This is a genomic window from Parapedobacter lycopersici, assembly GCF_024643285.1.
GTDB lineage: Bacteria > Bacteroidota > Bacteroidia > Sphingobacteriales > Sphingobacteriaceae > Parapedobacter > Parapedobacter lycopersici.
The window spans coordinates 1-115,343 of record NZ_JAMSLW010000007.1; the positions used below are offsets into that span (position 1 = coordinate 1).

Annotated in this window: 109 protein-coding genes and 1 riboswitch (1 of these 110 running past the window's edge); of the genes, 65 read left to right on the plus strand and 44 right to left on the minus strand. The window is 51.0% G+C overall.

Annotated elements, in window-relative coordinates; genetic code table 11:
• Positions 1–471 precede the first annotated feature (471 nt).
• Positions 472–1,074, plus strand: coding sequence for a trimeric intracellular cation channel family protein (locus NEV57_RS14270; RefSeq protein WP_257659017.1), 603 nt, complete (start codon positions 472–474; stop codon positions 1,072–1,074).
• A 1-nt stretch (position 1,075) separates the two neighbouring features.
• On the opposite strand, the gene def is transcribed toward NEV57_RS14270, so the two are convergent.
• Positions 1,076–1,645, minus strand: a complete 570-nt coding sequence (gene def / locus NEV57_RS14275; RefSeq protein WP_257659018.1) for a peptide deformylase — start codon at positions 1,643–1,645, stop codon at positions 1,076–1,078.
• A gap of 102 nt (positions 1,646–1,747) precedes the next feature.
• On the opposite strand from def, the gene xseA reads away from it, so the two are divergent.
• The gene (gene xseA / locus NEV57_RS14280; RefSeq protein WP_257659019.1) at positions 1,748–3,076 is read left to right on the plus strand and encodes an exodeoxyribonuclease VII large subunit; all 1,329 of its coding nucleotides are present in this window, start codon (positions 1,748–1,750) and stop codon (positions 3,074–3,076) included.
• 3 nt (positions 3,077–3,079) lie between these two features.
• A complete protein-coding gene (gene xseB / locus NEV57_RS14285) occupies positions 3,080–3,319 on the plus strand; it encodes an exodeoxyribonuclease VII small subunit (RefSeq protein ID WP_257659020.1) in 240 nt (79 codons plus the stop codon).
• Between the two features lie 4 nt (positions 3,320–3,323).
• Here xseB and NEV57_RS14290 read toward each other — a convergent pair whose 3' ends face one another.
• Entirely contained in the window at positions 3,324–4,571 is a 1,248-nt protein-coding gene (locus NEV57_RS14290) for a dicarboxylate/amino acid:cation symporter (protein ID WP_257659021.1), read from the minus strand.
• Between the two features lie 183 nt (positions 4,572–4,754).
• Between NEV57_RS14290 and NEV57_RS14295 the strand changes: the two genes are divergently transcribed.
• From NEV57_RS14295 to NEV57_RS14330, 8 genes are read left to right on the plus strand one after another with little or no spacing between them, the layout of a single operon-like run.
• Positions 4,755–5,498, plus strand: coding sequence for a DeoR/GlpR family DNA-binding transcription regulator (locus NEV57_RS14295; protein ID WP_257659022.1), 744 nt, complete (start codon positions 4,755–4,757; stop codon positions 5,496–5,498).
• Between the two features lie 14 nt (positions 5,499–5,512).
• Complete coding sequence (locus tag NEV57_RS14300; protein ID WP_257659023.1) at positions 5,513–6,853, plus strand: flippase; 1,341 nt, start codon at positions 5,513–5,515, stop codon at positions 6,851–6,853.
• Between the two features lie 17 nt (positions 6,854–6,870).
• Complete coding sequence (locus NEV57_RS14305; protein ID WP_257659024.1) at positions 6,871–7,815, plus strand: polysaccharide pyruvyl transferase family protein; 945 nt, start codon at positions 6,871–6,873, stop codon at positions 7,813–7,815.
• Positions 7,816–7,831: 16 nt separating this feature from the next.
• Positions 7,832–8,599 (plus strand): class I SAM-dependent methyltransferase, encoded by a 768-nt coding sequence (locus NEV57_RS14310; protein ID WP_257659025.1) that lies wholly within the window; start codon positions 7,832–7,834, stop codon positions 8,597–8,599.
• Positions 8,586–9,344, plus strand: a complete 759-nt coding sequence (locus tag NEV57_RS14315) for a glycosyltransferase family 2 protein (protein ID WP_257659026.1) — start codon at positions 8,586–8,588, stop codon at positions 9,342–9,344. Before NEV57_RS14310 ends, NEV57_RS14315 begins: the two co-directional genes overlap by 14 nt.
• 10 nt (positions 9,345–9,354) lie before the next feature.
• Positions 9,355–9,603, plus strand: coding sequence for a DUF3820 family protein (locus tag NEV57_RS14320; RefSeq protein ID WP_257659027.1), 249 nt, complete (start codon positions 9,355–9,357; stop codon positions 9,601–9,603).
• A gap of 22 nt (positions 9,604–9,625) precedes the next feature.
• On the plus strand, positions 9,626–10,237 hold the full coding sequence (locus tag NEV57_RS14325) for a hypothetical protein (RefSeq protein ID WP_257659028.1): 612 nt from the start codon (positions 9,626–9,628) through the stop codon (positions 10,235–10,237).
• Between the two features lie 31 nt (positions 10,238–10,268).
• Complete coding sequence (locus tag NEV57_RS14330; protein WP_257659029.1) at positions 10,269–11,030, plus strand: ThuA domain-containing protein; 762 nt, start codon at positions 10,269–10,271, stop codon at positions 11,028–11,030.
• A 3-nt stretch (positions 11,031–11,033) separates the two neighbouring features.
• On the opposite strand, the gene NEV57_RS14335 is transcribed toward NEV57_RS14330, so the two are convergent.
• Positions 11,034–11,870, minus strand: a complete 837-nt coding sequence (locus NEV57_RS14335; protein ID WP_257659030.1) for a ThuA domain-containing protein — start codon at positions 11,868–11,870, stop codon at positions 11,034–11,036.
• A 224-nt stretch (positions 11,871–12,094) separates the two neighbouring features.
• On the opposite strand from NEV57_RS14335, the gene NEV57_RS14340 reads away from it, so the two are divergent.
• The 21 genes from NEV57_RS14340 (at position 12,095) to nrdF (ending at position 36,347) form a co-directional block, all read left to right on the plus strand.
• Positions 12,095–12,844, plus strand: coding sequence for a 3-keto-disaccharide hydrolase (locus tag NEV57_RS14340; protein ID WP_257659031.1), 750 nt, complete (start codon positions 12,095–12,097; stop codon positions 12,842–12,844).
• 241 nt (positions 12,845–13,085) lie between these two features.
• A complete protein-coding gene (locus NEV57_RS14345; protein ID WP_257659032.1) occupies positions 13,086–13,694 on the plus strand; it encodes a hypothetical protein in 609 nt (202 codons plus the stop codon).
• A gap of 140 nt (positions 13,695–13,834) precedes the next feature.
• Positions 13,835–15,337, plus strand: coding sequence for a F0F1 ATP synthase subunit beta (atpD, locus tag NEV57_RS14350; RefSeq protein WP_257659033.1), 1,503 nt, complete (start codon positions 13,835–13,837; stop codon positions 15,335–15,337).
• A gap of 5 nt (positions 15,338–15,342) precedes the next feature.
• Complete coding sequence (gene atpC / locus NEV57_RS14355) at positions 15,343–15,585, plus strand: ATP synthase F1 subunit epsilon (protein ID WP_257659034.1); 243 nt, start codon at positions 15,343–15,345, stop codon at positions 15,583–15,585.
• 392 nt (positions 15,586–15,977) lie between these two features.
• Entirely contained in the window at positions 15,978–16,868 is an 891-nt protein-coding gene (gene ilvE / locus NEV57_RS14360) for a branched-chain-amino-acid transaminase (protein WP_257659035.1), read from the plus strand.
• Positions 16,869–16,870: 2 nt separating this feature from the next.
• Positions 16,871–18,568 (plus strand): dihydroxy-acid dehydratase, encoded by a 1,698-nt coding sequence (gene ilvD, locus NEV57_RS14365; RefSeq protein WP_257659036.1) that lies wholly within the window; start codon positions 16,871–16,873, stop codon positions 18,566–18,568.
• 25 nt (positions 18,569–18,593) lie between these two features.
• Complete coding sequence (gene ilvB, locus NEV57_RS14370) at positions 18,594–20,345, plus strand: biosynthetic-type acetolactate synthase large subunit (RefSeq protein ID WP_257659037.1); 1,752 nt, start codon at positions 18,594–18,596, stop codon at positions 20,343–20,345.
• Between the two features lie 60 nt (positions 20,346–20,405).
• Positions 20,406–20,996: an acetolactate synthase small subunit gene (ilvN, locus tag NEV57_RS14375; RefSeq protein WP_257659038.1), complete on the plus strand. Its 591-nt coding sequence runs from the start codon at positions 20,406–20,408 to the stop codon at positions 20,994–20,996.
• A gap of 12 nt (positions 20,997–21,008) precedes the next feature.
• Complete coding sequence (locus tag NEV57_RS14380) at positions 21,009–21,488, plus strand: DinB family protein (protein ID WP_257659039.1); 480 nt, start codon at positions 21,009–21,011, stop codon at positions 21,486–21,488.
• Positions 21,489–21,501: 13 nt separating this feature from the next.
• Positions 21,502–22,983, plus strand: a complete 1,482-nt coding sequence (ilvC, locus tag NEV57_RS14385) for a ketol-acid reductoisomerase (protein ID WP_257659040.1) — start codon at positions 21,502–21,504, stop codon at positions 22,981–22,983.
• Between the two features lie 116 nt (positions 22,984–23,099).
• Positions 23,100–24,566 (plus strand): ATP-binding cassette domain-containing protein, encoded by a 1,467-nt coding sequence (locus NEV57_RS14390; protein ID WP_257659041.1) that lies wholly within the window; start codon positions 23,100–23,102, stop codon positions 24,564–24,566.
• 38 nt (positions 24,567–24,604) lie between these two features.
• The gene (locus tag NEV57_RS14395; RefSeq protein WP_257659042.1) at positions 24,605–26,113 is read left to right on the plus strand and encodes a 2-isopropylmalate synthase; all 1,509 of its coding nucleotides are present in this window, start codon (positions 24,605–24,607) and stop codon (positions 26,111–26,113) included.
• A 35-nt stretch (positions 26,114–26,148) separates the two neighbouring features.
• Complete coding sequence (leuC, locus tag NEV57_RS14400; RefSeq protein ID WP_257659043.1) at positions 26,149–27,546, plus strand: 3-isopropylmalate dehydratase large subunit; 1,398 nt, start codon at positions 26,149–26,151, stop codon at positions 27,544–27,546.
• A gap of 5 nt (positions 27,547–27,551) precedes the next feature.
• Positions 27,552–28,148: a 3-isopropylmalate dehydratase small subunit gene (leuD, locus tag NEV57_RS14405; RefSeq protein ID WP_257659044.1), complete on the plus strand. Its 597-nt coding sequence runs from the start codon at positions 27,552–27,554 to the stop codon at positions 28,146–28,148.
• 7 nt (positions 28,149–28,155) lie between these two features.
• Positions 28,156–29,706, plus strand: a complete 1,551-nt coding sequence (locus NEV57_RS14410) for a hydroxymethylglutaryl-CoA lyase-like TIM-barrel protein (RefSeq protein WP_257659045.1) — start codon at positions 28,156–28,158, stop codon at positions 29,704–29,706.
• A 36-nt stretch (positions 29,707–29,742) separates the two neighbouring features.
• Positions 29,743–30,825 (plus strand): 3-isopropylmalate dehydrogenase, encoded by a 1,083-nt coding sequence (leuB, locus tag NEV57_RS14415; RefSeq protein ID WP_257659046.1) that lies wholly within the window; start codon positions 29,743–29,745, stop codon positions 30,823–30,825.
• A gap of 9 nt (positions 30,826–30,834) precedes the next feature.
• Positions 30,835–32,082 (plus strand): threonine ammonia-lyase IlvA, encoded by a 1,248-nt coding sequence (ilvA, locus tag NEV57_RS14420; protein WP_257659047.1) that lies wholly within the window; start codon positions 30,835–30,837, stop codon positions 32,080–32,082.
• A gap of 347 nt (positions 32,083–32,429) precedes the next feature.
• A complete protein-coding gene (locus NEV57_RS14425) occupies positions 32,430–32,666 on the plus strand; it encodes a glutaredoxin family protein (protein WP_257659048.1) in 237 nt (78 codons plus the stop codon).
• Positions 32,667–32,721: 55 nt separating this feature from the next.
• A complete protein-coding gene (gene nrdI, locus NEV57_RS14430) occupies positions 32,722–33,132 on the plus strand; it encodes a class Ib ribonucleoside-diphosphate reductase assembly flavoprotein NrdI (RefSeq protein ID WP_257659049.1) in 411 nt (136 codons plus the stop codon).
• The gene (gene nrdE / locus NEV57_RS14435; RefSeq protein ID WP_257659050.1) at positions 33,089–35,194 is read left to right on the plus strand and encodes a class 1b ribonucleoside-diphosphate reductase subunit alpha; all 2,106 of its coding nucleotides are present in this window, start codon (positions 33,089–33,091) and stop codon (positions 35,192–35,194) included. Before nrdI ends, nrdE begins: the two co-directional genes overlap by 44 nt.
• 169 nt (positions 35,195–35,363) lie before the next feature.
• Positions 35,364–36,347, plus strand: coding sequence for a class 1b ribonucleoside-diphosphate reductase subunit beta (gene nrdF, locus NEV57_RS14440; protein WP_257659051.1), 984 nt, complete (start codon positions 35,364–35,366; stop codon positions 36,345–36,347).
• A gap of 46 nt (positions 36,348–36,393) precedes the next feature.
• Here the strand turns inward: nrdF and NEV57_RS14445 are convergent, their stop codons facing one another.
• From NEV57_RS14445 to NEV57_RS14460, 4 genes are all read right to left on the minus strand, one after another.
• Positions 36,394–38,805 carry a TonB-dependent siderophore receptor gene (locus NEV57_RS14445; protein ID WP_257659052.1) on the minus strand — a complete coding sequence of 804 codons (2,412 nt, stop codon included), beginning with the start codon at positions 38,803–38,805 and terminating at the stop codon, positions 36,394–36,396.
• 14 nt (positions 38,806–38,819) lie between these two features.
• Positions 38,820–39,521, minus strand: coding sequence for a DUF4198 domain-containing protein (locus tag NEV57_RS14450; protein ID WP_257659053.1), 702 nt, complete (start codon positions 39,519–39,521; stop codon positions 38,820–38,822).
• Positions 39,522–39,886: 365 nt separating this feature from the next.
• Positions 39,887–41,329 (minus strand): Gfo/Idh/MocA family protein, encoded by a 1,443-nt coding sequence (locus NEV57_RS14455; protein WP_257659054.1) that lies wholly within the window; start codon positions 41,327–41,329, stop codon positions 39,887–39,889.
• 147 nt (positions 41,330–41,476) lie between these two features.
• Positions 41,477–42,136, minus strand: a complete 660-nt coding sequence (locus NEV57_RS14460) for an HAD family hydrolase (protein WP_257659055.1) — start codon at positions 42,134–42,136, stop codon at positions 41,477–41,479.
• A gap of 349 nt (positions 42,137–42,485) precedes the next feature.
• On the opposite strand from NEV57_RS14460, the gene NEV57_RS14465 reads away from it, so the two are divergent.
• From NEV57_RS14465 to NEV57_RS14480, 4 genes are read left to right on the plus strand one after another with little or no spacing between them, the layout of a single operon-like run.
• Positions 42,486–43,094: a fumarylacetoacetate hydrolase family protein gene (locus NEV57_RS14465; RefSeq protein ID WP_257659056.1), complete on the plus strand. Its 609-nt coding sequence runs from the start codon at positions 42,486–42,488 to the stop codon at positions 43,092–43,094.
• A gap of 5 nt (positions 43,095–43,099) precedes the next feature.
• On the plus strand, positions 43,100–44,821 hold the full coding sequence (locus NEV57_RS14470) for a M23 family metallopeptidase (protein WP_257659057.1): 1,722 nt from the start codon (positions 43,100–43,102) through the stop codon (positions 44,819–44,821).
• Between the two features lie 25 nt (positions 44,822–44,846).
• Complete coding sequence (gene bcp / locus NEV57_RS14475) at positions 44,847–45,308, plus strand: thioredoxin-dependent thiol peroxidase (RefSeq protein ID WP_257659058.1); 462 nt, start codon at positions 44,847–44,849, stop codon at positions 45,306–45,308.
• A gap of 13 nt (positions 45,309–45,321) precedes the next feature.
• Positions 45,322–46,701 (plus strand): hypothetical protein, encoded by a 1,380-nt coding sequence (locus tag NEV57_RS14480; protein ID WP_257659059.1) that lies wholly within the window; start codon positions 45,322–45,324, stop codon positions 46,699–46,701.
• On the opposite strand, the gene NEV57_RS14485 is transcribed toward NEV57_RS14480, so the two are convergent.
• Complete coding sequence (locus tag NEV57_RS14485) at positions 46,702–47,346, minus strand: 4'-phosphopantetheinyl transferase family protein (protein WP_257659060.1); 645 nt, start codon at positions 47,344–47,346, stop codon at positions 46,702–46,704.
• A gap of 225 nt (positions 47,347–47,571) precedes the next feature.
• Here NEV57_RS14485 and dcd point away from each other — a divergent pair, with 225 nt between their 5' ends.
• Positions 47,572–48,108 carry a dCTP deaminase gene (gene dcd, locus NEV57_RS14490; RefSeq protein WP_257659061.1) on the plus strand — a complete coding sequence of 179 codons (537 nt, stop codon included), beginning with the start codon at positions 47,572–47,574 and terminating at the stop codon, positions 48,106–48,108.
• On the opposite strand, the gene prfB is transcribed toward dcd, so the two are convergent.
• A protein-coding gene (gene prfB, locus NEV57_RS14495) for a peptide chain release factor 2 (protein ID WP_257659062.1) occupies positions 48,105–49,194 on the minus strand; the annotation gives its coding sequence in 2 pieces (ribosomal slippage) (positions 48,105–49,133 and positions 49,135–49,194; 1,089 coding nt in all). The two genes, dcd and prfB, sit on opposite strands and share 4 nt — an antisense overlap.
• A gap of 242 nt (positions 49,195–49,436) precedes the next feature.
• On the opposite strand from prfB, the gene pgi reads away from it, so the two are divergent.
• Positions 49,437–51,083 carry a glucose-6-phosphate isomerase gene (gene pgi, locus NEV57_RS14500; protein ID WP_257659063.1) on the plus strand — a complete coding sequence of 549 codons (1,647 nt, stop codon included), beginning with the start codon at positions 49,437–49,439 and terminating at the stop codon, positions 51,081–51,083.
• Positions 51,084–51,128: 45 nt separating this feature from the next.
• Here the strand turns inward: pgi and NEV57_RS14505 are convergent, their stop codons facing one another.
• Both NEV57_RS14505 and NEV57_RS14510 read right to left on the minus strand, forming a co-directional pair.
• Positions 51,129–53,252, minus strand: a complete 2,124-nt coding sequence (locus NEV57_RS14505) for a carboxy terminal-processing peptidase (protein WP_257659064.1) — start codon at positions 53,250–53,252, stop codon at positions 51,129–51,131.
• 307 nt (positions 53,253–53,559) lie between these two features.
• A complete protein-coding gene (locus NEV57_RS14510; RefSeq protein ID WP_257659065.1) occupies positions 53,560–54,702 on the minus strand; it encodes a tetratricopeptide repeat protein in 1,143 nt (380 codons plus the stop codon).
• A gap of 165 nt (positions 54,703–54,867) precedes the next feature.
• On the opposite strand from NEV57_RS14510, the gene NEV57_RS14515 reads away from it, so the two are divergent.
• Entirely contained in the window at positions 54,868–56,148 is a 1,281-nt protein-coding gene (locus tag NEV57_RS14515; protein ID WP_257659066.1) for a replication-associated recombination protein A, read from the plus strand.
• Here the strand turns inward: NEV57_RS14515 and NEV57_RS14520 are convergent.
• Together NEV57_RS14520 and NEV57_RS14525 are read right to left on the minus strand one after the other, a co-directional pair.
• Positions 56,145–56,318 (minus strand): hypothetical protein, encoded by a 174-nt coding sequence (locus NEV57_RS14520; RefSeq protein ID WP_257659067.1) that lies wholly within the window; start codon positions 56,316–56,318, stop codon positions 56,145–56,147. The two genes, NEV57_RS14515 and NEV57_RS14520, sit on opposite strands and share 4 nt — an antisense overlap.
• Before the next feature lie 22 nt (positions 56,319–56,340).
• Positions 56,341–57,150, minus strand: a complete 810-nt coding sequence (locus tag NEV57_RS14525) for a glutamate--tRNA ligase family protein (RefSeq protein WP_257659068.1) — start codon at positions 57,148–57,150, stop codon at positions 56,341–56,343.
• Between the two features lie 88 nt (positions 57,151–57,238).
• On the opposite strand from NEV57_RS14525, the gene NEV57_RS14530 reads away from it, so the two are divergent.
• From NEV57_RS14530 to ffh, 3 genes are all read left to right on the plus strand, one after another.
• Positions 57,239–58,387 carry an outer membrane protein assembly factor BamB family protein gene (locus NEV57_RS14530; RefSeq protein ID WP_257659069.1) on the plus strand — a complete coding sequence of 383 codons (1,149 nt, stop codon included), beginning with the start codon at positions 57,239–57,241 and terminating at the stop codon, positions 58,385–58,387.
• Between the two features lie 435 nt (positions 58,388–58,822).
• Positions 58,823–59,515 (plus strand): zinc metallopeptidase, encoded by a 693-nt coding sequence (locus NEV57_RS14535; protein WP_257659070.1) that lies wholly within the window; start codon positions 58,823–58,825, stop codon positions 59,513–59,515.
• 109 nt (positions 59,516–59,624) lie between these two features.
• Positions 59,625–60,965: a signal recognition particle protein gene (gene ffh / locus NEV57_RS14540; RefSeq protein ID WP_257659071.1), complete on the plus strand. Its 1,341-nt coding sequence runs from the start codon at positions 59,625–59,627 to the stop codon at positions 60,963–60,965.
• Positions 60,966–60,989: 24 nt separating this feature from the next.
• Here ffh and NEV57_RS14545 read toward each other — a convergent pair whose 3' ends face one another.
• The 6 genes from NEV57_RS14545 to NEV57_RS14570 all read right to left on the minus strand — a co-directional run bounded on the left by NEV57_RS14545 (position 60,990) and on the right by NEV57_RS14570 (position 70,388).
• Positions 60,990–62,594, minus strand: coding sequence for a PQQ-dependent sugar dehydrogenase (locus tag NEV57_RS14545; RefSeq protein WP_257659072.1), 1,605 nt, complete (start codon positions 62,592–62,594; stop codon positions 60,990–60,992).
• A gap of 80 nt (positions 62,595–62,674) precedes the next feature.
• Complete coding sequence (locus NEV57_RS14550; RefSeq protein WP_257659073.1) at positions 62,675–63,406, minus strand: carbohydrate-binding family 9-like protein; 732 nt, start codon at positions 63,404–63,406, stop codon at positions 62,675–62,677.
• A gap of 12 nt (positions 63,407–63,418) precedes the next feature.
• Positions 63,419–65,011 (minus strand): SusD/RagB family nutrient-binding outer membrane lipoprotein, encoded by a 1,593-nt coding sequence (locus tag NEV57_RS14555; protein ID WP_257659074.1) that lies wholly within the window; start codon positions 65,009–65,011, stop codon positions 63,419–63,421.
• 18 nt (positions 65,012–65,029) lie between these two features.
• Positions 65,030–68,395, minus strand: a complete 3,366-nt coding sequence (locus NEV57_RS14560) for a SusC/RagA family TonB-linked outer membrane protein (protein ID WP_257659075.1) — start codon at positions 68,393–68,395, stop codon at positions 65,030–65,032.
• A 191-nt stretch (positions 68,396–68,586) separates the two neighbouring features.
• The gene (locus tag NEV57_RS14565) at positions 68,587–69,741 is read right to left on the minus strand and encodes a FecR family protein (protein ID WP_257659076.1); all 1,155 of its coding nucleotides are present in this window, start codon (positions 69,739–69,741) and stop codon (positions 68,587–68,589) included.
• 59 nt (positions 69,742–69,800) lie between these two features.
• The gene (locus NEV57_RS14570; RefSeq protein ID WP_257659077.1) at positions 69,801–70,388 is read right to left on the minus strand and encodes an RNA polymerase sigma-70 factor; all 588 of its coding nucleotides are present in this window, start codon (positions 70,386–70,388) and stop codon (positions 69,801–69,803) included.
• A gap of 268 nt (positions 70,389–70,656) precedes the next feature.
• Between NEV57_RS14570 and NEV57_RS14575 the strand changes: the two genes are divergently transcribed.
• Genes NEV57_RS14575 through purE form a run of 4 tightly spaced genes read left to right on the plus strand, consistent with a single transcriptional unit; the run spans position 70,657 to position 73,454 of the window.
• Positions 70,657–71,253, plus strand: coding sequence for an NADH-quinone oxidoreductase subunit A (locus NEV57_RS14575; RefSeq protein WP_257659078.1), 597 nt, complete (start codon positions 70,657–70,659; stop codon positions 71,251–71,253).
• On the plus strand, positions 71,250–71,753 hold the full coding sequence (locus tag NEV57_RS14580; RefSeq protein WP_257659079.1) for an NADH-quinone oxidoreductase subunit B: 504 nt from the start codon (positions 71,250–71,252) through the stop codon (positions 71,751–71,753). Before NEV57_RS14575 ends, NEV57_RS14580 begins: the two co-directional genes overlap by 4 nt.
• A 24-nt stretch (positions 71,754–71,777) precedes the next feature.
• The gene (locus tag NEV57_RS14585; protein ID WP_257659080.1) at positions 71,778–72,920 is read left to right on the plus strand and encodes a 5-(carboxyamino)imidazole ribonucleotide synthase; all 1,143 of its coding nucleotides are present in this window, start codon (positions 71,778–71,780) and stop codon (positions 72,918–72,920) included.
• A gap of 9 nt (positions 72,921–72,929) precedes the next feature.
• Entirely contained in the window at positions 72,930–73,454 is a 525-nt protein-coding gene (gene purE / locus NEV57_RS14590) for a 5-(carboxyamino)imidazole ribonucleotide mutase (protein ID WP_257659081.1), read from the plus strand.
• A 13-nt stretch (positions 73,455–73,467) separates the two neighbouring features.
• Here the strand turns inward: purE and NEV57_RS14595 are convergent, their stop codons facing one another.
• A complete protein-coding gene (locus NEV57_RS14595) occupies positions 73,468–74,778 on the minus strand; it encodes a Gfo/Idh/MocA family protein (RefSeq protein ID WP_257659082.1) in 1,311 nt (436 codons plus the stop codon).
• A 126-nt stretch (positions 74,779–74,904) separates the two neighbouring features.
• Between NEV57_RS14595 and NEV57_RS14600 the strand changes: the two genes are divergently transcribed.
• Positions 74,905–75,879 (plus strand): sugar phosphate isomerase/epimerase family protein, encoded by a 975-nt coding sequence (locus NEV57_RS14600; protein ID WP_257659083.1) that lies wholly within the window; start codon positions 74,905–74,907, stop codon positions 75,877–75,879.
• Positions 75,880–75,895: 16 nt separating this feature from the next.
• Here NEV57_RS14600 and NEV57_RS14605 read toward each other — a convergent pair whose 3' ends face one another.
• The 4 genes from NEV57_RS14605 to NEV57_RS14620 form a co-directional block, all read right to left on the minus strand.
• Entirely contained in the window at positions 75,896–76,882 is a 987-nt protein-coding gene (locus NEV57_RS14605) for a YeiH family protein (RefSeq protein ID WP_257659084.1), read from the minus strand.
• A gap of 69 nt (positions 76,883–76,951) precedes the next feature.
• Complete coding sequence (locus tag NEV57_RS14610) at positions 76,952–77,845, minus strand: LysR substrate-binding domain-containing protein (protein WP_257659085.1); 894 nt, start codon at positions 77,843–77,845, stop codon at positions 76,952–76,954.
• A gap of 82 nt (positions 77,846–77,927) precedes the next feature.
• A complete protein-coding gene (locus NEV57_RS14615) occupies positions 77,928–79,070 on the minus strand; it encodes an aldose epimerase family protein (protein WP_257659086.1) in 1,143 nt (380 codons plus the stop codon).
• Between the two features lie 3 nt (positions 79,071–79,073).
• On the minus strand, positions 79,074–80,216 hold the full coding sequence (locus NEV57_RS14620; RefSeq protein ID WP_257659087.1) for an acyl-CoA dehydrogenase family protein: 1,143 nt from the start codon (positions 80,214–80,216) through the stop codon (positions 79,074–79,076).
• 139 nt (positions 80,217–80,355) lie between these two features.
• On the opposite strand from NEV57_RS14620, the gene cls reads away from it, so the two are divergent.
• On the plus strand, positions 80,356–81,810 hold the full coding sequence (gene cls, locus NEV57_RS14625; RefSeq protein ID WP_257659088.1) for a cardiolipin synthase: 1,455 nt from the start codon (positions 80,356–80,358) through the stop codon (positions 81,808–81,810).
• Here the strand turns inward: cls and NEV57_RS14630 are convergent.
• From NEV57_RS14630 to NEV57_RS14640, 3 genes are read right to left on the minus strand one after another with little or no spacing between them, the layout of a single operon-like run.
• Positions 81,807–82,316 carry a VOC family protein gene (locus NEV57_RS14630; RefSeq protein ID WP_257659089.1) on the minus strand — a complete coding sequence of 170 codons (510 nt, stop codon included), beginning with the start codon at positions 82,314–82,316 and terminating at the stop codon, positions 81,807–81,809. The two genes, cls and NEV57_RS14630, sit on opposite strands and share 4 nt — an antisense overlap.
• 13 nt (positions 82,317–82,329) lie before the next feature.
• Positions 82,330–83,304: a Gfo/Idh/MocA family protein gene (locus NEV57_RS14635; RefSeq protein ID WP_257659090.1), complete on the minus strand. Its 975-nt coding sequence runs from the start codon at positions 83,302–83,304 to the stop codon at positions 82,330–82,332.
• A gap of 35 nt (positions 83,305–83,339) precedes the next feature.
• Entirely contained in the window at positions 83,340–84,101 is a 762-nt protein-coding gene (locus NEV57_RS14640) for an EcsC family protein (RefSeq protein ID WP_257659091.1), read from the minus strand.
• Between the two features lie 179 nt (positions 84,102–84,280).
• Between NEV57_RS14640 and NEV57_RS14645 the strand changes: the two genes are divergently transcribed.
• On the plus strand, positions 84,281–84,916 hold the full coding sequence (locus NEV57_RS14645; RefSeq protein ID WP_257659092.1) for a peroxiredoxin: 636 nt from the start codon (positions 84,281–84,283) through the stop codon (positions 84,914–84,916).
• Positions 84,917–85,007: 91 nt separating this feature from the next.
• Here the strand turns inward: NEV57_RS14645 and NEV57_RS14650 are convergent, their stop codons facing one another.
• Both NEV57_RS14650 and NEV57_RS14655 read right to left on the minus strand, forming a co-directional pair.
• Positions 85,008–86,114: a S1C family serine protease gene (locus tag NEV57_RS14650; protein ID WP_257659093.1), complete on the minus strand. Its 1,107-nt coding sequence runs from the start codon at positions 86,112–86,114 to the stop codon at positions 85,008–85,010.
• 6 nt (positions 86,115–86,120) lie between these two features.
• Entirely contained in the window at positions 86,121–86,699 is a 579-nt protein-coding gene (locus NEV57_RS14655; protein WP_372340083.1) for an RNA polymerase sigma factor, read from the minus strand.
• Between the two features lie 178 nt (positions 86,700–86,877).
• Here NEV57_RS14655 and NEV57_RS14660 point away from each other — a divergent pair, with 178 nt between their 5' ends.
• Entirely contained in the window at positions 86,878–87,855 is a 978-nt protein-coding gene (locus NEV57_RS14660) for a polyprenyl synthetase family protein (protein ID WP_257659095.1), read from the plus strand.
• A 118-nt stretch (positions 87,856–87,973) separates the two neighbouring features.
• Complete coding sequence (locus NEV57_RS14665) at positions 87,974–88,753, plus strand: amidohydrolase (RefSeq protein ID WP_257659096.1); 780 nt, start codon at positions 87,974–87,976, stop codon at positions 88,751–88,753.
• A 17-nt stretch (positions 88,754–88,770) separates the two neighbouring features.
• Here the strand turns inward: NEV57_RS14665 and NEV57_RS14670 are convergent, their stop codons facing one another.
• A complete protein-coding gene (locus tag NEV57_RS14670) occupies positions 88,771–89,214 on the minus strand; it encodes a hypothetical protein (RefSeq protein WP_257659097.1) in 444 nt (147 codons plus the stop codon).
• A gap of 122 nt (positions 89,215–89,336) precedes the next feature.
• Here NEV57_RS14670 and NEV57_RS14675 point away from each other — a divergent pair, with 122 nt between their 5' ends.
• Genes NEV57_RS14675 through NEV57_RS14705 form a run of 7 tightly spaced genes read left to right on the plus strand, consistent with a single transcriptional unit; the run spans position 89,337 to position 95,783 of the window.
• On the plus strand, positions 89,337–89,834 hold the full coding sequence (locus NEV57_RS14675; RefSeq protein WP_257659098.1) for an RNA polymerase sigma factor: 498 nt from the start codon (positions 89,337–89,339) through the stop codon (positions 89,832–89,834).
• A complete protein-coding gene (locus NEV57_RS14680; protein ID WP_257659099.1) occupies positions 89,821–90,420 on the plus strand; it encodes a hypothetical protein in 600 nt (199 codons plus the stop codon). The genes NEV57_RS14675 and NEV57_RS14680 overlap by 14 nt, the downstream gene beginning before the upstream one ends.
• A gap of 59 nt (positions 90,421–90,479) precedes the next feature.
• A complete protein-coding gene (locus NEV57_RS14685) occupies positions 90,480–90,920 on the plus strand; it encodes a MarR family winged helix-turn-helix transcriptional regulator (protein WP_257659100.1) in 441 nt (146 codons plus the stop codon).
• A gap of 41 nt (positions 90,921–90,961) precedes the next feature.
• On the plus strand, positions 90,962–92,356 hold the full coding sequence (locus NEV57_RS14690) for a TolC family protein (protein ID WP_257659101.1): 1,395 nt from the start codon (positions 90,962–90,964) through the stop codon (positions 92,354–92,356).
• A 22-nt stretch (positions 92,357–92,378) separates the two neighbouring features.
• Positions 92,379–93,338, plus strand: coding sequence for an HlyD family secretion protein (locus NEV57_RS14695; protein WP_257659102.1), 960 nt, complete (start codon positions 92,379–92,381; stop codon positions 93,336–93,338).
• Positions 93,339–93,344: 6 nt separating this feature from the next.
• Complete coding sequence (locus NEV57_RS14700) at positions 93,345–94,508, plus strand: ABC transporter permease (RefSeq protein WP_257659103.1); 1,164 nt, start codon at positions 93,345–93,347, stop codon at positions 94,506–94,508.
• Between the two features lie 33 nt (positions 94,509–94,541).
• On the plus strand, positions 94,542–95,783 hold the full coding sequence (locus NEV57_RS14705; protein WP_257659104.1) for an MFS transporter: 1,242 nt from the start codon (positions 94,542–94,544) through the stop codon (positions 95,781–95,783).
• Here NEV57_RS14705 and NEV57_RS14710 read toward each other — a convergent pair whose 3' ends face one another.
• The 3 genes from NEV57_RS14710 to NEV57_RS14720 are packed head-to-tail and all read right to left on the minus strand — an operon-like array spanning position 95,784 to position 99,443.
• The gene (locus NEV57_RS14710; protein WP_257659105.1) at positions 95,784–96,545 is read right to left on the minus strand and encodes a Rossmann-like and DUF2520 domain-containing protein; all 762 of its coding nucleotides are present in this window, start codon (positions 96,543–96,545) and stop codon (positions 95,784–95,786) included. It lies immediately after the preceding gene.
• Complete coding sequence (locus NEV57_RS14715; protein ID WP_257659106.1) at positions 96,542–98,995, minus strand: heme lyase CcmF/NrfE family subunit; 2,454 nt, start codon at positions 98,993–98,995, stop codon at positions 96,542–96,544. Before NEV57_RS14715 ends, NEV57_RS14710 begins: the two co-directional genes overlap by 4 nt.
• Before the next feature lie 13 nt (positions 98,996–99,008).
• Complete coding sequence (locus tag NEV57_RS14720) at positions 99,009–99,443, minus strand: cytochrome c maturation protein CcmE domain-containing protein (protein WP_257659107.1); 435 nt, start codon at positions 99,441–99,443, stop codon at positions 99,009–99,011.
• Positions 99,444–99,680: 237 nt separating this feature from the next.
• On the opposite strand from NEV57_RS14720, the gene NEV57_RS14725 reads away from it, so the two are divergent.
• Positions 99,681–100,637 carry a lipid A deacylase LpxR family protein gene (locus NEV57_RS14725; protein ID WP_257659108.1) on the plus strand — a complete coding sequence of 319 codons (957 nt, stop codon included), beginning with the start codon at positions 99,681–99,683 and terminating at the stop codon, positions 100,635–100,637.
• A gap of 25 nt (positions 100,638–100,662) precedes the next feature.
• Here NEV57_RS14725 and arfB read toward each other — a convergent pair whose 3' ends face one another.
• Positions 100,663–101,076, minus strand: a complete 414-nt coding sequence (gene arfB / locus NEV57_RS14730; RefSeq protein ID WP_257659109.1) for an alternative ribosome rescue aminoacyl-tRNA hydrolase ArfB — start codon at positions 101,074–101,076, stop codon at positions 100,663–100,665.
• Complete coding sequence (locus tag NEV57_RS14735) at positions 101,069–102,316, minus strand: dicarboxylate/amino acid:cation symporter (RefSeq protein ID WP_257659110.1); 1,248 nt, start codon at positions 102,314–102,316, stop codon at positions 101,069–101,071. Before NEV57_RS14735 ends, arfB begins: the two co-directional genes overlap by 8 nt.
• A gap of 105 nt (positions 102,317–102,421) precedes the next feature.
• On the opposite strand from NEV57_RS14735, the gene mnmC2 reads away from it, so the two are divergent.
• Positions 102,422–103,093, plus strand: coding sequence for a tRNA (5-methylaminomethyl-2-thiouridine)(34)-methyltransferase MnmC2 (mnmC2, locus tag NEV57_RS14740; protein WP_307876456.1), 672 nt, complete (start codon positions 102,422–102,424; stop codon positions 103,091–103,093).
• Positions 103,094–103,158: 65 nt separating this feature from the next.
• Here the strand turns inward: mnmC2 and NEV57_RS14745 are convergent, their stop codons facing one another.
• The 3 genes from NEV57_RS14745 to NEV57_RS14755 form a co-directional block, all read right to left on the minus strand.
• Positions 103,159–103,656 (minus strand): FKBP-type peptidyl-prolyl cis-trans isomerase, encoded by a 498-nt coding sequence (locus tag NEV57_RS14745; protein WP_257659111.1) that lies wholly within the window; start codon positions 103,654–103,656, stop codon positions 103,159–103,161.
• 32 nt (positions 103,657–103,688) lie between these two features.
• Entirely contained in the window at positions 103,689–105,692 is a 2,004-nt protein-coding gene (locus tag NEV57_RS14750) for a thioredoxin domain-containing protein (protein ID WP_257659112.1), read from the minus strand.
• 78 nt (positions 105,693–105,770) lie between these two features.
• The gene (locus NEV57_RS14755) at positions 105,771–106,262 is read right to left on the minus strand and encodes a SixA phosphatase family protein (protein ID WP_257659113.1); all 492 of its coding nucleotides are present in this window, start codon (positions 106,260–106,262) and stop codon (positions 105,771–105,773) included.
• A gap of 259 nt (positions 106,263–106,521) precedes the next feature.
• A riboswitch (TPP riboswitch) is annotated at positions 106,522–106,613 on the plus strand.
• A gap of 57 nt (positions 106,614–106,670) precedes the next feature.
• Here NEV57_RS14755 and NEV57_RS14760 point away from each other — a divergent pair.
• Genes NEV57_RS14760 through NEV57_RS14775 form a run of 4 tightly spaced genes read left to right on the plus strand, consistent with a single transcriptional unit; the run spans position 106,671 to position 109,375 of the window.
• Entirely contained in the window at positions 106,671–107,393 is a 723-nt protein-coding gene (locus NEV57_RS14760; protein ID WP_257659114.1) for a class I SAM-dependent methyltransferase, read from the plus strand.
• Complete coding sequence (locus tag NEV57_RS14765; protein ID WP_257659115.1) at positions 107,368–108,453, plus strand: AIR synthase family protein; 1,086 nt, start codon at positions 107,368–107,370, stop codon at positions 108,451–108,453. The genes NEV57_RS14760 and NEV57_RS14765 overlap by 26 nt, the downstream gene beginning before the upstream one ends.
• Positions 108,450–109,079, plus strand: a complete 630-nt coding sequence (locus NEV57_RS14770) for a thiamine phosphate synthase (protein ID WP_257659116.1) — start codon at positions 108,450–108,452, stop codon at positions 109,077–109,079. The genes NEV57_RS14765 and NEV57_RS14770 overlap by 4 nt, the downstream gene beginning before the upstream one ends.
• Positions 109,076–109,375 (plus strand): Trm112 family protein, encoded by a 300-nt coding sequence (locus NEV57_RS14775; protein WP_257659117.1) that lies wholly within the window; start codon positions 109,076–109,078, stop codon positions 109,373–109,375. The genes NEV57_RS14770 and NEV57_RS14775 overlap by 4 nt, the downstream gene beginning before the upstream one ends.
• A gap of 9 nt (positions 109,376–109,384) precedes the next feature.
• On the opposite strand, the gene NEV57_RS14780 is transcribed toward NEV57_RS14775, so the two are convergent.
• The 5 genes from NEV57_RS14780 to NEV57_RS14800 form a co-directional block, all read right to left on the minus strand.
• Positions 109,385–110,620, minus strand: coding sequence for a DEAD/DEAH box helicase (locus tag NEV57_RS14780; protein WP_257659118.1), 1,236 nt, complete (start codon positions 110,618–110,620; stop codon positions 109,385–109,387).
• 135 nt (positions 110,621–110,755) lie between these two features.
• The gene (locus tag NEV57_RS14785) at positions 110,756–111,208 is read right to left on the minus strand and encodes a cold shock domain-containing protein (RefSeq protein WP_257659119.1); all 453 of its coding nucleotides are present in this window, start codon (positions 111,206–111,208) and stop codon (positions 110,756–110,758) included.
• 483 nt (positions 111,209–111,691) lie between these two features.
• On the minus strand, positions 111,692–111,985 hold the full coding sequence (locus tag NEV57_RS14790) for a helix-hairpin-helix domain-containing protein (protein ID WP_257659120.1): 294 nt from the start codon (positions 111,983–111,985) through the stop codon (positions 111,692–111,694).
• A gap of 38 nt (positions 111,986–112,023) precedes the next feature.
• Positions 112,024–112,467 carry a class I SAM-dependent methyltransferase gene (locus tag NEV57_RS14795; RefSeq protein ID WP_257659121.1) on the minus strand — a complete coding sequence of 148 codons (444 nt, stop codon included), beginning with the start codon at positions 112,465–112,467 and terminating at the stop codon, positions 112,024–112,026.
• 66 nt (positions 112,468–112,533) lie between these two features.
• The gene (locus NEV57_RS14800) at positions 112,534–113,589 is read right to left on the minus strand and encodes an NAD(P)-dependent alcohol dehydrogenase (protein WP_257659122.1); all 1,056 of its coding nucleotides are present in this window, start codon (positions 113,587–113,589) and stop codon (positions 112,534–112,536) included.
• A 212-nt stretch (positions 113,590–113,801) separates the two neighbouring features.
• Between NEV57_RS14800 and lipA the strand changes: the two genes are divergently transcribed.
• The gene (gene lipA, locus NEV57_RS14805; RefSeq protein WP_257659123.1) at positions 113,802–114,683 is read left to right on the plus strand and encodes a lipoyl synthase; all 882 of its coding nucleotides are present in this window, start codon (positions 113,802–113,804) and stop codon (positions 114,681–114,683) included.
• 32 nt (positions 114,684–114,715) lie between these two features.
• Here the strand turns inward: lipA and NEV57_RS14810 are convergent, their stop codons facing one another.
• Positions 114,716–115,343 carry the 3' portion of an MFS transporter gene (locus NEV57_RS14810; protein WP_257659124.1) on the minus strand. 557 nt of this gene lie beyond the right edge of the window, so the window shows 628 of its 1,185 coding nt (coding positions 558–1,185); its start codon lies beyond the right edge, outside the window; the stop codon is at positions 114,716–114,718.

The following is a 115,343-nucleotide window of genomic DNA, read 5'->3' on the forward strand; positions in this document are numbered from 1 at the left end:
AATGTACTGCCGCCCTATTCCCTTCCTCCCAAGCGGGCTGCAAAGGTAAAAGGATTCCCCGCAATTGCAAAATATCATTACCATATTTTTTAACCCCAAAACGCTATTGCCTATAAATCAGTCACGAAATTTTTTCCAAAGGTGCAATTTTGCCCTTTCGGACCACCATCCGCCGTTCAGACGGCCATCGTTCACCCCACAGTCCGTTGTCGGCAGCCGGCCGGCAATCCGCCGGGTTTGGTTCGCCATGCGTCCGCATTGCGTCCACCGTGAGTCCACGTTGAGTCCACCTTTTTCCGAATAAACATGGAATTACCCCGGGCGCAATGCGCACGCACCGTGCTGTTACACCGACCCTATATATACGGATTGCCGAACCGCAACCAAATTGGTTCCGGGGCCTCACCTATAATCCTGCGGTTGCTATACCCATCAATTTTTGTACTTTTATACCGGATAGCTTATACCATCTTGGAATTACTGTATTATATCGACCTACTCGGCACCGCGGTCTTTGCCATTTCAGGTGCAATGGCTGCCATGCGGCACAACATCGATATTTTCGGATCGGCGTTTACCGGCTTCGTTACCGCGATAGGCGGGGGCAGCCTGCGTGACATCTTTCTGAACCTGCGCCCGGTATGGGTGGATGACGGCAACTACCTGCTGGCAATCCTTGCCGGGGTCATGATTGCCATCTGTTGCACCAAGACACTCTATCAGCTGGCCCGCACACTTTCGTTGTTTGACGCCCTGGGCATCGGCTTCTTTACCATTGTAGGGGTCCAGAAATCGCTGGATTATGAAAGCAGCGCAATCGCTTCCGTTGTATTGGGCCTGTTTTCGGCCGTAATGGGCGGCGTGATCCGCGACACTTTAATGAATGATACCCCCCTGATTTTCAGGAAGGAGATTTATGCAACAGCCTGCTTAACGGGTGCTATCCTTTTCGCCGTACTCCGATATGCAGGTGTAAGCTACAACCTCAATGCTGCGCTCTGTGTTACCGTTATCGTGGTGATCCGGCTGGTTTCGGTAAAATACAGGCTTTCCCTGCCCATTGTGGGCGGGTAACCTAACGTTTCCGCCTGGGTGAGGGAAACTTCATCTTATAATCGACCCCTACCTGTCCTTTCGTAATGGCATCAAGCTTGCTCTTCAGCATGGCTTTCCGGAGCGGGCTCAGCTTATCGGTAAACAGTTTACCTTCAATATGGTCGTACTCATGTTGGATAATCCGTGCGGCCAGCCCACTGAAGTTTTCCTCATGAGCCTCCCAGTTTTCATCGAAATAACGTACACGGATATCCGGGTATCGGCTCACGTCTTCATGTATTTCGGGAATGCTCAGGCAACCCTCGTTAAACAGCCACTTGGTTCCGCTTTCCTCCAGGATTTCGGGATTGATAAATACTTTCCTGAACGTTTCAAGTGCAGGCTCATCCTCCGCATAAGGACTTGCATCCACAACAAACAGCCGGATGGACAGGCCGACCTGCGGGGCGGCAAGCCCCACGCCACGGGCGGCGTACATGGATTCAAACATGTTGGCGATTAAGCCCTGTAAATCCGGATAGTCTGCATCAATATCCACTCCCTTTCGTTTTAAAACAGGGTCTCCGTATGCGATTATAGGTAATTTCATTTTTTAAAATATTGTCCGGCTATTGCCGTGCAAAGATAACCATTTCCGATCATATCCCGGACAGTTACCTCATCGGATACACAAAAATCCTTATCTTTGGTCATGCCTGAGAAACTCCCCGACAAGACCGTTTTTTCATTGGCCGAAGTGGCACGGAGCATTCAGCGGACGCTCGCCGAACGCTACAAACGTGCCTACTGGATCAAGGCCGAAATGAACAAGCTCAACCACTATTCTCATTCGGGGCATTGCTACCCGGAGCTCGTGGAGAAAAAAGATGGCCAGGTAGTGGCGGAAATGCGGTCGATTCTCTGGAAAGGCGACTACCAACGGATCAATCAGCGCTTTCTGGAAATTGCCCGTGAGCCACTTAAAGACGGCATTACCATCTTAATCCACGCAACCATTACGTATGATCCGCTGCATGGACTGGGTCTGCGCATCCTGGATATTGATCCCGCCTACTCACTGGGTGAACTGGAACGCGAAAAAATGGCCAGCATCAGCCGACTGAAGCAGGAGGGGATTTTCGCTGCCAACAAACAGCGGCCTTTCCCGCTGGTGCCCAAACGCCTGGCGGTTATATCCGTGGAAACCAGCAAGGGGTATGCGGATTTCCTCAACATTATTAACGGCAACCCCTGGGGATACCGCCTGGAGTATACGCTTTTCCCGGCGCTGCTTCAGGGCGACAAGTCGATCGCATCCATTATCGGCCAGCTTCGGAATATTGCCAGTCAGCCCAGCCGGTTCGACGTGGTGACCATCATCCGCGGCGGTGGCGGCGACGTAGGGCTGTCGAGCTATAATCATTACCTCCTGGCCTCGGCCATCGCCACATTTCCGATACCGGTACTTACCGGAATCGGGCATTCCACAAACGAAACAGTCAGCGAAATGGTGGCCTACCGGAATGCCATTACCCCGAGCGAGCTTGCCGATTTCCTGATCCAGCAGTTTCACCGTTTTGCGACTCCGGTGATGCAGGCGCAGCAGGTCATTGCTAATCGCTCGTCGCAGCTGCTGGCCGACCACCGGCACGGACTGGGCAATGTGGCCCGCTATTTCCGGATGGGCAGCCTGCACCTTATCCAGCATCAGCACCGGGCACTTGGGTATATCACCGACCAATTGCAGAAAACCGCCTCGGGGTACCTCACGCTTCAGCACCGGGAACTGCAGCTGGTCCATCCGGCACTGGCAGCAGGTAGCCGCAGTACGCTGAAAGACCACCTCGCACAGGTGTCGGTTGCAGAAAAAACGGTACGGCTCCTTGACCCGCAGCAGGTCCTGAACCGTGGGTATAGCATCACCCGGGTCAACGGGCGGGCGCTTAAAACCACCGACAGCGTCAACAGGGGAGATACCGTTGAAACCGTGCTGGCGTCAGGAAAATTCACCAGCACTATTGATGAAATTCAAAACGATTGATTAATGAAAGAACAATATACTTATACGGACGCATTTGAGGAGCTCCAGTCCATTGTGGCGGAGATTGAGCAGGGAGCCATCTCGGTAGATGAATTAGCGGAGAAAGTAAAGCGGGCTTCGCAGCTGATCCAGGTGTGCAAGGTAAAACTGAATGCCACGGAAGAGGAGGTTAACCAAGTGTTAGCCGGCCTGACGGCAACAGAAACGGCGGAGCCGGACAGTGAAGCGGAGGAAGAGGCTTAGCCGTTCAGCGCAGGGTTTTATGCAGCTGCTCCATATCCAGTTCGCCTTCCCAGCGGGCCACCACGATTGTGGCGGCGGTATTGCCGATGATGTTAGTCAGCGCACGGGCCTCGCTCATAAAACGGTCGATCCCAAACACCAGCGCCACGGACGCCACGGGCATATGGCCCACGATGGGCAGCGTGGCCGCGAGAATGATGAAACCACTGCCCGTTACACCCGCCGCACCATTGGAGGTGATGGTTAGCACGAACAGCAAAAACAGCTGCTGGCCAAGATCCATGGGCATGTCCTGCGCCTGGGCCAGGAATATAGCAGCCATGGTCAGGTAGATGGCTGTACCATCGAGATTAAACGAATATCCGGTCGGAATAACCAGGCCGACAACGGGGCGGGAACAGCCCAGCCGTTCCAGCTTTCCCATAATAGCAGGCAATACGGATTCGGAAGACGAGGTACCCAGCACAACCAGCAGCTCTTCCCGGATGTAGCGCAGTAATTTGAAGATGCTGATGCCGTAATAGCCCAGCGCCAGTCCGAGTGCCAGAAAAATATAAAGCAGGCAGGTAATATAGAAAGCCAGCATAAGCATGCCCAGCGAAGAAAGCGCTTCCACCCCGTATTTACCGATCGTGAATCCCATGGCCCCCATCGCGCCGATCGGCGCCAACCGCATAATCATTTTAATAACAGCGAACAGGCCGTCTAAAAAGGATTGCATTACGCGGATTACAGGTTCTGCACGGCGCTGGATCTGCGACAGTCCGAAACCAAACAGCACCGCAAAGAACAGGACCTGAAGCAGGTCTCCGGAAGAAAGCGCATCAAACACATTTTCAGGTATGATGTCGAGCAGGAACTCCGTAACTCCTTTCTGTGTTTTGCTACTGTCGATATACGAAGCAACGTCAGTCGTGTCCAGCGTATTTGGATCCACGTGCATGTCTGCACCCGGCTTCATCAGGTTAATCACAGCCACACCCAAAAACATGGCAACGAATGTGGACACCTGGAAATAGATCAAGGATTTTGCCCCCACCTTCCCGATTTTCTTGACATCTTCCATGCCCGCAATGCCCAGCACCACGCTGCAAAAGATCAGCGGGGCAATGACCATTTTAATCAGCTTGATGAAGCCATCGCCCAGCGGTTTCAGCGCAATGCCGACCGTGGGATAAAAATGGCCGATCAGCACGCCGATCAGGATGGCCAAAAGCACCTGGAAATAAAGCAGGCTGAAGATTCTTTTCATCGGGATAATAATACCAAAATTATTACTTATTCCACCGAACCCTCCGGTTTTATTTTTAGTCGCATGGTCCGGCGGTTTTAGCAAAAAGCGCAGACCGGATGGGGTAAAACAGAAATTTATGCCTTATCAGACGGATTAAATTCAGATTCTTTATCTTTACCCGACTAAAACTAACCGTCGGCCATGCTAAAGGAAGAACGTCAGGCTTTTATCATCCATCAGATTAATTTACATAACAAGGTACTGTCTTCGGACCTGAGCGCACAGCTGAACGTATCGGAGGACACCATCCGCCGGGACCTGAACGAACTGGCCGAAAACGGCAAGGTGTTGAAAGTGTATGGCGGGGCATTGTCCAAATCCTTCCAGTACCCTTTCCGTGAAAACCACGTATATGCGCGGGATGCCAAAAAGCAGCTTGCCGGCAAGGCGCTGAAGCTGATCCAGAACGGGATGACGGTCCTCGCCGGGGGTGGCACGACCATGCTGGAGCTGGCCCGCAGCGTTCCGGAAAACCTGGAATGTACATTTTTTACCATCAGTCCGCTGGTGGCACTGGAAATGGCGGAACGAACGAAGGCCGAAGTAATCTTAATCGGCGGGCAGCTATCCCGGAGCACCAATATCTGTATCGGCGCACAGGTAATCAATCAGCTATCCGAAATACGGGCAGACCTGTGTTTACTGGGTGCGAACAGCCTGGCCATCGAAGAGGGGGTAACCGACTCCGACTGGGAGGTGGTACAGGTAAAAAAAGCCATGCTCCGCAGCGCCAATAAAACGGCAATTCTCAGCATTGCCGAGAAACTCAATTCGGTTCAGAAAATGAAGGTATGCAGCCTGAATGCCATCGCTTACCTGATTACAGATTTAGACCCGGAACACCGTAGCCTGGCTAAATTCAGTCAGCTAGTGGATGTGATTTAACCAGACCGTATCCGATGAAAATCCCTTCATTGCCCGGGTTTGACCAACAAGCATTTACGAAGTACTTCGCAAATACCGGCTGGCTGATTATTGCCCGAGCCGGATCGCTTTTCATCAAAATGGTCATCACGGCCGTGGCCATCCCCAATTACCTGGGCAACAGCTTAAACGGGGTGCTCAACTATCCGCTGGTACTGGTGACCTTCTTTATGGCGGCATGTACACTGGGTATGGACAGCTTCGTAACGCGGCAGTTGCTGCAGCAACCCCAGCAGCAGCACGTGATACTGGGCACCGCTTTCCGGCTGCGCCTGATCAGTGGCGTGGTAGCTCTTCCGTTAATTTACCTCACGTATTTCCTGATTGGCTATTATGCCGCGGAGGCTCCGGCAGCACCTTTTGAGTACATTGCTATTGTATCGTTGGTATGCGTGGCCCAATCGGTCAATGTAATCGATAGTTATTTCCAGGCAACCGTGCAGGGGAAATACATTATGTATGTGCAGGTTGGCGCCAACCTGCTGTCCGCGGCCGTAAAGCTGCTGCTTATTTTACTGCAGGCACCCATCAGCGCATTTGTATGGATGCTGCTGGCAGACACCGTTTTCCTGGCCATCGGTTATGTATACCTGTATGGGAGCCGGGGGAATAGCGTCCTACGCTGGAGGTTCGACCGGGCAATGGCTGCCCACCTGCTCCGTTATGCCTGGCCATTGGCTTTCTCGGCGGTATTCATTAGTTTATACATGAAAATCGACCAGCTGATGCTCGATGCGTACCTGGGGGAAGCAGCGCTTGGCGTATACTCTACCGTGGTGAGCCTCAGTGAGGGCTGGTATTTTATTCCCATGGCCATTGTTACGGCGCTTTTTCCGGCCATTATGCATGCCCGTCGCGATGACCCGCTGCGTTACCGGAAACGGCTGCAGCACCTATATGAGCTGATGGTGGTAATGAGCGTGGCCATTGCCATCGTGATGACATTTGCGTCGCCGTTCATTTACCGTGTTTTTTACCGTCCTGAATACGCTCCGGGTGCCGCGGCGCTGATTGTGCATGTATGGGCCGGTATATTTGTGTTTCTCAATGTGGCCAGCGGACAATACCTGATCGCGGAGGGGTATACGATGATCTCCCTGTGGCGTGCTCTGAGCGGTGCATTGGTCAATATCGGCCTGAACAGCTGGTTCATTCCCAAATATGGCATGATTGGTGCTGCATACGCCACGTTGATTGCCTACGCAACAACGGCATTATTCGTTATTTTTGTTCCCAAAACGCGGAAACAGGGATGGATGATGCTCAAGGCACTTTTTTTCATCCCGCTTATTGGCCGGCTGGCCAAAAGGCGATAGCGAATACATTCGGATTTATGCCAAAAATTATTTTTGACACCTCCATAGGCACGACCAACCTCGGCGACCATATTATTATGGATGCAGTTGACCGGATTGCAGATGCGCTTTTTGTTGACGACTTCGTCATCAATATGCCAACCCATGTGGCCATTCATCCCAAGGATCTGCCCCGACTCCGGCATTATGATACTGCCATCGTGGGAGGCACCAACCTATTGAAAAACAATACACTTTATAAAAGCCAGTGGAAAGTCGGGCTTAAGGACCTCATCGTATTGCGCCATAAAGTGGTGTTGCTCGGTGTCGGCTGGTGGCAATATCAGGATAAACCGGTATCTGCCTATTCGCGGATGATGTACCGGGCCCTTTTTTCAAAAAAATACCTGCACGCCGTGCGCGACAATTACACGCTGCAGAAGTTGCATGAAATCGGCATAAAAAACGTGGTGAACACGGGCTGTCCCACCGTGTGGGAGCTGGATGAGCCGCATTGCTCGCAGATCAACCCCAAAAAACGCGATACGGTAGTGACCACCATCACCGATTACATGCGTGACCCGGAAAAGGACGGGAAAATGCTGGAAATCCTTAAAAAGCATTATCAGCGGGTGTTTGTTTGGATACAGGGTTCAAAGGACCGGGCTTATATTGAAAGCCTCGCAACGGACATCCAATATATTCCGCCCAAGCTTGCGGCCTTTGACGCGTTTCTTGAGCGCGAAGCCTGCGAATACATCGGCACGCGGCTGCATGCCGGTATCCGGGCGCTGCAGAAAAAACGGAAAGCGATTATCATCGGTATCGACAACAGGGCCCTGGAGATGCGCAACGACATCGGGCTCCCCGTGCTTGAACGGCAGCGCGTGGAATCCCTTGAAGAACGCATCCACGAAGAAATGGCTGTCCGGCTATATTTAGATACGCAACGCATTGAACAGTGGAAAGCACAGTTTAGCTAACAAATCCCCAACGGAATTGCTGAAGACTTTAAAGGCATATTATAATAAATCCCGCTTTCAGCCGACCTTTTTCGGGCTGCTGTTCAATCCTTTTTTTATTATCCGAAGGGGACTTTACCGCAATATAGCGGCCCTGAGCGGGTCCATGCGGGGACGCATGCTTGATTTCGGCTGCGGCAGCAAACCATACCGGGAACTGTTCCAGGTCGATGAATACATCGGAACCGACATTGAGGTCAGCGGGCACGACCATGTCAACGAAGACATTGATGTATATTATGACGGCAAACACCTCCCCTTTGCGGATGCTTCGTTCGACAGTATTTTTTCCAGCGAAGTGTTTGAGCATATATTTAATCTTCCGCAGATCCTGGATGAATTATACCGGGTGCTTAAGCCGGGCGGCCACCTGCTGGTTACCGTCCCGTTTGTGTGGGATGAACATGAAATTCCTTATGATTTTGCCCGGTATACCTCGTTTGGTCTGACGCATATCTTCCGGGAAAAAGGACTGGAGCTGGTTTCAGCAAAAAAGACAACCAACTATGTGGCTACCCTTTTCCAGATGTGGAATGCCTATGTTTATCAGCATATTTTCCCGGGGAATAAAATTGTCCGGATTGCACTAACACCGATTTTCATAATGCCGGTAACCGTGCTGGGACTGTTTATTTCGTGGATATTACCCGCAAATTACCATTTTTTCCATAACAACGTAATGGTCGTGCGCAAGCCGGCCACCGGTATACCCGTTAACGCCGACAAGCCGCATGAATCCGCCTAAACTCACCGTTATTACGATCGTATATAATAATGTGCAGGATATCGAGCGCACCATCCGCTCGGTCGTCCAGCAGACCTATCCGGATATCGAATACATTGTGGTCGACGGGGGTTCCACGGACGGCACGGTGGATGTTATCCAACGGCATGCCAACCGGATCAGCCGGTGGGTCAGCGAACCCGATGGAGGCATATACGATGCCATGAACAAGGGACTGGCCATGGCAACGGGGGATTACGTACTTTTCATGAATTCGGGCGACGAGCTTTATGATCATCATACGGTGGAGCAGGTGTTCGCCACTGCGCCGGGTGCCGCTATTTATTACGGCGAGACTGAGATGTACGATGCCAACTGGGAAAGCCTGGGACTGCGGCGGCACGGCATCCCCGAACAATTTACCTGGCGAAGTTTCCGGTACGGGATGAATATCAGTCACCAGGCAATCTACATCCGGCGCTCGATTACCGAACCTTATGACTTACGCTACCGGCTAAGCTCGGATATTGACTGGATCATCCGGGCGGCAAAAAAAGTGCAGCCGGGTGAGATCGTAAATACCCGGCGGCTGGTGGCTAAATACCTGGTTGGCGGAATGTCCAAAAAGCGGCATTGGCAAAGCCTGTGGGAACGGTTCCGGATTTTCAGTAAACATTACGGCCTGGTGCCGAACCTTTTTAATCACGTCGTGATTGCCGTAAACCTGGCGTGGTATTACCTGAAGCATGGCAAAACAAATGATTAACGGTAACGATATGACACCTATTTCCGATGTTCCCCTGGCTCCCGAAGCGTTGTTTGAGGCACTGGTAACTACCCGGATGCCTTTTGGCAAATACAAAGGCACGGTGATCTGTAACCTGCCGGAAACCTATTTGCTGTGGTTCCGCCAGCAGGGATTCCCCAAGGGAAAGTTAGGCATGCTTTTGGCCACATGTTACGAGATTAAACTGAATGGACTGGAACACCTGCTGGTACCGTTCAGAAACAAAATGCGTACCTGACTGTTTAACCTAAAAAAAGAAAATGGCCTATCAAAAGATTAGTTCCCACTACCTGCTGTTTCTCGCCGCCGGGTTTATTTACAGTGCCTGCGGCCCGAACGAGCAGCAGCAAAACCAGTCGGCAACAGACTCCACGGCCGTGACCGCCGCCGCACCACTTACCGACAAAGCGCTGATCGTTCCGGGCGAGTCGGTCGGACCGATACACCTGAACGATGCTGACAGTACACTGCTCGACCAGCTGGGTGAGCCGGACTACAGCGATGCGGCCATGGGCAAGGCCGTATTGGCCTGGTATACCACCGGTGACAGTCCGGCCTATCCGGTATCCATATTTACGGCCCGCGACATGGGAAATGATGAAACTGCACGTATACAGCAGATCCGGATTACCTCGCCTTATTATACCACGTCGGAAGGCATCTGTGCCAGTTCGTCGTTAGCACAGATTTCCGCGGAATACAGCACGGAACAGGTAGAAGCGTATGAGAAGGACGGCCAGCAGTATGCGGTACTGGACACCAAACAGGGTATCGCCTTTGAGGTAAACCCCAATGACAGCTGCGTAGCTATTATCGTTTATCAACCGGGGGCGGGCACCTCGTCCTACCTGCCGCTCCGGACATTGGAATGAAAGAAGGTCGTTTGTACAACCTAAAACAAGGATGAAAAAATACATGCTCTTATGCTGGTGCCTGGGTATTTGGGCTATACATGCCCAACCGGCAGGCACCCGGTTCAGGGCGCTTGTCTTATATGAGAACGGTGGCCACCACCTTGCTTACTCCCAGGCAGCACGGGGCTGGCTCGATAGCCTGGCCGCTGCGGAGCATTTCGCCGTGGATTACCTGCAAAATACGGATCGGATAGATGATGTACTGCTGGCGGATTACCAGCTGTTTATTCAATTGGACTACCCACCCTATGCCTGGACCAAAAAAGCGGAGGCAGCGTTTATTAACTACATTACGTCGGGCAGGGGCGGTTGGATCGGTTTCCACCACGCCACGTTACTGGGTGAATTCGATGGTTATCCGATGTGGCAATGGTTCCATCAATTTATGGGCGGGATCCGCTTTACCGATTATATTGCTACGTTTGCCAGCGCAATGGTAATCGTTGAACGGCCGGCTCATCCGGTTATGCAGGGGGTTGCATCCACTTTCCGGGTGGAGCAGGAAGAATGGTATACGTATGACCGGAGTCCGAGGCCCAACGTCGATGTACTGGCAGCGGTGGATGAGTCCAGCTACAGGCCCGATTCAAAGATTAAGATGGGCGACCACCCGGTGGTGTGGAGCAATCCGGACTATGCCGCACGGAATGTTTACATTTTTATGGGCCATTCCCCGGATTTATTCCACAATGAAAATTATAAAAAGCTGGTTGCCAATGCAATTGCATGGGCTGCCAAAACAGACCGATAACGGTTAATGGGGGGTTTGTCCCGCCTTTCCCAGCCATAGCAGCGCATCGATGATTAACTGGTTCTGCGCATCGTTTGCAAAGGTGAACGAAAGCGTTTTATTGGTTCCCTGCTCATAGTCGATATCATTATGACCCATATTAATGTATAGCATGTGGTAATTCTTGTTGGTCCACACCACCGGGTAATAACCTTCGTGCCATATCTCATGGGGCTTCGGCCCCGTTCCCAACGGGAAACTTTGGGGGTCTATGGACAGCAGGATTTCGATATCGGGATTAGCCGTCAGGTCGTTTTCCCAGCGGTACCATTCGTTGGGTGCCGAGCGGAATGTAGCAGGCAGGTTTGCCGTGGCAGGGTGTCTGTTGTTTTCTACGCGCAGAACGGCCGATGTGGGACGCCATGTATTGCTTTTATAACTTCCGGAACCCAAAAACTCGTTGTGGTACCAATCCCAGTTCTGCGGGTAGGCAGATGGTGTGAGCGCGAATCCGGCGAAATGGAATCCGATGAATCCCCCGCCGTGTTCGACGTATTCCTGAAAGGCCTGCCGCTGTAAAGGATCTTCCGGCCGGGTATCCAGGAACAGCACGACCTGGTAATCTGCCAGGAATTCGGCATTCAGCAACTCCCAGTTGGATGTGGAATCGTAGGTAAAATGGTATGTTTCGGCTATTTTAGGAAACCAGTTATTGGCCTCATGTACAAAACTGATGTGCGCGCGGTCATTTTTTGCCGTGTAAAAGGCAATCACCTTAAACGCAGGTTTTTGCTGGGCGGCTACCGGGGCGCAGAAGGCACCCAACAACATCCATAATAGCATTAGTCTGATTGATTTCATCGGGAAAAGTTAATCGATAACGTCGGTGAAAATACATAATATTTCCACTATATAAAAGTGCCGGGGATGCCCTCGGGCTTGTCTTAACCAGGCGTGTTGCAGTGGGGTACGCTACCGTTGCAGCGGCGGGCCTGGGGCAATAAACGAACCTAAGTCCTGTGGTTCTCAGCGCAAAACACGCCTGTTATTTGCAAAAACAGACAAATAAAGGTAATATTATCGCCATGAAAACATTCGCACGGATCACAAAAAGGATGGCTTTACCGGTGCTGGCCACGGGGAGCCTGTTATGGATTACCTGCTCCGGCACAGCAGAGCGCCCAAATACCCTCACCCCCCAGGAAGCGGAGGAAGGCTGGACATTGCTTTTCGATGGCCATTCGACTGCGGGGTGGCATATATTTAATCAAGGTGCGGTCCCTTCTGCCTGGCGGGCAGTCAATGGCGAGCTTTGGTGTGATCCGCAGGTAACGGATGCCATACACGGGGATCTGGTAACCGATAGCATATACACCGACTTTGAGCTGGTATTTGACTGGAAGATTGCCAAGGGCGGGAACAGCGGGGTCTTTATTAATGTACAGGAGGGGCCGGCGTACGGGACGGCCTACGCCACCGGACCGGAAATGCAGCTGTTGGATAACGAGTATGCGGAAGAACGGCACCGCAGCAATCCGTCGCACCTCGCCGGAAGTGTTTACGATGTGGTAGGGGATGCCGAACAGTCCAAACCGGTTCCTTTTGGGCAGTGGAATCACTCACGCGTCCGCCAGGAAGAAGGCAAAGTGACGTTCTGGCTGAACGGGCAGGTTACGGCGGAGGTCCAGCTGGGCAGTGAAACGTGGACCGGCCTTGTGGCAACCGGCAACCTGGGTAATTTTCCCGAATTCGGCAAGGCGAAACAGGGACGGATTGCCCTGCAGGACCACACCGATGAAGTGTTTTTCCGGAACATGAAAATAAAGCGGCTTTAACCTTTTTCCTCCGAGTTTAAACGCTTTGCTGGCAAACCACCTACGTTTCTCATTAAAAATCCCGGATAATTGAATATTTTTAAGCTTTTGCTTTCATTCTTACAATAAATCCCGTAAAATCGTGTTTTAAATTTTACGGGAGTTACCTTTGCAAAAGGAGCGCCCGAGCATGCCTATTAACCGGATTAATTGCATTTACCATTTGAATTCACCTAAATTTGCATCAATCAAATATAAAAACATGAGAAACTTTTCTTTCCTGATTTCACTTTTTGCGATTTTATGGACCGCACAGGCCTTTGGTCAACCCGCAGGCAGATCATCCTCGGGAAGCTCATTGAGCAGCGGAACCATTGACAGCCAGTTTGTGCATCTCGTCGCAATTTCACGAAGCCAGGATGGATTTGAAATCGTCCGGCGTGCAAACCTGGAATTGATCCGCAGGAACGTGGCCGATTCATTGAATGCGTACCGCAGGCAAATTGGCGAAATTTCCGCGTCAATTGGCCAGGAAAAGGCCGTGATGACCGCATTATCCGACTCGCTTTCGTTGGTAAAAGGCGAATTGCAGGCCACGCTGGAGAGCCGCGACAGTTTCTCGTTTTTAGGCGTATCGATGGGCAAGACGACTTACAGCCTGCTGGTATGGGGCATTGTGCTGGTATTGGCCATTGCCCTGATCTTCTACATCTACCGGTTTAACCAGGGCCATGTGGTTACCCGTGACGCGCAGAAGGCATTCGACGACCTCCAGAACGAGTTCGACCAGCACCGCAAAAAGGCAATGGAAAAGGAGCAGAAACTTAAGCGGCAGCTGCAGGACGAAATCAACCGAAAATCAGGCGGATAGCCCCCAGTGAAGCCCCACTGAACAATTCTTAAAATTATATTTGCTTTTAATTGTATTAAGCGTATTTTTGCAGTCCGAAACTAAGGCCCGTATTGTGCCTTATAACAGTGGTTTATAAAAAATTTTAGTTCCCTTAAGATATGTCCAATATTGGAAAAATAGCCCAGATCATCGGCCCCGTAGTCGATGTAAGTTTCTCGGAAAACGCCAAACTCCCCAAAATTTTTGACGCACTGGTCATCGAAAAAGAAAACGGACAACAGATCGTTTTAGAAGTTCAGCAGCACTTGGGCGAAGAGCGCGTGCGTACCATCGCCATGGACGCAACAGAAGGCCTCGTCCGCGGCATGAAAGTGGTTGACACAGGTGCTCCGATCAAAATGCCTGTCGGTGATTCAATCAAAGGCCGCGTTTTCAACGTGGTGGGCGATGCGATTGACGGCATTCCGGAACTCGACAAATCCAACGGACGCAGCATCCACAACACCCCCCCTAAATTCGAGGATCTTTCTACGGAAACAGAGGTGCTTTTCACCGGGATTAAAGTGATCGACCTGCTGGAGCCTTACGCAAAAGGCGGTAAAATTGGACTGTTCGGCGGTGCGGGTGTAGGCAAAACGGTATTGATTCAGGAATTGATCAACAATATTGCGAAAGCCTATTCCGGCTTATCGGTGTTTGCCGGTGTAGGAGAACGTACCCGTGAAGGAAATGACCTGCTCCGCGAAATGCTGGAATCGGGCATCATCCGGTACGGTGAGGAATTTATGGAAGGCATGGAAAAAGGTGAATGGCCGCTGGACAAAGTGAAAGAAGAGGAGCTGAAGGAGTCCAAAGCGACCTTTGTGTTCGGACAGATGAACGAGCCCCCGGGCGCGCGTGCCCGTGTAGCACTCTCCGGCCTTACCATTGCGGAATATTTCCGCGACGGCGATGACGAAGGCACCGGGCGGGATATCCTGTTCTTTATTGATAATATCTTCCGTTTTACCCAAGCCGGTTCGGAAGTATCCGCGCTCCTGGGCCGTATGCCTTCGGCGGTAGGTTACCAGCCAACGCTGGCCACGGAAATGGGCTTGATGCAGGAACGGATTACCTCTACCAAACGGGGCTCCATTACCTCCGTTCAGGCAGTTTATGTGCCTGCGGATGACTTGACTGACCCTGCTCCGGCAACTACATTTGCCCACTTGGACGCAACAACAGTACTTTCCCGTAAAATTGCCGAGCTGGGTATTTACCCGGCCGTGGATCCACTGGATTCTACATCACGGATCCTGAGCCCTGCGGTATTGGGCGACGAGCATTATAACACGGCACAACGTGTGAAGGAAATTCTTCAACGCTACAAGGAATTGCAGGATATTATCGCCATTCTCGGTATGGACGAACTTTCGGAAGAAGATAAACTGGTTGTACAACGGGCACGCCGGGTACAGCGGTTCCTCTCCCAGCCTTTCCACGTAGCCGAGCAGTTTACAGGCCTCAAAGGTGTACTGGTAGACATTAAAGATACAATCAAAGGCTTCAACATGATTATTGATGGTGAAGTGGATGAATATCCGGAAGCAGCCTTCAACTTGGTTGGTACCATTGAAGATGCCGTTGAAAAAGGTAAAAAATTATTAGCGGAAGCAGTTTAATAAACATGAAACTGACAATCATCACACCGGATAAGCCTGTCTTCGATGGCGAAGTGACTTCAGTCACCGTACCTGGGGCTGCAGGTTCATTTGAAGTGCTGGAAAACCACGCACCAATTGTTTCCACGCTGGAAGACGGCAAGGTGATTATCCGGACTGGCAAGAGTGAAGAGGTCATCACGATTATCGGAGGTGTTGTGGAAGTGATCGAAAATAAGATTACCGTGCTCGCCGAAGGCATCGTTTAACCCCGGAAAATAAGCTAAAAAAGCGCCCTCATCGGACACTCGATGAGGGCGCTTTTTTTAACAATATTTTTGTCCGGCACCTGATTTTACGCAGAATTTCACGCTCCGGGTCAGCCAACCTAAAAAATGAACCGAATACCAAAATCGGTTTTGGTCTACAATTAATATTACAAAATACCTTAAATAGTGCATTATTAAGAATATTTATTTGTTTAACAAATCGAATAAAAAATAATATTCTGAATTAAAAATTTATCGATTGACTATTGCCTATTCCCTTTAATCGTCATATCTTAATGAAGTCGAATACAGGAAGGGATTTGGACAGCAAAACAAACCACCTAATTAGGTAATTTCAGCAGTAAGCAAACCGTGATTTTGACAAACGGATCATGAGGTATTTTGGTAAAGATACATGGATTTATTTGGACGGTGAGTTCGTCAAGGCCGAACAGGCGACGATCGACCTGTTTGGGCAGTCGCTGCACTATGGGTATGCCGCGCTTGACGGTATCCGTGCATATAATACACACAACGGCACGCGCCTGTTCAAGGCCGAACAGCATTATGACCGGCTCCGCCGCTCCTGTGAACTGGTCGGCATCAGCTTCCCCTGGAATACCAGCCAGCTGGTTGACCGAACATATGCCCTGCTGGAGAAGAATAACCTGCGGAGCGCCTATATCCGCCCACTGGTGGTAACCGGGCATAACATGTACCTGATGCCTGCCGAAGATGCGCATCTGGCAATATCTGCATGGGAATGGGGGCCGTTTTTGGGCACGGAGTTAATCCGGCTCACATTATCGCCCTATCAACGGCCGAATCCGCAATCACTCCCCCCGGCGGCCAAAATAGCCGGCCAATATGTAGCGTCCATTGTGGCGACCAACGAGGCTTCCCAACGGGGATTTGACGAGGCCCTTTTATTGGATAGCGAGGGGTATGTGGCACAGGCATCCAGCAATAACCTCTTTATAGAAAAAGACGGCGTATTGTACACGCCGGGTACCGGGCATATTTTTCCGGGCATTACCCGGCAGACGGTACTGGAAATTGCAGCCGCATTCGGCATTGAGGTTGTAGAGAAAAAAATAACACCGGCGGAGCTCCGAGAGGCGGATACGGCATTCCTGACAGGCACCGCAACGGGAATCGCTGGCGTTGCTTCCGTTGACGATGTCCGGTATCCGGCGGAATGGACCGATACATTAAGCGCCACAATACAGCGGGCGTATAAAAATCTTACGCTTGAAAAGGAAAATTACGAAGTGATCATATAATCATGCCAACTACACAAACAAACGAACTAAACAAATACAGCAAAGTATTTACGCAGGACAAAACCCAGCCGGCTGCACAGGCCATGCTTTATGGCATTGGGCTAACGGATGATGACATGCAAAAGGCCCAGGTGGGCATTGCCAGCATGGGTTACGATGGCAATACGTGTAACATGCACCTGAACGACCTCGCCCAGGTGGTAAAAAAAGGAGTATGGGGTGCTGACCTGGTGGGGCTGGTGTTCAATACGATCGGCGTCAGTGACGGCATGAGCAACGGCACCGATGGCATGCGCTATTCCCTGGTGAGCCGCGATATTATTGCAGATAGCATTGAGGCCATCTGCGGAGGCCAGTATTACGACGGGCTTATTGCCATTCCCGGCTGCGACAAAAATATGCCCGGTTCCATTATGGCCATGGGTCGTCTCAACCGGCCGTCGATTATGGTATACGGCGGAACGATTGCCCCCGGGCATTATAAGGGACAGGACCTCAACATCGTTTCTTCATTTGAAGCACTGGGGCAAAAAATTGCCGGCAACCTTTCCGAAGAGGATTTTATCGGCATCGTGAAGAACAGCTGCCCCGGTGCAGGTGCTTGCGGGGGGATGTACACTGCGAACACGATGGCTGCAGCCATTGAGGCATTGGGCATGAGCCTTCCATATTCATCGTCCAACCCCGCAGTAAGCGAAGACAAACAAAAAGAGTGCCTTGAGGCGGGAAAATACATCCGTATATTGCTTGAACGGGACATCAAACCCACAGACATCATGACCCGCGAAGCATTTGAAAATGCGCTGCGTGTGATTGTTGTACTCGGCGGGAGCACCAATGCTGTACTGCACTTCATCGCTATTGGAAAAAGTGTGGGTATTGAAATTACGCAGGACGACTTCCAGCGGATGAGTGATACCACACCGGTATTGGCCGATTTCAAACCGAGTGGCAAATACCTCATGCAGGACCTCCATAATTACGGAGGAGTGCCGGCGGTAATGAAATACCTGCTCAATGAAGGGCTGTTGCACGGCCATTGCCTCACGGTAACCGGACAGACACTTGCGGAAAACCTGGCCGACGTAACACCGATCAATAAACTTGATCAGCCGATCGTACGGGAATTGGATAACCCGATCAAACCAACGGGACACCTCCAGATCCTCTATGGCAACCTCGCCGAAAAAGGAAGTGTAGCCAAAATATCAGGCAAGGAAGGCGAGCGGTTCGAGGGACCTGCCCGTGTATTCGATGGCGAAAAGGACCTTATTGCCGGACTCGCTTCCGGACGCGTGAAGGCCGGCGATGTCATCGTGATCAAAAACGAGGGCCCGAAAGGTGCGCCGGGCATGCCGGAAATGCTCAAACCCACCTCGGCTATTATTGGTGCGGGGCTGGGGAAAAGTGTAGCGCTCATTACCGATGGCCGGTTCAGCGGTGGAACACATGGTTTTGTGGTGGGCCATATCACGCCCGAAGCGCACGAAGGCGGACTCATTGGCCTGGTAGCAGACGACGATACGATTGTTATCGATGCCATAAACAACACGCTTACCCTGCAGGTATCGGACGAGGTGATCGCCGAGCGTCGTGCCGCGTGGACCAAACCTGCACTTAAGGTAACGCGGGGAGTACTCTATAAATATGCGAAGACGGTAGCCGATGCGGCAGCCGGTTGCGTAACGGATGAATGTTAATTTACGAACCAAAAGAACGAATGACATGAACACGCTGGAAATCACAAAAAACACCTCAAACGGCAAGCAGGAAGCAATCGCCGGAGTAACGCAACTGAGCGGCTCGCAGGCCGTGCTCGAAGCATTATTGGCCGAAGGGGTGGATACCGTGTTTGGTTATCCGGGTGGTGCAATCATGCCCATCTACGATGCGCTGTATGACTACAACGACCGGCTGAAGCATATACTGGTACGCCACGAACAGGGCGGGGTTCATGCGGCACAGGGTTACGCCCGGACTTCGGGCCGTGTGGGGGTGGTTTTCGCCACCAGCGGTCCGGGAGCCACCAACCTCATTACCGGGTTAGCCGACGCCATGATTGACAGTAACCCGGTGGTCTGTATTACCGGCCAGGTGTTTGCCCATTTACTGGGTACCGATGCTTTCCAGGAAACCGATGTGATCAATATTACGACACCGGTGACCAAGTGGAATTACCAGGTAACGGATGCCTGTGAGATCCCGACAGCACTGGCTAAGGCATTTCACATTGCGCGCACCGGGCGTCCGGGGCCTGTATTGATCGATATCACCAAAAATGCCCAGCTTCAGCTATTTGACTATCCGGGATATAAGATCTGCAATCACATCCGGAGTTATCGTCCGAAGCCGATTGTACGCTCCGAATACATCGAACAGGCAGCAGCGCTGATCAATGCCGCGGAGAAACCTTTTATCCTGTTTGGCCAGGGCATTATCCTGGGCAAGGCAGAGGCAGAATTCAAGGCATTTATTGAAAAAACGGGTATTCCTGCCGCCGCTACCGTAATGGGGCTCAGCGCACTGGAAACCCATCACCCATTGCATGTGGGCATGCTGGGCATGCATGGCAACTATGCGCCAAACGTACTGACTAACGAATGTGACGTGCTGATCGCCATTGGGATGCGCTTTGACGACCGTGTTACCGGCAGGCTGGATAAGTACGCCAAACAGGCAAAAGTCATTCACCTCGATATCGATCCGGCGGAAATTGATAAGAATGTCAAAGCCACGGTACCGGTATGGGGCGACTGCAAGGAAACGCTGCCATTGCTGATGGAGCAGGTGGACGCCAAAACGCACGATGCCTGGCTATCGCGCTTCCGCAAATTGGAAAGTGAAGAGATAAAGGAAGTCATCCAGGAGGAATTAAATCCTACTACACCCATTATGACAATGGGTGAGGTAATCCGCATACTTAACGAGCTGACTGGCGGCGATGCCGTCATTGTTACGGACGTTGGCCAGCACCAGATGGTTGCCTGCCGCTACGCCAAGTTTAATCAGTCGAAAAGCAACGTCACCTCCGGTGGCCTGGGAACCATGGGATTCGGGCTTCCGGCAGCCATCGGCGCCTGGTACGGGACACCCGACCGGACGGTAGTGGCCATTATCGGCGACGGCGGTATTCAGATGACCATCCAGGAACTGGGCACCATCATGCAGTTTGGCGCCAAGGTGAAAATCCTGATCCTGAACAACGAATTCCTGGGCATGGTACGCCAATGGCAGCAGCTTTTCCACGACAAACGGTACTCGTTTGTCAACATTACCAGTCCCGATTATGTAACCGTTGCCAAAGGATACGGCATCGCGGGGAACAGCATCCGCGAACGGGAGGAACTCGAACAGGCACTGACTACGATGATCGAACACGACGGGCCATACCTGCTCGAAGTGATGGTAGGCAAGGAGAATAACGTATTCCCAATGGTACCCCAAGGTAGCAGCGTTTCCGAAATCAGGCTGAAATAAAGAAGGATTGCATATAAATGCTACAGCACAACTAGCTCGAGACAATTAAATCCAGAGATCATGGAAAAACAGGAATATACGATTACGGTATACACAGAAAATACCATCGGCATGATTAGCCGGATCGCCATCATTTTTTCGAGGCGGAAAATCAACATCGAGAGCCTCAATACGTCGCCTTCCGAAGCGGAAGGGATCCATCGGTTTACGATCGTCATTCATGAAACCGAAGATGTTGTCCGCAAACTCTGCCGCCAGATCGAAAAACAGGTGGAGGTACTTAAAGCCTATTACAACACCAATGACGAGATCATCTGGCAGGAACAGGCCCTTTACAAGGTACCTACAGAGGTGGTTACCGAAAAGGCACCGGTGGAACGGCTGCTGCGCCGTTACGGGGCGAGTGCCGTAGTGATACGGAACGATTATACGGTCTTTGAAACCGCCGGGCACCGGGAGGAAATTGATGCGCTTACCGCTGCGTTAGCCGAGTATCAGCTTATCGAATTTGTGCGGAGTGCCCGTATTGCCATCATTAAAGACAGTGAAGGCTTCCACAAAAAACTAAAGGAGTTTGAGGAATCCGAGCCGGCCGCCGAAGTTGTGGAAAACCGGTATTTAAACAAACAGGATAAAGTATTTACCATGTAAGGTTACGTTGTTATGAAATTTAACCCCATTAAATACATTATCCGTACCCGCGAGGCCTTCATCGAACTGCTGGATGGGCTCACGCTGGAAGACATTAATCGGATTCCGGCAGGATTCCGGAACAATATCGGTTGGAATTTCGGCCACATCGTGGTCAGCACCCAAGGGTTATGCTATCGCAGGACCAACGTACAACCGGATCGGGAAATTCCGTTTGAGGGCGCTTATGCGAAAGGCACGGTACCGACTCACACGATCACCGCAGAAGAACTCACTGCCCTGAAGTCACAGGCAATAGCGTCCATTCTGCAAATTGAACAGGACTATCAAAAGGGTGTTTTCAATACGATTACTCCTTATGCCACCGACACGTACAAGCTCGAAATGGATACAATTGAACAGGTACTAACGGTGACACTTGCCCACGATAATCTTCACCTGGGTTATGCACGCGCGCTTAACAAAGCAGTATACGAACAAAAAAGTCAATAATATAGATAGAACAATGGCAAATTATTTCAACACCCTCCCCCTTAGAGAACAATTAAACCAATTAGGCGTCGCTGAATTCATGGACATCAGCGAATTTGCTGACGGTGTCAGCGCATTAAAAGGCAAAAAAATCGTCATCGTGGGCTGCGGTGCTCAGGGCCTTAACCAAGGACTCAATTTAAGAGACAGCGGACTGGATGTTTCCTACGCTCTTCGCAAGGAAGCAATCGAACAAAAACGTGATTCCTGGAAGAATGCCACCGATAACCATTTTAACGTTGGCACGTACGAGGAACTGATTCCCACGGCAGACCTGGTTAGTAACCTTACTCCAGACAAGCAGCACTCGTCCGTCATCGACGCAGTAATGCCATTGATGAAAGCCGGCGCTACGCTCTCGTATTCGCACGGGTTCAATATCGTAGAAGAGGGAAAAGAAATCCGCAAGGACCTTACCGTGGTTATGATCGCCCCAAAATGCCCGGGCTCAGAGGTAAGGGCAGAGTACCTGCGCGGGTTTGGTGTACCGACACTGATTGCGGTTCACCCGGAAAATGACCCCCAGGGCAAAGGCCTTGCTGAAGCAAAAGCCTACTGTGTGGGCACAGGCGGCCATAAAGCGGGCGTCCTGCGGTCATCATTCGTAGCGGAGGTTAAGTCCGACCTGATGGGAGAACAAACCATCCTATGCGGACTGTTGCAAACCGGATCAATCCTGTCGTTTGATAAAATGATCGAAAAGGGTATCGAGCCGGGCTACGCCGCCAAGTTGGTTCAATACGGCGTTGAGGTCATCACCGAGGCCTTGAAACAGGGCGGTATCACAGCGATGATGGACCGGTTGAGCAACATCGCCAAAATAAAAGCTTTCGAGGTTTCGGAAGAGCTGAAGACAATCATGCGTCCCCTATTCCAAAAACACCAGGATGACATTATGAGCGGTGAATTCAGCCGGGGCATGATGGAAGACTGGGCAAATGGCGACAAGAAACTATTGGAATGGCGCGCGGCTACCGGCGAAACAGCCTTTGAAAAAACGCCTGCCGGCGACATTAAAATCGGAGAGCAGGAGTATTTCGACCACGCGATATTTATGGTAGCGTACATCAAAAGTGGTGTTGAGCTTGCATTCGAGACCATGGTTGAAGCTGGTATCAAACCGGAATCGGCCTATTATGAATCATTGCACGAAACTCCGTTGATTGCCAATACCATCGCGCGTAAAAAGCTGTTCGAGATGAACCGTGTTATTTCTGATACCGCAGAGTATGGCTGTTACCTGTTTGACCACGCGTGTAAGCCATTGCTGGCCGACTTTATGAAAACGGTAGATACGGATATTATTGGCAGGAATTTCAATGACGGTAAGGACCTGGCGGTTGATAACCAGGCACTGATTGTTGTGAACGAGGCCATCCGCACCCACCCGGTTGAACAAGTTGGCGCCGTACTGCGCAGGGCCATGACCGCTATGAAGGCAATAAAAACGGCTTAAAAACCCTATCCCGGACCGGTAAAAGCAGTGGCTGAAACCGGTCCGGGTATTGACACCTATAGAAAGCGACACATTGCATATCAACGCCATTTTGCATAAATTTGTAACGTATAATAATGACTGATCCGGTCGTCCATATCGCTCAATTAAATCTGCAGTATGCACATGGCGTCGTATTGGATCAATTGGACTGGCAGCTCCTCCCTGGCGAATGCTGGCTCATCGGCGGGAAAAGCGGATCAGGGAAGAGTGTCTTTGCGAAATCGGTAGCCGGCCTTGAGGAAACAAGTGGTACTATCCGGATCAAATTCGACCCCCTGTCATTATTGCCTCCCCGCGTACTTTACGTATCCAATTGGTATCAATTTACCAATTTGGAAGGGAACCGTAATTTTTACTATCAGCAGCGTTATAACAAACAGCAAAAAAACGATACACTCACGATTTATGCAGAGCTGGCAGCTTATGCTAAATCCGAGAACCTCTCCATGGGGGACCTGGAGCAATACCTTGAACTTTTTGGATTCGTTGACCTGAAAGCTACCCAGTTGATTGAACTCTCCAGCGGCGAACACAAAAAATTGCAATTGATTAAAGCACTGTGGTTAAAACCTCAGCTGTTAATTGTTGACGAACCGTATACTGGATTGGACAAGGCATCACGTCAAAAGCTGAATGGCTTTTTCGATGCGCTTGCCGCAGATGGTGTACACCTTGTGCTCGTTACGAACGAAACGGGCCTCCCTCGTTGCATCAACCGGTTTGCCGAAATTGAAGGGGGCAAGCTCAGGCAGGTAGACTCCGTGCAAGCCCTGTCAACAGATTTCAATCGTATCCCCAGGGCGCTGCCGTCATTCCTCCGCGAGGCACCGGCATTATCCGCCGATATCATGGTCGAGATGGAGAATATCCATGTTCGTTATGGAGAAAAGACCGTACTGAAAGGCATCGATTGGACAGTTCGTGCAGGTGAAAAATGGTTGCTCCAGGGCCACAATGGTTCGGGAAAATCAACCTTATTAAGTCTAATCACGGGCGATCATCCGCAGGCGTATGCCAATCACATCCGGCTTTTCGGTCATCGCCGCGGTAGTGGTGAAAGTATCTGGGAGATCAAGGAACGTATTGGTATCATCTCTCCCGAACTGCACTGGTATTTTGATAAAACGGCCCGCGTATGGCAGGCTGTTGCTTCGGGCTTCTATGACAGCATCGGCCTGTTTAGGCAGGTCAGCTATGAAAAGCAAGAGCAAATTGATCAGCTGCTGGATTTCTTTGAGCTCACTGAAGATAAAAACCGGCTGATTACTACGTTGCCATTGGGAAAGCAACGTTTGGTATTGCTGGCCCGGACCATCATTAAAAACCCGCCGTTGCTGATATTGGATGAACCTTGCCAGGGACTCGACCATACACAGACAGCGCTTTTCAATGCGGTGGTCGATGAACTGTGTGGCTTCGGAAAGACGCTGATCTACGTTGGTCATTATGAAACACAGTTACCCAGCTGCCTGGAAAAGAAAATAGTACTGGAAAAAGGCGAAGTCCGAGTAATAGAAGAGATTAACGAGCTTGCCTATTAAGCAAGCTATCCTAACGCATAACAGAAAAACAGCTTATTATGTTGCACGATCCTAACCGCATATACGTTTTTGACACCACCCTCCGCGATGGGGAGCAGGTGCCCGGTTCACAGTTGACCACCCCGGAGAAGCTCATCATCGCAGAGGCGCTAGAGACTTTGGGTGTTGATGTCATTGAGGCTGGATTCCCGATTTCAAGTCCCGGTGACTTCAACAGCGTCGTTGAAATATCCAAGTTGGTGACCAATCCGACTGTCTGCGCGCTTACGCGCGCAAACAAGGGCGATATTGATCGTGCTGTCGAAGCGCTGAAATACGCCAAGCATCCTCGGATACACACGGGCATTGGGTCTTCCGACATGCATATCAAATACAAATTCAACAGCACCCGCGAGGCCATACTCGAACGGGCTGTGGAAGCGGTTAAATACGCCAAAGGTTTTGTTGAGGATATTGAGTTTTATGCAGAAGATGCCGGCCGTGCCGACAATGAATATCTTGCTCGCATGATCGAAGCGGTTATCGCCGCGGGGGCAACCGTCGTAAACATACCGGATACCAATGGCTACTGCCTCCCCGAACAATATGGTGCCAAGATCAGATACCTCAAGGAACACGTCAAGAATATCGACCAAGCCATTATATCCGTGCATTGCCACAATGACCTGGGGCTGGCGACGGCAAACAGCCTTTCGGGACTGCAAAATGGCGCACGGCAGGTAGAGTGCACCATTAACGGCATTGGCGAACGCGCAGGCAATACGTCACTCGAAGAGATTGTAATGGCGCTGAAGGTTCACCAGACACTTGATTTACATACCGGCATTAACACCAAGCAACTGTATCCGCTCAGTGGTATGGTGAGCCGTATGATGCGCATGCCGGTACAGGCCAACAAAGCAATCGTTGGCCGCAATGCCTTTGCACACAGTTCCGGCATACACCAGGACGGTGTGCTTAAGCACCGCGAGAACTACGAAATTATGAACCCCGAGGACGTCGGTATCGACCAGTCCGAAATTATACTGACCGCCAGAAGCGGCAGACACGCACTGAAACATCACCTGGAACGGCTGGGATATGCCATTGACCGGATTGACCTCGACCAGGTTTATCAGCGCTTCCTGGAGTTGGCCGATGCAAAAAAGGAACTCAAAGACGACGACCTGCTGCAGCTCATGGGGCGCAAAACCGAAGAAAGTTTCAAAAATGGACTTGCCATCAACGCCTTACAGGTAACCACAGGTGATCAGGATACTCCGAAAGCAACCATTAAACTCAGCTATAATGGCGTGGAACACACGGCTGTAGCCACGGGTAATGGCCCCGTGAGCGCTACCATTAAAGCCATCGAAGAGATTACGGAAAAACAAATTGAAATAAAGGAGTTTAACATCCACTCTATCCACGGAGGCAGCGACGATGTCAGTAAGGTGGATATGCGCGTGATATACGAAGACAAATCTTATATGGGTTATGGCTTCAGCACGGATATCGTGCGGGCATCTGCAAATGCCTACCTCGACGCATTGAATAAGTTTATTTAGGGCAAAAAGCAAAAGCATAAACAACAACTATAAAAATGAGTAAGACATTATTTGACAAAGTGTGGGATGCACACGTGGTACGTAAGATTGAAGGGGGGCCGGATGTATTGTTCATTGATCGTCACCTGATCCATGAGGTGACCAGCCCTGTGGCATTCCTGGGATTAAAAAGCCGGGATATCAAGGTACTTTATCCAGAGCGCACATTTGCTACAGCAGATCATAACACGCCGACCATTAATCAGCATTTACCGGTGGAAGATCCCCTATCTGCTAATCAGTTAAGAGCACTGGAACAGAATACCGCTGAATATGGAATCCGGCATTGGGGCCTTGGCCATTATAAAAACGGGATTGTGCACGTGATCGGTCCGGAAAATGGCATTACGCAGCCCGGGACGACCATCGTATGCGGGGACTCACATACGTCAACGCACGGTGCATTCGGTGCCATTGCGTTTGGTATCGGTACCTCGGAGGTAGAAATGGTTCTTTCCACGCAGTGCATTATGCAACCCAAGCCAAAAAAGATGCGCATCACTATCAACGGCAAATTGGGAACGGGTGTGCTGCCCAAAGACGTGGCATTATTTATTATTTCCAAATTGACCACATCCGGAGCCACAGGTTACTTCGTGGAGTATGCCGGTACCATATTCGAACAGATGAGCATGGAGGGCCGGATGACCGTCTGTAACCTAAGCATCGAGATGGGAGCACGTGGCGGCATGATTGCGCCAGACCAGACCACATTTGACTACATCCAGGGCCGCGAATACAGCCCTAAGGGTGCAGATTGGGACAAGGCCATGGCATACTGGAAAACCCTCAAGACCGATGCTGGCGCAACATTTGATAAAGAACTTACATTTGACGGGTCTGAAATTGAACCGATGATTACCTACGGTACCAATCCAGGCATGGGAATCGGCATCACGAAAGACATACCAGACGCAGACGCCGTGGAAGGAGGAAAAACCACCTATGAGAAATCGTTGGGTTATATGGGCTTCCACGAAGGAGAGGCGATGGTAGGCAAAAAAATCGACTACGTGTTCCTGGGAAGTTGCACCAATGGCCGTATCGAAGATTTCCGTGCTTTCGCCTCGCTGGTTAAGGGAAAACACAAAGCGGACGATGTGACGGTATGGCTCGTTCCCGGCTCGCATGTCGTTGAACAGCAAATCAAGGAGGAAGGTATTCTCGATATCCTTACCGAAGCCGGCTTTACGCTCCGTCAACCGGGCTGCTCCGCATGCTTGGCAATGAATGACGATAAGATACCGGCCGGAAAATATGCCGTAAGTACATCTAACCGGAATTTTGAGGGAAGGCAGGGGCCAGGCGCCCGGACGTTGCTGGCCAGCCCATTGGTAGCCGCAGCTGCAGCCGTAACAGGAAAAGTAACCGATCCGAGAACTCTTTTACAATAAGAAAAATGGCATACGATAGTTTCACGATATTAAAAAGTACAGCGGTTCCCCTTCCGATTGAGAACGTGGACACCGATCAGATCATCCCTGCACGCTTCCTTAAAGCGACCGAGCGGAAGGGTTTTGGAGATAATCTTTTCCGCGATTGGCGGTACCAATCGGATAATACGCCGAAGGCCGACTTTGTGCTGAACGATCCGACCTACAAAGGAAAAATATTGGTAGGTGGTAAGAACTTCGGTTCGGGATCGTCCAGGGAACATGCGGCCTGGTCCATATACGACTATGGATTCCGCTGCGTTATCTCCAGTTTTTTTGCCGACATTTTCAGAGGCAACTGCCTGAATATAGGCGTATTACCAGCACAAGTAAGTGCTGCATTCCTGGAACGGATATTCGCCGAAGTCTACGCCAACCCGGATACGGAGCTGGAAGTTAACCTGTCCGAACAGACTGTAACACTGCTGGCAACCGGCGAAAAGGAGTCTTTTGAAATCAACAGCTATAAGAAAAGCAACATGATGAACGGCTTCGATGATATTGATTATCTGCTGAACATCAAGACCGACATTCAGGAATTTGAGAAGTCTCTTCCGCTTTAAATACGATATGGAAAGCAGAAGCATAGAAATCATGGATACGACACTGCGCGACGGAGAACAAACGTCGGGGGTGTCGTTTTCGGTTTCCGAGAAGCTGACCATCGTAAAATTACTGCTCGAAGAACTGCAGGTAGACCGGGTAGAGGTTGCCTCTGCCCGCGTTTCCCAGGGTGAGTTTGATGCGGTAAGGTCCATTACGGACTGGGCTACCGACCAGGGCTATATCGATCGGATTGAAGTGCTTTCTTTTGTTGACAACGGCGTGTCCATTGCATGGCTGGAACAGGCGGGGGTGAAAGTGCAGAACCTGCTGACCAAAGGATCTTTGAATCACCTGACGCATCAGTTGCGGAAAACTCCGGAACAGCATTTCAGCGAAATTGCCGCAGTCATCGCAAAAGGCCTGGAAAAGGGCATTGCGACTAATGTGTACCTGGAAGACTGGAGTAACGGCATGCGGCACTCCAGTGACTATGTCCTGCAGTATCTTGACTTTTTATCGCAGCAGCCGGTTAACCGGATCATGTTGCCCGACACGCTCGGGGTACTTACCCCCACGGAGACATTTGACTACATCGCTACCCTGCGGACACGTTTTCCGGACGTCCATTTTGATTTCCACGCGCACAACGATTACGACCTGGGTACTGCAAATGTATTAGAGGCGGTAAAAGCGGGTGTCAACGGCCTGCACCTGACTGTCAATGGCATGGGTGAGCGGGCCGGTAATGCCCCGCTGGCAAGCGCAGTGGCAGTTATCAATGATTTTTTGCCGGCTGCAACAATCGGCATCAGGGAATCTGCAATCTATACGGTCAGCAAGCTGGTCGAAAACTTCTCCGGCGTACGCATACCGGCTAATAAGCCTATTGTGGGCGATAATGTATTCACGCAAACGGCCGGGATACATGCAGACGGCGATAATAAAAAGAACCTCTACTTTAACGACCTGCTTCCCGAACGGTTTGGCAGGAAACGCAAGTATGCACTTGGAAAGACATCAGGGAAGGCGAATATTGAAAAAAACCTCCAGGAACTTGGCCTTAAACTGAACGAGGAAGACCTGAAGAAAGTTACCCAGCGGGTCATTGAGCTTGGCGACAAGAAAGAGAACGTGACCATGGAGGACCTCCCCTATATCATTTCCGACGTACTGACAACCAAAGTACATGAAGAACAACTGCTGATCGAATCCTATGTGCTGACACATTCGAAGGGACTCCGCCCCTCGGCTACCATTGCCATACGGATAAATGGCCAATTGTTCGAAGAGCATGCACAGGGGGATGGCCAGTTCGATGCCTTTATGAATGCCCTGACAATGGCTTATGGCAAAAACAACACCCGCCTGCCGGACCTGGTGGATTATAACGTGCGCATTGCGCCCGGAAGTCGCTCAGATGCGTTGTGCGAAACCACCATCACCTGGGCAGCCAAGCATAAAACATTCACGACGCGGGGGCTGGATTCCGACCAGACGGTCAGTGCAATTAAAGCCACACAGAAAATGCTGAACATTGTACTGAACGTGAAACAACTGGAAACCACACCCGTTTAATTTTTGATCTTTAATTTTTTGACTGTATAATATATTATGAAACTGAACATAGCGCTATTGCCGGGCGATGGTATCGGCCCCGAAGTTATAGGACAAGCTGTAAAAGTCGTAGATGCCGTCGCGGCAAAATTCGGGCATGAGGTCAATTGGACATTTGGGTTAACGGGCGCTGCAGCAATCGATGCTGTCGGTGAACCGTATCCGGACGAAACACATGCCGTTTGTATGGCTGCAGATGCCGTATTATTCGGCGCCATTGGCCACCCACGTTACGATAACGATCCCAAGGCGCCGGTGCGCCCGGAACAGGGATTGCTGAAAATGCGCAAAAAGCTGGGGCTGTTTGCCAACGTCCGTCCTACATTCACCTTCCCGTCCCTCATTGATAATTCGCCCCTGAAAAGGGAGCGCATCGAAGGTACGGATCTGGTGATTCTGCGCGAACTGACGGGTGGTATCTATTTTGGTGAACGCGGCCGGAAAGATAATGGCGACACGGCGTTCGATACCTGTACCTACACCCGCGAAGAAGTGCAACGCCTGGCCAAACTTGGATTCGAGATGGCAATGAACCGGCGGAAAAAATTGTGCTGTGTGGATAAGGCCAATGTATTGGAAAGCTCCCGTCTGTGGCGCGAAACAGTACAGGATATGGAAAAGGATTACCCGGAAGTAGCGGTAAGTTATGAATTTGTGGATGCGGTAGCGATGCGATTGGTACAATGGCCAAGTGCTTACGATGTGCTGATCACAGAGAACTTATTTGGAGACATTCTGACCGACGAGGCTTCGGTGATTTCGGGATCAATGGGCCTGATGCCCTCTTCCTCCATTGGCGTCCACACTTCGCTCTTTGAACCCATACACGGCTCATACCCACAAGCGGCAGGAAAAGACATCGCCAACCCGCTGGCAACCGTGCTCTCGGCAGCCATGATGTTTGAAGATGCGTTTGGCCTGAAAGAGGAGGCTGAACTCATCCGGGCGGTTGTCAATAAGTCACTTGCGGAGGGTATCGTAACTGAAGACCTGGCTGGCAAAAATAAAGCTTATAAAACCAGTGAGGTGGGCGATTGGCTGGCCACGAATATCGGACAGCCCAACCTGATTGTTACGTAAACCGGCTTTATGAGCACCCCGTCAATGAAACAGGCGATCACGGCCGCTTACGAACAGTTAAAAGGCGTGGTTAATCACACGCCGCTGCAATACAGCCAGCGGCTGTCGGAGAAATACCAAGCGGCTATTTACCTGAAGCGTGAGGATTTGCAGGTGGTACGTTCTTACAAGTTACGGGGTGCATTTAACAAAATAAGCAATCTTTCCGCGTCAGAGCGGGAAAAAGGCGTGGTCTGTGCCAGCGCCGGCAATCATGCACAAGGTGTTGCTTATTCCTGTAAAAAACTGGGCATCAAAGGGGTCATCTTTATGCCGGGGCCTACACCCAAACAGAAGATCGACCAGACCGTCATGTTCGGCGAAGGGCATATCGATATCGTTTTGCATGGCGACACATTTGACGACTGCCAGGAAGCCGCAATAGCCTATTCCACGGAGCAGCGCATGGCTTTCATTCCCCCTTTTGACGACTCCGCCATTATCGAAGGACAGGGCACAGTGGGCTTGGAAATCCTGCAGGATCTCCCGGACACGGCCGTCGTAATTATGCCTATTGGTGGGGGCGGCCTGGCCTCTGGCACGGGTTATTACCTGCGGCATTCCATACCGGACATTAAACTGTTCGGCGTAGAACCCGAAGGGGCTCCTTCCATGAAAGCGGCGCTGGAGCATGGCGGGCCAATAACCCTCGCCGATATTAATCGCTTTGTCGACGGTGCCGCTGTAAAGCGCGTGGGCAAGCTGACATATCGCTTTTGCAGCGACCTGCTCGATGATCTACGGCTGATCCCCGAAGGTAAAATATGCAGCACCATTCTGGAGCTGTATAACAAGGATGCCATTGTAGCCGAACCGGCGGGCGCACTTTCCGTAGCTGCGCTGGATTTTTATAAAGAAGAGATCAAGGGCCGGAATGTAGTGTGTATTGTAAGCGGAGGCAATAATGATATCGATCGGATGAGCGAGATCAAGGAGCTTTCACTGCTGTATGAAGGCCTTAAGCATTATTTCATTGTGCGTTTCCCCCAACGGCCGGGAGCACTTAAGCTTTTCGTCAACGAAGTACTGGGCCCACACGATGACATTACACGTTTCGAGTTCATCAAAAAAACACAACGTGAAAGAGGTCCGGCGTTGGTGGGAATTGAGCTTCGGAATGCTACCGACTATGCCGCGCTGGTACAGCGCATGCGCCAACACCGGTTCGATTTCAAAGAGGTAAATAGCGATCAAACCTTATTTGAATATTTGATTTGATGGCCCATCAACACACCGTACAAACGGGTTGTGTAACCGGGGAAATGATAAGAAGAATAAGGTATCAATAAGCATACCGAAATCAGGAGATTCTTATTCACATTTTTCAAGCAAACCCGCAAGACACAGCACTCAACACGCTGACAATAAAATGGTTAATACAGCTACCCCCTATGCCGTTTTTCCACATTGTTAATAATTCAACATCTGTTGATAACAATTGCTACCATCAGCAATTTAAATAGTTGATCTTTGTTTGAGGCTGCCGGATTTATCCACATCACCCAGCAGAACCCATTAAAATTTGCTGAAGTCCGGAAGGTATTGAACATTAAATTTTTACCGCTATGACAAGGATTATTAAATTCGAAAAAAACGATTGTGCCCCCTGCAACCAGGTGTCGGAATACCTCGACCGCAAAGGCATCAACTACGAAAAAGTCAATCCATTTGACAAGCCGGAATTAGCCATCCAATATAAGGTCCGTACCGTACCGACGGTCATTGTGCTGTCCCAGGGTCAGGAAACGCAACGCATCATCGGATTTAAACCAGAAGAACTGTCAGCATTGGCAGCCGAATAATCTGCCCGATCGTGAAAGTTTAGCAGGAAGATGAATACTAAAGAACCGGATGGGCATGGAATGGATTTATTACGACAGTAAAACGGGTAACGTAGAGCGTTTCATCCAAAAGGTGGCAGCGTTGACGGGCTGGCACGTAAAGAAAATACAACCGGGGATGATGGCCGAACATGCGGGTCATCTGGTGACATTTACCACACGCTTCGGCGAAATTCCGGAAACAACCCGGCATTTTCTACAGCAGGCACAGGCATGCCTGCATTCCGTATCCTCAAGCGGAAACCGCAACTGGGGCCAGAATTTCGGCCTGGCCGGCGACCGGATCGCTGCGGAATATGGTTTACCCCTGGCTTTCAAGTTTGAGCTATCGGGAACCATGGAGGATGTAAAACAGTTTATTGACATTATAGCAACAAAATATTATGGTAACAAACGAGGTAGCAAAGAGCTGGATTTTGCTCAATAATGAAATCATGGTCAAACATGATGACGAGTTTAGCCTGCATAAGGATAAGGAAGCTGTACGCGCCTATTTTTTGGAATATGTAAATAAGAACACAGTTTTCTTTTACACGCTCAAAGAAAAAATAGACTACCTCATTGAAAACAACTATTACATCAATTTCTACGAGTGGTTTACCTTTGAGGAAATGGAGCGGGTATACCAGTACATCGCTGGCAAAAAATTCCGCTTCCCCTCGTTCATGAGTGCATTCAAGTTTTTCCAGAGCTACGCCCTGCGCGATGACTCCGGCGAAAAATTCCTTGAGCGTTACGAAGATCGCGTGGCGGCAGTTTCGCTGTTCCTTGCCCGCCATGAAGGGATTGACCACGCACTGCAATATGCCGAATTACTCATTAACCAGGAATATCAGCCGGCTACCCCTACGTTCCTTAATGCCGGAAAAAAACGTTCGGGAGAACTGGTGTCCTGCTTCCTCGATGAAATCGGAGATAACCTCAATGGCATTGGCTATGCTGTGGACTCTGCCATGAAACTATCGTCCATTGGCGGCGGTGTATCTTTCAATATTTCCAAAATCCGGGGCCGCGGTGAAGCCATCAAAGGTGTGGAAGGACGTGCCGGCGGTGTGTTGCCCATCATGAAAATCCTTGAAGATACGTTCTCTTATGCCAATCAGCTCGGGCAGCGCCCCGGCGCCGGTGCCGTATACCTGAATATCTTCCATTCGGACATTGAGGAGTTCCTGGACTGTAAAAAAATCAATGTGGATGAAAAAGTCCGCATCAAATCCCTCTCTATTGGTGTTATTATTCCGGATAAATTTATGGAGCTGGCGTCGAAAGATGAACCCTGCTACCTCATTTACCCGCACACGGTTATGCAGGAATACGGCAAGTACCTGGATGAACTGGATATGGATGAGATGTATGATGAACTGATTACCAATTCCAAAATCAAGAAGAAAAAGGTCAATGCCCGTCACCTGTTGGTTAAAATTGCCCAGACACAAAAAGAGAGCGGTTACCCGTATATCTTCTTCAAGGAAAATGCCAACCGGCAACACGCATTGAATGGCATCGGACACGTAAAATTTTCCAACCTCTGTACGGAGATTATGCAGGTATCTGAAGTTTCAGACATCAATATTTACGGCCAGCAGGATACAATCCGTTATGGTATTTCCTGCAACCTGGGCTCGCTCAATATTGCTACTGTCATGGAAAACAAACGCATTGAGCAAGCGGTAAAGACAGCCATGCGTGCTCTCACGATGGTAACGGATGTTACGGATATTGCTATGGTGCCGTCCATCCAGAAAGCAAACCGTGAATTGCATAGCGTGGGTTTAGGCGCCATGAACCTACATGGTTACCTCGCCAAAAACTTCGTCATGTACGAAAGCGAAGAGGCGCTGGATTTTGCCAACGTGTTCTTCATGATGATGAACTTCTACTCCCTGCAGGCTTCCATGGAGATTGCCCGCGAACGGAAAAGCACCTTCCAGGGATTCGAAAAATCGGCTTATGCCGACGGCAGCTATTTCGATAAGTACATTACCCGGGATTACTTCCCGACCACGATTAAGGGTAGCGAACTGTTTGACGGCGTGGCCATCCCTACCAAGGAAGACTGGAAAGTGTTAAAACAGCAGGTACAGGAACACGGAATATACCATGCGTACCGCATCGCTATTGCGCCCAACCAATCCACTTCCTACATCATGAATGCTACGGCCTCCGTGATGCCCATCGTGGATACGATCGAAGTCCGGGAGTATGGCGACAGTACGACATATTACCCCATGCCGTATCTCACCAATGAGAATTACTTCTACTACAAGTCGGCATACGACATGGACCAGATGAAAGTACTGCGGTTAGTTTCAGTGATCCAGCGGCACGTCGATCAGGGAATCAGTACCATTCTGCACACCAATTCGAAGGATACCACACGGGATCTGGCCCGCTACTATATTTATGGCCATAAGATGGGATTGAAGTCGTTGTATTATACACGTACCCGTAAATCAACCATCGAAGAATGCGTGTCGTGCTCGGCATAAGCGGGCGCCGTTACCAATTTTGTTATTACTATAACCAATAAGAAAGCGTTAAGTTAATAAGTTAATTAAAGAATACAGCCGATCGAATACGAAGCCATGCTTGAACACCAAGAATGGCTTCGTATTCTTATCTAACATCAGCTGGCCACCTTTATAATTTCAAGTGGATATGAAACAATACAAAGCAGTCAACTGGAATGAACCGGACAACGATTATGCGCTCATGTTCTGGGAGCAGAATATCAAACAGTTTTGGATCGATACCGAATATATCCCATCCAAGGATATTGACAGCTGGAAAGCACTGTCTCCGGAAATGCGGGAATGTTATAAGAAAGCCCTGGGCGGCCTTACGCTCCTGGACACGCTGCAGAGCAATACGGGAATGCCCAAGATCATGGACCATATCGATTCGCTCCAAAACAAATCGGTATTGGCCTATATGTGTATGATGGAGGCGATACACGCCAAGTCGTATTCCACTATTTTTACTACCGTGGCTACCTCCCGGGATATTGAGGATATCTTTAACTGGGTACAACAGAATAAATACTTACAGTTCAAAGCTTCGCTCATTGACAAGCACTACCGTAAGCTGGAGAACACAGATATCAGCAAAGAAGACCTGTTTATGGGCCTTTCCGCTTCCGTTCTTCTGGAGTCGTTTTTATTCTACAGCGGCTTTTTTATCCCGCTATGGCTGTGTGGCCAGGGACACATGGTCGCCAGCGCAGATATCATCAAAAAAATTATTGCCGACGAGTCTATCCACGGGGTATTTGTGGGCTTGCTGGCCCAGGACGTTTACAAGAAGTTACCCAATCCGGAGAAATCAAAAGAAAAGCTGCTGGAGTTGCTCAACGACCTATATGAGAATGAGCTGAAATATACCGAAGAAATCTATACCGAAGTCGGGCTTACCGCAGAGGTAAAAGAGTATGTCCGTTACAACGCCAACAAAGCGCTGATGAACCTCGGGTTCGAACCTACCTTTGAAGTCAAGCGGGTAAACCCGATCGTACTGAACGGCCTTAGCGTAGAAACAACCCAGCACGATTTCTTTTCCAAGAAATCAACCAATTACGAAAAAGCCACCGAAATCGTCCACCTGAGGGATGATGATTTTGTTGTAGACACTTCTATTGCTGTATAAGCGCAAAAATAAAAGGGGGCTTAGAAAAAAGCCCCCTTTTATTTTGTTAAAATTTATACCCTATACTGAGCCTCAAATTACGAGGTGTTTCCGACTGCCAGTAAAATGCATTATTCCAGGAATAATAAGAACCCGTGTATAGGTATTCATCCAATACATTAAACATATTGGCAGTAATCCGGAGCTGATCATTTTCCCAGAACAATCCGGCGTCTAGCTTGAAATAATCAGGTAGTCGCACGTCACTTTCGTCCCAGTTATCCGTCTTGCGGTCCCACAACCGGGTAAAGCCGGCTGCAGCCCCCACATTTTTGAGCACACCCCGCTGAATCCGGTACGTTAACCAAGCGTTGGCCGTATTGGCTGCGTATCCGAATAAATCATCGCCCACTGCGTAGTCTACCACTCCTTCAGCCACTTGGGTTACTTCAGCATTGGTGTACGCATAATTAGCGACCAGATCAAGGCCAGGTGCCAGGCGGCCATGCACATCCACTTCAATTCCCCGTGCAACTTTTTGTCCCAACACAATACTGTACCCTTCGGCAGGCGGCCGGTTCGGATCAGGTGTCAGCTCATTTTCCCGCAGGATGCGGTACACCGACAGTGATGTATTCCAAGCTCCTTCCGCCCAATCGCGCTTAACGCCTAACTCCTGATTGTTACCGGTAATCGGCTTTACTTTGCCTTGGCCAAATATCCTACCCGATTGGGGTACAAAGGCCTGATCATACAGCGCATAAACGGCGGTATGCTTATCGACACTCCAGCTCAGTCCAACGCGTGGTGTAAAATGGCTGGCCTTATCAGGCGCCGTGCCCCAGGCACTTTGGCTGACCGATGTATAACGCCCGGCAAGGGTAAGCCGGATCCGGTTGTCCCAAAAGCCGAGCTCATCCTGTATATAAATACCTTTGTACTGTTGGGTCATCGTACCACCGGCCAATACCGCCCGTGCTTCCAGACTGGTTGTCCGGTCAAAAACAGGGTAGCCATTTGCCGGCACGCCCAAATTGGGATTATAGACATCAAACTCCCCACCATTTGCAGTATCCAGCGCATGGCTTTGCGCCCAATCGGCCATATAGTTCTTTTTCCCGACATCAATACCCACCAGAATCCGGTGACTTACCTTTCCGGTTGTCAGCTTCCCATTGGCAAATACCTGTCCGAGGCTCATTTCGCTGAATGCGTCCCAGATATCGACACCACGGATAATCTTTCCGTCATTCGTCATTTCATTTTCAGGCCACAGGGAAGACCCCACCTGGTCGTATAAAAGATAGTAGCCCTGGGCGGTTATCCGCCAATTCGTATCAATATCATGCGTGAGATTCACCAGGAAGGTCTGATCCGTAATGTTGGTGGGCTCCAATCCTGCAGGTACCATCGAAAAGTTGCGGGGTAGGCTCGCATACCCACCGGGAGTCGGGCCGAACACATAATAGGAACCCACATCCGACATGTTCGCATACTGCAGGGTATACTCTGCGGTTATCTTGGTTTTGTCGTCCACCTGATAAGAAATTACGGGTGCCGCCACGTACCGGTTGTCAAACTCATTGGGGCGATGTGAGCCTTTTGTCTGGGCCGACGCATTGAAACGGTAAAGCAGTTTGCCACTTTTACCGATCCGGCCATCCAGGTCCATTGCTGCCCGGTACAGATCGTATTCGCCAATGGTGAGCGTCGCCTCTCCCCGGGTTTCCCCAGTGGGCTTTTTAGTTACCACGTTATAGGATCCGGAAGGCTCCCCATTGGCTAGCATAAAGCCGGCCGGCCCCTTAATAAACTCAATATGGTCCACAAAACTCATATCTTCCGTCAATGGCCCCCAGTACGATGCCACCACATTAAATCCGTTGCGGAAAGCCTGTATCTGGGTACCCCTCATACTAATATTCGTGTATAAATTCCCCCAGTGTTCCAACCGCACAGCACCACTCACATTCCGGATCAGGCCATCGCTCATGCTGATCACTTGCTGATCGGCCAGTGTTTTATTGGATACGATCTGTATATTCTGAGGTATTTCAAGCAGGGGTTCATCCAGGCGCAGGGTTGGCGAAGGTGTTAACATATTGTAGTTTCCGCGATCTTTACTGATCAGCACTTCTTCCAGTTGTTCGCTGGTTATGTTAATGATGAAATCGTGCACATAATGATTAGCCGCTTGGACAACAATGTCCCTTGACTGTTTGCCCATGCCCAGCGCACTCACTTCCAGCGTTAGCGAACCTATTTGATTTAATTCAAAACGGTAATATCCGTCATCATCGGTTTGGGTACCTATGCGGGCTCCTGCTACGGAAACCGATACATGCCCAGCAGGAAGACCGTTGGACGTTTTCACATGGCCCGTAATCACGGTCTGCCTGCCATCCTGGGCATGGCCGGAGTTAAAGCAGGCAAAGAAAAGCAGAAAAAATAAGCCGATAAACTGCGTTGTTATTTTCATGGTTTCAATCGGCGTTAATCGATGAACATATGGTAAGTGGATATGCGGTGAAGATGTTCAAAACCGTCACCTGTTACCTCGGCACTGTGCAGCGCCTCCACAAGATAAGTTCCCTTACGGTCCGGGACAAAGGAAAAAGAACCATTACCATCTGTCTGGAATGTTTTGCTCCAACCGTTTGGCGAAAATACAGTAACCTCCAGTTCCTCAACTGGTTTACCATCCAGTCGGGCATGTACGTCCACTGGTAAATTTACCTGCGGCTCGCCTGATGGATCAGTAAATACGCGGAAGTCCGCCATCACACCCTCTGCAACATCCAACGTATTACCCACCGTTACCACTGCGGTACCATTAAACTGGTACTTATGCCCCTCAAAGGTTTCCGCTACCGGTTTCGCGATGCTCAACGTGTAAGCGCCACCCGTTTCCGGTGTAAATGTAGCAATGTAGTAATCTGCCTCTGGTGTGGCGGTCAGTGTCCGGCTGCTGCCATCCGGAAGGTGGAGCTGTAGCACAAAGGTGCCCACGTCCGACCACCATGCCGTCGTTTTATCCGGTGTAGCCGCTGCAGGCTCCCCATAATAGATCCGTACTTCGTGCGCTGCACCGCGTTGGCCGGTTGAACTGGTTTCTATCCACAGGGCATGTGCCTGAACCTGAAGGGCAGTGCATAGGCTGCCTGCCCAAATAAGCATTACATAAATGGTTTTCATGATGATTGAAGTATTAAGATTAAACGATAAAATGCGCGATGGAGGTTGCCCCCGATATGCAGCAGCATATCGGGATAAAGGCACACAGGTGTAATTTCAAGGGCAGAAGCTACCCCCGTAAGCAAAATTTTTTTATTTTGCATGGCTTTAAATGCTAACCGTATTTAAAAGCACCCGCTTAATCAGCGGAACCGGCCGCACAGTTCGCACCTGTGCGGCCTCTTCATTGGGGACAAATATAATTAGTTGTTTATAATAAGTCTAAATAATTCTTATTTAATTGAAGAAGCCACATAACTGCAGGCAAAAAAAACAGGATACCCAATGGGTATCCTGTCCGATGAATATGCGCCTGTCTTTCCGCTTTATACGGCTGGCAACTCCCAGCCTTTCCGATACTCCCGCTTCACAAACCGGTTGACCTCGTCAAAGTTGGTTACTCTCATGTTATTATTATCCCAAAGGAGTTTCAGGTTCCTGCCGGGATAACGGTTGTCGATACGCACGTCCGATCCCCTGATAGCCAGATTTGCCATTAGCAGTGCCTCCGTGAGCGGGCCGCTAATTTCAAACGGCGCACTTACGGTTTTATTTCCATACCCGGCAATACAGGCTTCCACCCACTGCGCATAGTGACCCTCTGCACTCCCCGGCACCCGTTCGTACTTCACCGGCAACCGGTGCTGCTCCGTCAATGAGGTAGGCAGCAGCCGGGGATTTTCCGCATAGCACCCCGCCATCATTTTGCCTTTTGTGCCAATAAAGAGGATGCCATTGCCACCATCGCCAAACACTTCGTTTGCGCCCAGTTCTTCAGGCCGTTGAGGCTGTATACCGCCATCCATCCAGTGAATGGTCACATCGCCTTTGGTTTTCGCTGTTTTGGGGAAGGTGAGTACCGCATAGCTCGAGGGTGGGCAGCTCTCAGGAAAATAGCCTCGCTTGAATTCATCTACATAAACCGTTCCCACGCTGGCCTGTACGTCTTTCACGTACTGCAGACCCAATATGCTAAACGGTGCCTCCATTATGTGGCAGCCCATATCACCAAGGGCTCCGGTACCATAGTCCCACCAGCCACGCCAATTAAAAGGCACTAATTTATCCACGTAATCTTTATAGGGAGCCGTGCCCAGCCAACGATCCCAATCGAGTTCGGCCGGTACCTCTGCCCGTTTTGCCGGCCACTGAATTCCCTGGGGCCACACGGGCCTGTCGGTCCAGGTATAAATCGTATGGACATCTCCCAATAGGCCGGCGTCAAACCATTCCCGCATAATACGCACGCCGTCGCCCGAAGCACCCTGGTTACCCATCTGGGTAACCACCTTATATTTCTTGGCTGCGGCAGTGAGCGCCCTTGCCTCAAAAATATCATGGGTCAGCGGTTTCTGTACATACACATGTTTGCCCAGCTGCATGGCCGGAAGTGCATGGATCGCGTGGTTATGGTCGGGCGTTGACACAGACACGGCATCAATATGTTTGTGCTCCTTGTCCAGCATCTCCCGGAAATCCTTATAGTATTTCGCATTGGGGAACCGTTTTACGGAACCGGCCGCCCGGCGGTCGTCCACATCGCACAGGTAAGCAATCGTTGCCTTTCCGCTGTCATGGAAATTTCTCAGGTCTGACTCCCCCTTCCCGCCAACACCGATACCGGCAATAACCAGTTTATCGCTGGGCGGCACATACCCCGCTCCACCCAGTACATAACGGGGCACGATCATAAATCCGGCGGCAGCGGCAGTCCCCGTTTTAATAAAGTCTCTCCGGGATTTTCCGGATTGATTCTTGTTTTTTTCCATGTCAACTCGTTTTGATGGCCCGGCGGCGGCACTATGGCGTCACTGGGTTTCAATTTACATAAATTGTTTTAGCACAAATAACCTAATGAATAGGAATAGTTTATAACCTTCGCTAATATAGTAAATTAATTGAACCGATTGACAACGCTATTTAACGAATGGCTGGCCATTTTTTAAAAACTCAAGCACTTCATGCAGATCAACAAACAGCCGGTCGACCGACAGGTCCCTGCGGATCTCTTCATGACTCTGCACACCGAAACAGGTCAACCCCGCCGCCGCTGCTGCCGTCACACCCGTCACCGAGTCTTCCAGCACAAGGCAATCCGATTTGTCGATACCAAGCCGATTCACACAAAGTTCGTATGGTTCGGGTGATGGTTTCGGATAGGTGACATCGGAACGGGTAACCAGGGTTTCAAAGTAATTGATCAGTCCATGCTTCGTCAGGTTAAATTCCGTAACAGGCCGGAGGCTGGATGTAACTACCGCCATCGTGATGCCCAGCTCATGCAAGTAAGTGATCAATTCCGTCACGCCCGGCATCAATGAAACGTCCTCTTCCGTATATTGCTGTGCAATCCGGGTTTTCTTCCGTTCAAAAAAGGTTTCGGCGTCCTCGTTAAAACCAAACTGCTCCTGCAATACGACAAAAGCCTGGCGCTCGGTTTTTCCCGCAAAGGAGGTAAGCCAGGTGTGGCTATCCAGTGCGATGCCGTATTCCTCCAGCACCGCCTTCCAGCCCTTGTAATAAAACCATTCGGAATCAATGATGGTACCGTCCAGATCAAATAAGACTGCTTTCAATTCGATATCTCCTTAACATTAAAATAGTGGCCATACAGTGCCCTCCCTCCTGTTCCGTGCACCGCGCTACGGACGTGGCAATATTACCATTAATCGTATTATTTTAATATTATTTCTCATCTTTTTCATCCACACGACCTGTTTTATACGTCCATGGAAATCCGCATACCCCGGGCGCTTTCCGCACAGGTCAAAGCACAGGCGTGTATAAACCTAGCGCGCACCTGGATTGCCCCCCAAACGCTGTTCTCTCATGACAGCTGGTGGCTGGTCCAGTCTGCCAACGTTTACATAAACTTGTACATGAAGGCAAGTTTATCTAAGTTTGTCAGGAACTATCGCGTTGCCCATGAAGATCATTGCCATCGGCAGAAATTATACCGAACACGCCCATGAACTCAACAATCCGGTTCCTGAAAAACCGGTGATTTTTTTAAAGCCCGATACAGCGTTGTTAAAAAACCGCGATTTCTATTACCCTGATTTCTCGCAAAACATCCACCACGAGATCGAGATCGTGCTGGGCATCTGCAAAGAGGGCAAACACATCAGCCGTAAATTTGCACATACATATTACGATACTATTGGCTTAGGAATCGATTTCACCGCCCGCGACATCCAGCAGCAGCATAAGGAAAAGTCACTGCCCTGGGAACTGGCTAAGGCATTTGATGGGTCGGCGCCCGTGAGCCCGCTGTTGCCCAAGGATACATTCGATGATCCGTATGCCATTGATTTCAGGCTGACCAAAAATGGAGAAGTAGTACAGCAAGGCAACACGAAGGACCTCATTTTCTCGTTTGAGGATATCCTGGTTTTTGTCTCGCAATATATTACACTGCGAAAGGGCGACCTGATTTTTACCGGCACGCCGGCCGGCGTGGGACCTGTTGCGGTGGGCGACTACCTGGAAGGCTTTATCGGTGAGCAACGGATGCTTCATCTTCATGTGAAATAACAGTTATGCGGTTTATCCAACTTTTTACGCTATTAATCGTTGCTGTGGGCCCGGCTCATGCCCAGGGACCTGTCAGCCAGAGCCGCTCGTATCCCCGGGACTACTTCCGGCAGCCATTGGACCTCCCCCCGCAGGCATCGGGTACGTTTGCAGAGCTCCGGAGCAATCATTTCCATGGGGGGTCAGACTACCGTACGCAGCAACGGATCGGACACCCGCTCCACGCCATTGGCGACGGATATATCTCGCGTGCGCGGGTACAGCTTGGGGGCGGGGGAAATGCGTTATACATTACCCACCCGAACGGCTATACAAGCGTATACATGCACATGCATGTGTTCAATGAACGCATTGCGGCGGCAGTCCGCGAACAGCAATACCGCGAACAGCGCTTTGACGTGGATGTCCGGCTTGAACCGAAAATCATTCCGGTAAAAAAAGGCGATATCATCGGCCAGACAGGTAATTCAGGCAGTTCCCAGGGACCGCACCTGCATCTCGAAATCCGGGATACGGAGTCGGAAGAGCCCATCAACCCGCAATTATTCGGGCTTGAATTTCCGGATAACATCCCCCCGGCAATTCAGGGCATTACGGTTTATGATCTGGGTGATGAGTCCTTCAGCGAACATACGCCGCGCAGGCACCTGCAGGTAAGCGCAGGCAACAGCGGGCAGTATGCGCTGGCGCAAAATACCGTAATTCCCATCAATGGACGGACGGGAATTGGTATCGTAACTTCCGATAAACATAATGGCTCTCCTTTTTCCAACGGTGTATATTCAATTGAACTGTTACTCGACGGCAAGCCCATCTACCACGCCGTATTCGAGCGCTTTGGCTTCACCGATTCCCGCGCGCTCAACTCCCATATCGATTACCCCTACTACATACTGAAAAGGACCCGCATACAAAAGAGCTTTGTCGACCCCAACAACCCACTTGAGATTTATAAACAGCTCGTCAACGATGGTGTCCTGGTCCTAACGGATAACGAAGTGCACCAATTGATGTACCGTGTACGCGATGTCCGGGGGAATACCAGCACCTTGGGCTTCAGCGTACAGCATAATACCGCCTATCAGCCCGAGCGGAAACGCACACCGGGGACGGTCATATTCAACTACGATAAGGAAAACCGCTACACATCCGACCACCTCCAGATCACGGTCCCGGAAAACAGCCTGTACGACCAGCTGCATTTCAGCTATGCACAGGGCACGAAACCAGCCAAAGGCTACTCCCTGATGCAGCATGTGCATAACCGGATGATCCCGGTCCACCGCGGTTACCAACTTGCCATCAAACCCGACGAAACGCTGCCTGTGCACCTCTATGGTAAGGCGCTTATTGTAGACAGCCGTGGCAATTCGCAGGGCGGACGTTATGAAGACGGCTGGGTACGCACCACCGCATACAGTTTCGGAAGCTTCTATGTCGGGGTAGATACCATTGCTCCGACGATCCGCCCGCAGAACATCAGCGAAGGGAAAAATATGGCGACCCTTTCGCGTATGAACCTCCTGATCGGCGACGACCTGTCGGGCATCCAGCAGTTCAATGGGTACCTTGACGACCAATGGGTACTGATGGAATACGATCCGAAGGCCGGTGTGCTGTGGCACGTGTTTGAGCCCGGTCTCTCCAAGGGCAAACACCATTTCCGTTTGGAAGTGGTCGACTGGAAGGACAACAAACAGGTATACGAAGTAAATTTCCTGCGGTAGTACCCGCAATAAATCAAAATTTGTTATGGCAGCATTAAAAGTAGGCGACAAAGCCCCCGGATTCACGGCAAAAAACCAGCACGGCGATACCCTGTCCCTCAGCGATTTTAAGGGCAAGCGGGTCATCCTTTATTTTTACCCGAAAGACAACACCCCTGGGTGCACAACCGAGGCCTGCAATTTCCGCGACAATTACGAGTCGCTGCAGGCGGAGGGGTTTGAAGTAATCGGCGTCAGCACCGATAGCGAGCAATCGCACCAAAAGTTCATCCGCAAATACAACCTCCCCTTTAACCTGGTGGCTGATGAGGAACAAAAAATCGTAAGCGACTATGGGGTCTGGGTAGAAAAAAATATGTTCGGCATCAAATACATGGGAACAGCCCGCACGACATTCCTGATCGACGAGCAAGGCACCATCACGCACATCATTAAGAAAGTAAAAAACGCCGACGCCTCGCAGCAGGTAAGGGAACTCCTTGGCTAAACGGCCCGGCACGATGAAACGCGCGCTCATAATCGGCATTGGGATCATCGCCCTGACAGTTGCCGCCGGATGGGGGTACCTCACGTACCGCCAGTGGGCTTCCTATCGCACCCCGATACCGAAAGACGCCGGCTCGGTGATCCAAATCAGTGTAGACCGGCTGGTATGGCAGCTTATCCGCGACAGCGGATGGAAAACATCTTCTCTTTCCGGCCGGGCAGATACAACGAGGTCACTCACTCCATGGCGCCTGGGCATCGAAACACCGGCTAATTTTTTTATTTATACGCTGCCGGAATTCCCAGCCACCCATTATTTCGGCGTTGTCCAGGTCAGTGATTCCGTGGCGCTGTTCCGGGCACTGCAACCGGAGACGGGCAGGACCGGCATCCGGCAAAACGGCGTTACCTTTTTCCATATGGGGCGCTTCACGTTGGGGTATCACGCTGGACGTGCCGCATTTGCACTTTCACCGACAGGAAATAAAGCCGATACGGCCCGGTTATCGGCCCGGCTGCATCAGCTGCTGTCCGGGGAAAATATGGCACCCATTAATCAAAGTGATTTTTACCAGTTGCGCCAACAGCGTACACATGTTACCTGGCTCGGCAAATGGGGTCTGCTGGGATTGGATTTTGAAAAGGGGCTCATCCGGCTCTCAGGGAAGCTGCCTGTCACTCCGCAGGCGGACCGTTCGTTAGCCCGTCCGGATTTTTCCGCCGACAATGCCCTCAGTCTTTGGTTGAATACGGGGCTCGACCGGATACTGGAGGGCCAAACGTACCGTATTGGAACACATACCCTTCACGGCGACAGTTTACTGCGTTATTACCGGGGCGGATTGGCATTGGAATGGCGGGGTAGTACTACACAGCGGGATACAGCTATTACATATGGTTATAACGATGATTTTGAACTGGAAGAGCAGGTGACAGTGGTCGAAAATACCATACCGGAGCTGGTGGCGGCTGTAAATACCGCCCATGGCGGACCGCGCGACTACTTGATCCGGCAGGGAATCATCGACCCCGGCGCCCAGCAGCTTAACCGCTCCGTTTTCCCGCTATATGAAGTAAACATCCGCCCGCTCGGCGATACCGCCCTTCAACTGTATACGGGCAGTGCACCGTTAGATTCGCCCCTGCCGGGCCGCTCGTCCGATGTATTTTACCTGCGGATGAATTTCCGGCGGCTGACTGATCAGCAGGCAGCAGCCATACCCGCTGCATATGCTGCAGCCTTGAACGATCTTGAAGTTTCCGGAAGATTAACCGATACTGCCGCTGCGGGCACTGGTGAGCTGCTTATTTCAGGCACGCTCCGCATGGCGGATCAAGATCAGGTGGCGAACAGCCTTACGCAACTTATCGGGGCCGTACAGCCTAAGCGCTGATCAATTCCCCTCCATGACGTAGCCAAGCATGTATTCCTGGAATTTTTCATAATATACTTTAAACCGTGTCTTGCGATTGGGTGCATCCAGGTCGAGAAACAGCACCCCCTGGTCCTGGAATTCAAAAGGAAGGATAGTCATGTTATCCTTAAACGACACCCCCTTGTTGCCCTGCAGCTTGTATACCGCCTCCTTGGCGCACCAACAGGCGTAAAGCTGTTCAATCCGCTGCTGTCCGGCTATGCCCTCCAGTTCCGCTGGTTTCATGAACTTGTCGGCAATCCGGAGGATTTTCGTCTTTACCAATTCCAGGTCGATCCCCACCTCCCCGTTGTCGCTCATCATTACCGCAGCGTAGTCAAAGGAATGTGTAAGCGAAATCCGTTGTGGGAAATTGGCCAGGTAAGGCTTTCCATTCGCGTCCGAAGGGCAGCTGATGTAACCGGGTGTATTCAGCATTTCGCGCAACAGCACACGCGTCGCCAGCCAGTGCAGCGTACGCTTCCCCTTGTTCAGTCTGTTCAGGGTCTCCCGCTCCTGCTCATCGAGCTGCAGCCGGCCAATCAGGTCTTCAGCCGTTTCTTCGATCCGCCAGATCGCAAAACGGACCCCGTTCTCTAATTCGCGCAAATATGCTAGTGCCATGAATTCCAAACTTAGCTAAATTCGCTTTTATATGCAATATAATCGCGTGGCAGGTATACCGCCTCCATCAACCGGCTGTCGCCATGGCCGGCATAACCCTATTGCCGCCGATGATGTCGGCAATAAATAAAGAAAGATCACATAAAATACAACACATTAACGTATTTTTGACCACAGCGGAATCCCCGTATAAGTCGGTTAACGCCCTAAATGTAAATTTCAAGCATGATCCTATCTGACAAACGCATCTTAGAAGAAATTGATCGCGGCACCATTATCATCGAACCATTCCGGCGGGAGTGCCTGGGCACGAACTCCTATGACGTGCACCTGGGCAAATACCTTGCGACCTACAAAGACCGTGTGCTTGACGCCAAGTCACATAATGAAATTATACATTTCGAGATACCGAAATCCGGCTATGTATTGGAACCCAATGCCCTTTACCTGGGCGTAACCCTCGAGTACACCGAAACACACCGCCACGTCCCTTTCCTCGAAGGGAAATCCAGTACAGGGCGCCTCGGCATCGATATCCATGCAACAGCAGGGAAAGGCGATGTAGGCTTCTGCAATACCTGGACGCTGGAAATCTCCGTTGCCCAGCCGGTGCGCGTATACGCTGGCATGCCGATCGGGCAGTTGATCTATTTCGTCGTTGAAGGTGATATCGAAACGTTTTATAACAGCAAAGGCAACGCCAAATACAACAATAAAACGACACGACCCGTGGAGAGCATGATGTGGAAGAACAGCTTTTAAGCCTTCCCGCCAAACTCCATCAGATACGCTTTCAGGAATTCATCAATCTCACCGTCCAGTACTGCCTGGGTATTCGAAGTTTCCACATTGGTGCGCAGGTCCTTTACCAGCTTATATGGATGGAGCACATAGTTCCGGATCTGCGAGCCCCATTCAATCTTCTTCTTGCTGCCCTCAATGGCCGCAGTTGCTTCCTGGCGCTTGCGCATCTCGATCTCATAGAGCTGTGACTTGAGCAGCCGCATGGCATTTTCCTTATTCTGAAGCTGGGAGCGCGATTCCTGGTTCTTAATAATGATGCCCGTGGGTTTGTGGTGTAACCGCACCGCGGTCTCTACCTTATTGACATTCTGCCCGCCTGCACCGCCCGAACGGAACGTATCCCACTCGATATCGGCATCTTTCACTTCAATTTCGATGTTGTCGTCAACCAGTGGATATACATACACCGAAGCAAATGATGTGTGCCGCTTGGCGTTGGAATCAAAGGGTGAAATCCGGACGAGCCGGTGCACCCCGTTTTCACCTTTCAGGTAACCGTAGGCAAAATCACCCGAAAACTGCAACGTCACGGTTTTGATCCCCGCTACATCCCCTTCCTGGTAATCCTGCTCGGTTACTTTATAACCATTGCTCTCACCCCACATGATGTACATCCGCATCAGCATACCCGCCCAATCGCAGCTTTCCGTACCTCCTGCACCAGCCGTGATCTGTAAAATCGCATCCAGCTGATCTTCCTCAGCGCTCAGCATATTTTTGAATTCCAGCGCATCCACCTGGCGGACCGCCAGGTCAAACTGCTCCCGGAGATCGCCTTCCGAGGCATCACCGGCCTGGTAAAATTCATGCATCACCACGGTGTCATCCACGGCAGCGGCCACCTCATCGAAGTGCTCGGTCCATACTTTTTTGCTTTTGATGGATTGAAGTACCTTTTCCGCGGATTTGGAGTCGTCCCAGAAATCGGGCTGTAAGGTGGTGGCTTGTTCTTTTTCTATTTCTTGTTTACGGGCATCAATGTCAAAGATGCCTCCTCAGGGAAGTTATCCGATCCCTCAAGTCCTGTATCTGTTCCTTCGTCATGGGTGCAAAGTTACGTTTTTCATCAGAATAATTGTTTTTAACGGCGATGAAGCCTGTATGAATAATCCATTAGTTGTGAATAGCAATTCATGCAGGTTTCATCAGTATAATTTACCGTTTAACGGTGCTGAAGCCTGTATAAATTATTCATAGCCTTTCGTTTAAAGCAATTTACACAGGTTTCGTGTGTTTATTTGGGTTGCCCGGATAGAAACCTTAAATTCGCATCAAACTGTTTCCCTATGTTACCACGCATTGATTTTACGGCCACGCCGGCATACCAGCTCCTCGGCAATCATCATGCCGATATCAGTCACCGGCACCTCAAAGACCTATTCAGGGACAATCCCCGGCGATTTGAACAATTTTCGATCACGTTTGGTGATATCCTGTTCGACTATTCCAAGAACCGGATAGATGGGCAGACGCGGACATTGTTGCTGCAACTGGCGCAGGAAACCAGGCTGTCCGAGGCAATCGAGGCCATGTTTACCGGCCAGGCCATCAACGAAACCGAAAACCGGGCGGTGCTCCACACGGCCTTGCGCAATCCGCGCAGCGCATCGCTCACCGTCAACGGGCAGGATGTCGTGGCTGATGTCCATGCGGTATTGTCCCGGATGCAGTCATTCTCCGAGGCGGTCATCGGCGGCAGTTGGAAGGGACACACCGGAAAGACCATTACCGATGTGGTGAACATCGGCATCGGCGGTTCCGATCTGGGTCCGGTGATGGTAACCGAAGCCCTGAAGGCCTATAAAAACCGGCTCAACCTGCATTTCGTTTCCAATGTGGACGGCACGCACATCGCCGAAACACTAAAAAAAGTCAATGCCGAAACCACGCTGTTTCTCATTGCCTCCAAAACATTCACCACCCAGGAAACCATGGCCAATGCCGAAACAGCCAAGCAATGGCTGCTGCACAGCGGCGCGCCGAAATCCGCCGTAGCCCAGCACTTCGTCGCAATTTCGACCAACAGCGACGCGGTGGCCGCATTTGGCATCGACACGCGGAACATGTTTGAATTCTGGGACTGGGTAGGCGGCCGGTATTCCCTTTGGAGTGCCATCGGACTGTCCATTGTACTGGGCATCGGTTTTGATAATTTCCAACAGCTGCTGGCTGGCGCACATGCAGCCGACACCCATTTCCGCCATACGGCGTTCGAAGAAAACATTCCCGTGATTATGGGACTACTGGGGATCTGGTATAATAATTTCTTCGGGACCGAAACACAGGCCATTCTACCCTACGACCAGTATATGCACCGGTTTGCAGCCTACTTCCAGCAGGGTGATATGGAAAGTAACGGGAAAACGGTCGACCGCAATGGCCACCGGGTTACCTATCAAACGGGTCCCGTTATCTGGGGTGAGCCCGGCACCAATGGCCAGCATGCGTTTTATCAGCTGATCCACCAGGGCACCAAGCTGATTCCCTGTGATTTCATTGCCCCGGCCCAAAGCCACAATCCGATTGGCGAACATCACATGCTGCTGCTATCCAATTTCTTCGCGCAGACAGAGGCACTGATGAATGGGAAAACGGAGAATGAAGTAGTTGATGAATTACGTGCAGCGGGTCAGCCGGATGCGGCCATTGAGGCGCTCAAGCATTATAAAACCTTTGAGGGAAACCGCCCGAGCAATTCGTTTCTCATCAAGAAAATAACACCCTATACCCTGGGCTCCCTGATCGCATTTTATGAACACAAAATTTTTGTACAGGGTGTGATCTGGAATATTTTCAGTTTCGATCAGTGGGGTGTGGAATTAGGGAAACAGCTGGCAGGAAAAATCCTGCCCGAACTGCAGACCTCCGGCAGTGTGACATCACATGACGCATCCACCAACGGCCTCATTAACCGGTACAAAGACTGGCGGTAACCGATTTGGCGGCGCGGAAGTAACCGCGTTCTTAACCGCTACCGGCTATTGTTTGCCCAAGCCAACATAATCGGCCATCACAGCCAGGCTTTCATCCAGTATGAAGTCTACCTCATCCGTGTTGCCGCTGGCGGCGGCAGTCGGCTCCAATGGAGCCCCCGACCGTATGGCGTGGATGGTTGCCTCACGCTCTTTGCTTTTCGCGCGGCTCTCTTCCCGCTCTTTTTTCAGCTTGTCTTCCTGGAGCGTTACACTCGTTTCCGATTCACGTTTGTGCATCAGGTCTATATCTTCCAGTAAGAACTTGTACGAAGGGGAAGCTTTCATGCGCGACTGGTGCTGCGACTCAAGTGTAGTGATCAGCGGGCTCAGGTCTGCAACCGGACTAAAATCGGTCGGGTTGATCTGGTCCCAGGGAAGCGCCGACGGTTCGGAACTTTCCCCGTATTTATCTGCTGTATAAATGGACGGGAACACCACATCCGGCGTCACCCCTTTATGCTGCGTGCTGCTTCCCGTAATGCGGTAAAATTTGGCGAGTGTAATATTAATCTGTCCGAATTGCGGCGCGCCCACCGGAACGTCAGCCCCCTCATCGGCCTTGGCCTTGAGCAGCAGCCGGTCGGTCGGACTGATCACCCGGCTCATATCAATGGCCGACTGTACCGTCCCCTTGCCATACGACTGTGATCCCAGGATGATGCCTCGGCCATAGTCCTGTATTGCTCCGGCAAAAATTTCCGATGCCGAAGCACTGAACCGGTTAATGATCACACCCAGCGGTCCGTCCCAGGCTACGCCGTCTTCGCTGTCGCTGTTTACCTCCACCCGGTTACGCGTATCCCGTACCTGTACAACCGGGCCATTGTCAATAAACAATCCGGTCAGCTCAATGGACTCCTGCAGGGACCCGCCTCCATTAAACCGCAAATCCATCAACACCGCGTCTACTTTCTCCTGCTTCAGTGTGTCGAGCAACAGCCGGACATCCCGTGTCGTGCTTTTATAGTTGGGGTCATTCGCCCGATAAGCCTCAAAATCGATGTAAAACTTCGGCAGGCTGATGATGCCTACGCGGTACGTCTTACCGTCTTCACCCACAACCTCCTTGATCTCCCGCTTGGCGGATTCTTCTTCGATCACAATTTTCTCCCGTGTCAGCGCAACAATCCGCGGTTCGGCGGTAAGCTCTTCCCCTGCCGGGATTACCTTAAGCCGTACCACGGTGCCTTTCGGCCCCTTGATTTTCGAAACGGCATTATCCAGCTTCCAGCCGATGATGTTTTCGAATTCGCCGTCCTCGCCCTGAGCCACGCCGATAATGCGGTCGTCAATCTGCAAGGCCTTCTCCCGGTAAACCGGTCCACCCACAATCACCTCGGCCACCTTCACCACTTCATTTTCCATAGTCAGGCGGGCGCCGATGCCTTCAAACGTGTTGGCCATCTCCTCGTTAAATCGCTGCGCAAAATACGGATTGAAATAGCTGGTGTGTGGATCAATAGCATCGGTCAGCGCGGCCATGATCACCTGGAATGCCTCGTTGGTGTCGGTTTGCTTCGCCACCGAGATTAAATATTTATACCGGTCGCGCAGGGTTTCCTTATTCGAGGTTTCTGATGAATCCGTTACCGTGCCGCTCAGCCGCAGGTTCAGCAGGTCATATTTCACCCGTTTGCGCCATTGCTCATCGGCTTCCGCTTCACTGGTAAACCAGCTTTCCTTTTCCCGGTTGTACACATATACTTCATCTTTCGAAAAATCATGCGGTACATCAACCTGGGTCAATGCATATTCAAGCCGGTTGATATAGCGCTCCATATATACATTGAATATATGGTATGCAGCACTGAGGTCGCCATCCCTGAAATCTTTGGCCAATGCATTCCGGTATTGTTCAAAACCGTCAATATCCGATTGCATCAGGTAATTCTTACCCCCGTCAATGGCTTCAATCAAATTCGTGAAAACAATAGAAGAAATGGAGTCGTCCAAAGGCACTTTCTTATAGCTCACCGATTCAAACAGCCCCACCACGTCCTTGGCAATCACCGCATGCTGTGCCGTTGGTTTTAATGCGCCTTCTTCTCCGTCCAAATTCACACGCGGTTTGGAACCACAAGCTACAACAGCTACTACAAACAGCGCAAAAAAAACTTTCTTCAACATTTTCATCTAATTAATTTGTCTTTATCGGTGATTCAGCTTGCGTGGGCGCTTCCCATTCGTGTCTGTTTTTGAGCGGTAGCTCACGCAGGTTTCATTCAAATAAATTATTTCCTTAAGGCAGTGAAGCGCCATTGTTATCCGCAGCGCACCAACCCGCCTTGTTCTATTCAATTAAGTCGATAAATTTAATCAAAAAAACGATCACTGGCGCTACCCACGTGCATAAATTACCCTAACCTGCCTGCAGACCGGGGCCAGACGGTGAGGTGGCAGGCCAGGATGTTTGCAGTTGCCGGGGCCCGGCCGGTTAATTGATTGCCGGCAGGTCAGACGCACCCAGAAATAATGCATGTTTCAACGCATCGTACCGCCGGAGTGCAACGGCCGCTTCGTCGTAATTACCGGCTTCATGATAGAGGTCGCCAAGTGCGTCCTGTATAGCCAGTTGCATGCCCAGCATGTTGTCTTTCTGTGCCAGGCCGTTTGCCACTTTATACTCCTCAATAGCAACACGTGGGTTTCCCGATTGCTTCTTCACCTCGGCCAGACTGAAAATGATCTCGGGCAATTGCCCCGCCAGGCCTTCTTTGTCGGCAATGGTTTTAGCCTGCAGCAAAAACCATTGCGCTTCCGGATATTTCTGCTGCAGAAAATAAATAGCAGCCAATGTATTGTAAGCGGCTATGCGGCCCTCATCGTTCCGGGTGCGCCGGAAAAGCGGCACCACTTTACGGATAATATCGCGTTCCGCTTCGGCTGCGGTACCCTGTTTGGCTTTAACAACCGCCAATTCCATCATGGCATAGCCCTGCTGGTCGGCATTCCGGGTCTCCACCGCCCGCTCATACAGCGCATCGCGGAGCGTGTGTGCTTCCGTCAGCTGCCCCAGGTATTCGTACGTAACCGCCAGGTTATGCCCGATGGCATCCCGGTCGGCCATGCGGTTTGCCCGCTGCTTGGTATCCATTGCCTTCTCAAAGAATTCAATGGCATATGCATCGGCACCGATGGCCAGGTATTCCATTGCCAGCCGGTTTTGCAGGTCGCCCACCAGGTTAATGCTGCCCAGCTTCTCAAAACGTTCAATCTCCGTAAGTAATTTACCTTCCACGCTGGCAGCCTGGGTTTCGGCAAAGGGCAGGTACTTCGCAAGCACCGCATTATCGCCGGTCATTTTCAGCCGATGGTAATAATGCATCCGGTCGACATACGCTTCAACCAGTGCCGAGTCGATTTCTTTCTCGGCGTACCGGTCATCCAGCAGTTCTTCCGTCGATTTGGGTGGCGGAAGGAAATAAACTTCCGGGCCAATACCGGAAAACGTACTGTCATATTTGCTGATGTAACCCGAAAAATCAACGGAATGCTGTGCGGTGAGGCTGAGTGGAACGCCCCCTAAAATACAACAAAAACATGCTGCATAACGTAGCAGCCACTGTTTTATCCTCATATCATACTCCTATGTGCCCACTAAGGTACAAAAATTGTTCCTTAAAATTCCAAATGTATGATCTCTGTTACGAGCACGGCAGCGCAATCACCCCCGCAACGCCCCAGCTAAAAAGCAAAGCTTTTTTCACTTTGTCACTAATTCCTCTTATTTTTGCTAAAAATCATGGCAACACAAATCCCCCTAGCGGAACGGATGCGTCCCAATACCATTGCCGATTATGCAGGGCAGCAGCACCTCATCGGCCCCGGTGCGGTATTGGGTAATGCCATCGCGCAGAACAACATCCCTTCCATGATTTTGTGGGGTCCTCCGGGCGTAGGCAAAACCACCCTGGCACACATCATCTCCCAGACGCTCGACCGCCCTTTCTTCAGTTTAAGCGCGATCAACTCCGGCGTAAAAGATGTGCGGGAGGTGATCGACAAGGCCGGCCAGCTTAAAAATTTCCAGCAACAGCAGCCCATCCTTTTTATCGATGAAATCCACCGCTTTTCCAAGTCACAGCAGGATTCGCTGCTCGGCGCTGTGGAGCGCGGACTCGTTACACTGATCGGGGCTACCACCGAAAATCCGTCATTTGAAGTAATCTCGGCGCTGCTCTCCCGCTGCCAGGTCTATGTACTGCAGCACCTCACGGAAGCGGAGCTCGTGGGTATCATCGAGAAGGCCTTGCGCGAAGATGCGTGGCTCAGCCAGCAGCAGGTGACATTGAAAGAGCACGAGGCCCTGCTCCGCCTCTCGGGCGGCGATGCCCGTCGGCTGCTGAATGTGCTGGAGCTGGTGGTCAACGCTGCGGCCGGTAAACCGCTGACCATCACCAACGACTTTGTGCTCCGGCAGGTTCAGCAGAACATGGCCATCTACGATAAAGCCGGTGAGCAGCATTACGACATCATATCGGCATTTATCAAATCCATCCGGGGAAGCGACCCGAATGCGGCGGTCTACTGGCTGGCGCGCATGGTGGAAGGGGGTGAGGATCCGTTATTTATCTCCCGCCGGCTGCTTATCCTGGCTGCTGAGGACATCGGCAACGCCAATCCGAATGCCCTATTGCTGGCCAACAACTGTTTCCAGGCCGTCAATGTCATTGGATGGCCAGAGTCGCGGATTATCCTTTCCCAGGCAGTCACCTATCTCGCATCCTCCCCGAAAAGCAACGCGGCCTACGAGGCCATCAACCGGGCACAGGAACTGGTGCGGAAAACGGGCGACCTATCCGTACCGCTCCACTTGCGGAATGCCCCCACCAAACTGATGAAAAACCTGGATTACGGCAAGAATTACCAATATGCCCATGCCCACGCAGGCAATTTTGTGGAACAGGAGTTTATGCCCGACGCCATAAGCGGAACCAAGCTCTATGATCCGGGCAGTAACCCGGCGGAAGAAAAGCTGCGGGAGAAGCTGCGCCAGCAGTGGAAAGATAAATACGGTTATTAAACCAGTTCCTCCCAATGATTCAGCGGCTTTTCCAAGCCTATCCACTCGCCGATCATCCGGTAAATTTCCGACCGGCTTTTTCCCTGTTTACGGAGGTAATGTACGGAAGTGGCACCGGCCGACTTCGATAGTTTACAACCGCCGGCATCCAGGAGCAGCGGGTGGTGCATGAATTTTATTGTGCTGAAGCGCTCAGCTTCCAGACAGTGGGCCAGGGTAGCACTGCGCCAGCGTGGATTCCCACAGGTCGACGCCCCTGACGATCAGGTCGACCCCGAAATGGAGATCATCCACTACCGAGGCCAGCTGGTATGCCGGGAATCCGTCTTTTTTCCGGACAATAAAATCGGACATCGATGGCGGAAGCCCGGCCCGTATCACCTGTCCGCCGAGGTCGGCAACTGCCAGTTCTACCGGGTTATCCGTATACAGTCGCCAGCTGAGCCCGGCACCATCCAGTGGCAGCGCCTTTTGCCGGCAGGTCCCGGTATAATGCCCGTCTGCACTTGCCTGTAATACAGCTGAACGGGAGCAACCACAGGCAAACACCAACCGCCGCTCGCGCAGATCATTCAATGCGTTATTATATAGCGTCAGGCGATGCTGTTGAGCATGTTCATCGGCATATTCCCGATAATTCCGCGGCCCCTCGTCATAGGGAATCTCCAGGTAATCCAGCGTTGCAAAAATATCCTCGACATATTCCCGTCTCACCCGTTCGCGGTCCAGGTCATCAATCCGCAGCAGCACGCGCGCACCCGTACGCCGCGCCAGCGCCACGGTTTTCGCCATGGACAGCACATTACCCAAGTGCAGGAAGCCGCTGGGGGTCGGCGCAATGCGGGTACGTTGAAAAGCCAAACCGGTGTTCATGATGCCCAAACTTACGCAATTTGGCTCCACTTCCATAGCAGGAATATCGTCACCGGCAGCCAAGCATGCGCCGCCTGACCCGGCCCGCAGCAGACACACCGTGTGTTTATGCGATAAATTGCTTATCATTGAAGTCCTAATTCCTGTAAACATGATCATATCTCCTAAACCGCGCGTTACCCGCACCCTTCTTACCCTATCTCTTTTATTGCTTACGATGTCCGTATTTGCAGTTCCGGACACACTAACCCTGAAATGGGCATATCAAACGGGAGGTCGGTTATTTGGAAGTGCCTATTTTTACGACGGCACCGTATTCTTTGGCAGCGAAGACAAAAACATTTACGCGGTTGACAGCCAGACGGGAGCGGCGCGCTGGAAGTTTGCGACAGTCGGCGGACTCTATTCTTCGCCCGTGGTTTCCGACGGGGCGCTGTTCATGCTCAGTATGGATGGCTTTTTTTATGCAGTCGATGCCGAAACAGGAAAACTGCACTGGAAATTCAAAACCGGCGGGGAGCGCAAACAGGACCTATGGGATTATAACCTGTCGGATGCCGCGGTTAGCGACGGAAAAGTATATTTTGGAAGCAGTGACCAGCACATATACGCACTCAATGCCGCGGACGGACGGCTGATCTGGAAGTTTAAAACCGGCGACATGGTACACGCTACACCGGTCATCCAGCATGATACGCTTTATGTGGGTGGATTTGACGGGTTTTTATATGCACTTAATGCCACTACGGGCCATTTACTATGGAAGTTCCGTTCGGTGGGGGATGCTTATTTCCCAAAGGGGGAATTTCAGAAAGGTGTGCTGTTTCACGACAATACCCTATATGCGGGCAGCAGGGATTTCAACATTTATGCGCTGGACCCAAAAACGGGACGCGGAAAATGGAATATGAAGGAATACGGCAGCTGGATCATCGCCACGCCAACCGCGTACCACAACAAACTCTATTTCGGAACTTCCGATACACACGTTTTTTATGCCCTTGATGCTGCCGATGGTCAGGTACAATGGAAAATCCCATTGAATATGCGGGTATATGGTTCGGCTGTTGCCGACGGCAGCCTGATCTATTTTGGCAGCTTCAACGGCAAATTGTATGGCGTCGATCCCGAAACAGGCGCCATTAAAAAGATTTTCCAGTCGACCGGCAGTAGACTGAACTATGCCCGTGTTTTTGCCGCAGACGACCATTTTAAAGCCGGCTTTTCGCTTTATGGGGACGACACTGATGCCTCGGAACAGCAAATTCTTGCTTTAGGGGGCTTCGTGAACACGCCGCTGCTGCAAAACGGTATATTGTATGTGGGAAGCACGGACGGCCGCCTTTATGCAATCGCCACCGATTAACAGTCTCGTAAACTGGACATTGTCAGGCAATTGAAGTTGACATCCGCTGTTGTCTGCTCAAGCATCACCTCCTCCGGCAACGGTCGGGACGCTGGCCGGCCATGCTTCGGGACTGCTTCGGCATGTGTTCGGGGTGAGTCCACCATGAGTCCAGGGTGAGTCCACCATGAGTCCACGTTTTATTGCCTTTTACCGGATACATACTGGACGCACCCCGGCAGCACCCTACCCGCACGGTTAACGTTTCCCGAACAACTGTCAAGGGCGTCTTAATGATGCTATTTTGTCATTTCTTTACCGGTACAGCTGTCATATCTATGAAATTTAGTATCTTCGTTGTCAGCCCCGGGCAGCATTTATGTCGGTTTTCACAGGTCGGTATGTTTTTTGAACGGGTTGGATAAAGGATAAAAAAACGACAAAAACGAACAAATTATGATTGCAGGATATTGGATTATTTTCATTGGTATTATGCTCGTCAGCATGATCGTACAATGGCGCTTCCGAAGTAAGTTTAAGAAGTATACCGAAATTCCCTTAAGCAGCGGAATGACCGGCCGGGATGTCGCTCAGAAAATGCTGAATGACCATGGCATCTACGATGTGGATATTATATCGGTGGAAGGCCAGCTCACGGACCACTATAACCCCGCGAACCGGACGGTTAACCTCAGCCCGGAAGTTTATAACGGACGCAGTATTGCCGCCGCCGCGGTAGCCGCACACGAGTGTGGACACGCGGTGCAGCACGCGAAAGCATATTCCTGGCTCCAGTTCCGCTCGGCCATGGTACCGCTGGTCAGCGTAGCCTCGCGGATGGTGACCTGGGTGCTGATGATCGGTGTGCTCCTGGCGGCTTTTTCCGGAAACATCTGGGTGCTGGCCATCGGCGTAGCGGCATTGGCCGTGACCACACTGTTCAGTTTTGTAACCCTGCCGGTGGAATTCGACGCTTCCAAGCGGGCACTGGCATGGCTCGACAATAAAGGCGTTACGCACAGCAGCGCCGAGCATGACGGCGCCAAGGATGCCCTGTGGTGGGCGGCCATGACTTACGTGGTAGCGGCACTGTCATCCCTGGTTACCCTGCTGTATTACGCCAGCATGCTGCTGGGTCGCCGCGACTAAAGCACATAACGCATCAAGAATATGAAACCTGTCCGCAACCGGACGGGTTTTTTTGTGCGCTGGATTTTGTACCTTTGCACTTCGTTCATTTTTACAATAATAACGGATCATGTTTCAGAATTTACAGGATAAGCTGGACAGGGCCTTTAAGGTACTAAAGGGCCAGGGAAATATTACCGAGATCAACGTGGCGGAAACCATGAAGGAGATCCGCAAGGCGCTGCTGGACGCCGACGTAAACTACAAAACGGCCAAGGCATTTACCGATGAGGTAAAACAGAAAGCCCTCGGCCAGAATGTGCTCACCAGCATTTCCCCCGGACAGCTGCTTACCAAAATCATGAACGATGAGCTGACCGAGCTCATGGGCGGTTCGGCTACCGAGCTGGATTTGTCCAAAAACCCTACGGTCATCCTGATTGCCGGATTAAACGGCGCGGGTAAAACCACGTTCTCCGGCAAGCTAGCTAAACAGCTAAAGGAAAAAAGAGGAAAGAAACCGCTCCTGGTGGCCGGCGACGTATACCGTCCGGCGGCTATTGACCAACTGCAGGTATTGGGTGAACAGATTGATGTGCCGGTATATGCCGATAAGGAATCCAAAGACCCTATCGCCATTGCACAGGCAGGCGTGGCCGAAGCCAAGCGCAACGGACAGAACGTGGTGATCGTGGATACGGCCGGGCGGCTGGCCATCGATGAAGCGCTCATGAACGAAATTTCCGCAGTGAAGGACGCCACGCAACCCCACGAGATCCTGTTCGTGGTGGATGCCATGACCGGGCAGGATGCGGTAAACACGGCCAAGGCCTTCAACGACCGGCTTGATTTTACCGGCGTAGTACTTACCAAATTGGACGGCGACACCCGCGGCGGGGCTGCATTGTCCATCAAATCCGTTGTAAACAAGCCGATTAAGTTTATCGGTACCGGCGAAAAGATGGAAGCACTTGATGTGTTTCACCCCGACCGGATGGCTTCGCGTATCCTGGGCATGGGCGACGTGGTTTCATTGGTGGAACGGGCACAGCAGCAGTTCGACGAAAAAGAAGCCGCCGAATTGCAGCGCAAAATCCGTAAAAACAAATTTGACTTCAACGATTTCCGCAGCCAGATCCAGCAGATCAAAAAGATGGGCAACATGAAAGACCTGATGGGTATGATCCCCGGGGTAGGAAAAGCCATTAAGGATGTGGATATTGACGACGATGCCTTTAAGCCCATTGAAGCGATCATCAACTCCATGACACCCTATGAAAGGGAAAATCCGGATGTCATCGACCAGAAACGGCGTGCACGGATTGCCCGTGGATCGGGTACGGAGCTGGCCGAAGTTAACAAGCTGATGAAGCAGTTCGGCGACATGCGCAAAGTGATGAAGCAGATGTCAAACCCGGCGGCAATGGCCCGCATGATGCGGGGAATGCCCAAGATGCCGATGGGCAAATAACCCACCGGCAACAGGCACATAAGCTTAACTTTTTGACTTCAGTGGAATCAGCCGGACAATGCGGCTGTTATTCTTCACTTTCTTATCTTCAATAACCAGGTACAGGAATTGGTCGGGACCGACTTTCACGTCCCGGATGCGGCCGATATTTTCGAGCAGGCGTTCATCGTGTACCGCTACCCCATCTTTAAGTACTGTACGGCTCAATCGGCCCTGTATCATCGCGCCAATAAACACATTGCCATCCCAGCCTGGATACATATTGCCATATACAAAATCGAAACCGGACGGGGCAATGGAAGGTATGAAATAGGCTGCGGGCGACTCCATGCCTTCCCGTGCGGTATCCTGGGAGATCAGTGTGCCATCGTAATTCCGGCTGAACGTAACCAATGGCCAGCCGAAATTTCCTCCGTACGTTAAGCGGTTAAGTTCCGATCCGCCCATTTCGCCATGCTCCGTTTCCCAGATCTCGCCCGTCTTGGGGTCTGTGGTCAACCCCTGCGGCTGGCGGTGCCCGTAGGTATATATTTCGGGCAACGAGCCGGTACTGTCGACAAACGGATTGTCGGCGGGAATGCTGCCGTCGTCGTTAAGCCGCATCACTTTTCCGGAAGCGTTCGACTTGTCCTGAACCGTCAGCCACCGGTGCCGGTCGTCAATGGTGCGCTGGCCAACAGTGATGTATAGGAATCCCGCCGGGTCAAACGTGATCCGGCTGCCATAGGTTTCGCCTCCTTCCTTAAACGGGCCCGCCCGGTACAGTTCCTCGCCGTTCACCAGTTTATCACCTTCCAGCCGTCCACGCATCAACACGGTATAACCGCCATCCGTATCGGTAGGCTCGATGTAATAGGTCAGGTAAACCAGTTTATTGGTACTGAAGCTGGGGTGCAGCTTGATGTCGCGCAGTCCTTTGGGTACATCCCCACCAATGGGTGTAGCCTGCAGCTTACCGTTTTTGACCTGCAGCAGCCCTCCCTCCCGTTCGGTAATGAGGATCCTGTTATCGGGCAGGAAGGCCATGCCCCAGGGCCGTTCGATGCCGCTGACTACGGTATCGGCCATAAATACCAGTTCTTCTGATTGAATTGCGTTATGCACCCCCGTCGGCAACGGGATATAGTCGCTGTGCAGGGCCGGATCAATGGTAAATTGCTCCACCGGCAGGTACTTGTTTCCCGCATCTTCCGGCTTTACGTTGTTTTTAGCATCGTATATTTTTCGTAGGTAAGCCACCAATTGCCAGCGCTGGTCATCGTTCAGCGAACCCTTATAGGACGGCATGGGCCCCTTGCCCTCGGAAATTTTCCAGAATATCGCCCCATCTGTCTGTTTTTGGAATGCCGGTAAGTGGAAATTAGCCGGCTTCACTTCAAACTCTGCTCCCATGGTGCCATCACCCTGCCCCCGCTCACCGTGACAGGTTGCACAGTATGTTGCGTACAGCGTTTCTCCCTGGTCCAGTTCCGGCGAAGCTGCCCTGATCGGGTTCTTAAGCGTATCGGCCCAATCGGGTGCCTGCCAGGCATTGGCATCCGCGGCTTCCCCGCCGGTTCCAAACTGGCATGCCCAGCATAACGATAACCCACCCACGCACAGCGTGGCCGCAAAAGTGGTCTTCTTCATGAATCTATGTTGTTTTACAAAGTGTTTGTTTAGTTTGCATGATGCAATATTAACCCGAAATTACGGATGATAAATGGATTTTATTCAAAAATCAATGATCCAAATTTTTCCATCTGGTGAAAGCTTCCCCGTACACCGGGGGTGGTTCGCTGCCATGTCCACGATGCGTATCCCTGATCGTAATCAATCCGGTAGCAATTGGCTTTCCATACCGTTCCGGGTTCCGGACAGCCCTGTACCATCGGACTCAGCAGACGGAAGGGGATAAATAATTCACCGGTCCAGCCGGTTATCGCCGCACCGCTTACCCGTTTGCCCCCCTGTACGGATGTAGCGTGAACCACTTTGCGTCCTTCTCCGTATCCACTGGGCCGCCAGCCGTTAAACTTCCCGTCGATATTGACGATCAGCAGCGGCAGTTCGTAGTTCAGCGGAGAAAGTTCATATTCCAGGTAGATGGGCAGGGAGGGGTCGGGGCGCAAAAAAACCTCCACGACATCTTCCCTGAACAGCGACCCGAAATCTTCCTCGATCGTGGCGTTAAGCTGCTGGTCTTCACATTGGAAAAGAAAATAAATCCCTGTTTCGGAATAGAGCGTTTTAATTTTTGTTTCGTAGGATACCTTGCCTTCCTGCATGGGCAGCATCACCCACTCGGCTTGTTCCCATGCAGCGGACTGCCCGGTACCATCCACCTGAAAATCGGCTGTCCGGCTCACGCGGAGCTCCGGCGCGGCGGGTATATCCTGGTGGGAAGGTAAATTTCCCACCAGGCTCCATACCAGGTTTATGCATATAAACAACAGTGTCATGGATGGATCTGATTATTCAACATCCCACCATAACAGCGTATACGGGCTGTCGTTGCCATCCAGGTACTGGCTTACCGCCTCATCCACCGCCGCCTTGCTGGCGTTGGTGATTGACGTTGGATAAGTAAGCCGTCGGATAAACGCCCCTTCCGGGATCAGGCCGCCGCTGTAATTCACCACATTCGGATATACCTTTGGATAGCCCGTCCTCCTGATCTCCGCCCAGGCTTCGCGGCCTTCGGGATAGATGGCGAGCCATTTCTGGATCATTATGCGCTCCAGTTTCTCGTCGGCACCTGCGCCTTCATCCCATTTAACCGTAGTATGCGTCAGGATGCCGCCGTTGTTGTCCGGATTTTTGGGGTCGGTATAATCCGATGGGACAGCCGTTGCGTTATTCAGGTAATCGTCTACTCCGCCGACGTCATTCAGGTCAAATGACGCACGGACGCCGGACTCATAGAACTGCTGGGCCGTGCCGCCCATGTTCCAGCCCTTCAGCGCGCCTTCTGCCCGTAAAAAGTAACTCTCGGCTCCGTCCATGATCTTCACCGGCGTAGTCTGCTGGAAATTCGGTTTCGAAAAATTAACATAGGTATCTTTTAGGGAAATGTCTATTCCGTTCCGAATACCGATGTATTCGCCCTCAACGGCCGGATCGACGGCAGGCAGCGCATAGGTTTCCAGCCGCGGATCGTTATAACCTTTCAAGTATGTAACAATCGTAGCCCCCATCCGGACATCCGACCACGCATTGGACATCTGTTCCAACGGGTGGGTAGTGGGCGCAATCACCGCGAAGGAACCGTCTGCTGCGGTCAGCACCCCAAAGGGATGATTCACCGCCGCCTCTGCTTCCGTCCGGGCTTTTTCGGGATTCACATTGGAGATTCGCATAGCCAGCCGCAGCCGCAGCGTATTCGCCATCCGGATCCACTTGGCATAGTCTCCTTTATATAACGACTGATCAAACCGTGCGAAACGAAACTGATCACCGTCGGGACTTTCATTTTCCGCGGTGGTTAAAGCATCAACAGCCCAAGCCAGGTCTTCAAAAAAAGCATCATAGGCCACTTCTTCGGAATCAAATGAGACCTCGCTCGCGGATCCGTATTGCGTATAAGGTATGGGGCCGAATACATCGACCAGTCGATGACCGACAAAGACCTTACAGATCAGTCCGATGGCGTATAGATCGGGGTATTTGATATCATTCTCTTCTTTCTTTGTTTGCAACCAGGGGTTTAAAACGGTTTCTGAGGGCCTTGACCACACCGGACTGTTCCAGGTATCAGACATCGCATAGGTCCGGTTCTGGATGTTTCCCTGAAACGGGGTTGGCGACGACAAATATCCGCTGAACGCGTCGCCGTTGTGGTTGTTGTCTCGTTGATAATTTGCGGAACCGGTTGCGATAACGATGTTGTTCATCATTCCCGGCAATAACATACCGCCTTTTACGCCATCGATTTCGGCGAGTTCGTCCGAAAATTGCTTCAGGTCGCCATTTTCATACCGGTCAGTACAGGCACCTACCAATACCAACGATATGGCGCATAGGAGGGTCTGTTTGCCTTGGCGTATTATGTTGTGATATCTTTTCATTTTTCTAAGTCATTAATGTTAAAACGTGGCCCTCAATGAAACACCGTAAGAGCGGGTAGATGGCAGGTTAAATCCTTCAAGCCCCTGCAGTCCGTTGGCAGGCGCGATACTGACTTCCGGATCAAACGGTGCTTCTTTGTGGAAGAAAAAGAGGTTGCGCCCCACGAAGGAAATATTCAGATCTTTAATTCCCTTGGCAAACTGCGGGAAACGGTAACTCAGGCTGAGCTCGCGGAGACGGATGTTAGTCGCGTCAAACGTGTAAAGCTCCGCAGCACCCTGCTGGCCGGTACCCGATATCCGCTTAAAGTAAGCTTCCGCGTCCACCAGGTTGCCATTGACCATTACACCGCCAGCATTACGGGCGTCAGCGGTACGCTGCGACAATCCCTTCCAGTCCCGCCACGTTTCGGTAACGGATACAATTTCTCCTCCCCAGCGGCTGTCGATCAGGAATCCGAGGGAAAAGTTCTTATAAGCAAACGTATTGTTGAAGCCGGCAAGGAAATCCGGGTTGGCGTTGCCGATGTATTCGTCGGGGTTAGCCGACAATACCGGGAGGCCGTTATTATCGGTGACTACCGTTCCATCTTCATTGTATTGTATCCGTTTGCCATATAGATCACCGTACGATCCATAATTTCCGTTTTCCGGACGTGTCAGGAACAATTGCACCTGGCGGGTCGCGTCAATGGATGTCAATACAAACCGGGGGGTGGTCAGCAGATCGCTCAGCTGCACAATCTGGTTGATGTTGCGCGAAAAGTTAATGCTCGGTGTCCATTGGAAATCACCTTCGCCCACCTGGTAGCTGATCAATCCTTCAAATCCCTTGTTCCGTATGGTACCCCCGTTGATATAAAATTCCGATGCGCCAGACCCTGCGGGAGCACCGATCGTAAATACCTGATCATACGTCGTCGCATTATAGTACGTCAGGTTTACCGACAGTTTATCCCGCAAGAGCCGGAGTTCGGCGCCCAGCTCAAACGACCGGGTACGTTCGGGTTTCAGATCGACGGTATCCGTACCGTTGAAGTAAGGTAACGTTCCCCTCGGGTTAACGTTCTCGTTGTTATCTATCGAATAGGGAGGGCGGTAATTAGCCACACCAAACGGCAGTGTATTACCCACTTCTGAATACGAAGCCCGCAATTTGGCAAATGAAAGCACGTCGCTGGACCCGATGGATTCGGTCAGGACATAGGACAGTCCGACGGAAGGGTAGAAAAACGGTAGATTAACCGTGTTACTCCATTCGTTCCGGCCGGTTACATCCAGGTACAGCATGGATTTATAACCGATGTTTGCCGAAGCAAAAACGGCCTGGTTCAGGGTCTTTCTCAAGCTTTCCGATGCATCGAACGGAAACTGCAGTGCTGCTACCGAGAAATAATTCGCATACGAAAGTCCAGATGCCGTTATACTGCCCAGGTTGGTTGCAGACGTTTTAATATACGTATTGCTCGCGCCGAGTGTTGCAGAAAGAGAAATATTATCCCCCAAGTTATCGTTCGCAGTCACCAATACATCGGAGTACCATTGATCGGTGCTGGACGTGTTTTTGGTGTAGTCCCCGTTTGCGGAAGCCTGCAGTGGATCAGTAGTAGCAAAGAGCCGCTGTTCGTAACGGTCCTGCACCCGGTCATACGTAGTCCGGGCCTGGATGTCCAGCCAATCGGTCAACGCATATTTTGCTGTGAAAGCCGCAATGGTACGTTCCCGGATCATATCGTTCTGGTTGCGATGCTGAATCCAGTAAGGGTTCTGATTAGAGCTGGCCTCGTTCACAATATAAGGCCAGTTTTGCTGGTATAATTTCCGCACGGGATCCCAGGTTTCAAAATGATTGGCATCGTATTTTGAAAAGTCATCTCCTGTCGGGAATAAATACAGGCTGAATATAGGGCTTAGGTAGTAGCCCGATTGCGGACGGTTGTATACGCCCTGGTTAATGTAATTTACAGACCCATCCAGTGAAAGTTTATCGTCAAATAATTGGGTGGTTGCCCTTAAGTTAAAATTGTTCCGGTTCAGCCGGTTTTCGGGGACGATGCCTTTCGCATGCGTGTTGCCATAAGAGAAGTAAACCTGTCCGATTTCGCTGCCGGTGGAAATGGAAATGCTGTTCAGGTAATTGGCACCGGTGTTGAAAAAGTCCGGGATATGCGAATTGGCACCATTGGTAATGGCCGGCCCCCAGCTCTCGTTGCTTACGCCCGGCTCACGCTGCCCGTATCCGGTCTGGTTTTCGGGTAAGCCAATCGGGTTTTCAAATGTCGCTGTTGAGGAAAACTGCACCGTGGAGCTGCCTTTTTTTCCTTTTTTGGTGGTGACCAGGATCACCCCGTTGGCGGCCTGGCTGCCGTAGAGCGCCGCTGCCGAAGCACCCTGAAGTACCTGTACGCTTTCAATATCCTCCGGGTTCAGGTTGGAAATAGCGTCACCGTAATCCTGCTGGCTGAACAGCGTGTTGCTCGACGTGCTGGACGCATTGTTCATTGGCACACCGTCAATGACATATAACGGCTGGTTGGACCCTAAAATGGACTTATTTCCCCGTAGTAGCACCCGTGTGGATGCTCCCGGGCCGCCACTGCCTTTCGTAATGACGACACCTGCCGCCTTACCCGCCATCGAGTTCATAAAATTGGGGTCCTTAACACGGTTTAACTCTTCTTCGGAAACGTTCTGTGTGGCATAGGTAAGGCTCCGCGTGCTCCGCTCCAGGCCCAGTGCGGTAATGGTAACCTCACCCAATGTCTGTTCATCGCTTTGCAGGATGATTTGGATCATCGATTGATTGTTAACCTGGATTTCCTGGGTGAGAAATCCAATGGAACTCACTACCAGTACGCCGTTGGCGGGAGCATCGATGGTAAATTCTCCCGCCGCATTGGTATAAGTTCCGTTTTGCGCACCCTTGACCTGGACGGTCACCCCTTCAATGGGCTGCCCACTGGCGTCGGTAACCCTTCCGCTTACATCAACCGCCGGTGGGTTTTCAGGCCGGGTGTTGACGACTTTGATGGGTTCCGGCGCTTCGCGGATCAATACTGTTTTGCGCTCAATGCTGTAGGTGAAAGGCTGTCCGGCAAGGCAGATCTCCAACGCTTCTTCCAACGGCGTGTTGTTGAAATTGACGCTTACCGTTTTGGCCGACTGCAGCCTGCGTGCCGACCACAGCACGTTATATCCGGTCTGTTTGCGGATCTCACTGAACACCTGTTCTAACCGCGCGTGCGCATTACGGTAGGTAATTTCCTGCGCATATCCATGAGCGCTTACCTCCATCATGGTGGCCAGTAATATGGCAATGCTGAGTTTCATCACAATCCAGGATTTGTGTAGCATGCCCACGGGGCTACCCGCGGGCTTTTTCATAGAAATTTTATACATTTGGTTGTCTGTTTTAAAAAAGTGATTCTTTGTTGAAGCAAGACATTTGATGCCGGGGGCGTCGCAACCGCCCCTGGCTTTTTGCCTGTAATAAGAGGGAAACCCCGGTTAGGGGGGCACCTTTCTTTTCATATGTTACATTCCGGTTAGTACTGTACTGCGCGCGGCCACGTTCGTCATTGACCGGCATAAATAAAGATGGTTCTTCCTTTGACCTGAAAGCGTACATCTCCCGTTTTTTCCAGCATGCGCAACACCGTGGTTACGTCATCAAAACGGGATACGGATCCGCCGAAGAGCTCTTCCTTTGGCTGGCTGTCTTCGTATACCACCTGTACGTCGTACCAGCGGGCTATTTTCCGCATCACGCTTTCCATGGATTCATTATTGAAGACGAAGAGTCCATTTTTCCACGCGACGACATCGTCGGGATTGACGGCACTGACACCGACGGCTTTACTGCCGGGGGATATCACGGCCTGTTGTTTAGGCTTCAGCGTGGTACCCTGCGGTGCGGCAGCCCCGGGAGAACCGGAGCCGGCAGGGGTTATCCGTACACTGCCCTCAAGTAACGTCGTCCGGGTTTCGCTGTCGTCGCCGTAAGCCTCGACATTGAAATGCGTACCCAGCACCTTCAGTTCCTGCTGTTCCGAGACGACGTAAAATGGTTGGTCGGCCCGGTGGGCTACCTCAAAATAGACTTCGCCTGTGATGCTTACCCGGCGTTCTTTGCCGGTAAACGCCGTGGGATACGTAATGGACGACTCGGCGTTCAGCCATACTTTCGTGCCGTCGGATAGCGTGACGGTATACTGGCCACCGCGGGGCGTCTGCAACACATTCAGTCCACCCGCCGCCGACTGGCCATTCTCGCGGTAGGTAATTTGTCCATTTTCCAGCTTAACGACATTTGCGTTCCCCTGCACAGCCAGATTGCCCTCGCCGGCATCATCGAGGCTTATTTTCGAACCATCGGAGAGGGTCAGTACGGCCTCTCTCCCGCCGGGGACGATCGGTGTCGTCCCATCGCCGGCAGCAGCCGTCTGCTTTTCATCCTCCGAATTGCGGTAATGATAGCCGTATAGACCTGCCAATAGCAAAACAAGCACGGCAGCTGCAGCCACCAGCGGTTTCCAAAGTGACCGCCGGACGGGGAGCAACGGTTTCATGGACGACCAGGCGCGCTGCTGGGCATCGTTCACCAGATCTTCCTCCGGATAGGCGTCTTCGCCCAGTTCCGCAAACCACGCCTCCACCAACCGCCGTTCTTCAGCCGTACAACGTCCTGTCCGGTACTTTTCCAATAAGTCTTGAGCACTTCGTTTTGTCATACCACACCGATGTGATTGTTAGTTGTAGACGAGTTTCGCCGGGCCAAAGGGTATAGGTTTCAGAAAAAATACCCGATCAATGCCAAAAAATAGACTCCGATATTGAGCCGCATACGCAAAATTCGCAGGGCTTTTTTTACGTGGGTGCGCACCGTCAGTTCCGATAGTTCCAGTTTCTCTGCAATCTCCTTATGGCTCAGGTTCTCGTACCGGCTCATCTCGAAGACCTCACGCATCTTGGGGGGAAGGGCCGATATTTCCGCCTCAATAAGCGCGGCCAGATCAAGCGACCTTACCCGGTAATCGGTGCCGGTTTGCTCCCGGTCGATAAAACCCTGAAGCGACTGGATGTATTTTTCGCGCACCTGCTGGCGGGCGATGACATCGAGAATCCGGTTCCTGACGGCGGTATACAGGTAAACGGCCAGGTTATCATTGGTTAACGAAAGGCGCTCCCGCCGCACCCACAATGCGGTGAACAGCTCCTGTACCACATCCTTTGCCTGTTCCGCATCGCGGAGTTTTTTATAAGCATGGATAAATAACAGTCCGTAATAGCGATGAAACACCATGGTGAAAGCGGCGGCATCTCCACGCTGCAATAAAACGACTAATTCCTGGTCAGATAAATTTGTCTGCAATGACATCACCTTTAGGTATTAAACATGTTCCAAAAGCCAGCCAAAAACCGGTACATAAAAATAACAACAGCCGCACACGCAGCCATTGATTTTAAGCCGGGAGTTAACAGTTAAGATAAAGTTAGTAAACTTCGTAAAGTGTTACCTGTCATAATTTGGTTACTCTTTTATTACTGGCTGTCAAACTATAGACGGGCACCCGGCAGGGAGGGGGTATACCCCCGGGAAAAAAATACCGCATGCGTCAAAATAATAAATTGCGTATCTTTGAACCATGGATGACCCGGCGCAACTTACGGAATTTGGTAAAATCCTCCTCATCGGGATTGTGGGTGCGCTGCTGGTTTTGTTTACCCTGCTACTGGGTAAAATCATCTCACCAAAGAAACCGAACAAAGAAAAGCTGAGCACGTATGAATGCGGCGAAGAGGCACAGGGAAGTTCCTGGATTCAGTTCAATGCCCGCTTTTACGTCATCGCCCTGGTCTTTTTATTATTTGATGTCGAATTAATCTTTATTTTTCCCTGGGCTACGGTTTTTGGCCAGGCGGATTTTATATCGACCGACCCCCGGTGGGGATGGTTCACCTTACTGGAGATGTTTGTCTTCGTGGGGATACTGATTGTCGGGTTGGTATATGTATGGCGGAAAGGCGACCTCGAATGGATCAAACCCCGCGTAGTAACACCCCGGGTACAGGTCAATATTCCCGGTGCGGCCTATGACCGGTTAAACCGGGAACGGTACCGGGTACAGCCGTTCGAGCCGCTGCGACCGTCCGAAATAAAAGAAACACCGAAAACGGAGGCTCCCGAAGCCAAAGCCCCGGCTTTCAAACCCAGATTCAAGAAACCCGGAACAACACCATGAGCATGAATAAACAGCTGGAAAGCAATGGAGTGGTCATCGCCAAGCTGGATGACCTACTCAATTGGGCCCGGTTATCGTCTATGTGGCCGATGAGTTTCGGTATTGCCTGCTGCGCCATTGAAATGATGGGGGCCATGGCTGCTACGTATGACTTAGACCGGTTTGGCGTATTCCCAAGGCCCTCACCCCGGCAGTCGGATGTGATGATCATCGCCGGAACGGTGACCTTCAAGATGGCCGACCGCATCCGGCGGCTGTACGAACAGATGCCCGACCCCAAATATGTGATTTCCATGGGCTCCTGTTCCAACTGCGGCGGACCGTATTGGCAGCATGGATATCATGTGGTAAAAGGGGTCGACCGGGTTATTCCGGTAGACATTTACGTGCAGGGCTGCCCTCCGCGGCCCGAAGCATTGATCGGGGCGTTCCTGGAATTACAGAAAAAAATTGAGCAGGAGCATATTATCGCCGACAAGCTGCAATCAACACACGCTTAACCTTCATAACATTCCAAATCACCTATGGCAAAAGATTTTTATGGCGAATTACAATTGGGTATCCTCGGGGGCGGTCAGCTTGGCCGGATGCTGATCCAGGAAGCAATCAACTTCAATGTCAACATCCATATCCTCGACCCGGATAAAAACGCGCCCTGCCGTAACCTTTGCAATCATTTTCAATGCGGTGCATTAACTGATTTTGACACGGTATATGACTTTGGTAAGCATCTCGATATGATTACCATCGAGATCGAAAAGGTGAATGTGGATGCCCTCGAAAAACTGGAGGAAGAGGGCGTACTGGTTTATCCGCAGTCGCGTGTGATCCGCCTGATACAGGATAAGGGACTGCAGAAACATTTTTTTAAGCAGAATAACATTCCGACGGCGCCGTTTCAGCTGATCTCATCGAGGGAAAACCTGTTCAGTACCCCCATGCGGTTGCCTTACATCCAGAAACTCCGCAAAGACGGCTACGATGGCCGGGGGGTAAAAAAACTGGTGACTGAGTCCGACCTGGAAACGGCCTTTGATGCGCCCAGCCTGATTGAGGAATGGGTCGATTTTGAGAAGGAGCTTGCCGTTATCGTATCGCGAAACGAACGGGGTGAGGTGGCGACATTCCCCTGCGTGGAGATGGAGTTTAATCCGGAAGCAAATCTGGTGGAGTTCCTGATATCGCCGGCTACGCTGCCTTTTGAAATTCAGCAACGGGCCGAAATACTGGCCAGGAAAATTGCCGAGGACCTGCAAATCGTCGGCCTGCTTGCCGTAGAGCTGTTTCTTACCCGGGATGGGCAATTGCTGGTTAATGAACTGGCGCCGCGCCCCCACAACAGCGGGCACCAGAGTATCGAAGGCAATTTCACCTCGCAATTTGCCCAGCACCTCCGCGCCATATTCAATCTGTCACCGGGCAACACGGCAACGCGCAGCAACGCGGTGATGGTAAATTTATTGGGTGAAGCGGGGCATGAAGGACTGGCCTATTATAAAGGGGTTGAAGAAATTTTAGCAATGGAAGGTGTATATTTGCACCTTTACGGAAAAAAATACACCAAGCCCTTCCGGAAAATGGGACACATATGTATCGTCAACGAAGACCGGGAAGCAGCCATTGAAACGGCCAGAAGGGTACAGCAAACGATTAAAGTAATTACATAACAGCGCAAAATGGCAATAGATCAGACACCGGAAGTCGGCATCATCATGGGCAGCAAATCGGATTTGCCGGTCATGCAGGATGCGGTAGATATCCTCACCCGTTTAGGTGCCCGGGTAGCGGTTACCATCGTATCGGCACACCGTACACCGCAGCGTATGTTTGATTACGCCCAGCATGCGGCAGCGCGCGGCCTGAAGGTGATTATCGCTGGCGCGGGAGGGGCGGCACACCTGCCGGGCATGGTGGCTTCCATCACGCACCTGCCGGTTATCGGCGTACCGGTAAAATCATCCAACTCCATTGACGGCTGGGATTCCGTGCTCTCCATTTTGCAGATGCCCAATGGGATTCCGGTAGCTACTGTGGCCCTGAATGCCGCTATGAATGCAGGAATACTGGCGGCCCAGATACTGGCCATATCCGACACACAGCTGGCCGAACGGCTGCTTCAATACAAGGCCGAACTGGCCAAGAAAGTCGAAGAAACCGCCCGGGAGGTCGAAGAGGCTAATGCTTCAAACCAAGTGCGCTAATGCGCTGAATCGGCTATACCGATGGCAGCTGATACCCGTTATGGTAGGCGGCGGCCAATAAGCGGTTAGCCTCCTCGCTGGTAAAGCGGCCAGCCTTAGCATCCCAGTAAATTTTTTCTCCCACCCGGTAAGCAATGTTTCCCATCTGGGAAAAAATAGCGATATGTGCACCTGCGGTAATGGGTGCGTTCAGTTCGTCGAGTTTCCGCGACCGCACCACATCGATGAAATTGGCCGTGTGGTTATCCAGTCCGTTATCCTGGCTTTTCCGGAAGGGGACAGCCTCCATCCGGCCCTTTTCGGGAATCACTTCCCATCCCTGCCGGTCGAGCACCAGCGTGCCGTTATTGCCTATAAAGGCGACCCCATGGTTACGGCCGTACGGCCCGCCATCAATACCGTTTGCGTGTTCCCACTGCACACTGAAATCCTCAAATTCGTAGACTGTGGTCAGCGTATCCGGCGTTTCGGCGGCGTCATCCGGATAAGCAAATTTCCCTCCCGAGGCCATAATTGCTTTCGGGGTGGTCGCCTGCATGCCGATTAACGCAAAATCAAGCATATGTACGCCCCAGTCGGTCATCAATCCGCCTGCGTAGTCCCAGAACCAGCGGAATTCAAAATGGAACCGGTTCGGGTTAAAAGGCCGTCGCTCCGCGGGGCCCAGCCAACGGGTGTAATCGACGCCGTCGGGCACAGGACCATCGGGTTTAACCGGGATGCTTTTCATCCACCCCTGATACGCCCACGCCTTGACCAACCGGATCTTTCCCAGCTTTCCCGAATGGACAAATGCCATGGCATCGGCGAAGTGCTGCTGGCTGCGCTGCCATTGCCCTACCTGCACGGCACGGTCGTAACGCCGGGCAGCGGCAACCATCGCGTTGCATTCGGCAATGGAGTTGCCCAGCGGCTTTTCCACATATACATCTTTCCCTGCAGCACAGGCATCCACCAGTTGCAGGCAATGCCAATGGTCGGGTGTCCCAATGATCACAGCATCCACCTGCGGATCGGCGAGCAGTTTCCGGTAGTCGGTATATAATGCCGGGTGGATATTCCGTTCCGCAAGTTCGTCCGCCCGTTTCTTTAACACCCGACTATCGACGTCGCAGAGCGCCGTGCAGTGTACATCGGGATTTTTCAGCATGGCATTAAGGTCGGACCACCCCATTCCGTTTATGCCGATTGCCCCGACATTGATTTTGCGGTTCCAAGAGCGGGCCGTTCCGGATGAAAGGATCCCCGGAAAAGCCGAAGCGGTGCCGGCCGACAATGCCAACGTTGTCATTGTTCCTAAAAACTTTCTTCGTGTTTCATTCATAATCGGTATGGTAATGGTTTCGACTAAATTAATAAAAAAGTACGGCATTAATTGATTTATATCGGGTTAGCGGCTTGGGTTTTTAATCAAAAAGCCTACATTAGATCAACCATTCGGTATAACAACATGAGTTACGACAGACGAACGTTTATCAAACAGGTTGGCATGGGCCTAGGTGCGGCCTATTGCATGCCGGCATTTTGGGCCTGCTCTTCACCATCCGCAGGCCATGCACCCAAAGAAATAGGGCTGCAATTGTACACACTCCGCGAGTTGCTGGCAGGTCAGCTGGAAACCACCCTATCCCGGGTGGCTGAAATCGGCTACAGCCATGTAGAAACATTCGGTCCGGAAATCGGTCCGGGGGGAAGGGTGTCTTTCTGGGGTGCCCCGCTGGCTGATTTCGGTGGCCTGCTTCGAAAACACGGCTTAAAAACATACAGTGGACATTATAATCTTACGGCTTTCCTAACCCCGGGTGACGGGGATGAGGCGGCATTGAAGGCCTACATTGATACGGCTGCGGAACTGGGACAGCAATACCTGGTTGTGCCGGTTCCGCCAATGGATCGGATTGGGCAATTTACGGTGAGCGATTACCAATTTATTGCCGACCAGCTTAATAAGGGTGCGGAACTGGCCTCAAAATCGGGACTTAAAATGGGCTATCATAACCATTTTTGGGAGTTCCGGCAGTTGGAGGACGGCAGCAGGGGATTGGACATCCTATTAACCCGCACGGAAAAGGAAATCGCATTTGAACTGGACCTGTTCTGGACAGAGAAATCGGGGGTAAGCAGCACGGACTATTTTGCAATGTATCCGGGGCGCTTCCCGTTGTGGCATGTCAAGGATATGGATAAGGCCAATACGGCTCCCGTTACGGGACCAGGGCAAGACCAGAAGCCACTAACGGAAATTCTGCCATCCATTACCTATGCCGAAGTAGGAACAGGTGCCATTGATTTTAAGCAAATATTTGCGCAACGGGAAACAGCCGGACTGCAGCACCTCTTTGTGGAACAGGACATCATTACGATTGATCCGTTTGAAAGTATCAGGCAAAGTTATGATTATGTTGCTACGCAGTTGTTGAAATAAGGGCCTTATTCGATGTTTAAGCGGCAAAACTTAATACGGCCCATAATGCCGCGGCAGAGATGATGCCCCATAGCACAACGCCCTGAATTAACGGGCGGAATCCAACACTTAAAAGTAGTTTTCTGTTCAGTCCACAGCCAATTAGAAATAATGTCAATGTTAACCCAGCTTTTGCAATCCCGGTAAGGTAATGGCTGAAATTTTGAACAAACGGAATATAAGTGTTGGCAATCATGGCGAGGATAAACAGCCCAATGAACCAGGGGATTTTTACCTTGCTGCTGCTGTTTTTAAAAAGAAAGGCTGACAGAAGGGCCACAGGAATAATCCACAATGCCCGGGCCAGTTTTACGGTTGTGGCCACTTCCAGGGACTGCGTTCCGTATTTACCGGCTGCGCCGACGACAGAACTGGTATCGTGAATGGCAATGGCACTCCATAGGCCAAACTGTGTCTGCGACAGGTTAAGGGAATGACCGATGAAAGGAAAGATAAATAAGGCCAATGAATTGAGCATAAAAATGGTACCCAAAGCTACAGAAATCTGCTTTTCCTCCGCCTTCATAACCGGGGATACGGCCGCGATCGCACTTCCGCCGCAAATAGCCGTTCCGACAGCAATCAAATAAGCGCTTTTCCTGTCTATTCTGAGAATTTTTCCCATAAAATAGCCAATAACCAGTGTTCCGATTATGGAAGCTATTGTAAACAAGAAGCCGTCCTTACCCGCTTTTAAGGCATTGGAAGCATTCATCCCAAACCCAAGGCCTACCACCGAGATCTGCAACAAAATGTGTGTTGTTCTATGATTGAGGTGCAGGTAAGGATGACCGATGAATTGTGCAATGACAAGTCCCATCAAAAGTGCGACAGGTGGTGATATGAGTGGAGATAGACAGCATATTACTGCCAATAAAAAGATAACTTCCCTTGTGGTAATGCTTCGATCAAGAAAGCCGTTAAAGCGGCCGGGTTTAATAGCCTTTCCAGTGCCGTGTTCCATAATACCTTATTTTACTACAAAGGTCCGTATGGAAAGGGCTGATTAGAAATTGCTATTGGTAATCTGCCATTACTTAAAGTTATAATTGATGGCAAACTTTATAAAGAAATCGGGCAGGGTTTCGGTATCGCCCTGGGCTTGTATAAAGTTGAATTGCCTTTCGATAGTAAGGCCCTTTACATCGATAATGGTACATTCGTTATTCTTTAGTTCCTTGAAAATAGCATAAACCGAAAGAAATGCCAGGGCCTCCGAGTTGAGCAGATAAAGTTTAATACTCTCCGGACTGTCGAGCTGCATTTCTACATTCAGATCACCTATTTTTATACCGGATTGCTTGAGCGCGTGTGCAATTACCTCCAATGTTCCCGAGCCAGGTTCGCGCAACAGGAATGAACATTTCAAAAGGTCTTCCGGTTTTGCAACAGATTTTTTAGCCAGTGGATGGCCGGTTTTAGCAACCAATACCAATTCATCTTTCACAAAAGGGGTGTATTTAAAAACCGTATTTCTTGACTTTCCTTCTATAATGCCGAGATCGATAGTCTTTTGCTGTAAAGCCGTTTCAATCAGCTCGGTATTACCAGTTACCAGCTGTACTTTGACAGTCTCAAATTTATGATGAAACGCAGCCAATATAGGTGGCAACAGGTATTGGGCAGCTGTTGTACTCGCACCGATACGAAGTGTCCCTGACTTTCTTTGTGTGAAAGCATCCAGGTCAAATTCGAGATTTTGGTAAATGGCAAACAGTTGCTCCGCATAATGCAGCAATGTTTCACCTGCTGGCGTCAGTTTAATCTTTGTTCCGTTTCTATCGAACAGTTTGACTTTAAAATAATTTTCAATTTCTTTAATGTGCTTGGTTACAGCCGGCTGCGTAATGTACAACGCTTCCGCGGCTTTGGTAAAATTGAGCCTTTTCGCTACGGTATAAAATACCCTTAATCTGAAATCGAACATCCGTTAATTTAGTTTTTCGACATGCGCATTCACCAACATACGCCAACTTACCGTAGGCCCACCGAACATTGTTCCACCCCGGCTACCGAAAACGGTAGACCGTTTCGGTCTGATATACTTCCCCCGGGCGCAGTACCGTGGAGGGAAACTGCGGCTGGTTCGGGGAATCGGGGAAGTGCTGTGTTTCGAGACAGAAGGCCGAACGGTGGTGGTAAATATGGTCGCCTTTGCCGCCCTGCACCTCATCCATGAAATTACCGCTATAGAATTGCATGCCGGGCTCTTCGGTGAGCACTTCCATGACAATGCCGGTCTTGGGACCTGTTACCATGGCAACCGGTTGCAACCCGGGACTTTTCCGTAGCACAAAGTTGTGGTCATACCCCTGGCCGTACTTCAGTTGTTCATTCGCTGCGTCAATGCGCGCGCCAATCGCTTTCGGTTCCCGAAAATCAAACGGCGTGCCGGACACGCCGGCTATTTCGCCCGTAGGGATCAGGGTTTCATTAACGGGTGAGTAGTCGTCCGCGTGGATCATCAGTGTATGGTCCAGGATCGTAGGATCACCCGCCCCGTTGAGGTTAAAGTAAGCGTGGTTTGTCAGGTTCACCACGGTGGGTTTATCTGTGGTGGCACGGTACCGGATGGCCAGTCCGTTATCAGTCGTCAGACGGTATGTCACTGTAGCCTCCAACCGTCCCGGAAAACCGGCTTCACCATCGTCGGCAATATACCGCAGCACCAGGCTGTCGGCTGTTGCCTGCTGCACTTCCCATACTTTTCCTGAAAAACCGTTCTTCCCGCCGTGCAGCGTATTGGGGCCGTCATTCAATTCCAGTTGATACACCTGTCCGTCCAGTGAGAAACGTCCACCGGCAATCCGGTTTCCGTAGCGCCCGACAATGGCCCCGAAATATGCCTCTCCTTCCTGGCGGTAATGCGACAGATCCCGGTATCCCAGCACCACGTCTACCGGTTTCCCCTGCCGATCCGGTACCTGCAAGCTAACGATGCGTGCGCCATAATTCGTAATGGTTACAGTCAGTTCATCGTTGGAAAGGGTATAAAGTTTTACCGGAACACCGTCGACCGTGGTTTCAAAATCGGCCGGTGAAACCGGGATCTGAACACTGTCAGCGCGACCAGTACTGTTACTGCAGCCCACGGTTCCAGTGCTGATGGCTACCATTGCCACGATAGTCCAGCTGTGTTTATTTATTTTCATGCTTCAGTCTTTTAATATTTCCCGCGCAATGATCAGTTGCTGTATTTCCGAAGTACCCTCATAAATCTGGGTGATCTTCGCGTCACGCATCAGTCGCTCTACGTGGTATTCTTTTACATAACCGTATCCGCCGTGGATCTGAACGGCGTCTACCGTTGTTTTCATCGCCGTTTCCGAGGCGTAGAGTTTTGCCATGGAAGAGGCCTGGGCATAGGGTAGGTTCAGGTCCTTGAGCCGGGCGGCCTTCAGGCATAGGAGCCTCGCCGCCTCAATCCGGGTTGCCATATCGGCCAGCTTGAATTGGATGGCCTGGTGCTGGCCGATGGGCTTGCCGAATGTCTGGCGTTCCTTTGCATAGGCAAGCGCCAGTTCGTATGCCCCTGAAGCAATACCCAACGCCTGTGCGGCAATTCCGATACGGCCGCCTTCCAATGTTTTCATCGCGAAGCTGAAACCGAAACCATCGGCTCCAATGCGGTTCTCCTTCGGTACTTTTACGTCGTTAAAGTGCAGCGAGTGGGTATCCGAACCCCGGATGCCCAGCTTATTTTCCTTAGGGCCTACCGTAAATCCTTCGGTTCCTTTTTCTACAATTAAGGTGTTGATGCCGTGATGATCCTTTTCGGGATGTGTCTGCGCCATCACCAGGTAAGTTGTTGCTGTACTGCCGTTGGTGATCCAGTTCTTTGTGCCGTTGAGCAGGTAATAATCTCCTTTATCCACTGCCGTGGTACGCTGTGAAGTGGCATCCGAGCCGGCTTCCGGTTCGGAGAGGCAAAAAGCCCCGATCTGTTTGCCCATGGCCAGTGGCTTTAGGTACTTTTCTTTCTGTGCATCCGTACCATACTTTTCCAGCCCAAAGCACACCAGCGAGTTGTTGACCGAAACTACCACGGATGCAGAGGCGTCCACTTTGGATAGCTCTTCCATAGCAAGCACGTAGGAAACAGTATCCAGGCCCGCCCCCCCGTATTCGGGCGCGACCATCATACCCAGGAATCCCAGTTCACCTAACCGCTTTACCTGTGCTGTGGGGAATTGCTGTTGTTCATCGCGCGCTATCACGCCGGGCTTTAATTCCTGCTGTGCGAAATCACGGGCAACATCACGGATCATACGTTGTTCTTCGGAGAGTTCGAATACCATAATTACCGGGTTTAATACGTAGATGGTGTTACGTGTTAGAAAACAAAAATATAAAATAATCAGGATGCGCCCATATCAAAAACAATGTCTCGTTACCTTGCGTAACGATTAAATGTTACTTTTATAAAAAAACCAAGGGATGAGCTGGCTCCTGCTGTATCAGATCGCATATACTACCATAGTCATCCTGGTGTGTCTCCGGGTCATTTATGACACCCGCAGCACCACCAAGACACTGGCTTACTTACTGCTGGTGGTTTTTCTGCCATTTGTGGGCATCTTTATTTATTTCTCTTTCGGGATCAATTATCGGAAACGGAAAATGTACAGCAAAAAATTAATTGAGGACGAAAAACTGGACATGCGATTGAAGCAGGAGATCCTTCAGTCTTCGGCGCAGGCCTTCGCTCAGGGAAACGAGGAGATCCAGCCGTTCAGGGAATTGGCACATATGCTGGCCAATAACAGTTTAAGTGCGTTAACTGCTGGAAACGAGGTTAAGCTATTGATTAACGGCGAGCATAAGTTCCCTGAAGTCATCCGGGCGATGCAGGCCGCCCGGCATCACATCCACATTGAGTATTATATCTATGAGGACGATGAGATTGGACGGACACTTGAACAACTCATGATCCAGAAAGTACAGGAAGGGGTGACCGTCCGCTTTATCTACGATGACTTCGGCAGCAGCTCCATCCGCAAAAAACTGGTAAAGCGGCTGCGAGCGGGCGGCGTTCAGGCATTTCCTTTTTCACGGATCATTTTTATTGCACTGGCCAACCGGCTAAATTACCGGAATCACCGCAAAATCATTGTTATTGATGGCCATACTGCTTTTGTGGGCGGCATCAATATCAGCGACAAATACGTGAATACCGCCACGGAGAAGAAGCTGTTTTGGCGCGACACCCACCTGCAGCTGACCGGCCGGGGAGTAAATTACCTGCAATATCTTTTCCTGTGTGACTGGAATTTTTGTGCCGACGAGCAGCTTCAGCCAAATGAACAGTTTTTCCCGCCAGCGGCTTCATTTCCTGTTTCCGGCAACAAGGTTGTACAGATCGCTGCCAGCGGCCCCGATTCCGACACGCCAACCATTCTGTTTTCGTTATTACAGGCAATCAGTCTGGCTACCCGGGAGCTGCTGATTACCACTCCTTATTTTATCCCGGGGGAAAGCATGCTCGACGCACTGATGATTGCCGCGCTCGGTGGAGTCCGCGTGAAGCTCCTGGTACCCGGTCATTCCGACTCTGTGGTGGTGAATGCCGCAGCACGGTCCTATTATGACGATCTACTACACGCAGGAGTAGAAATATACCGATATCAAAAGGGCTTCGTACATGCGAAAACCATGGTGGTCGACCGCAAAATTGCGATTGTTGGCACGGCCAACATGGACCAGCGGAGTTTCGATCTCAATTTTGAAGTGAATGCCGTAGTATACGACGTAGCCATCGCGCAAGAACTGGGTGATGTCTTCGACCAGGATCTCCTCCAGGCAAGCCCTATCGATCCGCAGGTGTGGGAGCAGCGTCCCCTGTACAAACAGCTGCTGGAAAAAACGGCACGGCTAATCTCACCGCTGCTCTAGGTCAATGGTTGCCCGTCGTCCAGGGCAGCAAGCAGTCCGCCAAGGTCGAGGGGCATGGTATACATATCCAATGAGCCATCGGCCTGCTGTGGCCATAGCTCCCGGGGTCTGTCCCAGTACAGCTCCACACCATTCCCGTCGGGATCATCCAGGTACAACGCCTCGGAAACCCCATGGTCTGACGCTCCCGTAAGCGGATAGGCGGCCGCACGTAACCGTTGGTAAATAAAAGCCAGGTCCCGCCGGGAGGGATAAACGATAGCCAGGTGGTACAGGCCTACGCCGTGTGGGCTGGCCTTGGGCGCGTTTTTGCTATGCCAGGTATTCAGCCCGATATGGTGGTGATATCCACCAGCAGATACAAAGGCTGCCTGCTCACCATAGCGCATGGTCAGCTCAAAGCCCAATACGCCGCAGTAAAACGCCAAAGCGCGCTCCAGATCGGCCACCTTTAAGTGGACATGACCAATACGGGTCTGAGCCGGAATAACATAAGAGTCTTGCATGATATTGTGCTTTTTATCTGGTTGTAATTGTATCCATCAACTGCATTACTTTGACCCCGTCGGCAGCCGTGCAGGGGTTGGGTGCTCCATCCAGGAAATGTGCAACTACCCGTTCAATCATCGGCTGTTGAATGTGCGGACCGTGATCAAAGACAAAACGATCCGTTTTCCCTCCTTTATGCAGTGTATATTCCCTGCCGAAGACCGGAAAGCTTAGCTTACCTTCTGTGCCGATGATCTCACAAAGGTCTTTCGTTTCTTCAGGCGGTACGGTAAAGCTCCAAAGGCCATTGAATAGCACACCGCTTTGGAACTGGATTGCCGCAGCAACGGCATCGTCCGCCGCGTATTGTTTTCCCTGATTTAATGCAATGCCTGATGCATAAGTCGGATCACCGAAGAAATAGAGCATTAAATCCAGCTGATGGGGGGCCAGGTCGTGGAACAACCCGCCACCGGATATATTGGGATCGACCCGCCAATTTTCGGCTGACCTGGCAATCATATCGGACTGCAGCGGCTGGAGCATGTGCAGGTTTACCAGTCGGACTTCGCCAATAGCGCCGCTTGCCAGTTCCCTTTTAATCTCATTAAAAAAGGGCAGTCCCCGGCGATAATGGGCAACCGTCAGTTTAATGCCGGTTTGTTCGGATGCCTGGCGCATCTGGATTGCGGATGCTGCGGTCATGGTCATTGGCTTTTCAACATAGACGGGTTTCCCCGCCAGAAGGGCCGCAATGGTATAAGCCTCGTGGTACAGCGGTGGTGTAGCCACGTATATGGCATTTACTTCCGGATCATTGATCAGGTCATATCCGTTGTCGTACCATCGCGGCACGCCGTGTCGCATGGCGTAGTCGCGGGCCTTCTCTGCATTGCGGCGCATTACCGCCACAAGGGCCGAGCGCTCCACGCGGTTAAACGCGGGTCCGCTCTTTACTTCCGTGACATCGCCGCAGCCGATGATGCCCCAATTCAATTTTTCCATAGTCCCGATTCGTATTTGGCTGTTATCCGTTAAATTTATTCCTCTTCTTCCAATTCCAGCAGGCGCATCCGAAATGCATTCATTGCTGTGACGCCCAGTTGCTGGGTCAAGCGGTAATTGACTACTGCACCAACGGCAGCACCGATTATCGGGATCAGCTGGGCCATTTTTGCCAAGTCAATATAATCCCGATACTCAAGCTGAAACGTACGCCAGTCAAAATGATCCACATCGTCGGGCAGGTTTGCTGCGTAAGTATCCCAGTGAATGATCCGCCTGTATACCTCTTCCCTGTGTTTGTGACTCGAAAACGCCAGCTGAAATACAGTCAGCAGAAAGAGCCGTTCCTTGTATTGCCCCACATCAAAACCGTAGGTAGCCGCAATATCAAAAAGCAGTTTCATTTTAATCGTCAGCAGTGCCGGAAAATCGGCAATACCCATCAGCAAACCGCCTGCACCGGTTACGGCACCTTCCACGGAAGCCGTTCTTTTGTAGGTTTCCATCAGGCGCAGCACATATGCCTCACGTAGCTGGAAACTCCGGTGTTCTTTGGGTGCGGGCACGGTATACCGTGCGCCAAACAGTACCCCTTTCACCATTTTCTCAATAGCAAAAGTAATTGCCTGATGTACTTTCTCCGGAATCAGGTTATTGATTTTCGTCTGGATATTCTTTGCCCATACACTGCCTTTTGGCTGCGGCCGCGTCATGCGGTGCTTCCAGAAAGCCAGCTCTATCAATACCCTCTCCCGGTATTGCGGTGTCATTTCGGCGTTGTCCTTATTGTGCTTCACGGATTATCTGGTATAACGTACGGTATACCTGCCGTTTGATTCCCGGTACCGCAAATCGTTACGTTAAAATTACATTATTTTCTCCGAAATTCAGTTCCCGCTTTTATTTTCCGTAAAATCTACTAACTTTGTAGACATACAGATTGTTTTTTTATATTTAACAGTAAGGAGGACAAAATATGAGTTTAAGATTAGGAGATACCGCACCGAATTTCAAAGCGGTAACGACAGTAGGAGAAATTGACTTCTACGATTACACCGAGGGAAGCTGGGTGGTATTATTCTCACACCCTGCAGATTACACACCGGTATGCACGACCGAATTAGGGCGTACCGCGCAATTAAAAGATGAGTTCGATAAACGTAACGTTAAAGTATTAGCTGTGAGTGTCGATCCGATCGACGACCACAAGGGCTGGGTAAACGATATCAATGAAACACAGCAAACCGAAGTGAATTTTCCACTGATTGCCGATGAGGATCGGAAAGTATCGGAACTGTACGATATGATCCACCCCAATGCGTCCGCTACGGCTACTGTCCGGTCGGTATTCATCATCGGTCCCGATCGCGCGGTTAAATTAATGATTACCTACCCGGCGTCCACAGGCCGCAACTTTCAGGAAATTCTCCGGGTGATCGATTCCCTGCAGCTTACTGCAAATTACAGTGTGGCTACGCCTGCGGATTGGACACATGGCGAAGACGTTGTCGTGTCACCGGCAATTGCCACCGAGGATATCCCCGCTAAGTTCCCGAAAGGACACAAAGTCATTAAACCCTATCTGCGGACGACTCCCCAACCGAATATTTAATCGGATTTACACCGTACACACTCGGTAAATAAAGAAAGCGGTTGGTCCGATCGGGCCAACCGCTTTCTTTATACATTGTTTCACATCAGCCCTAAAAGACCTTGACCATATATACGTAATCCTGGATCCGCTTAACCTGTTCGGTTCTGGCCAGCCCCTGGAGGGTGTTTTTCTTGCCCATCACTAATTTATCCGTGAGGGAATCCTGTGGTATGGCTTCAATTGATTTTAATAATGCTTCGGATTTAATGGCAAATGACGCACCATCCAGGCCTTTTTGTTTGCCGCTGATGATACCGATCACATTTCCACGGCTATCCAATACCGGTCCGCCACTGTTCCCCGGGTTGACTGGGATGGATATTTGGTAAGCAGTAGTATCGCCTGCATAGCCGGTTTGCGAACTCAGGTATCCCTGTCCGTAAACCATGTCATCTCTGGGAAATCCAACGGTAAAGACATCTTCCCCAACATCTGATACGGCCGCTTTGAATGTATACGGCATGCTTTTCAGGGGTTTAAACGCACTATCGCCGATATGTAGGAGCGCCAGGTCATTGGCCGGATCAATATAAATCACCTCGGCCCTGAATGCATCCCCTTTGCTGTTCTGAAGGTGAACGGAATCGGCATCCTTTATCACGTGGTAATTAGTCACGACATACCCATTGGTCGAGACGATAAATCCCGTCGCTCCAAAATGACTTTTTGATTCATCACCCCGCCGTTGACCGCTGTTGATGCTGTTGATCACCGCGTTCTGTGCATTTACATTTTTCTTCACCGTATTCATGTCCCGTCGCAGCGCACTATAGTTCGACGTGGCGGTTTCAATGGTCTTGTAATAGCCCGACAACCACAGGGTAGAGAACACAGCAATAATGGCCACACTCGCTGCCACCAGTGAATTAATCTTGAACCTATTCCATAAGGTGGTAATAATGGTTGTCTGTTTAGCTTCCAGTGGTCCACCAGCAGCATATTTATCGGCGATAGCCGTCAATTCCTGTTTTAATGCTTTCCGGTCGGCGTGCACCTGCAGCTGTTCCAGGAACAATTGATGCGTTGTCAGTTGCGTCGCCTTGTCAGGATGCGCCGTACAATACGCCTCGAAAGCCGTCCGCTCTGTCGCATCCAGCTCTTTTCTCAGGTATTTATCCGCAAGAAATATAAATTCCTGCTCACTCATACTGTTCATCTTCCCCTATTTATTATTTGCTGTAAAATATAGTTTCTTTAGCCGTTGCAGGCATTTATACTTTTGATTTTTGGCATTGTCGGCGTTGGTATATCCGAACCGCTCACAAATTTCCTGCATCGACTGTCCCAATATGTAAAAATCATGAATAATGCTCCGGCAGGGTTCACCCAGTTTATCCAGCGCCTCTTCCATCAGCGACATTTGCTGATCCTTTTCTTCGTGCACCGCCAGGTCATCTTCCACCGATATCGTGTCTTCATAATCGCGCACATCCTGAAACATTCTTCCCTGATCACCCAGCTGTTTTAACCAAAGTCGCCGGCAGACTGCATATAGGTAGGTCTTCAATTTGCTGTTCAATTCGAAACCGCCCTGCTTAACCCGGTCGTACAATACGATAACGGCTTCCTGAAAGATATCCTTTGCCTCATCCGATGTCCCGCTGTTCTGGGTAACCATGTGCAGTACCATTGGAAAATAATCGCGATACAACGCCTCCAGTGTACCTGCATCTCCCGAAGCAATCCCCGCGATCGTTTCCCGGTCTGCTTCCAATGCTGTGGATGTATGCAACTTACTCACCTGTTAATACGCTAAATCTCCAATTGTAACCCATGCAGCGGTTCTTTCGGGTACCGAACCCGCTTTATGCTGTGCATGCCATCAAACCTACTATATTTTTTTTGATTTTAAAACCAGGTTTCCAACAAGCGGCTTTCCGATCTGAATCCCTATCTTAGCCCCAAAATTAACCACAGGCATGCAACAGACGGTCGAATTACAGCAGCGGATTGCCGAAGCATTATCCAGCATCCACATCCCCGAAAAACCGGAGAACCTGTATGATCCGATTCGGTACATGCTGCAAATCGGCGGTAAACGTATCCGGCCATTGCTCACGTTAATGGCGGCTGACCTGTTCTCGATATCCGACAGCAACCGGGCGGTACCCGCTGCACTTGCCATTGAACTGTTCCATAATTTCAGCCTGGTTCATGATGATATCATGGACGCGGCCCCGCTCCGGCGGGGGAAGCCGACCATTCATCAAAAATGGGATAGCAGCGTAGCGATCCTCTCGGGCGACCGATTGCTGATCATGGCGTACGATCAGCTGGCCCGCTGTGGGGGTGACAGGCTCGCGGCGTTGGTCAGCACATTCAATGCCATGGCTACAGCAGTGTGTGAAGGCCAGCAGCTGGACATGGATTTCGAGCGGCGGGAACAAGTCGGCCTTGCGGAGTATATCCATATGATTACGCTGAAAACATCCGTCCTGCTGGGAGCGGCGCTGAAAATGGGCGCCATCGTCAGCCACGCAACCGAAACGGATGCCCGGCTTATTTATGAATTCGGCATTCATCTGGGCATTGCATTCCAACTGCAGGATGATCTGCTGGATGTATATGGCAACCCCCGGCAATTTGGTAAAAAGCCCGGCGGCGATATATTGGCAAACAAAAAGACCTATTTACTGGTCACGGCTTTTGAAACTGCCGATGCCGAGACACGAGCCGAACTGACCAACTTATTCACTGCCAAAGACTCGGTGCCGGAAAATAAAATTGATGCGGTAAAAGCCATTTACGACCGGCTGCAAATCCAGCAATTAGCCGAGGACAGCAAACAGAATTACATCAGCAAGGCATTCAACGCCCTGGACAGCATTACTGTTGATGAAGCCCGTAAAACCCCCTTGCGGACACTGGCTCAAAATTTGCTTCACCGAGAAGCGTAGTCATTTGCTGCAGGAAAATCCCGCTGGACACAGGGATCAGTCTGCACAATTACAAATTTATTGTTAACTTGTGCTTTTGGCACACCCAAATTAATCAAGAACTTCATTGTTTTCAGATATGGATGCATTAAAGATCACCACGTTCCAGGCATACTTATTTTGGGAAAACATCGATAAAAACCTAAGCAATCTTTCGCTCAGGCTATCGGCAATCCGCGAAAAAACGGACCTTATCATTTTGCCGGAAATGTTCAATACCGGCTTTACGATGAATGTGGAGAAGTGCGCCGAAAAGCCGGACGGTCAAACGATGCACTGGATGATGGAAACGGCGCATAAATATAGCTGTGTGGTAGCCGGGAGCCTCATCATTGAAGAAGATGGGAAGTATTATAACCGGTTTATCTGGATGAACCAGGATGGCAGCTATGTGAAATACGACAAGCGGCACCTCTTTGGCATGGCCGGGGAAAATGAAAAATTCACGCCGGGAAATAAGCGGGTTATTGTAGAACTCCACGGTTGGAAGATATGTCCCATGATTTGCTATGACCTCCGGTTCCCGGTTTGGTCGCGCAACCTGGATGGTGCATATGATGTTCTGTTATATGTGGCCAGCTGGCCGGATAGACGGTCGGCCCACTGGCGGAGCCTCATTCCGGCGAGAGCAATAGAAAACCAGGCCTTCGTCATTGGCGTAAACCGCGTGGGGCACGATGGCAACGAAGTGTATTATTCCGGAGGTTCCATGTGCATCTCGCCGATTGGCGATGTCGTATATTATAAACCGGAATACGAAGACCTGTATACCTTCTCCATCTACCGGAAAGATATTGACGATACCCGCACTAGCCTGCCGTTTTTAAAAGATATTGACGATTTTAAATTGGATATTTGAGCAGCGGTTCTTCTCTGTTATTGATATGGCCGTTCCAAAATTGCCGATTGAATGACTGCGTCCCGCAGGTCAAATGCATATCCCCCGTCTGCTTTTCCCGTATGCGCCGTGTCTGTTACATGCAGCCGTTCGGGGACACGCTGGCCGGAATGGCTTCGCGCCCGGCGCATTTTCGCTGTGTCGATATTACCCGTATACGCATCAAAAGCCGCAGAAGGGGTAGCGGACGTTTCATCCGGTTGCCACGCCGGTGCGCGGAGGTCACGATGGCCTGCCTGCTGTTTGCCAACAACCTTGCCGGGTTGTTCGGATCTGCCTGCGGCAGCCTCGTCCGTGCCTGCTCGCGGACGGCCCTGCGCCGGATTTCTTTTCCGTGCCTTTTCCTGCTCCTTCTGAAAATTCGCATACGCCTGAAGACCAAAAAAGGCCAGTGCAATCAGGATCGGGAGAATCGTTTCCATTTGCTAAAGTTAAAAAAATATCCGGAAAAAAAGCCTCCGATACATGTCGGAAGTCTACCCGCTTATCCGCATCTTTGTAACAGGTAGTTGTTCCATACGTCTAATCCACGTAACCGCTGCTCATGAGTAATCAACGCATATTATTTCAGCAACTATTTGACGACAATTCCAAGCGGGTATACCACCTCTGCTACGGCTATACCGGCGACAGCGATGCGGCCAACGACCTGATGCAGGAAACCTTCATCAAGGTTTGGCAGCACCTCGACACCTTCCGTAACCAGTCGCAGCTCTCCACGTGGATATACCGTATTGCGGTAAATACCTGTCTTTCCTACCTGCGCACAGCGAAGCGCCGGGCTACAGATGAACTGAACGACCACATCATTGAAAATCATACCGAAGAACCTTCGGAAAAGCAGGAACAGGTGGCTTTATTATACCAATCCATTGCTCAGCTGGAAGAAAATGAACGCATTATCATTACCATGGTGCTTGATGAAATCCCCTACCCGGAGATTGCGGAGATTTCGGGGATTTCCGAAGGAAATCTGCGGGTCAAAATACACCGGATAAAACATAAGCTAACAGAAATATACAATAGAAATGAAAGGGTTTGAAGATTTACAACAGCTTTGGCACCGGCAAACGCCGGAACCAAACGTTAGCTTTGACACGATATTAAAGCGGATCAAAGAAAGCAAGGGCGAGCTGGCGAAAAAGCTCTTCTGGCAGAGCGTGGTAGTTGCCGCCGCTATCATCGTACTCCTGTTGGTCTGGGTAGCCGTTTCGTTTTCTACCTGGACCACCTACCTCGCCCTGGCACTGACCATGGGCTGTATCTGTTATTTCTTTGTCAACCAGCTAGCCGATTATCGCCGGATCAGCAGCAGTCATTCACTCTTATCCAAACCACAGGAGTATATCGTTTACCTACAGGAATTCAAGCAAAAACGCAATCGTTTCAATACCCGGAATTACATGGCATATGAAATCGTATTGGCAGTCGCCTTTGGACTTTATGCCGTTGAAATGTATTTCTCCGTACCATTCTGGGCCTTTATCACCTTTCTGCTGGTTGTAGTCTGCTGGTTCCTGATCTGTCATTTCGTTTTCATGAAACAATACATCAAACAGGAAAATGCACGCATCCAGGAAATGATTGACAACCTCGGACGCATTAATAAACAGTTCCACGAATCCTGACCATGGCCAATAAGAATTTTTGGCACAATCCTTGTAGTTGCATATACAACTTTACAACAATGAGCAATTCTATTTTTCAAGCTAAAGAATTTTACGACTTTCTTACCGGGAAGGCATATACGGCTATTTCCCGGCGACTGCATAAAAATTTCCGCGAAGCAGGCATCGACATCACCAGTGAGCAATGGAGTATCCTGTACAGCCTGTGGGAAGAAGAAGGGCTTACCCAACAGGAACTTGCCACACGGACATTCCGTGAAAAGACAGCCATTACACGGCTTATCAATAACCTTGAGCGCAGCCAGCTCGTCATACGTGTTGTGGATAAGGCCGATCGCCGAACAAACCTGATCTATTTGACGAAGGCGGGGCGTAGCCTGAAGGAAAAATGCCTGGCACAAGCAAACAAAACCCTGGCGGAGGCGTTAATTCATGTCAAAGACGACCATGTACGGATTGCCAAGGACACCTTAAAAACAGTCTACGAAAACTTATCCTGATTTTTTACAATAGTTGATTATACAACAATATACTTTTCATCATGTCAACACATTGGATTAAAAGATACCTCATTGCCGGAATCAGCTGTATCGCCGGAGGTCAGGTCTTCGCCCAGCAGGCGCCCAGCCTGGCCGAACTGGCAGAGAAAGCAGTTGCAAAAAGCTATGAGCTAAGCAATATGAGACTTGCTATTCAATCCGAGCAGGAAACCCGGAAATCAATCAGCGAAGTTTACATGCCTCATCTTGAAGCCGGCGGAAAATACGCTTACCTCAGCAGTAACCTATTGGCCGACATACCATCAACCACATTGCCCATATTGAATATTCCTGTGTTTGAAGGTGATTCCGAATTCTCGACACGGGGCAATCTATGGACGGCCGACCTAACAGCTAGTGTCGTATTGTTCAGCGGTACAAAGGCGCCCAAACTTGGAAAGGCACTTGATCATAAAATCGAGGCACAGGAGCGCCTGATCGAGAAACAGCGACAGGAAATTATCGACAAAGTAAGCACGGCGTATGACCAGCTTATTTTGCTAAAACAGGTGCAGCTATTGCTTACCGAAAGTGAAAAAAGACTCCAGATTGAAAAAAAGACAGCCGAGAAAGCGTTTGGTTATGGCCTTATCACCTCATATGAGCTCAACAAAGTAGACGTAGCCCAGGCGACACTGGCGGCTAAGCTGCAGGAGTATACGGGTAAGCATCGTTTATTGCTGCAGCAGCTGCACCAGCTGACCGGTGTTGCAATTGGGGAGCTGGAGTTAATTGACCGGGAACTCCGGCCCTTTCCAATCGATGACCCGGCCACCGGCATTGGAAACCGGCCCGAAATAGCCGCACTGAACGCAGCTATTGAGGCCAGCAAGTACCGCGTCGCTGCAGAAAAAACCCATTGGATCCCCAAGGTTCAGGCCATGGCACGGGTAGGGTATTACGGGTTAACGAACACTCGTATGACAACACCCTACCACAACCCGGTAACCGGCCGTGAAATCGACTTCAGGCTGAACAGGCTACAGGCATTCCCAAGCTACACCGTGGGTATCGGGATGCAATGGGATATTTTCGATGGTTTTAAGGGAAGAAGGGAAGTGAATAAGGCGCGCATTGAAGTCCAGAAAGCGGAAAACAACCGGGCACATGCGGAGGAAATGCTGACCTTAAACCTGGAAAAGGCCCGTACCGAATATCAGTTGGCCGTTAAACAGGTCGCCGCAGGTGAAACCCGGTGGAATATCGCACAAAAAGCATTAACACTCGCCCAGAAAGAATATAAAACCGGTCTCATTAAACTCGCGGAACGCATCAGTGCTGAAACAGATCACCAACAGGCCGCACTGGACTATTATCAGGCCGTATTCAATCAGCGCAGGGCTGCATATCAATTATTAATGGCTACGGGTGATCTCACCCTCGAACACGTAAACTAATCACCCCTAAAAACAATTTACCATGAAAACCAATTTATATACGCGTTTTGCTGCAGCAATCATTTTAGTAGCAATTGCATCCTGTGGAGCACCTGCTCCAAACAACAAGGAAGGTAAGGTTAAACGGGAAAGCATCAGCGTTACTACGAAAATTCCAGGAAGGATCAATACGCTTCTGGTCCAGGAGGGCGAACTGGTAAAAAAGGGCGATACCCTCGCAATTCTTGATATTCCGGAAGTAGATGCCAAAATTGCCCAGGCACAGGGCGCTGTCCGGTCAGCTGCTGCCCAATACGAAATGACGGAGCGCGGGGCCACGGCCAATCAACTGAAACAACTGCAGGCCAAGCATGATGCGCTTAAAGAGCAGTTTGAGTTTGCCCAGAAATCCTTTCGCCGTGTGGAAGCCATGTTTACCGATTCACTGGTGTCGCCTCAGACATACGACGAGGCTTTTGCGAAATATCAGGGTGCACGCGCCCAGTATCAGGCGGTCATTGCCGAGCTCGATGAGGCAAAGTCAGGTGTGCGCCGCGAAAACAGGCTCATGGCACTCGGACAGCAGGAACGGGCCAGCGGGGCGCTACGTGAAGCCGAAGTTGCCGCTAACGAACGCTATGTCATCGCACCGACCGATATGACCATTGAAACCATTACGTTGCATGTAGGCGAACTTGCCACGCCGGGTTACGCGCTGTTCAATGGCTATTTACCGGGCAGCACCTGGTTCAGGTTTACCCTTCCGGAAAACGAAATCGGTGCCGTTCAGCAGGGCCAGGACGTGGACATCTATATTCCTTACCTCCGTGAACATACCAAGGGAACGGTTACCCTGATTAAGCAATTGACTAAATATGCCAACGTCACCACGGCCTACCCGGAATATGAAATGGAGCAGGCCGTTTACGAAATCAAGGTCGTTCCACAGCAACAGGAAATCGCCCAGAAACTACTTAACAACGCGACGGTCACGCTCAACTAGTGCTTCATGAAAACGTTCATCAACTTAATAAAGCGGGAATTCCGTCTATTCTGGGGTAATTCCGTACTTCGCCTGCTGTTCATCGGGGCGCCCATACTATATGGTGTCCTGTTTGGTTACGTATATAAAAAAGGGAAGGTAACCGACCTTAACATTATCGTGGTAGATGAGGATGATACGCCGCTTAGCAACCGCCTTATTGACATGCTCAACGATACGGAAGTGCTGAATGTAATTACGGTGAAACCTCAGGGCAGCGGACTGAAAAAAGCGATGATTGCTTACGACGGGCAGGCGCTTGTATCCATTCCCGACCGGTTCGAAGCTGATGTATTGCAAAATCGTTCGCCTGAGATCAATGTCGACATTAATCTGGCCAACATCCTTACCGCCAATTACGCCTCTCGTGCCATACAGGTCGTTTTAGGGACCTTAAATGCCGGCATGGAGATGGAAGCCCTGAAAAAGAAAGGCACTCCCGACTTTGCCGCCATCGATAAATATGAGGCGTTCAAGACGAACTATGTCCGCCTGTACAATAGCTCATCCAACTACATGAGTTTTCTATGGCCCGGCATGCTGGCCACGATCATCCAGCAGGTACTTTTGCTGGCGCTGGCGTTAAGTTTTGCACAAGAATATGAACGGAACACTTTTAAATCTGAGTTATTGGCTCAGACCCGGTCGCCACTGCAGGCCATGCTGGTCAAGTGTATTCCCTATTGGCTGATGATTATCCCCATCTGGTTGTTTTTTTTAGCGCTCCAGCATTGGTTCAGGGTCCCGCTTGCGCCGGAACAGACCGCAACCAACCTGCTTCTCGCAGCGCTTTTTGTCATCTCTGCTTCGTTACTGGGTGTGTTGGTAAGTATCCTGATTCCCAACCAGCTCAAAGCGACTGAAATTCTGATGGTTGTGGCTACACCCAGTTTCGTTGTCAGTGGCTTTACCTGGCCCCTGAGCCAGATGCCCCGCTGGGTCGCCTATATTGCCGACGTGATCCCATTAACGCACTTCCTGCAGGGCTATCGAATTCTACTTACCCAGCAGGGTACAATCACGGACATTCAACGACCGCTGCTTGCACTAGGGATATTAACTGCTGTCTTTGGCGTCTGTGCATATGTTGCTCTTCGAATAAAAATGAAACGGGCACTGAAGGCCGATTGACATTCTGTAAAATTACCATTACATTTGGTAATTATGAATCTAAAACTGCGGCTCCAATTATCCGCAATGATGTTCCTGGAATATTTTATCAAGGGCGCCTGGTTTGTCACACTGGGTACATACTTGTTAAAAAACCTGCAGGCCGACGGACTGGAAGTGGCCCAGGTATTTTCCACCCAGTCCCTCGGCGCGGTGGCGGCTCCCTTTTTTATTGGTTTTATCGCAGACCGGTATTTCAACGCGGAACGGGTACTTGCTGTCCTGCACCTGCTCGGGGCATGTTTATTGACCGGCATGTACCTGGCCGACAGCATTTCTTCATTCTATCCCTATGTGCTGGCCTATTTCATCGCCTACATGTCGTCACTGGCGCTCGCCAATTCCATCGCATTCCGTCACATCCGGAATACCAAACGCCATTTTCCGGGCATCCGGGTGTGGGGAACCGTTGGCTGGATAACCGCGGGCTCAGCCATCAGCCTGGTTTTCCATTGGGATAACGCCGCATCGGTCGATGCCGGTGCGCTGCGCAACACGTTTCTGCTGGCATCGGGCTGCTCCCTGTTATTAGCCGTACTGAGTTTTCTGCTGCCTAAAACACCTCCTTTACTGCGAGCGGGCAATACCCGGTTCACGGTGGCCAAAGCGCTGGGTTTAGAAGCCCTTGTTTTATTGAAAAACCGGGGATTTCTGGTGTTTTTTATTACGGCGATTGTTATCTGCATCCCGATGTCTTTTTATTACCAGAATGCAAACCCCTACCTGGTGCACGTAGGGCTAAGCAACCCTACCGCCAAAATGGCGCTGGGCCAGCTATCGGAGGCCTTGTGCCTGTTGGCTATTCCTTTTCTGTTTGCCAGACTGGGCTATAAGCGGATGATCCTCGTGGGGATTGCTGCATGGACCATCCGCTACCTGCTCTTTGCCTATGGTAATCATCCCGATTTAGCTGCCATGCTGATTGTTGCTATTATCCTCCATGGCGTCTGTTACGATTTTATGTTTGTTGTCGGACAAATTTATACGGATACCATTGCGGGCGAGAAATACCGCTCTTCCGCCCAGGGTCTGGTCACTGTTGCTATGTATGGTATCGGGATGCTGCTGGGATTCTGGGCTGCGGGTAGCACTTCGGATTACCTGGGGGTGCATTTCAGTGACAACGACTATTGGAAATTCCTTTGGATCACGCCCGCCGCGATGGCTTTTTGCTGTCTGCTGCTGTTTGCTTTCTTTTTCAGGGAGCAGAAAGCAGCAACGGAAGACCGTTATTGATCACGACCGGCCGATCTGCCTGCTCAGTGCGTCATACAGTGCAGCCCAATCGGGATGTTCCTGTAGTAACCGCATGTGCTTCTCCATTGTCTGTATATCCTGCCGGACAGCGGGCCCGGTTTGCACTTCTCTTGGTTTGTGTTGCATCACTTTTTCGGCAGTTTCGCGGATAAGGGGGCGTATAAGGTCAAAACCAAGCCGATGCTCATGGAGCAGGTCGTCTGCAATGGCATAACAATGATTGGTAAAATTACAGGCAAATACCGCGGCTGCGTGTAATGCAAGCCGCTGTTCCGAATTACATAAAAACACCCGGCCGGATAATAGGCCTGCCAGCCGGCTCAGGCTTTCCTGGGTTTCGGCGTCCGACGCTTCGATGGCCAGGGGGACGTGCCCGAAATCAATGTGTTTTTCCTTCGAAAACGTCTGTACCGGATATAATACGCCGTAACGCCGGGCGTACCCGTGAAAAACAGCCATTTCCACACTGCCTGCCGTATGCAGTACGATACCGTTCAATGCAGGGGGCAGTTGCGAAAGTACCGTTTCCAGTGCATCGTCTTTCACCGCGACAAGGTAGACGTCTGCAGTTGTGTCAATATCGCTAAGCTGGCTGATTGCCGGAACAGTCCATGTACTGGCCAATGCCCGGGCGTGCGCGGGAGTCCGGCTGTATACCTGTATGATCCGGCATCCCGCTTCCACAAAGGCCCTGCTGAAATGGGAAGCGACATTGCCACTGCCGATCACCACAATGTTCATGCGGTTTCCAACGGTTTGATTTCCTTATTCCTACGGAAAATCGACAGCAAGAAGCCGATTGTCATAATTATCGTTCCGCACCAGAAAAAGTTGATATACGGGAACTTGATGGCTTTAAAGACAATCCATTTCTTTTCGGGGAGCGGTTTTTGGTACACCATCAACTCCAGTCTATCCTTGTCAGGCATAATGTTGCTGAACCGGAAACGCAGTCCCTGGTCGCTGACATCCTTGCTGAAATCGTAGGTCGACCCATCCTTAATCAGGAATATTGGTTCCACCTGGTATTTCTCGCCGTCTGCTGCATAAACTTCCAGGTTAAGTCCGACGACCACATCATTTTCCCCTTTTGGAATATTTTCCACCGTCGCATCACGGTTGATTCCAGCAACCACAATATAGCCATTCCGGTACCGCAGGGTATCCCCGATATTGGTTTCGTATACGGCTGGCTCTTCGTATGCATCCAGCCCTTCCCGCTCGTTGGAGCCCTGGGCCAGCATATGCGTTTCGGACATAGCCGCGGTAATCAGGGTATACACATCGTGCGTAAGGTAGTGCCGCGTATCCGGCGTGCCGATAAGCCCACCCATCGAGGGGTTGTTCTGCGCGAAAGGCCGTAGCTGAAAACGATCGACCACGCGGCCCGTTTCATCGTCAATCTCTTCGTAATTGATTTTGTAGTAAACATTTGGTGGGGCAATGCTATCGCCTACATATGTAATGCGGTAATTACCCATCTGCACCGGCTCATTTTCTGTCAGGAAAAGGTTCTCACCCGGTTTTTCCACCTGGTCAAAGCCGGCTACAGCAATATAGCCACTGCTGTTGAGCGAAATAACTTCATTGGTAGCCGCGGCAACAAGGGCGCCGATCAACAGCAACCCAAACCCGATATGGGCAATGGACGACCCGGCCAGTTTCCATTTACCCCGAATCGCCTCACCCAGTATCTGGCCATTGGCGACAATAGCATAAGTCGCGGCAAACACCATGAGGATATACATGAAATTAGTATATACCTTGGTCACATACACCAAAACGGCTGTCAGCACCAGCGCCCCGATCAACGAAGCAACAGCTGCAATATAAAATTTGCGGACGTCCATACGCCGGTATTTCATAAACTGCGTAAATGCCGAGAGAATACCGACAACCACCGCAAAGCCTGCCTGCCATTTGTTATAATGCTGCACCGGATCAACGGGCGGGGCTACGTTGGTTCCAAACACGGCATTAAAAACCGGAATGGACGTCGAAGCGATGATCTGGACACAGGCCACGGTAAGTACGAGCGCGCCGATAAACAACCAGAACTCCCGTGAATAAATCTCTTCTTCCTTTTTAGTTGACGGCATGTGCTTTTTATGTACCACCAACATGCCAACCATGATACCCAGGAAAATGATATTGAATGCGATCAACTGCCAGAACAGGCCAAGGTCGGTAAATGAGTGTACCGATGTTTCGCCTAAAATGCCACTGCGGGTCAGGTATGAGGCGTAGATCACCAGTACAAAGCTCACCATGACCAAAAACGTAGCCGTAAAATAGGAGTGGCCAGAGTTTTTATAAGCAACCATGACGTGCACGGCGGCGATCAGCGTAAACCAGGGAATGATCGATGCGTTTTCAACCGGATCCCAGGCCCAGAAACCCCCGAAGTTAAGCGCTTCGTAAGCCCAGAACGATCCCATGATTATACCTGCACCCAGCACCATTACAGCAAACAGTGCCCATGGCAGGCCGGGCCCGATCCATTCCTTATACCGCTTCTGCCACAGTCCGGCCACCGCGTAAGCAAATGGAACGATCATGGAAGCAAAGCCGAGGAAAAGTGTCGGTGGATGAATTACCATCCAGTAATTCTGAAGCAGCGGATTCAGTCCACGGCCATCAGTAATCATGCTCAGGTAATTAGGATCCGAAAATATAGGAGCCTGCATGGCCTCCCGCAACAGAATGAACGGCGAGCTCCCTACCCGTTCACCGAGTATTTCAATGCCGATAAGCATGGAGCCCAGCACCAGCTGACACAGCATCACGACGGCCATCACCGGGCTTTCCCAGCTTTTGGCCCGGAACAATAAGACGACCCCGAGTACAACCTGCCAGAACATCCATAGCCAGAAGCTGCCTTCCTGTCCTTCCCAGAAACTGGAAATGATGTAATGCGTGGGCAGCGACTTCGACGAGTGCGACCACGCATAATGGTATTCAAACTGGTGATTGTAAATAATATAAAATAAGCTGGAGCCAATGCCCACAACGGCTATCGCGTTTAGCCAGAAAGAAAGGCGGGCAATGCGGAACCAGGACCGATCTGCCTTATTCACAGTGGCAAAATAATAGCTAATAGCGGCCAGTAAAGCAGATCCAAAAGAAAGGATAACGAAAAACTGCCCAATCTGACCCGGCAGGAGGTTTTCACCTACGTAGTTGATGTCCATTTACGTATTTAAATCAATCAGCGGCTGGCGCTTCCACAAACCCCAACGTCTGTGCGGTTGACACTTCTGTAACTTCCACTTCATTCTCCTGATATTTGGATGGGCACTTCATGAGTATTTTGCTGGCGTGGAATTCATTACCTATCATTTTCCCGGTCAGTACGATTTGCTCCGAACGCTCAATATCCTGCGGTTTAGCGCCCCGGAATACCACCTTGCACTCCGTGCTGTCGTTATCATACATGTAAAAAGAAAAATGATTGGCATCTTCAGTAGGCTCATAATGAAGCGCTTTCTCTTTGTTGAGCACACCTACCACATACAACTCTGTCTGCTCTTCCTTAGCCTCCGTAAACGTCGAGTAGGTACTCGAATCCGTATACATTACAATAATCATCGCAATCGCCAAGGCGATAATAATGATCCCGATTACCGAACTTTTCTTCATGTCATTATTCCTCAATGGATTAAACCCGATTGCAAAATTACGAATTGAAACACGAAGCTACGAATAATGCAATCTATTGCTATTTTTTAGAATCGTTCTAAACAGATGGCTGGCTAATGACACTAACAGGTCCGTATCAAGCCTTAAGTTTCAGGCAGCAGGGCCGTTGTTTATCCCCTTGCCTGATCGCTCATCAGTTAAAAAATCATTATGTTTGCATAAACACCTTGCCTAACCATGTTTGTGCCCAAAAAACGCACCATACCGATTGCCGCCACGCTTTTGCTGTGGTTTATGGCTGTTCACGGGCAACGGCTTCCCCGCATGGAGTGGGGATTCCAGAACGACAACGACCTGTATCTGCTGAACAAACAGGACCAATATTACACCAACGGTATTTTGCTATCGGTGCGTAAAGCCGCAGACAGCACGGCGTTGGCTCCACGTGAGCTTAATCGGATATGGGGGATCTCCGGTGGGCAAAAGCTCTACACCGCCTATACCGGACAGATCCACGAAATCGAAGAAGTTGACCGCCCCATTACCGCATATCTTTTCCTCGGGATCAACCGCACGCATTATTATGTCAATGAATCGATGTTAGCCCTGTCGGTAGAACTGGGCACCATCGGCAGCCGCGCGTTGGGAAAGGAGGCGCAGGAGAGCGTCCACAAAGCATTTAATTTATATGAGATCTCCGGTTGGGAATACCAGCTGAAGAGTGCTTTCGGTGTGGATCTTGGTGCAGAATATGCTAAACGGTTATACCGCAATACCGGTCGCTGGTTCGATATTACCGCGTATGCCGCAGGTAAACTGGGCCTCAATCACACCCACATGGCAGCAGCACCGATCTTTCGGATCGGCCGGCTAAATCCCCTGCATGCAACGGCCTATTTTTCAAGTCGTTTACAAGCACATCCCGCCAATATCGCCAATGAGCTTTTTCTCTACTTCAAACCCATGGTGAGCTGGGTAGCTTACGATGCAACCATCCAGGGAGGCCTGCTCCGGGAAGATAAGGGTCCAGTAACATTCCGCCCTGCCCGCTGGGTATTTGCTAATCAAGTCGGCCTTGTCTACGCCCGCAGGGCGTTTACCTGCAGCCTTCAATACGTATTCAGTTCAAAAGAATCACCCAGTATGTTTTTCAGGCACCGGTATGGTTCATTGGGAATAAGTTACCGGTATTAAGCACCGATCACAGACCAGCCACCCATCACTCCCAGTCTTTCCGGCGATCTATTTTCCGCAGGGCCCGTTTACGCTTGGTTTCCAGTCGGGCCCGCACGGAGGCCTTTGAGGGTTTGGTTGCCTTACGGGGCTTTATTGGCTGAAGGGCCAACCTCAGCAATGTCACTAACTTCTTCAGTGCGATTTCCTTATTTTCCAACTGGCTTCGCGCCTCCTGGCTGTTTACCTGCACAGCCCCATCAGCCTGTAGCCTGTTTTGCAGCCGGGTCTTTATCCGTGCTTTCTCTTCGTCGGAAAAGATACCCGCGGCATCCACGTCAAACGACAGGGTAACCCTGGTTTCCACTTTATTGACATGCTGTCCGCCACTGCCGCCGCTGCGGGAGGTCCGGAATCGAATATATGGCATTAACGATCCGGAATCAATCTGCTTACTCATCTGTCGTCGTATCGGGAGGGCTCTTCCATCCAAAACGGCTGACCAGCATTGCCGCTACGGTATCTCCGGTTGCATTCAGGAGTGTAGCCATGGGATCAACCAACGTGCCGATGATCATCACCGCTGGGATCGCTTCGGTAGGCAGCCCGTAAACCGAAATCATCAACATTTCCCCGATGTAGCCTCCATTCGGAATACCACCCGCCACAATACTCACCAGGATGGTAATCCCCACCGCCGTGAGCAAGGTTACCGGTTCGAAAAAATCACGGCCGATCAACACGAACGCAACATAGATCTTCACCACGCTTGAAATTGCCGAACCATCTTTATGCAAGGTCATGCCCAGCGGGATTACCACATTGGCTACCGGAACCGGGATTCCCATCTTCGGGGCTGCAGCCAGGTTTACCGGCATAGTGGCTATGCTGCTGCATGTACTGATAGCTGTGGCCGTTGGCAATACATTATTTTTCCAGTACCGGGATATACCCTGCCGCCCATTCGCCACATAAGCATATATACTGAAGAAAACGACGAAATAAAAAAGACCGAATGCATAATATAACCCCAATGGCTTGGCATAAAATCCGAAAAGCTCGGGGCCGATGGTCCCCACCTGATAGGCAAAGTAAGCCCCTAGTCCGATCGGGGCGGCCTTCATAATCAGCAAGAGCAGCTGTTTCATGACTTCATTTCCTGAGGCGAGAAAGACCCGGAAGGGTGCCCCCGCCTCGCCCGACCGCATCGCTGCGATGCCCACGAGGAACGAGAAAATCACAAATGCCAGCATGTTCTGCCTGGACAGGAGCTGCGAAAACTCGCCCACCGTAAGAAACCGTACGATACGGTCGGCCCAGGTATCATTCGGATCCCCCCCCAGCAGTCCATCGGACACTTCCTCCGTAGTACGGACCGCGTCCACAGGGAAGAACCACAGTACCACCATGGTGAGCACCGCCGAGATGATTACCGTCGATAAGAAAACGCCGATCATGGTGGTCACGATTCGTCCCAGCTGTTGCGAGGCATCGATGTTTGCCAGTGCCGACGCAATAGCAAAAAAAAGCAACGGAATAACTGCAGCAAACAACAGGTTCAGGAAAACATCTCCCAATGGCTTCAGCCAGCCGACGATTCCCGGCATAAACACGCCGACAACACTACCCGCGACGATGCCGAGCAATAAAAGCAGGATGCTGTTGTAGTTGCTTAAGAACGTTGACGGTTGTCTTTCCATAATCCAGTGACTAAAGTAATGGATTTTATTTTAAGTTACGGAACATTCCTAAAAACTGCAGGTTGATTTTCGCGAACAGCAATTAATTCGCGTAAGTTTGCACGAATGATGGAATTTGTTGTTACAGCCGATGGTTCCAAAACCCTGTACCACCCCGGGATCGGTGAACACTATCATTCCCGCCACGGTGCCGTGCAGGAAAGCCGGCATGTATTTGTTGGTATGGGACTGGAACACAGCGTCACGCAGTCGCAGGTTGATTCGCTGGCCATATTGGAAGTGGGTTTTGGTACCGGACTTAATTTTTTACTTAGTGCGGCCCATTGCACGAAGCATGGACTTCGTTTAAATTACACCGGTATCGAAGCGTTTCCGTTGCCACTGGATACGCTGAAGCAAACCGGCTACGATGCGTATAGCACACCTGCGTTATGGACGGCCTTCTTATCCCGCTACGAGGAAAGTCTGAAAGCCCCGCAGCTGCTCGATGCCGGCAACCAGCTTCGGGTTATCCCGATTGATATCGCCCAGTTCGCTTCCGACCAGGCATACGACATCCTTTACTTCGATGCCTTTGCCGCGGTGCACCAGCCGGAAATGTGGTCGGCAGAAATATTGAGGCATATTTGTCAATTTTTGAAACCGGGCGGTATCTTCGTTACCTATGCCATTACAGGCCAGCTGAAGCGCACAATGAAAGCGTTGGGTTTTACGGTTGAAAAAATTCCCGGTGCACCGGGAAAACGGGAAATGTTACGAGCCGTCAAAACCCCATAGGTTTTTACAAACATACGTTTGACATAACCTATGAGGTAGTTGGTCTGCGGTATATCACGGACTGATTAATGTTCGTGTGTACCGTCCGGTCCATGCGAATGGCCGTGCGACAATTCATCCGGGGTAGCTTCCCGCACGGACAGCACTTCAATTGCAAAATGCAGATTGTGTCCAGCCATGGGATGATTGAGATCGACCACCACAACTTCCGGGGAGACCTCGGTAACCTTGCCGCGGAATTGATTGCCCTGATTATCCTGCAGGGGCAATATCTGGCCGACGGCCGGCATACCCGCCTCGTCAAACATATTAACCGGCAGGGAGGTAATCGCCTGCTCGTTAACCTCACCATAAGCATCCGCAGCCGCCAGTTCAAAATCTGTGGTATCACCCGCCTTCAGTCCGGCAATGTTTTCCTCAAATTTTGGCAGCATCATTCCCACCCCAAATAAAAAATCCAACGGATTATCTTTCCCGGCTTCTTCCACAAAAGTCTTTTCTCCGTTCTCCACCGTATGGAGTTTGTACGTTAATGTCACTACGTTGTTGGGTGCTATAGTCATTTGTTTTGATTTATGGATGTGCACACATCCGGTTATAGAATTAATTCCAATAGTTCATCCGTAGTTGCCACGGGCAGGCTGCATGCTTTATTTCTACACACATAGGCCCGTGTAACATCGCTTACTCGCCCTGCCAACAACGGAAGGGTACCTTTTGTTCCGCCCAAAAGGACTTTATTGGGCACATATCGTTCATCCACTACCCTGCGGAAAGTTTTCCAATCGGGACCGGTCAGTGCCACTTCCCGCAAGGGGTAAACCACCTCCAGTAGCTGGATAGCCCAGTTGGAATAGGCCGATCCATACCGCTCGATCTGGGGTGCTACATTCGCCAGCAGCTGTTCACCGGTGGCCGTATACCGCTGCTCATCCAACAATAGCCCCAACCGGTGCAGTTGGCGGGCAATGGTTGAATTAGCCGACGGGATCACGTTATCCATAATTTCATATTTCCGTGCAATGAGCGGCTCGGCATCCGATGCGGTATAGTAAAATGCGGCCGCCCCTTCGTCATAAAACTGCGCAATGGCAATGTCCGTCAGGCGCCTGGCTTCCTGAAGCCATTGCTCGTCAAACGTCGCCTCATACAAGGCTATAAACGCTTCTATACAGCATGCGTGGTCATCCAGAAATCCAATAATCATTTTTCCATTTGCTGCCGGTTGATGCAATAACCTCCCATCGGCTGTGTATAGCTGACGGCGTATAAAGTCGGCATTTTTCAACGCGGCATCCAGGTAGTCCGCTACATCAAACACACGGTAGGCGTCCACATACCCCTTGAGCATCAAGGCATTCCATGCCGTTAGCAGCTTATTATCCAACCCCGGGCGGACCCGCTTATTCCGGTAAGCCAGTAATTTCGCTTTTACCTCCGTCAGGTAAGTCTCCCATTCCGCAGGGGCAAAACCGGCCGCTTCCGCGAGCTGGTCGGCCGTCACATCCGTTTTTAGCACGTTGGTATGTTCTTCAGCCCAGTTACCTTCCTCCGTCAGGTCAAAATACCGGACAAATAATTCGGCATCCTTGCCCAGGATTTCCGTTATCTCCGCAAGATCAAACGTGTAAAATTTACCTTCCACCCCTTCGCTGTCGGCATCCAGTGCACAATAAAACCCACCTTCAGGGCTGGTCATCTCCCGACTTATCCAGTCCAGCGTTTCCGTTACTACCCGCCGGTACTGCACGACCGGGCGATGTTGCCATGCCTCGGCATACAGGCTCACCAGTTGAGCATTGTCGTATAGCATTTTTTCAAAATGCGGGATATGCCAGTGACTGTCGACGGAATAGCGCGCAAAACCTCCTCCGATGTGATCGTATATGCCTCCCGAAGCGATCTTCTGCAGGGTCAGATGCACCTGTGACACTACGGCCTCATCATCCGCCAGTACGCCATAGCGAAGCAGAAATAACCAGTTATTCGGCAGTGGAAATTTCGGTGCACGGTTATAACCCCCTGCTTCATGGTCAAACCGCCGCTTCCAGGGGGTCACGATCGCTTCCAGCTGCTGTACGGTATATGTTTCCGGAATCCGGTTGACCGGTAGCTGTTCACTTTGCCGGATGCCGGTGGTCAGGCGGTCGGCATAGTCCAATGCGACTTCCGGTGTTTCCCGCCACATATCCGCCAATTGCAGCAATACATTTTTCCAGTCGGCCGGACGGAAGTAGGTGCCTCCATAGATCGGCCGACCGTCCGGCAGGCAGATGCAGTTGAGGGGCCACCCGCCCTGATTGGTCATCAGCTGTACCGCAATCATATAGATCTGATCGATATCGGGCCGCTCTTCCCGGTCTACTTTGATGGACACGAAATAACGGTTCATCAATTCGGCCACTCCAGCATCCTCAAAACTCTCCCGCTCCATTACGTGACACCAATGGCAGGCCGAGTAACCGATGCTCACGATCAGTAGTTTGTTGGCCGACTTTGCGGCTTCCAATGCTTCCTTTCCCCAGGGGTACCAGTCCACCGGATTATGTTGATGCTGCCGGAGATAGGGCGACGTTTCGTGTTGGAGTCTATTGAGCATGAACGGGTAAAGGTAAGGTTTTAGGAATAAGGATCAAAGGCACCGCCGCAGAGGCACAATGCTCCCCGGGAGGAGGTATTATCCCTTGGGCGAGTTAAACCAAGCCAGCCGTCCCAACCCGCCACTGACGAAAGCCCAGTCCTGTATATCTTCAAACACAATGTGCGCAATGCCACAGGTTGGGATGTTGGCTATGTTTTCGTCAGACAGTACGTTGGCCAGCAGGGTGACGCCCGGATTATGGCCAAATAATGCCACACGGTCATACCGGTTATCCACCTCATTGATAATGTCCAGCAACGTACCCGGCAGCGCCTCATAGACACGCGGATCAATGCGGATATCCCGGACCGCCGTATGCAGGCGTTCCGCAAAAATCTGGGCCGTGGTCAGCGCCCGCTTCGCCGGGCTGCTGACCAGCAGTTGCGGTGGTTCACCGTGCTGGATAAGCCGTTGTGCCATTTCCGGAGCATTGTCAAATCCGCGGGCATTAAGCGGACGGTCAACGTCGCTCACTTCAAAGCTCCAGTCTGATTTGGCGTGCCGGATAATGAATAAATGCTTGGACATGATCACTATTGCTCTTTCCTCTCATTCGGCAATAATCATGCCCACATCCTGCCGATTGGCGGTTTAAGGGCTGCGATGCGATTTAGGAGTATCATCCGTCAGCTTATCCCAACATCAGCTAAATCACCGTCTAAATAATGTACAATCGAGCATGCAATGTCTTGTTGGTCCAGTTATGCTGTGCTACTGTGTCACGGGGCCCTACCGCAATTCCTTTTAGTTGCAAACCACTCCGAATATCATTATGTTTGTCCCGTAATAACAAAGCACGGGGTGCCGATTAACGGCTGAGATAATACCCGATAACCTGATTTGGATAATGCCAACGTAGGGATGCATACGACTAAAATCTGATTTTTTCCTTGCTTCTTCGTACCTATCCCAATCGGTTGCTGATCGCAGAAGAACATGGAAATACAACACAAAAATGCTGAATTAATCCCTCCTGGCCAGCAAAATTGGCAGGGGCGGCCGGAATGGTTTTTTAACCGGGAACACACCGATACGTACGAGCAATGGTATGAGGGGCGCTACAAGCGCGCGGAAGTATGGCAAAAGAAAGTGATGGAACAGCTGGTTGCGGGAGATGGGCGGATAAAGACCCTGCTTGAATTTGGCTGTGGAACCGGCCGTTTTACACGGTGGTGGAAAGAAATTGACATCAAAGCCACAGGGGGAGATATCTCACCACTGATGCTTTCGCAGGCAATTCACCTGTTCGACGGCGATCTGGTTATGGCCGACTCACATGCGATGCCCTTTAAGGATCATACCTTTGATGCACTGGCATTCATCACCACTTTCGAATACTACAAAGACCCGGTTCAGGTAATCCGCGAGGCTGCACGTGTGGGCAAATACGGAATTGCCATGGGGATGATGAACCGTAATTCGACTAAAGTCGTCCGCCGCCGGGTCCAGCAGCTGTTCGGTAAAAATCCCTTTTATATCACTGCCACATTTTACACACCCAAAACATTGCAGGATATTATCCATAAGGCACTTGCGGGCAGGGAATATACGATAACCTGGAGTTGCACCGGACTACCATCCTGGTTTCCCGTGCAGCAATGGGGGATACCCTTCGGTGATTTTTTCGGATTATATGTACAATTCAACGATGTGCAGTAACAGCAGGGCTACTACCACAGGAAAACTAACAGACGTAAATTTCGACACTTGGGTCAGCGGGCGCTGCGGATCCCCACGGCGCGAAGTACGTATCGGCCCGCGGTTCGGTGTAGACGTTTCCTTAGTGGATTTACCCGGTGATATGGTGCTGGCACAGACCAGCGACCCGCTTTCGTTGATTCCTTCTTTGGGGCTGCAGGAGTCGGCTTGGTTATCGGTACACCTGATGGCCAATGACATGGCCACCACCGGCCATGCACCCCAGTACGGCCAATTTGTACTCAATCTCCCTCCGTCGCTGTCGACAGCTGATTTCAAAGCATATTGGGGCTATATTGATCGGTATTGTACCGACATCGGCATAGCTATAACCGGCGGGCATACCGGATTCGTTGCAGGACAGGAATCAACCATTGCCGGTGGAGGTACGCTGACGGCGGTGTTACCCAAAGCAACTACACGTGTATCCAGTATGGCTCGTGTGGGTGACACCCTGCTCGTTACCAAATCCGCTGGAATATCCTCGGCAGCGATACTCGCGATGAGCTTTCCGCATACGGTAAGGGATAGGTGCGGTGTGGAAATTCACAGGGAAGCCTGCAATGCTTTTTACCAAACATCATCGTTGTGCGATGCGCTCGCGGCGGTTGACATCGGTGAGGATAGGCAAGCGGTTTCCGCGATGCATGACGTAACGGAGGGTGGCGTACTTGGTGCCCTCCACGAACTGGCGGTCGCTTCCGGGAATGGCGCTATCGTATACCATTCGCAGCTACCCGTTGCGCCTGCACAAGCTGAAGTCTGTGCGGCATTTGGCCTTGACCCTTATTCGTGCATCGGTGCAGGCGCCATGATTATTGCATGCCGGCCAGCCACCGCCGGTCCCATAATCTCCCGCTTGTCACAGGACAGGATACCATGTGCCGAAGTAGGCAGGTTATGCACGTCGGCCGAAGGCATTCAACTGGAAAAAGACGGCGCACTTATCCCGTTTACTCGCAGCCAGTCGGACCCCTATTGGGCCGCTTTTTTAAACGCATATCAAACCGGACTGAAATGAAAAAAGATGTTAAAGACGGTGTATACCTTGTTATTGATCCCGCTATGGAACGAGGGCCCCTGTTTGAAAAATTACGGCAGGTGCCTTTGGGAAACTTGACTGCTGTACAATTATGGGATAATTTTGGCCCGAACGGAGTGGATGATACACTGGTTGCCGAAGTGGCCGCTTTATGCCTTCCCTATGGTGTTCCATTATTGATGAACAATCATTGGGAATATACCCATTACACAGGCGTCGATGGAGTGCATTTCGACGAAATCCCGACTGATTTCGACACTATACAGTCGCAAATGTGTCCCACCGCTATCGTAGGGATTACCTGTAATAACGATTTAACCGTAGTGCGGTGGGCATCAGCACACCAATTAGACTACATTTCGTTTTGTTCCATGTTTCCATCTGCAACCGCCAACAGCTGTGATCGCGTCACATTTGAAACGGTAAAAGAAGCCCGTACCCTAACCACGTTACCATTGTTCCTCTCCGGCGGAATAACACCCGATAATATAGCAAAACTAAATGAACTGGATTATTCGGGCGTGGCAGTCGTATCCGGCATTTTATCAGCGGCCCAGCCTGCAGAATCGCTTAGGGCCTACCACCAAAAACTAAACAGAAGATGAGATTACAAACCATTGAAAAACTTTGCTGCCCATTTGACCGGACCGACCTTGAACTAACGGTTACCAGCCGTGATGTTGAAGATCGGGTTATTGCCGGCTTCCTGATATGTCCATCCTGCGAACGTCTCTACCCCATTGTGAAAGGTATACCGATCATGAACCCTGATGAATACCGCGAGTTCCATCTGGAGCAACCATTGGTGCGCCAATGGGAGGCTTGGCTCAACGGGCGCTCGTTTACCAACTTCCGGCTCACCAGCGAAACAACACCAGAGACTCCCGGTTTCTCAAAATAACGGAATGCTTCAGGCTGCGGTCGGCCGCTTGGCCTTCCGTTTCTTTTTGCGTTTTTTCGCCGCATTCGCCGTGGAGGCCGCGGGCTTCTGCGGCTGGGCATAGGATATATCGGAGGCTATGGGAAAGGGATGATCCGTCACCTGGTCGATCTCCCTGCCGATCAGCTGCTGGATCTGCCATAGATATTCCCGTTCCTCCACGTCGCAAAACGACCAGGCCCTGCCGCTGGCACCGGCCCGTCCGGTGCGTCCAATGCGGTGCACATAGGTTTCCGGTTCGTTTGGCAGGTCGTAATTAATAACCAGATGCAGTTGATCCACATCAATGCCCCGCGCGGCAATATCGGTGGCTACCAGCGCCTGGATGCTTCCATCTTTGAAACGGGACAGGGCTTTTTGCCTGGCCTGCTGGGACTTATTTCCATGTATGGCATCGCCCACGATACCAGCCTGTTTCAATTTACGCACAATTTTATCGGCACCGTGTTTTGTACGTGAAAATACCAGGATATGTCCCTTTTTCTCTTGCTTGAGGATATGAGTCAGCAGGCCAATCTTATCCGCTTTCGCCACAGGAAAAATAGCCTGTTCAATCGTCTCTACTGTCGACGAGACCGGAGTTACGGCAATCCGCACAGGATGCCGCATGATCGACCGTGCCAGGTCTTCAATGCTTTTGGGCATGGTTGCCGAAAACAATAGCGTCTGTTTATTGGCCGGCACCAGGTTAAGGATTTTTTGGATATCCCGGATAAAACCCATATCCAGCATCCGGTCCGCTTCATCGAGCACCAAGTGCGCAACAGCCTGTAAGGAAACCGCACGTTGCGCCAACAGGTCGAGCAGCCGCCCGGGTGTCGCTACCAGGATTTCCGGCCGTTTGCGTAGTTCGGCAAGCTGGCCATTAATCGAAACCCCGCCGAATACCACCGCGTGTTTGATGGCGGTCCGGCTGGCATACGTACCAATATTCTCGCCAATCTGGATGGCCAGTTCACGGGTAGGAGCCAAAATCAGCACCTTAGGGCCCGCTGCACCATTTTGGCGCTTCGTAATCAGGAGTTGGATAAGCGGCAGTGAGAATGACGCCGTTTTCCCGGTTCCGGTCTGGGCGCAGGCCAGTACGTCCTGCTGCTGTAAGACCACCGGAATGGCCTGTGCCTGTATAGGGGTAGGCGTATGGTATCCCGCTTTTTCCAGAACCGTCAATATCGATTCTGAAAGATTAAATGATGAAAATTGCAAATTACTTTAATTTAAAGGCATTGAATGCATAACAATACCGGCATCCAGTCGAATATGGATCTGAAAGGATGCGGCAAAGTTACGCAAAATTTTCGAAAGCAATAGGAAGCCGGGGGCGGGGCGTCGTTTAGGTTTTTATAGTTTCCGTACAGAGGATGCCTGCCAGCCACGGGGACTTTTTACCGCAGTATACTCCACCTTATCACCAACCGTCAGGGTTAGCCCGGGTTCGGTCAGCTGGTTTACGTGCACAAATACCCGTTCACCCGTGTCGGGGTCGGATATAAAACCATATCCCTTTGCTGCATCGAAATACGTGACCACCCCTGTAGGCAGTGCATCCGGATCAGCTGGCGCTTCTCTAGGCACGTCGATGACAATATCTTCCAGGGGGACCTCCTGTTTTTTATTCGGATCCGGCGGTGTGGATGAGATGTTTCCGTTTTCATCCACGTAAGCGATCATATCGTCCAGGCTTTTTCCTTTGCCGGAAGGTTCCTGCCGTTTTTCGTCACGGCGCTGGGCTTTTTCTTTCCGTCTTTGAAGTTTCTTTTTTGTTCGTTCTTTTTTGTTAAATGAATCTGCCATTTATTGTTTTAATTTGTTCATGAAAGAGGCCGGGTGCCCCATAGCGGTTAAGCATAAGTTGGCGTGGGTTGGAGCGAAGGTACGAAATTTTCCGCAATCTGCATGCATCCGTCCTTCCACCGCACGGATGTATACCGCATAGCCGTCGCACTTCGACAATTGAAATTCTCTCTCCACAGCAGCCTCAGTTAATGAAAACACGCCGCGCTGAATTTTTATACGCTAAAATTACCATTTTAAAAATAAATTGCTATCTTTACAACCAGACACTAACTAATAGATACAATTAACGCCCTATTGCGCTTGCGAAAGGGTTAGCCTAAATACAAAAAGCGTAGGTCTTACGGTAATAGGTAATTTAAAGAATCATGTGTGCAGCCTTTTGCGTAGGTCCCTGCTGCACCCCATTTGGCAGGGCCTCGCAATTGGTTTACCGAACGACGCATTGTATACGCATCACCGTAAACACAACGGATCAGTCGGTTATTTCCGGAATGAAAGTCCCTTTTCAGCCAGTGCCTTTTTCAGGATAGGAATGGATGTCTTGCCCATGCCGTGCAGGCTCATAACATCCTTCTCAGTAAGGGTGGATAAATCCGCCAGCGTGGCGATGCCCTGATTCGTTAACGCCCGCCTGGCCGGTGCGGCCAGCAGGGATAGAAAACCCGATTCCGGTTTAGCCATCGCTTCACACACCGGACAGGTCGGACAATCCGAAGTTTTATAGAACTGATGTCCATTTCTGCAGGTCTTCTTCTTTTCTACTGTTATTGCCATCTGTTTTTAGCTAACGTGCAAACCATGTCCTATGTGCGCTACCGGTAAACATGGAGCGGTATTTCACGCAGCGGGGTCCCTCCGTCTATGAACAGCTTCCCCGTTTCGGTGAGTGCCTTTGCAATCCGATGAAGCGCACGCTGCTCCAATTCCGGATGCCGCCCATCCAGCGCTCCGACGCGCACGGCAAAGGCGATGTCGTAAGGTTGTTCGCCGGGTAGCAGGTCAAAATCTTCCACCGCCACCCGGCGGTACTGCAACCGACTGGCCGCAATTTCGGCGCCGGCGCTTTTAATGGCCTGCCGGATAGCCTTCTCGGAGCGATCAATGGCCAAAACAAAACCAGGGTCAACACGGGCAGCGATTTCCCGCGCGGCGACACCCGGGCCACAGCCTATCTCCAGTACACGTATGCCCGGGTACAGAGGGAGCGCCTCCACAATGGCTGCCAACCGGGGCGATAGGTTATTGCTGTTTTTCATTGCCCGTATCCAGTTGTTCCAAAATCGACGGCTTGCCCATCGGTCGCCCGTCAATGAGTATGTCGGTTAATTTCTCAGCGATGCCATGTCAATAACAAAGCGATAATGCACATCGCCTTTCAGCAAGCGTTCATAGGCCTCGTTAATTCCCCGGATATCAATCAGCTCAATATCAGACGTGATGTTGTGCTCGCCGCAGAAATCAAGCATCTCCTGTGTTTCGGCAATACCGCCGATGGTTGATCCCGCCAGGCTCTTCCGGGCCGGAATCACACTGAACGCCGCCACCGGAAGCGGGTGTTCGGGTGCGCCTACCAATGTCAGTGTCCCATCGCGTTTCAGCAGACTGAGGTAGCCATTAATGTCGTGCGAAGCCGAAACGGTGTCCAGTATAAAATCCAGGCGGCCACGCTGCTGTTCCATCTGCTGCTCATCGGTAGACAGCACCACTTCGTGTGCGCCGAGCCGCTGGGCATCGGCCTGCTTGGCTACAGAGGTGGTAAACACCACCACATGGGCACCCATTGCTTTTGCCAATTTCACGCCCATATGTCCGAGGCCCCCGATCCCCACGACACCAACCCTTTTGCCCGGCCCGATACCCCAGTGCTTGAGGGGGGAATAGGTCGTGATGCCGGCGCACAGCAGCGGGGCGGTGGCGGCAAGATCGAGGTTTTCCGGTATGCGCAGGGCAAAATGCGCATCGACCACGATACTTTCCGAGTAACCACCGAATGTCTGCATCCCCAGATGCTTGTCCGCCCCATTATAGGTCTGGATGTTGCCTTCTTCACAATATTGCTCCAGGCCTTCCCGGCAGCTATCACACACCCGGCAGGAGTCGACCATGCAACCAACCCCCGCGAGATCGCCCACATGGAACTTGGTAACGGCATTGCCCACACGGGTTACCTTTCCCACAATTTCATGGCCCAGCACCGCCGGATAAACCGTGCCATGCCATTCGTTCCGGGCGGTATGGAGGTCGGAATGACAGATGCCGCAGAACAGGATTTCGATTTCCACGTCGTTCGGTGTTACTTCCCTTCGCTGGATATTCAACGGTTTCAATGGTGCGTCAGGAGCCGCCGTACCAAATGCTTTTACGTTTTTTGTATTCATGTGTTTTCTGTTTTTATCAGGTAAGCTCCAACAAAGCTATCGAAAAGGATTCACAAAGCAAGCACTACCGTCAGCCGTTTTTACCTTCAGTTCCTTTTGGCTGTCCTGTTTTGCAGCATGCGCCACCCTAACCGCCATGCCTGTGTCAAAAGGCACCGATCCGGAAACCGGTGCATTCGGTTTTGATTGCAATAATCGCTAACTTTGCTGCTATGATTGAATTACCGGTTATCCCTGCACATCAAATGCCGCGCAAACCCGATTGGCTGCGCGTCAAACTTCCTGTAGGTCAAGCATACAAACATGTCCGCAGCTTAGTCGACGAGCATAAACTGCACACCATCTGCGAGAGCGGCAATTGCCCCAATATGGGCGAGTGCTGGGGCGCAGGGACAGCCACGTTTATGATCCTGGGCAATATCTGTACGCGATCGTGCTCCTTCTGCGCTGTGGCTACCGGCAGACCCCTTGCAGTCGACCTGGACGAACCCAATCGCGTGGCGCAATCGGTGAAGCTTATGCAGGTGAAACACTGCGTGATCACCTCAGTCGACCGTGACGACCTGAGGGATGGCGGCTCGACCATCTGGGCGGAAACCGTAAATGCCATCCGCCGGGAAAGTCCCGAAACCACACTGGAAACCCTGATTCCCGATTTCAAAGGACAGTGGGATAACCTCGACCGCGTACTGGCCGTACGTCCCGAAGTTGTATCACACAACCTCGAAACCGTCCGCCGCCTCACCCGCGAAGTACGCATACAGGCCAAATACGATCGCAGTCTTGAATGCCTAAGTCGTATTTCGGCTGCCGGATTGCGCACCAAATCGGGCATCATGCTCGGCTTCGGCGAAACTGAGGCCGACGTCATTGAGGCGATGACCGACCTGTACAACGCCGGCGTACACATCCTTACCCTTGGGCAATACCTGCAGCCTACCAAGGCCCATCACCCCGTGGTTGAGTGGATTACCCCCGACCAGTTTAAATACTATCAGCAAATAGGATTGCAACTGGGTTTCAAGTACGTCGAAAGTGGGCCGCTGGTGCGTTCTTCCTACCATGCTGAGAAACACCTGTTTGATATGCAATAACTGCCCCGCGGGCATTGCAGGCAGACGGGCCATCACGCGTCGGTAGTCGGCGATGTACCTCCCCTCCGCCGGTTAAGCAGGTATATCAGTGCCAGAAAGGCCACACCCGCGGCAGCATACATAATATAGGGAATCCGCTGTATTTCATCGTGGTAAACCCATCCTGCCACCAGCGCGCCGAGCCCGATACCCGCTTCCAGCGAAATATACATGGTAGCCATGGCCTTGCCACGATGCTGCGGATGGCTCAGGTCGATGGTCCAAGCGTTAAGTGCAGGAGAAAGAATACCGGTCGCCACACCGTAAATGGAGGCGCCCACCAGCAGCCAAAACATGCTTTTACCCATTCCCAGTATCAACAGTGACACAATGAGGATGGCCATACCGGTCTTCACTACGCTGATCCGACCGTAACGATCGGAAAGCCGGCCCGCCAAAAACCGGATCAGTAAGGATGAAACGGTAAACGCCACGAAAAACAGTCCCTTGTTGGCAATTCCCAAATGCCCGCTCCAATCGGGAATTAACGTGAGGATGACCCCATACGCGACATAGGACAGTAAGGTGGCAATGGCTGCCGGCAATACCCGGAGGTCGACCACATCGTGGCGTGATATCCGCAATGTCGACCACCGGAAACGCTGTCGGTTCGGCAATGTT

Excerpts from the sequence above, each read along its gene's own strand:
- bcp (WP_257659058.1), top strand. The coding sequence starts at position 44,847 with ATGGCAGCATTAAAAGTAGGCGACAAAGCCCCCGGATTCACGGCAAAA.
- NEV57_RS14785 (WP_257659119.1), bottom strand. The coding sequence starts at position 111,208 with ATGGCAGATTCATTTAACAAAAAAGAACGAACAAAAAAGAAACTTCAA.
- NEV57_RS14705 (WP_257659104.1), top strand. The coding sequence starts at position 94,542 with ATGAATCTAAAACTGCGGCTCCAATTATCCGCAATGATGTTCCTGGAA.
- NEV57_RS14760 (WP_257659114.1), top strand. The coding sequence starts at position 106,671 with ATGGAAATACAACACAAAAATGCTGAATTAATCCCTCCTGGCCAGCAA.
- NEV57_RS14295 (WP_257659022.1), top strand. The coding sequence starts at position 4,755 with ATGCTAAAGGAAGAACGTCAGGCTTTTATCATCCATCAGATTAATTTA.
- NEV57_RS14595 (WP_257659082.1), bottom strand. The coding sequence starts at position 74,778 with ATGAATGAAACACGAAGAAAGTTTTTAGGAACAATGACAACGTTGGCA.
- NEV57_RS14425 (WP_257659048.1), top strand. The coding sequence starts at position 32,430 with ATGACAAGGATTATTAAATTCGAAAAAAACGATTGTGCCCCCTGCAAC.
- NEV57_RS14700 (WP_257659103.1), top strand. The coding sequence starts at position 93,345 with ATGAAAACGTTCATCAACTTAATAAAGCGGGAATTCCGTCTATTCTGG.
- ilvN (WP_257659038.1), top strand. The coding sequence starts at position 20,406 with ATGGAAAAACAGGAATATACGATTACGGTATACACAGAAAATACCATC.
- NEV57_RS14715 (WP_257659106.1), bottom strand. The coding sequence starts at position 98,995 with ATGGACATCAACTACGTAGGTGAAAACCTCCTGCCGGGTCAGATTGGG.
- NEV57_RS14790 (WP_257659120.1), bottom strand. The coding sequence starts at position 111,985 with ATGGCAATAACAGTAGAAAAGAAGAAGACCTGCAGAAATGGACATCAG.
- NEV57_RS14795 (WP_257659121.1), bottom strand. The coding sequence starts at position 112,467 with ATGAAAAACAGCAATAACCTATCGCCCCGGTTGGCAGCCATTGTGGAG.
- NEV57_RS14380 (WP_257659039.1), top strand. The coding sequence starts at position 21,009 with ATGAAATTTAACCCCATTAAATACATTATCCGTACCCGCGAGGCCTTC.
- NEV57_RS14570 (WP_257659077.1), bottom strand. The coding sequence starts at position 70,388 with ATGTCATTGCAGACAAATTTATCTGACCAGGAATTAGTCGTTTTATTG.
- NEV57_RS14545 (WP_257659072.1), bottom strand. The coding sequence starts at position 62,594 with ATGAAGAAGACCACTTTTGCGGCCACGCTGTGCGTGGGTGGGTTATCG.
- ffh (WP_257659071.1), top strand. The coding sequence starts at position 59,625 with ATGTTTCAGAATTTACAGGATAAGCTGGACAGGGCCTTTAAGGTACTA.
- NEV57_RS14755 (WP_257659113.1), bottom strand. The coding sequence starts at position 106,262 with ATGTCCAAGCATTTATTCATTATCCGGCACGCCAAATCAGACTGGAGC.
- NEV57_RS14450 (WP_257659053.1), bottom strand. The coding sequence starts at position 39,521 with ATGAAAACCATTTATGTAATGCTTATTTGGGCAGGCAGCCTATGCACT.
- NEV57_RS14800 (WP_257659122.1), bottom strand. The coding sequence starts at position 113,589 with ATGAATACAAAAAACGTAAAAGCATTTGGTACGGCGGCTCCTGACGCA.
- leuC (WP_257659043.1), top strand. The coding sequence starts at position 26,149 with ATGAGTAAGACATTATTTGACAAAGTGTGGGATGCACACGTGGTACGT.
- atpD (WP_257659033.1), top strand. The coding sequence starts at position 13,835 with ATGTCCAATATTGGAAAAATAGCCCAGATCATCGGCCCCGTAGTCGAT.
- NEV57_RS14530 (WP_257659069.1), top strand. The coding sequence starts at position 57,239 with ATGTCCGTATTTGCAGTTCCGGACACACTAACCCTGAAATGGGCATAT.
- leuB (WP_257659046.1), top strand. The coding sequence starts at position 29,743 with ATGAAACTGAACATAGCGCTATTGCCGGGCGATGGTATCGGCCCCGAA.
- NEV57_RS14725 (WP_257659108.1), top strand. The coding sequence starts at position 99,681 with ATGTTTGTGCCCAAAAAACGCACCATACCGATTGCCGCCACGCTTTTG.
- pgi (WP_257659063.1), top strand. The coding sequence starts at position 49,437 with ATGTTACCACGCATTGATTTTACGGCCACGCCGGCATACCAGCTCCTC.
- NEV57_RS14720 (WP_257659107.1), bottom strand. The coding sequence starts at position 99,443 with ATGAAGAAAAGTTCGGTAATCGGGATCATTATTATCGCCTTGGCGATT.
- NEV57_RS14505 (WP_257659064.1), bottom strand. The coding sequence starts at position 53,252 with ATGTTGAAGAAAGTTTTTTTTGCGCTGTTTGTAGTAGCTGTTGTAGCT.
- NEV57_RS14690 (WP_257659101.1), top strand. The coding sequence starts at position 90,962 with ATGTCAACACATTGGATTAAAAGATACCTCATTGCCGGAATCAGCTGT.
- NEV57_RS14470 (WP_257659057.1), top strand. The coding sequence starts at position 43,100 with ATGCGGTTTATCCAACTTTTTACGCTATTAATCGTTGCTGTGGGCCCG.
- NEV57_RS14635 (WP_257659090.1), bottom strand. The coding sequence starts at position 83,304 with ATGGAAAAATTGAATTGGGGCATCATCGGCTGCGGCGATGTCACGGAA.
- NEV57_RS14670 (WP_257659097.1), bottom strand. The coding sequence starts at position 89,214 with ATGGAAACGATTCTCCCGATCCTGATTGCACTGGCCTTTTTTGGTCTT.
- NEV57_RS14650 (WP_257659093.1), bottom strand. The coding sequence starts at position 86,114 with ATGAACAGTATGAGTGAGCAGGAATTTATATTTCTTGCGGATAAATAC.
- atpC (WP_257659034.1), top strand. The coding sequence starts at position 15,343 with ATGAAACTGACAATCATCACACCGGATAAGCCTGTCTTCGATGGCGAA.
- NEV57_RS14480 (WP_257659059.1), top strand. The coding sequence starts at position 45,322 with ATGAAACGCGCGCTCATAATCGGCATTGGGATCATCGCCCTGACAGTT.
- NEV57_RS14290 (WP_257659021.1), bottom strand. The coding sequence starts at position 4,571 with ATGAAAAGAATCTTCAGCCTGCTTTATTTCCAGGTGCTTTTGGCCATC.
- ilvD (WP_257659036.1), top strand. The coding sequence starts at position 16,871 with ATGCCAACTACACAAACAAACGAACTAAACAAATACAGCAAAGTATTT.
- NEV57_RS14300 (WP_257659023.1), top strand. The coding sequence starts at position 5,513 with ATGAAAATCCCTTCATTGCCCGGGTTTGACCAACAAGCATTTACGAAG.
- NEV57_RS14315 (WP_257659026.1), top strand. The coding sequence starts at position 8,586 with ATGAATCCGCCTAAACTCACCGTTATTACGATCGTATATAATAATGTG.
- NEV57_RS14675 (WP_257659098.1), top strand. The coding sequence starts at position 89,337 with ATGAGTAATCAACGCATATTATTTCAGCAACTATTTGACGACAATTCC.
- NEV57_RS14445 (WP_257659052.1), bottom strand. The coding sequence starts at position 38,805 with ATGAAAATAACAACGCAGTTTATCGGCTTATTTTTTCTGCTTTTCTTT.
- NEV57_RS14515 (WP_257659066.1), top strand. The coding sequence starts at position 54,868 with ATGGCAACACAAATCCCCCTAGCGGAACGGATGCGTCCCAATACCATT.
- NEV57_RS14455 (WP_257659054.1), bottom strand. The coding sequence starts at position 41,329 with ATGGAAAAAAACAAGAATCAATCCGGAAAATCCCGGAGAGACTTTATT.
- NEV57_RS14605 (WP_257659084.1), bottom strand. The coding sequence starts at position 76,882 with ATGGAACACGGCACTGGAAAGGCTATTAAACCCGGCCGCTTTAACGGC.
- ilvA (WP_257659047.1), top strand. The coding sequence starts at position 30,835 with ATGAGCACCCCGTCAATGAAACAGGCGATCACGGCCGCTTACGAACAG.
- NEV57_RS14620 (WP_257659087.1), bottom strand. The coding sequence starts at position 80,216 with ATGGTATTCGAACTCTCCGAAGAACAACGTATGATCCGTGATGTTGCC.
- NEV57_RS14710 (WP_257659105.1), bottom strand. The coding sequence starts at position 96,545 with ATGAACATTGTGGTGATCGGCAGTGGCAATGTCGCTTCCCATTTCAGC.
- dcd (WP_257659061.1), top strand. The coding sequence starts at position 47,572 with ATGATCCTATCTGACAAACGCATCTTAGAAGAAATTGATCGCGGCACC.
- NEV57_RS14550 (WP_257659073.1), bottom strand. The coding sequence starts at position 63,406 with ATGACACTGTTGTTTATATGCATAAACCTGGTATGGAGCCTGGTGGGA.
- ilvB (WP_257659037.1), top strand. The coding sequence starts at position 18,594 with ATGAACACGCTGGAAATCACAAAAAACACCTCAAACGGCAAGCAGGAA.
- def (WP_257659018.1), bottom strand. The coding sequence starts at position 1,645 with ATGAAATTACCTATAATCGCATACGGAGACCCTGTTTTAAAACGAAAG.
- NEV57_RS14665 (WP_257659096.1), top strand. The coding sequence starts at position 87,974 with ATGGATGCATTAAAGATCACCACGTTCCAGGCATACTTATTTTGGGAA.
- ilvE (WP_257659035.1), top strand. The coding sequence starts at position 15,978 with ATGAGGTATTTTGGTAAAGATACATGGATTTATTTGGACGGTGAGTTC.
- NEV57_RS14305 (WP_257659024.1), top strand. The coding sequence starts at position 6,871 with ATGCCAAAAATTATTTTTGACACCTCCATAGGCACGACCAACCTCGGC.
- NEV57_RS14645 (WP_257659092.1), top strand. The coding sequence starts at position 84,281 with ATGAGTTTAAGATTAGGAGATACCGCACCGAATTTCAAAGCGGTAACG.
- NEV57_RS14565 (WP_257659076.1), bottom strand. The coding sequence starts at position 69,741 with ATGACAAAACGAAGTGCTCAAGACTTATTGGAAAAGTACCGGACAGGA.
- NEV57_RS14775 (WP_257659117.1), top strand. The coding sequence starts at position 109,076 with ATGAGATTACAAACCATTGAAAAACTTTGCTGCCCATTTGACCGGACC.
- xseB (WP_257659020.1), top strand. The coding sequence starts at position 3,080 with ATGAAAGAACAATATACTTATACGGACGCATTTGAGGAGCTCCAGTCC.
- NEV57_RS14485 (WP_257659060.1), bottom strand. The coding sequence starts at position 47,346 with ATGGCACTAGCATATTTGCGCGAATTAGAGAACGGGGTCCGTTTTGCG.
- NEV57_RS14325 (WP_257659028.1), top strand. The coding sequence starts at position 9,626 with ATGGCCTATCAAAAGATTAGTTCCCACTACCTGCTGTTTCTCGCCGCC.
- NEV57_RS14560 (WP_257659075.1), bottom strand. The coding sequence starts at position 68,395 with ATGAAAAAGCCCGCGGGTAGCCCCGTGGGCATGCTACACAAATCCTGG.
- arfB (WP_257659109.1), bottom strand. The coding sequence starts at position 101,076 with ATGAGTAAGCAGATTGATTCCGGATCGTTAATGCCATATATTCGATTC.
- NEV57_RS14685 (WP_257659100.1), top strand. The coding sequence starts at position 90,480 with ATGAGCAATTCTATTTTTCAAGCTAAAGAATTTTACGACTTTCTTACC.
- NEV57_RS14510 (WP_257659065.1), bottom strand. The coding sequence starts at position 54,702 with ATGAGGATAAAACAGTGGCTGCTACGTTATGCAGCATGTTTTTGTTGT.
- leuD (WP_257659044.1), top strand. The coding sequence starts at position 27,552 with ATGGCATACGATAGTTTCACGATATTAAAAAGTACAGCGGTTCCCCTT.
- NEV57_RS14735 (WP_257659110.1), bottom strand. The coding sequence starts at position 102,316 with ATGGAAAGACAACCGTCAACGTTCTTAAGCAACTACAACAGCATCCTG.
- NEV57_RS14525 (WP_257659068.1), bottom strand. The coding sequence starts at position 57,150 with ATGATAAGCAATTTATCGCATAAACACACGGTGTGTCTGCTGCGGGCC.
- NEV57_RS14340 (WP_257659031.1), top strand. The coding sequence starts at position 12,095 with ATGAAAACATTCGCACGGATCACAAAAAGGATGGCTTTACCGGTGCTG.
- NEV57_RS14535 (WP_257659070.1), top strand. The coding sequence starts at position 58,823 with ATGATTGCAGGATATTGGATTATTTTCATTGGTATTATGCTCGTCAGC.
- NEV57_RS14580 (WP_257659079.1), top strand. The coding sequence starts at position 71,250 with ATGAGCATGAATAAACAGCTGGAAAGCAATGGAGTGGTCATCGCCAAG.
- NEV57_RS14520 (WP_257659067.1), bottom strand. The coding sequence starts at position 56,318 with ATGCACCACCCGCTGCTCCTGGATGCCGGCGGTTGTAAACTATCGAAG.
- cls (WP_257659088.1), top strand. The coding sequence starts at position 80,356 with ATGAGCTGGCTCCTGCTGTATCAGATCGCATATACTACCATAGTCATC.
- NEV57_RS14680 (WP_257659099.1), top strand. The coding sequence starts at position 89,821 with ATGAAAGGGTTTGAAGATTTACAACAGCTTTGGCACCGGCAAACGCCG.
- NEV57_RS14330 (WP_257659029.1), top strand. The coding sequence starts at position 10,269 with ATGAAAAAATACATGCTCTTATGCTGGTGCCTGGGTATTTGGGCTATA.
- NEV57_RS14390 (WP_257659041.1), top strand. The coding sequence starts at position 23,100 with ATGACTGATCCGGTCGTCCATATCGCTCAATTAAATCTGCAGTATGCA.
- NEV57_RS14750 (WP_257659112.1), bottom strand. The coding sequence starts at position 105,692 with ATGCTCAATAGACTCCAACACGAAACGTCGCCCTATCTCCGGCAGCAT.
- NEV57_RS14765 (WP_257659115.1), top strand. The coding sequence starts at position 107,368 with ATGTACAATTCAACGATGTGCAGTAACAGCAGGGCTACTACCACAGGA.
- NEV57_RS14770 (WP_257659116.1), top strand. The coding sequence starts at position 108,450 with ATGAAAAAAGATGTTAAAGACGGTGTATACCTTGTTATTGATCCCGCT.
- NEV57_RS14610 (WP_257659085.1), bottom strand. The coding sequence starts at position 77,845 with ATGTTCGATTTCAGATTAAGGGTATTTTATACCGTAGCGAAAAGGCTC.
- lipA (WP_257659123.1), top strand. The coding sequence starts at position 113,802 with ATGATTGAATTACCGGTTATCCCTGCACATCAAATGCCGCGCAAACCC.
- NEV57_RS14585 (WP_257659080.1), top strand. The coding sequence starts at position 71,778 with ATGGCAAAAGATTTTTATGGCGAATTACAATTGGGTATCCTCGGGGGC.
- NEV57_RS14695 (WP_257659102.1), top strand. The coding sequence starts at position 92,379 with ATGAAAACCAATTTATATACGCGTTTTGCTGCAGCAATCATTTTAGTA.
- ilvC (WP_257659040.1), top strand. The coding sequence starts at position 21,502 with ATGGCAAATTATTTCAACACCCTCCCCCTTAGAGAACAATTAAACCAA.
- NEV57_RS14600 (WP_257659083.1), top strand. The coding sequence starts at position 74,905 with ATGAGTTACGACAGACGAACGTTTATCAAACAGGTTGGCATGGGCCTA.
- NEV57_RS14410 (WP_257659045.1), top strand. The coding sequence starts at position 28,156 with ATGGAAAGCAGAAGCATAGAAATCATGGATACGACACTGCGCGACGGA.
- NEV57_RS14345 (WP_257659032.1), top strand. The coding sequence starts at position 13,086 with ATGAGAAACTTTTCTTTCCTGATTTCACTTTTTGCGATTTTATGGACC.
- NEV57_RS14335 (WP_257659030.1), bottom strand. The coding sequence starts at position 11,870 with ATGAAATCAATCAGACTAATGCTATTATGGATGTTGTTGGGTGCCTTC.
- NEV57_RS14555 (WP_257659074.1), bottom strand. The coding sequence starts at position 65,011 with ATGAAAAGATATCACAACATAATACGCCAAGGCAAACAGACCCTCCTA.
- NEV57_RS14615 (WP_257659086.1), bottom strand. The coding sequence starts at position 79,070 with ATGAAAATAAATAAACACAGCTGGACTATCGTGGCAATGGTAGCCATC.
- NEV57_RS14630 (WP_257659089.1), bottom strand. The coding sequence starts at position 82,316 with ATGCAAGACTCTTATGTTATTCCGGCTCAGACCCGTATTGGTCATGTC.
- purE (WP_257659081.1), top strand. The coding sequence starts at position 72,930 with ATGGCAATAGATCAGACACCGGAAGTCGGCATCATCATGGGCAGCAAA.
- nrdI (WP_257659049.1), top strand. The coding sequence starts at position 32,722 with ATGGAATGGATTTATTACGACAGTAAAACGGGTAACGTAGAGCGTTTC.
- NEV57_RS14575 (WP_257659078.1), top strand. The coding sequence starts at position 70,657 with ATGGATGACCCGGCGCAACTTACGGAATTTGGTAAAATCCTCCTCATC.
- NEV57_RS14745 (WP_257659111.1), bottom strand. The coding sequence starts at position 103,656 with ATGACTATAGCACCCAACAACGTAGTGACATTAACGTACAAACTCCAT.
- xseA (WP_257659019.1), top strand. The coding sequence starts at position 1,748 with ATGCCTGAGAAACTCCCCGACAAGACCGTTTTTTCATTGGCCGAAGTG.
- nrdF (WP_257659051.1), top strand. The coding sequence starts at position 35,364 with ATGAAACAATACAAAGCAGTCAACTGGAATGAACCGGACAACGATTAT.
- NEV57_RS14320 (WP_257659027.1), top strand. The coding sequence starts at position 9,355 with ATGACACCTATTTCCGATGTTCCCCTGGCTCCCGAAGCGTTGTTTGAG.
- NEV57_RS14465 (WP_257659056.1), top strand. The coding sequence starts at position 42,486 with ATGAAGATCATTGCCATCGGCAGAAATTATACCGAACACGCCCATGAA.
- NEV57_RS14660 (WP_257659095.1), top strand. The coding sequence starts at position 86,878 with ATGCAACAGACGGTCGAATTACAGCAGCGGATTGCCGAAGCATTATCC.
- NEV57_RS14395 (WP_257659042.1), top strand. The coding sequence starts at position 24,605 with ATGTTGCACGATCCTAACCGCATATACGTTTTTGACACCACCCTCCGC.
- nrdE (WP_257659050.1), top strand. The coding sequence starts at position 33,089 with ATGGTAACAAACGAGGTAGCAAAGAGCTGGATTTTGCTCAATAATGAA.
- mnmC2 (WP_307876456.1), top strand. The coding sequence starts at position 102,422 with ATGATGGAATTTGTTGTTACAGCCGATGGTTCCAAAACCCTGTACCAC.